This window comes from Maribacter sp. BPC-D8 (genome assembly GCF_035207705.1).
GTDB lineage: Bacteria > Bacteroidota > Bacteroidia > Flavobacteriales > Flavobacteriaceae > Maribacter.
The window spans coordinates 3863743-3979085 of record NZ_CP128187.1 but is presented as its reverse complement, the minus strand read 5'-3'; the positions used below and the strand labels follow the sequence as shown (position 1 = coordinate 3979085).

Sequence of the window (115343 nt, the reverse complement as noted above, 5' to 3'; positions counted from 1 at the left end):
ACAAAAAATTGTGATTTATCTATTTCGGGCGTCCAAGAATACATTAAGTTAATCGGACCCAAAAAAGACTCTAGACCATAACCAATACCGTAACCTGAATATGTAGGTGCCTTAAACCAATCTCCTGTTCTAAAAAGATCATCATCAACATTTGCGAAATTTGCCGTAAACAACGCATGGTTCTTTTTAGCAAATTCATAATCTAACCTCGCATATGCTTTTACGAAACTATTACCCGGCAGACTTATAAAGTCATACCCAACAAATGGAACAAAATTATTTATAAAGTCTGTGCCATAACCACCAAGAAAAAAATCAAAAGAGGTAACATTAGAAGTCCCCAATTTAAAACCACCTTCTGTTTCTACATTTATAGATAGCTTATTTACTAAAGGCATTGCCATACCTAAACGAGCTTTAGAGACAGAAAAATCTTTAAAATTATTATTGAAATCTGATGATAATACATAATAGTGCATATCACCATTAAAATAAAGACCTCTTGAAGGAAAATACTTGTCATCGTAGGTATCCAGTTTAAGCGCACCATAAGCACTAATAAAATTACTACGCTCAAAATATGTTCTACCATTACTAGCCGTAGTACCAGGAGCTGTGCTATTTGGCGTGTCTGCAAATGTTCTTGTACTATATTGCAAATGCTTAAACTCTGCACCAAGCGTAAACGCAAACTCTTCTTTAACTACCGTTTGTATGTACAGCTGATTTGTAAAGTCAGATACGTTTAAATTAATTCTATTAAGTGTCGTACCAGTGCCTACTTCAAAATTATCCTCTATTAAATCAAAATTAATTTCTTGATCAAAATCATTGAATCTAGAATTGATTCCAAAACTCCAATAGGTACCTTTATCTATATAATACTCAAAGTTATATCTAATATTATCACCTAAAATAAAATCAAAAGAGGCGACATCGTCTTTTGACAGTATCCTCTTTTTTGTAATATTTATAAGCGCTCCACTTTTATACAAATCATCATAATGAGCCCCTAATCTCAAAAATGAAGTATTTCTAGTTTCATCTAACGGAAGAATTAAATCTTCACCACCATTCATATTATCAAGCAATTTATACTTGATTGTTCTAAAGTTACCTGTAGCAGATAAATTACTCATGCCTTGTTGCAACTTTTTAAAGTTAATAGGCTCGTCTAAATTAAACCGTAACTTACCTTTTACATAACCTCTAGTATGAACTGTATTACCATCGATCAACAACCTATTAATTGTCAGCTTTTCATCTGCTTCAATTACAGAAATAGTATGACCAACTTTCTTATAACCTGATGCAAGCTCCCTTAGTTCATCAATTTTTAAATTAGCCGCATCTTCACCCGTTTTAACAATTTCACCCATTCTATTGAAGTCTATTAACGAGTACTCTTCTATATTTGGCTTTATATAAATATTGGTCTTTTCAGACTTGATTTTCATATCTGCAACTGTACGGTAATTGTTTATTTGTAATAGAATTTCAGTTGCAGACAACAAGGCTTCTCTATCAGATAAATCATGCTGTACATCTACTCCAATTATAATATCGGCGCCCATTGCCCTAACTTCATCTATAGGATAATTATTAACCACACCACCATCTATCAACACTTTATCATTAATGATCGTAGGCTCAAAAAGAGATGGCAATGTTCCACTTGCCAAAATAGCTTCTGGCAGATATCCTGAATTTAAAATTACCTGTCTACCTGTTTCAATATCTGTTGCTATACATACAAACGGAGTAGGCAGCATATTAAAGTCATCTATATCTTTTACATGATATAAAAGCCTAACAAACTCATTATATATATTTTGACCACCAGAAAATGCAGGGGGCACGGTAACCTTGAAATTCTTGATTGGCAATGTTAATGAATACCTTTCAGAATCTTCTTTTTCATAAAAGGTTTTAGCACTTCTTGGTAGATTATCTTGAATTAACGACCCAATATTAGTTGCTCTAAATATAGAGTCTAATTCGTCGGCTGTATAACCGGCTGCATATAACGCACCCACAATAGCCCCCATACTAGAACCACCTATATAGTCAATTTTAACACCAGCCTCTTCAATAACTCTCAACGCACCTATGTGCGCCATGCCTTTTGCTCCGCCACCGCTTAACACCAAGCCTATTTTTGGCTTTTTCTTTTCCTCTTTATTTTGAGCAACCAAAGAACCGGCACCCAATAAAAGCACCGATAACAGTATTGGTATTCTACCTAAATTATTTTTTACGAAAAGATTCATATATCTTTTTTGCTTTTGACGCCCCTACTTCTTCAGTTAGACTTTCTACAGTGGCTTCTTTAATGCGTTTTACCGATTTAAATTTCTTCAATAACTGTTGCGCCGTTTTTTCACCAACACCATCTATACCTTCCAATTCAGAATTTATAGCTCCTTTACTTCTTTTATTTCTATGAAATGTAATACCAAATCTATGGGCTTCATTTCGTAAATATTGAATGATTTTAAGACTTTCAGATTTCTTATCTAAATACAAAGGTATGGGGTCTTCAGGAAAGTAAATCTCCTCTAATCTTTTTGCTATACCAATAATAGCAATTTTACCACGCAATCCTAAAAGATCTAAACTTTTTAACGCAGATGATAATTGACCCTTACCTCCATCAATGACAATCAATTGAGGCAATGGTTGCATTTCTTCTTGTAATCTTTTATACCTACGGTACACGACTTCTTCCATAGATGCAAAATCATCAGGACCAGTTACTGTCTTTATATTATAATGTCTGTATTCTTTTTTTGATGGCTTTCCGTCTCTAAACACAACACAAGCCGCTACAGGATTGCTACCTTGTATATTACTGTTATCAAAACACTCTATATGCCTTGGTTCTGCAGATAACCTTATATCTTTTTTCATCTGCGCCATAATTCTATTGGTATGGCGATCTGGATCAATTATTTTAATTTGATTAAATCGTTCTTGCCTAAAGAATTTTGCATTACGCTCAGACAAATCTAGAATTCGCTTTTTATCTCCCAATTTTGGAACAGTTACTTTTAACCCTGGCGATACAGCTATATTAAAAGGTACGTAAAGTTCTTTTGAATCAGATTTAAATCGATCTCTAATTTCAACAATAGCCAATTCTAGCAAATCTTCATCTTTCTCTTCAAGCTTCTTCTTGATCTCCATCGTATGAGACCTTATTATTGACCCATGCGCCAATTGTAGAAAATTTACATAAGCGAAAGCATTGTCTGAAATTATACTGAAAACATCTACATTACTGATCTTAGGGTTTACAATTGTCGTTTTTACTTGGTAATTCTCTAAAACATCTATCTTATCTTTTATCTCTTGCGCTTCTTCAAACTTCATTTCTTCTGCCAGTGCTTTCATCTGACTTTTAAAATAAGTGATCGATGATTTAAAATTACCTTTAACAATTTCGCGTATATCATCTATTTGGCGATCATACTCTGTTATAGATTGATACCCTTCACATGGTCCTTTACAATTGCCTAAGTGATACTCTAAACACACCTTATATTTACCCGCATTAATTTTCTCTGCAGATAAATCATAATTACATGTTCTTAACGGATAAACACTTTTAATCAAATCTAAAAGCACCCGCACCGTTTTCATACTAGTATACGGACCAAAATATTCAGAGCCATCTTTTATGACTCTTCTGGTCGGAAAAAATCTTGGAAATCGTTCATTCTTAAGACAAAGCCAAGGGTATGACTTATCATCCTTTAATAACACATTATACCGAGGTCTTAATTCTTTAATTAAATTATTCTCCAGTAAAAGGGCGTCTGACTCCGTCGGAACAACAATATGCTTAATAGACCGAATCTTTTTGACTAAAACCCGGGTTTTACCATATTCATGATTCTTGTTGAAATAAGATGAAACTCGTTTCTTTAAATTCTTTGCCTTACCTACATATAATATACCGTCATTACTATCGTAAAACTGATATACTCCCGGACCGGTAGGTAACGCACTTAACTGTATGTTTATGGGAATTTCTGTCATAATTTGATACCACTAATTTAGTCTATAAAACTCATTTCGTATTACACCACTTAAGTAAATTCTAATTACAAATCTTTTTAAGTGATTATGAATATGATATTTAATAGACCTATATTTTTTCATCTAAATAATATTACCGTATTCATATTATGGTATTAATAATTTGAAAAAATATACATATATTTAAATCTTTGATTTTCAAGCAATTAATTGTTTCCATGTAACGTTATATGAATGAAACTGTTAATTTTTTTATAAAAAAGTGCATTTCAACGATAAAAAAGTGCCGTTTAAAGAGCTTGTATTAATTATTTTACCTATTTTTAACACAACAACAACAATTATTGGTTCATTTACAATACAAATATTATGGATAGTTATATCATCACTTTAGGAACTTACCTTATTTTAATGTTATTTTTCAAGGTATTTTTTGCTGTTGCAGGTAAAGAATAAATTGAAATATCAATATGTTAAAATCACTTCACTATGTTGAAGAAAGATTTACGCATAAAATATTCAAAATTACGTAGTTCCCTAACACCCTCTCAATTATCTTCTCAAAGTATAGCAATTGCGAATTCAGTTTTGCAATTGCCAATATGGAGTAATTCGTATTTTCATATTTTTTTACCGATAGAACAAAAAGCTGAGATAAATACAGAAGGTATTATCTCAATACTTCTAGGTAAAGATAAAAATGTGATTGTTCCGAAAATTAAATCTTCTACCGAATTAGAACATTTTCTACTTACCGACAACACAAAATTTACCAACAATAGCTTAAACATACCCGAACCCGTTGACGGTATTACTATTGAACCCAAAAAATTAGATGTTGTTTTTATTCCCCTCTTAGCTTTTGACAAGACAGGAAATAGAATAGGATATGGAAAAGGATATTATGACCGATTTCTAAGTGATTGCAAAGAAGATGTTATAAAAATTGGACTATCTTTTTTTGAAGCAGAAAACTCAATAGATGATATTGACACTACAGATATACCTATCGACTATTGTGTAACACCTAATAAAACCTATTCTTTTAAAACGTCTTAATCTTGTAGGCTTTCTACTTCTTGCTCAGGTGCCTCTTCCTCTTTATTAAATGCTCTTTTATTAAATACTAATAATATACCCACACCAGTGCTTATGGCAGTATCAGCTATATTAAAAACGGGTTCAAAAAATCTAAAATTCTGTCCGCCTATCATTGGCATCCACGTTGGCCAAGTAGAATCTACCATTGGAAAGTATAACATATCTACTACCTTACCATAAAACAACTTACCATAAGGTTCATCAGAAAATAAGGTTGCTACCTCATTATAACTTTCATTAAAAATAGCCCCATAAAAAACGGAGTCCAAAATATTACCCAATGCTCCGGCAAAAATTAATGAAACCGCCCAAATTAAGGTATTCGAAGCTTTTTTCTTAATGACATCAAAAAGCCAATACCCTATACCGAAAATGGCAAATAGTCTGAATACCGTTAAAACTAATTTTCCGATATTATCTGAAATAGGTAAAACGTCGCTTAATTTTGCACCCCAAGCAGCACCTTCATTTTCTATGAATAGTATTTTAAACCAAGTAAATACCTCAACAGACTCACCCAAAACGAAATGGGTCTTTATATAAATCTTACTCCATTGATCAATAATTAATATCAATAGAATAAACAGTACAGATTTTTTAATGTTCATGGGCTTTCATCAATGAGCGCAAAAATATAAATATTATTCGGTTTTAGTGAGATCTATATTTCCTGTAACAGTTTCTAATGTAAAAGTAGAATTTCCTTTTGGTATGAGATTCGCAGAAACCTCACCATACTTACTTGTAGCGCTTATCGCAGCCGCTGAAGAAAAGACTTTAATATTACCACTTTGAGATTTTATTTCAGCTTCGGCCTCTATATTATTCAATACACATGTGCCGTCTGATAATGAAACATGCAATTTATTATAACCCCCATCTAATTCTACCCTAGTATTGGTACCATAGATTTCTAGATTTTTATACGAAGGAATTCTTAATTTCAATGAAATTGAAATTACTTTATGAGCACTTAGTTTATCATTAGGATTTTCGAAATTCGGAGTAAAGCCTGTTTCAACAAAAAGGGTAGAACCATTAGTGGAGACTTCTAAATCTAGGTCTTGACTATATTCACCCTCCATTTCTGCTACAATACTAATTTCATTGCTCTTACCTGTTTGCACTTCTACAATAAAGCAGTTGGTAGCATCAACCTGAATAAAATCAATATGATCTGCTAAAATATTTTCATACATTTTCTTTTGGGCGCTAAGCCCAATAGAAAATAAAATCACGAAATATAATAGGGAAACTTTCAAAATAATAGCTATTAAAAAACGCCCCTAAAGGCGTTTTAATTATGACTGCATATTTTTGGCTTCAATACTTAATGTAGCATGTGGCACAAGTTTTAACCGCTCTTTATTGATTAGTTTACCTGTAACACGACATACACCAAAGGTCTTATTTTCTATGCGTAACATCGCATTCTTAAGATCACGAATAAACTTTTCTTGTCGAATAGCTAATTGCGTATTTGCTTCTTTGCTCATCGTCTCTGAACCTTCTTCAAATGCCTTAAAGGTAGGCGACGTATCATCGGTACCATTATTACCATCGTTCATATAAGCACTTTTCAAGAGCTCTAAATGGCTTTTTGCCTTTTCTATCTTCTCTTCGATCAGTACTTTGAATTCTGCCAAATCTTTGTCAGAATACCTTACTTTTAAATCTTCTGCCATCTTTTAATGTTTTTCAATAAACAATTTAGTGTTCACCTCGTCAAAAGCAATTTCTACGCCTTTGTCCAATTTTTCTACAAATTTTAATTCAGCCGTTAAAGTCTCTGTTTTAATATACTCTACATTATTTTTTACAGCAACTTCTACAAAACCGTCTTTTAATACTTCGATTGCAATTTTATCTGTAACCTCAAAACCAGAATCTTTTCTAATATTCTGAATTCTGTTGACCAACTCTCTTGCAATTCCTTCATTTCTCAACTCTTCATTAATTGTCACATCTAAGGCAACAGTTAATTTACCAGAGGTCGCTACCATCCAACCTTCAATATCTTGAGAAGAGATTTCTACATCCTGTAACTGTAAAGTAATACTTTTATTTTCTAATTGGATTGTTAATTCGCCATCCTGCTCAATTTTTTGGATGTCATTTTGATCAAAACCATTGACAACTTGAGCAATTTGCTTCATTTCTTTACCAAATTTCGGACCTAAAGTCTTGAAGTTAGGCTTAATACGCTTCACCAGTATTCCTGATGCATCATCTAACAGTTGAATTTCCTTAACGTTAACTTCAGATTTTATTAATTCTGACACTGCTTCAATTTCTTCCCTGTCTTTATTATCAAGCACAGGAATCATTATTTTCTGCAATGGCTGACGCACTTTTATTTTCTCTTTCTGACGGATTGATAATACTAAAGAAGAAATTATTTGCGCTTTCTGCATTTTAACTTCTAAGCTTTTATCAATAAGTGACTCATCTGCAACAGGGAAATCTGCCAAATGCACACTTTCAAAACCATCTTTTACCGTAGCTTTATTCAAATCTAAATACAATTGATCCATAAAAAATGGCGCTATTGGTGCTGATAATTTTGCAACGATATCTAAACATGTATATAAGGTTTGGTATGCCGCAATTTTATCTGTTGCATATTCTCCTTTCCAGAAACGTCTTCTACACAAACGCACATACCAGTTACTTAGGTTCTCTTGAACAAAATCTGATATTGCTCTTGCAGCACGTGTAGGTTCATACTCATCGTATGCCGTATCTACAGTTATAATCAATGAATTTAATTCTGATAAAATCCAACGGTCTATTTCTGTACGTTCAGCCATCGGCACATCAGCTTCGGCATAAGTGAACTTATCTAAATTAGCATATAAACTAAAAAATGAATAGGTATTATATAATGTGCCAAAGAACTTACGCTTTACCTCAGCGATACCTTCTGTATCGAATTTCAGGTTATCCCAAGGGTTGGCATTACTGATCATATACCATCTTGTAGCATCTGCACCATGCTCGTTCATCGTCTCAAAAGGATCTACGGCATTGCCTAATCGCTTAGACATTTTCTTACCTTCTTTATCTAAAACGAGTCCGTTAGAAACCACATTTTTATACGCAACTGAATCGAATACCATCGTTGCAATTGCATGCAATGTATAGAACCAACCACGAGTTTGATCCACACCTTCTGCTATGAAATCTGCAGGAAATGTTTTCCCTTCATCTATCAAATCTTTATTTTCAAATGGGTAATGCCATTGTGCATAAGGCATTGAACCACTATCGAACCAAACATCGATTAAATCACTTTCACGCTTCATTGGTTTACCTGATGCAGATACCAATGTAATTTGATCAACTATGTTCTTATGTAAATCAATTTTATCGTAGTTCGCGTCAGACATATCATCAACAACGAAGTCTGCATAGATATCTTTTTCTAATACTCCCGCTTCAACTGCTTTGGTCATTTCTGACTTTAGCTCTGCTACAGAACCAATGATAATTTCTTCTTTACCATCTTCTGTTCTCCATATCGGTAATGGAATACCCCAATAGCGAGATCTTGAAAGATTCCAGTCATTTGCATTAGCCAACCAATTACCAAATCTACCTTCACCAGTTGCTTTTGGTTTCCAGTTAATGGTTTGGTTCAATTCAAACATTCTATCTTTTACATCGGTCACCTTAATGAACCAAGAATCTAACGGATAATATAATATAGGCTTATCTGTACGCCAGCAGTTTGGGTAACTGTGCACATACTTTTCAACCTTAAAGGCTTTATTTTCTTCTTTTAATTTAATGGCAATTTCAACATCTATAGAACGTTCTGGCGCTTCACCATCTTCATAATATTCGTTCTTAACATACTTACCACCCAACTCTTTTAACTCTGGTCTAAACCTACCTTGCAAGTCAACCAAAGGAACCAAGTTTGCATTTTCATCTAACACTAACATTGGTGGTATTTCAGGTACTGCCTGCTTTGCTACAAGAGCATCATCTGCACCAAAAGTAGGTGCTGTATGTACGATACCTGTACCATCTTCAGTAGTTACAAAATCACCAGCAATTATTCTAAATGCGTTTTCTGCATTTTCATAAGGAAGCACATAATCCATTAACTGTTCATAACGAACACCCAATAAATCTTTTCCCTTAAACTCTTTTACAACATAGAAAGGAATTTTCTTATCACCAGACTTGTACTCTAACAACTCTGATTTCTCTGATACTTCTTTAAACTTCCCTGAAAATTGTTTCCCTACCAAATTTTTGGCAAGAACCACATTCATTGGCTCAAAAGTGTATTGATTGTAAGATTCAACTAATACATAATCAATTTTAGAACCTACAGTCAATGCTGTATTCGAAGGCAATGTCCAAGGGGTAGTCGTCCAAGCTAAAAAGTAAACTGTGCCTTCATTCTGTAAGAAATCTGGCAATGTTTCTTCGACAGCTTTAAACTGAGCAGTTACCGTAGTATCGGTCACATCTTGGTAGGTACCTGGCTGATTTAGTTCATGAGAACTTAAACCTGTTCCTGCCTTTGGTGAATATGGCTGTATCGTATACCCCTTATATATTAAATCTTTTGAATATATCTGTTTTAGCAACCACCAAACAGTTTCCATGTACTTGGACTTATAGGTAATGTACGGATCTTCCATATCTACCCAATACCCAACTTGTTCGGTCATCGAATTCCAAACATCCGTATATCTCATTACCGCTTTTTTACAAGCCGCATTATATTCTTCTACAGAAATTTTAACTCCGATATCTTCTTTCGTAATACCCAGTTCTTTCTCAACACCTAATTCAATAGGAAGACCATGGGTGTCCCAACCAGCTTTACGCTTTACTTGAAAACCTTTCATAGTTTTATACCTTGGGAAGATATCTTTAATGGTTCTAGCCATTACATGATGAATACCCGGCATACCGTTTGCTGATGGCGGACCTTCATAGAATACATAACTATCTTTACCCTCTCGAGAAGATATACTTTTTTCAAAAATGGCATTCTTTGACCAGTAGTCAAGTATTTCTTCTGCGACCTTTGGTAAATTCAATCCTTGATATTCTGTGAACTTCATACAAAATGCTTATGGTACTAGGTTTAAAAGGCTGCAAAATTATAAAATTTTGATCAAAAAGGAGTGTATTGAGGGTACTGAAATACCTATAAACCATGTATTAATGGATTTATTTGGGTCTAAAACATCCAAAAGTTAAATTTCTACGTATATTACCACGAACAATTAACCATTTAAGTTTACAAAAATGAAAAAAGTAATTTTAGGATCATTAGCAATTTTAGCACTTAGTTTATCTGTTTCTTGTAGAGATGCAGCTGATAAAGCAAAAGCTGCAACAGATGAAGCAGGAGCTGCATTAGAAAATGCTGGTGGCGATTTAAAAGAAGCTGGCGAAGGTGCAATGGATGCTGCTAAAGAAGCTGGTGAAGAAGGTATGGATGCTGCTAAAGAGGCTGGCGAAGGCGCAATGGATGCTGCTGGTGATGCTGCTGATTCAGTAAAAGAAGCTGGTCAAGAAGGTATGGATGCTGCTAAGAAAGCTGGTGAAGATACTATGGATGCCGCTAAGAAAGCAGGTCAAGATGGTATGGATGCTGCAAAAGAAGCAGGTAATAATGTAAAAGATGCTGCTAATGATGCAGCTGACAAAGCAGCTCAAAAAGCTGAAGATGTAAAAAAGGCGGTTAAACACTAACAATATCCTTTTTTTTATAAATTAAAAAGACCCGCTAATACCGGGTCTTTTTTTATTTAAAAATGATACCCAACACCAAGAATTATATTTATACCTGGCGCAACTAAACCAGAAGAATATGTTTTATACCGCTGATCAGTTAAATTTTCTAAACTTGCGGTTACCTTAAATCTATTGGTTACATCATATTGGGAGCGAAAATTTAAAGTATACCAAGATGGTGCAAACGGGTTTCCATTTTCATCTGCAGCATAAATATACTCTTTAGACTGTTCTGAAACCGCAAGATCATCATACGCAATTTCTCCATTATAATTCAAGAACAAATCTGTGCGTAGTCTTTGATTTTTCCATACGATGTGGAAATCCCCAAAGGTTGGTGCTGCATGACGTGCGGGAGTTTCTGAACCATCATCTTCCTCTTCTACACCTTCTGTAAATGTCAAGTTAGATGATATCGACCATTGTTCGGTCAAATAAGCCTCTAACCCAAATTCAAAACCATAAACATAGGCTTTAGCTGCATTTTGAATTGCCTGCACATTACTTAATTCGCCACCATATTCAATTTCAGAAACTCCATTGTAACTAAAATCTCTACGTACCAAAGCGTCTACTAAATACGTGTAATATGCCGCACCCTTTAATATGATCTTATCATTTATATTTCGCTGAACACCTATTTCAGCATTATACGCATACTCAGGCTCTAAATCAGGATTTGGCACGACCACCGACCCTGGTTCAGAATCAAAAATTTTACCGACATCATCTATATTCGGAGCCCTAAAACCTGTAGATCCATTTAATGTAACCTGTAGATTCGCTCTGGGGAACCAACTAAAACCTATACTACCTGTTAATGCTCCTGTACTTAAATCTGCGGTCTCAAACGGAAAATCATAAAAAGTATCATCAAAAACAGCATCTACCCATACATGGCTATATCGCAAACCAGACATGATTGTGAAATTAGGCTTAGCTTTATACTCTCCATTTGCGTACCCCGCTAAGCTTTGCCAAGTAGACCCGTCTGGGTAGCGTGATGCAGCATCGGTTTTTTCGTCAGTATTAATATTTAAATCAAAACCATTTGACCTTACTTTATTATAGATATACTCAGTACCGTAATACAGCCTAAAATCGCCAATCTTCTTATTCTCAAGGTCAATATTAAAGTTTACCGCATCTACTTTTTCTTTGGTTGTATTTCTTATCGCATCTTGAAAATCTCTATTAATTCTACTTTCTTCAAAATGCTGATATGCCAAACCTAATTTTAAACCATCATATACTTTTCCGTTTCCTTTTTTCTGAACCTGCGCATTACCCATAAACCACTTCTGCGGTCCATAATACCATTCTGCTGAACGCAAGCCCAAACCATCACTTGTAGGTCTAATTAAACGGTCATATCTAGAATAGTCTGAAGTTTCTGAGTAATAGGCTCCTAAGTTCAAATCCCATTTAGCATTGGGTTTAAACAGAAATTTCTGCATGAAGTTTATTTGATCATAACCTGTTGATACTTGCTTTTTAGGAGAATCATTTTCCACCAACTCATCAATACCATTTACAGTTTGCACGTATGTATTTCTTAAATAAGAATCTGGGCCGTGAGAACCCATTCTTAAATCTTGAAAATTATTATACGTCATACTTGTAAGTGAAGACCATGTTTTTTTACCTAGGTTAATATCTGCATGTACGGTATTCTCCATATTCGCCGATGCAAATCTATAATTGGCATTACCGTGCACCAAAAGGCTATCATTCTGCGATAACATGGGTTTTTTAGTGTAAAAATTCATTACTCCACCAATTGCATCACTACCATATATAACCGAACCCGGACCAAAAATAACCTCTGTATTCTTGATGGTGAAGGGATCAACAGATATTACATTTTGCACATTACCACCTCTAAATATGGCGTTGTTCATTCTAACGCCATCAACAGATAGCAACAATCTATTTGTGGCAAACCCACGGATCATAGGGCTACCACCACCCATTTGGCTTTTTTGGACAAATACCTTACCACTATTTTGGAGTAAATCGGCAGCTGTTTGCGGCGCAGAAAAAGCAATCGACCTTGCATCTAAAGAAATTATTCTATTGGGAATGTCTCTTTTTTGCTGCTCCCATTTAGAAACGGACATTACCACTTCATCTAATTGCTGAGCCTTCATAATCAAATAAGCAGTGTTACCTTGTCTTTGCAATTGCTGCTTAGTGGTTTTAAATTCTTGATAACCAATATGCTTTAGTGTGATGCGTTCTTTACTTGTAAATACAGAAGCATCAAAAACCCCATCGAATTTCGATAGCGCAATCTTAGATTTATCTTTGTTGTATACAGCCACATTGGAAACCTCTTCACCACTATCGGCATCTAGCACGATAATTTCTTGAGCATTACCAAAACAACAACATAAAAAAAGTGCTATAAATAGGTACTTATACATAGGTATTAAAAACATCATTTAAAACGGCAAGCGACTTTGGTTTTCTAAATCCTTGTAAATGCAATTCAAAATAAAGGATTAAAGATTTCAGTAATTCTTGGCGATTATTTTTCTTCATCTTCACGGTATGCATTGCATCAAAATTTGTGCCCAATAAGGTCTTGAAATAATAAATATTCTCTCCTCTTAACATTGGGTTCAATGATTCGACGGCAGCAAACTCCCCTTCTAACAAATCGAAATAGGGCTTATCTATCTGATATACATCTGGATAAAAGCCTAAAAAGCGTGTCAATGACAACATAAAATAGAGATGAAAATTAGCCACATCTTTATGCATATCCAACCATTGTAATGATGCTTCTAAAAACTGGAACAAATCTTCATTTTTCTCTTCTTCTCGTATGCTATTGCCCAATAACTCTGCTAAAAACAATGTCATGGCATTTTTAGCCATGTCTGCATATAAAGTTTGATAGTGATAAAAAACCTTCGCTTCTTTTAGCGTCTCTAATGTGCCTTTGTTCTTGTGGTTGGCAACAATCTCTAATTGCGTTAAGGGCTGAAAATAAGCGGTTTTTAATTTGCCTTTCTTTGAAGATAACACCCCTCGCAATAAATATGACTTAATTCCGTCTGATGCTGTAAAGGCTTTGACAATAAGACTTGTATCGCCATATTTAATTGCAGAAAATATTATAGCCTTTGTGGTTACCTGCATATTAGAACATCTATTTTAACAAAGATAGTTGATTGAAGCTTGGTGACAACCTTGCATAAAAAAATGCGAGACCCTAAAATAGAGTCTCGCATTATATGTTTATTATCGTAAAATTAAGTTCTAGATAACACCCTGTGCTAACATGGCATCGGCTACCTTAACGAAACCAGCAATGTTGGCTCCCTTTACATAGTTACAGAAACCATTCTCATCTTTACCGTATTCGATACAAGAATCGTGAATATCTTCCATAATGTCTTTTAAACGTTCATCAACCTCTTCACGTGTCCAGCTAATTCTTAATGAATTCTGAGACATTTCTAGACCAGACGTTGCAACACCACCTGCGTTTGAAGCTTTACCTGGTGCAAACAATATTTTTGCGTTATTGAATTCATGAACAGCATCTGTATCACAAGGCATGTTAGCACCTTCTGCAACACACATACATCCATTTTTCAATAACTTTTTAGCATCATTTTGGTCCAACTCGTTTTGGGTAGCACATGGTAATGCAATATCACATTTTACTTCCCAAGGTGTTTTCCCTTTATGAAATTCAGCAGAAGCATATTTATCTGCATATTCAGAAATACGACCTCTTCTATTATTCTTAAGATCCATTACAAAGGCAAGCTTCTCATCGTTCAAGCCATCTTTATCATAAATATATCCGCTAGAATCTGAAAGTGTTACCACTTTAGCTCCTAATAAAATTGCTTTTTCAGCTGCATACTGAGCAACATTTCCTGATCCAGAAATTACTACTGTTTTGCCTTCAAAAGTTTCGTTTTTTGTCTTTAGCATACTTTGTGCAAAATACACAGTACCGTAACCTGTAGCCTCTGGTCTAATTTTAGAACCACCCCAAGAAAGACCTTTACCAGTTAATACACCGGTAAACTCGTTACGTATCTTTTTGTACATACCAAAAAGGAAACCTATTTCACGAGCACCAACACCAATATCACCAGCAGGTACATCTGTATTAGGACCAATATGTCTATTTAATTCTAACATAAAGGCATGGCAAAAACGCATTACCTCATCATCAGATTTACCTTTTGGGTCAAAATCAGAACCACCTTTACCACCACCCATTGGTAATGTTGTAAGACTGTTCTTAAATACTTGCTCAAAAGCTAAGAATTTAAGAATACTCGCATTTACAGTTGGATGAAAACGCAAACCACCCTTATACGGGCCTATTGCTGAGTTCATTTGTATTCTATACCCACGGTTTACATGAATTTCACCTGCATCATCAACCCATGCTACTCTAAATGAAATTAAACGTTCTGGTTCTACCATTCTTAAAAGAATGTTCTTACCATTATATATGTCTTGATTTGCAATATATGGTATAACAGTTTCTGCAACTTCTTGCACCGCTTGTATGAATTCTGGTTCGTGACCATTTCTGGCAATAACCTCATCCATAAATGCTTTTATTTTATTCTCCATAAAGCCTTTTAAACTTATTTAAATTATTGATTTCAAAGTATAACGTCAAAATTATGCTATTTGTGTAATTTGATAGCTTATTTTTTTAAAAATCGATAAAAATTGTTGTTTTGACAACAAACTACCTATTCTTACTACATATAATTTAACGTTTAGGCTATTATTCTATTGCTTGCTCTAAATCTGCTATTAAATCATCAACATCTTCAATACCAACACTTAATCTAATCAACGAATCAACCACTCCGCTTCTAAGTCGTTCTTCTTTTGGAATACTTGCATGGGTCATACTTGCAGGGTGACCCGCTAAACTTTCTACACCACCTAAAGACTCTGCCAATGTAAATACCTGTAGCTTTTCTACAATCTTAATGGCATCGTCATAACTACCACCTTTAGGTACAAAAGAAATCATGCCACCAAAATCTTTCATCTGCTCTTTAGCTATACGATGATTAGGGTGGTCTTCGAAACCTGGCCAGTACACCTTTTCAATTTTAGAATTTCTTTTAAGGTATTCGGCAATCGCCCTACCATTTTCACAATGGCGCTGCATACGTACGTGCAGTGTTTTTATTCCTCTTAAGACCAAAAAACTATCCATAGGTCCACAAACGGCACCACTTGCATTTTGTATAAAATAAAGATTATCGGCTAATTCTTTGTCTTTGACCACTAGTGCCCCAACAACCGTATCGCTATGACCACCAAGATATTTGGTAGCTGAATGCATTACTATATCTGCACCCAGTTCTAACGGCAATTGCAAATAAGGGGTAGCAAAGGTATTATCTACCGCTAGCAAAATATCTGTCCCTTTAGTTAGGGCTGCTACTGCTTTTATATCTATAATGTTCATCATTGGGTTGGTAGGCGTTTCTACCCAAATCAACTTTGTTTTCGTATTTATTTTATCACGTACAGCATCTGTACCTTGCATCCCTACAAAATGAAAAACGATACCAAACTTTTCAAATATCTTTTTGAATATTCTATATGTCCCTCCATAAAGGTCATCTGTTGAAATTACTTCATCGCCTGGGGCTAACAATTTAATGACCGCATCAATCGCTGCAATACCACTACCAAAGGCTAAACCAAATTCACCACCTTCTATACTCGCTAAAGAATTTTCTAGTGCTGTTCTTGTTGGGTTGGCACTTCTAGAATATTGATATCCCTTATGACCACCTGGTGTAGTTTGGGCATATGTTGATGTTTGATATATAGGTGGCATAACCGCACCATATGCTTCATCTGGTTGTTGACCACCATGTATGGTTTTCGTATTGAACTTTAAATTTTCAGAAGCCATATTCAAGTATTTATAAAGGTTAGTTTTAATATTATTCAGGTTTCCAAACTATATAATTCTCAATTCCTTCATCAGTTTCTTCCTGAACCAAATTCCACTTTAGAAATGAAGCAATATTTATGAATACTCTTTTCACTTCATTGAAATCAATCTGTTCTCCTTTTGCACAGACAATACTGATCAAATTAGTCTTTTTCGGATGAGTATCACTTTCTGTCCAATTATCTAAACTTTCAACATTCAAAAGCAATAATTGAGTGAAAGGGAAAGATTCGGTGTTTTTGAATTCATATTCATTTACCGGGCGTAACTCTGGTATTTTATCGATAAAATCTCTCAACTCTTGTGTATCATAAACGAAATTCAATTTTTCGTCCTTATATAAGTTTAAATAATAATACCTATTTGACCACATTTCGGTTTTCTTTCAATGATACACAACACAAATGTATTGTTATCTTTCGGGGAATACAATGAAGCTGTATTTTTACATTAAATCTAATCTCTCCATGAAATCTAAGCTTACCTACCTACTTATTTGTTTTATACTTATTGGCTGTAATAATAAGAACACCCTTTCTTTTGAACCATTGACCATCGCTACTGATTCTTGCGATAATTGCACCTCTGTTCGTATCGAAATACCTGAGGCAACTGGCAAAACAAAATTAAGCAAGACTATCAATGCTGCCTTAGAAGGTGAGATTATTGCATTACTAAATTTTGATGAGGAAAGTAATGCTCAAAATCTTGAAGAAGCCAAAGAAGCTTTTTTATATGATTATGAAGAACTCAACGGAAAATTCCCTGAAGAATCTATGCCTTGGGAAGCTACAATCGAAGGCACTATAACTTTCGAAAACGAAAATATTATTACAATCAAATTAGAATCTTACATCTATACCGGTGGAGCACATGGTTATGGCACCAACAGGTTTTTAAATTTTGATAAAACTAGTAGCAAAGAATTATACCAAGAAGATCTATTCAACAACTTAGACGATTTTAAAACATATGCCGAGACGCTTTTTAGAAAGCAAGAAAACATACCTGTAGAAGGTTCTATAAACAATACCGGTTTTATGTTCGAAACTGAGAATTTCTATTTGCCTGACAATTTAGGGTATACCGAAGTCGGACTCCTACTTTTCTACGAGCCTTACGAAATAGCTTCCTTTGCAGATGGTCCAATTACACTAACTATACCTTATATAGAAGCAAACACTTTTTTAAAGTATCCGCAACAACCTTAAGCCAATTGCTTCAACAATAGGGTAATTTGCCCAAGGTGAAGACCTTCGTGCAACAAATTAAATACTATCGCATCATCAACATTTTTAAGGGTAACACGCGCGCTGGTTTTATACTCGTTGAATGTTTGAAAAAGTGCAGTATCGTAATCTTCTATAAGCCATTCTGCTGTAGAAATTAAAAAATCTGCAACCATCATCATTTCTTCATCTGTAGCTGTGCCATCTGGCACGGTACCTTTACTAAATTTAGCAACCAAATCTTTAGGTATACGCATTTGTAATCCGCTTAACTTATAGATAAGAACTTGTTGTGTTGCTACCGTATGTGCTATATTCCAATACACATTATTATTGAAACCTGCTGGTATTTCAAGAAGCTTTTCTTTAGGTGTTTTTGTTAATATCGCATGTAGATTTCTACGATTTTGCAACATAATCTCAAATATATTCTCAGTCATCATTTCACATTTTATGCTTTGTAAAAATAGCACAATTAATGATATTTAAGTTTCTTTGTATTTCTAAAGCCTACATCCAATAACAGAGTTTTTTCTTTCGGAAAGATAAAAAGCATCATCCTAAGCACTCAAGGTCATGAAAAAAATATACCATTTAAGCACTTGTTCTACTTGCCAACGTATTATCAAAGAACTACAACCACTTACAGGTTTTGAACTTCAGGATATAAAAACAGAACCTATAACGCCTTCTCAGCTCGAACAAATGCATAGTCTTTCTCACAGCTACGAAGATTTGTTTAGTAAAAGAGCTGTTTTATACCGAGAGCGAAATCTTAAAGAACAAAACCTTTCAGAAGAAAATTTTAAAGAGCTGATATTAGAACAATACACCTTTCTAAAACGACCTGTCATTATTGTTGATGACCAAATTTTCATAGGAAATAGTAAGAAGATAGTAGAAGCTGCTAAAACAGCTATTCACTCTTGAGCAAAAGATTACTAGCCATACTCGCTGCTATTGGGGCAACTACCATTTATGGAGTTAACCATACTATTGCAAAAGGTATTATGCCACATTATGTGCAACCCTTCGGATTTATAATTTTAAGGGTTCTCGGTGCAGCTATTCTATTTTGGTTGATTTCACCTTTAGGACCAAAAGAACGTATTGACCCTAAAGATTACTTACGTATGTTGATTTGTGCCTTATTAGGTATGGCTTTAAACATGTTGGTATTTTTTAAAGGTCTTTCACTCTCTACACCCATAAATAGTGCTGTGCTAATCACCACCACACCTATTGTAGTGTTAATTCTGTCGGCAGTAATTTTAAAAGAAAAAATATCAGGAAGAAAAATAATCGGGATCACTGTCGGATTACTTGGTGCCTTAGGCCTAATTTTGTTCGGCACCGAAGTTAGACAAGATGCCCCAAATATACCTCTAGGTAATTTCTTGATCTTTTTGAACTCTATGTTCTACGGATCTTATTTAGTATTGGTAAAAATACTGATCAGCAAATATCATCCGTTTACCTTCATGAAATGGCTATTTTCTTTGGGTGTACTTATATGCCTACCTTTTGGATACCAAGAATTCACAGAAATTTCATGGAGTACTTTACCTTTCGAAGCTTATTTCGGTATTGGTTTTGTAATTCTCGGTACAACTTTCTGCACCTACCTCTTTAATATTTTTGCACTTACCCAATTAAAAGCCTCTACCCTAAGCGCTTTTGTATATGTACAACCATTAGTTGGTATAGCCTATGCTGTATTTACAGGCCAAGACACTATTACTACAGTAAAAATTATTGCTGGTTGTTTTGTTTTAGTCGGTGTATATCTCTCTAGCAAAAGACCAAAAAGACAACTACAAGAGAATTAAACATGTGATTGTTTTGCGTTTTCTAAATTGTTCGACAATACTTCAAAAGCCTTAATCTCATCGCGGTGATGCATAGCAGACACTAAATCAAGATGTTCTTGTAAAATTATATTCAAAGGTCTGTTTAGACCCACAAGATCCATAAAAGGCAGTATTTTGGCTGACTTATACATTTGATATAATGTTCTATTACCACAATTCTTTACAATATACTCGTGAAAGTATCGATCGATTTTATAGAACACATATCCGTTTTTAGGTCCATTTTCAAATGGTACTAATAAATTTCTTAAATCGTCAATTTTAGATTGCGGTGCATTGCGTGTAAAAAGTTTAACCGCCATCGTTTCTAATGCTATTCTGCAATCGAACATTTCAGCGATTTCTTGCTCACACAATTCTCTAACAGAAAGTCCATTATCTAAGCTGCCAACCAGCAAACTCTCTTGTTTTAATTGTAACAACACTACTGGCACAGTATTGTCATTAATACTTAAGGTGTGCGATAGCCTATGCTCAGTAATAAGTTGCCCCGGCACCAACTTTTTGGTTACAATCAACTTTTTTACTTTACCGTATGTATCTTGAAATATTTCTTCTGGTAGGCTAACCATTAAGTAAATATGTTATTATCGGTTATTGATCACTCAACAGTCAAAGGGGGAGTACGACTGTAATTTATTGAATCATTTAAAAATAAAGTTTTTAACACTACAATTCCTATAAATTTTTAGGAATTTTCAAAAATTCTCTTGTATGTTCTTTTGTGAGCACTCTAAAACCTTCTCCTTTTTCGAAATCACTGAATTTACTCATCAATTCTTCTGCCAATCCCGTTAGCTTTCTAGACTCTAAACTGATCCATGATCCCATCATTTCACAACGTGCTATATTTTCTCCTTTGTCATTGTAAAAATTATGGTGGAACTCAAAAAATTTACCATCTTCACTTAGCCCCATAATCTCTAGAGAAACTTTGACTTGATTACCAAGAAAGGCTTCTTTAAAATAATACATGTGTTCATAAAATGCTACAGGTCCTATTTTATAAGTCACCATGGTCTTTTGATCGAAGCCCTGCTCCATTAAAAAAGCCATTCGTGTGTGGCTCATAAGATTAACATATGCCGAATTTGCTAAATGTCGATTTGCATCAATATCACTCCATCGTACTTCAAAATCCTTCGTATACATTTTAATAATTTTTGTTATGCATGCATAATACCTTATAAAAATAACATAGTTTTGAAATGTAAGAACTAAAAAACATCGTTTTTTATAGTTATTTTTAAATCACGTTCAAAATTTACATCACTATGTCAAATAAACCCGCTTTCATTAAAGAGTTATCATTGCCTGTAGTTGCAGCCCCAATGTTTTTAATTTCTGGACCACAATTGGTAATTGAATGTTGTAAAAATGGTATCGTTGGCACTTTCCCTGCATTGAACCAACGTACTAGTGAAGGTTTTGAAGAATGGCTTATTGAAATAAAATCTGCCCTAAAGACCTTTGAAGAAGAGACAGGCAAAAAAGCTGCTCCGTTTGGCGTAAACTTAATTGTACACGCCACAAACCCAAGATTAGAAGCAGATGTAAAATTATGTGTGAAGCATAAAGTACCCTTGATCATCACTTCTTTAGGTGCTGTTTCGCAAGTAGTCGATGCGATTCATAGTTATGGCGGATTGGTTTTTCACGATATCATAAAAAAACGTCATGCCGAGAAAGCTGCTGAAGCTGGTGTAGACGGATTGATTCTTGTTGCTGCCGGCGCAGGTGGTCATGCCGGTACTATTAATCCAATGCCTTTAGTTGCCGAAATAAAGAAATTCTACCATAAAACTATTCTTCTCTCGGGATGTATAAGTACGGGTAGAGATATTGCTTCTGCCCTTCAAATGGGTGCCGACTTAGCATATATGGGTACGCGTTTTATCAATACAAATGAAAGTAAAGCTACACCTGAATATCGACAAATGATTATTGATGCAGGTGCTAGCGATGTGGTGTATACCGCTTCAATTTCTGGTGTACATGCCAACTTTCTAGGCGCTAGTTTAAAAGCGGCAGGTATTACCGAAGAAGATCTTAAGAAAGATGTGAAAATAGATTTTGGTAAAGAATTAGATACCGAAGCTAAAGCTTGGAAAACAATCTGGTCTGCAGGGCAAGGTTCTGCTCTTATTGACGATTCTGTACCCGTTGCCGAATTGGTATCTCATTTAAAAACGGAATTTAAAGATGCTATCGAAGAGCAGATTAAAGTTCTAGAAACATATCCGAAGTAAATAAAAATTTTACCTTTCAAACAAATGCCTTTAGTTAACTCTACATATAATCCGCCTCTATTTTTTAAGAACGGGCATCTATCTACCATATATTCTGGGTTAGTTAGAAAAGTAGAAGACTTAGATCAAATACGAGTTCGTATTACATTACCTGATTCTGATTTTTTAGATACGGACTGGAGCTACGCTTCATCTACATCCAAAAAATTGGTTATTATAATTCATGGATTAGAAGGCAGTTCTAAACGAGCTTATATGAAGGGCAGCGCAAAAGCTTTGACAGAATCTGGATATGATATTTGCGCTATAAACCTTAGAGGATGTAGTGGCACAGCCAATAAATTATATCGCTCTTACCACTCTGGAGCAACCGAAGATCTACATGCTGTTATTGAACATGTTTTACAATTAGATAAATACCAAAATATTTACTTAAATGGCTTTAGCCTTGGCGGTAACCTTCTACTTAAATACTTAGGTGAAAAACGAGAATTACCTACTGAAATCAAAGGGGCGGTTGCTATTTCAGTGCCTTGCCAATTAGCAGATTCGCTTGACCAATTATTGCAGTTTAAGAACGCGCTATATGCCAAAAGATTTAAAGGTAACATCATCATAAAACTAAAACAGAAACAACAATTGTTTCCTGATCTCATCTCAGATACAGATATTGAAAATATTAAAACTCTTAAAGATTTTGATGATTTTTATACGAGTAGAGCTCATGGTTTTACCGATGCGATGGATTATTACGCCAAAAGCAGTAGTCTTCAATTTTTAGAAAATATTGATGTACCTACTTTAATTATCAATGCTTTAAATGATTCTTTTTTAGGGTCTGAATGTTATCCTATAGATATTGCCAAACAACACAGCAGCCTTTTTCTAGAAACGCCTAAATATGGTGGTCATGTTGGCTTCTACGGTAACGATAACTTCACCTATACAGAAAGGCGCACGTTAGAATTTTTAGATAACATAGAGTAAGGTTAACGAACAAATATAAAATCGCCAACACAAATTGTTACTTACTTAAACTTATTAGTTAAAAACTTAGCTCGATACGTATTAAAACATACGTCGACCCGCAAAAATTCATATATTAGTCCCTCAATTTACAGACAACAATTAAAATATAGTAACGTATGCGCAAATTATTCACTTTATTAGCTCTTAGCACAATGATCATTAGTTGTGGCGAGAAAAAGGAAGAGAAAAAAGAAGGTTTTGAAATGAACAGAACCAAAAAAGAAGCAAAAGCTGAAACAGCAAGTGAAGGTGTACCGGTTGATTTAGACAATAAAGGTGTAGGCCCTATTACCAGTGTTACTTTTGACGAGGCAGTAAACGAAGAAATGGCTGCTGCAGGTAAAGAAAAATTTCAGACAATTTGTACTGCTTGCCATATGGCAGAGCAACGTATGATCGGGCCGGCATTAAAAGGTGTTTACGAACGTAGAAGTCCAGAATGGGTAATGAACATGATTATCAATCCTGATAAAATGTTGAAAGAAGATCCTATTGCAAAGGCATTATTGAAAGAATACAACAATGCAATTATGCTTAATCAGAATTTAAATGAAGAGGATGCTCGTAACTTAGCAGAATACTTACGTACGCTATAAAGTTAAACGCCAACCTAATACCGAAAACCCTTTCATGAAAATGAAAGGGTTTTCTTTTTTCAACAAATACTCTTTGTTACTTATAAAAGTATGTTCTCAGTACTTTTTACGACCAATTAGGTATTAAATGATTGATATATGCAAAACGATAAAATAAAAATAGATATAGTTTCTGATGTTGCTTGCCCATGGTGTTATGTTGGTAAGAAAAGATTAGAAAAAGCAATAAAAGAATGGGATGGTGCCGAGATAGAAATTGAATGGCACCCATTTCAATTAGACCCGAACATACCAAAAGAAGGACTAGACAGAGATACTTACCTAACCAATAAATTCGGTAGTGTTGACGGACCTCTTGAAATGACCAAACGCTTACAAGAGAGCGGAAAAGAAGAAGGCATTAACTTCAACTTTGGTAAAGAATGGTTGGCAATTAATACCCTACCATTGCATCAACTATTACACGTTGCTGGTGAGGAGGGGTTTAAAGATGCTTTGAAAGAACGTTTAATGAAAGCGTATTTTGATGAAAATCTTCACCTGAACGAGATTGATGTTCTGATTGCTATTATGGCTGAATATGATTGGTCGCCAGAAAAAACAGAAAACATTCTAAATGATGATGCTATTGCGTATGCTGTAAAACAAGAAATTGCCCATTACCAGCAACGTGGTGTTAACAGTGTACCTTTCTTTATCATCAATGATAAATTCGGAATTAGCGGTGCTCAACCACCATCTGCATTTTTAGAGGCTTTTCAACAAGTAGCGCCGTTAAAAATAATTGCTACAGGTGATAGTTGTGATCCATCAACAGGAATTTGCTAACTTAACATTAGCTAAAAATTAGTATTAATTTATAAAACAAAAGATATGAAATCATCATTTTCTGATATCATAAAAGGAGACACTCCGGTTTTAGTAGACTTTTTTGCTGACTGGTGTGGACCATGTAAAACGCTAGCTCCTATTTTAAAAGATGTAAAAGGAGATTTAGGCGACGCTATTAAAGTCGTAAAAATAGACGTAGATAAGAATCAAACATTGGCATCTCAATACCAAGTTAGAGGTGTACCGACTATGATCCTTTTTAAAGACGGAAAACAGGTTTGGAGACAATCTGGCGTAGTCCCTAAAAATGACTTGCTACAGATTATAAAATCTAATTAATAGAATTTTAAACATACTGGACTAGGCAAATCAACCTGGCTAACAAAACTTAGAGTGCCATTTTCTGAATCTCTATTAAAAACAACAATATTGTTGCTTCGTTGATTTGCTACCAGTACATATTTACCTGTAGGGTCTATAGTGAAGTTTCTTGGCCAATCGCCCTTTACAGACTCTCTACCTACCAATTCTAATTTTCCGGTAGTTTGGTCTACTTTAAATATCACTACAGTATTTTCTCCTCTATTTGTACCATAAAGAAATTTGCCATCTGGTGATAAATGAAGATCGGCGCAAAAACTCTCTTCTTCAAAATCTGATGCTACTGTATCATAGGTTTTCTTACCATAATACTTACCATCTTCTTTCTGAAACATGGTTATGGTAGAGTTTAATTCATTGATTACATAAAGAAATTCTTCATTCTCTGATGTTACAAAATGCCTAGGACCAGCACCTTCTGCAACCACTAATTGTTTTTGTTCGCTTGGAACAAAATTGCCGTCAGACACTTTATATTTCTTAATTCGGTCTAGACCCAAATCAGACACTATCAATTCATCATTTAAAAATGATGCCATGTGTGCATGTGCCGTTCTACTTGTGTCTAACACCTTATGATCAATAACTTGTGGAGACGGCTTAAGATTCCCATTTTCTAAGGCGTTATATACCGATACATTACCTCCTGTATAATTTGCTACCGCAACTAATTTTCCATCATCACTAACACCTACAAAACACGGGTGTGCACCATGCGTAGATTGCTCCTCTACGTTAACAAGAGAAGTATCTTTTACTCTAAATGTGGTAATTGAACCATCTTCTTTTTTATAATCATTGACCTCACTTACGGCATATAAAGAATTTCTATCTGGAGAAAATGCGATAAAAGAAGGGCTTTTAATTTTCGCTGCTAATGTTTTATTTATCAATTCACCTGTGTCTAAATTTAAATTGAATCTGTAAATACCTTCACTACCATTATCAGTATATGTTCCTACAAACAAAACCTCTTCATTTTTTGACTCTTCCACCTTACAACTGTTTAAAAAAACTATTCCAAAAATTGCGATAAGCAAACTGACTTTATTCTTCATATTTCTAATGCTCTAATCTAAAAAAATTCCGCTCTATAAAGAGAAAAATCCATCTTCTATTAAGATCATTAAATGTATAAAAGAATTGTTCAAAAACTAAGAATAATTGAATTTCATGTAACAAAACGGTCAATTTTACTACATATAAGAAAGAAATGACGATGGGATACGGCGGACAACCAATGAAAGTAATAAAGGCAAATAGGGCGCTACTTAAAAAAAGTAGAAGCTTTAGAGATTTGCGTAAAGATTATTTAGACTACTCTCAAGAAACCAAATTACACTTTAAAGAACTTACCGATGTAGAGCGTAAAATAGTACGTGATAAAATAAGAGCTCAAGCCAAAAAAGACAGCATACAAGAAATAGGAATCTATATTCTTTCAATTGCTATAGTTTTAGCTGCCTTCTATGCTATCTATTATTTTAGTTAACAACACGGAAAAGAATGCAAACACCTATAAACCCCAAAGATTAAAAGGGTTTTTAGTTTCTGGACCTTTTGCTTTTGAAAGAGGCTTATTAACCATAACCTTATAGGTAGGATCTTCCATAACATTTACATCAATAATGTCTTCAGCATCATTTAAAAGGCTAATACAATCTTTACTTAAGTGCCTTAAGTGAACTTTTTTACCTTGGTCGGCATATCGTTCTGTTATTCTATTTAAGGCTTCAATTGCCGACATATCTGAAACTTTACTTTCTGCAAAATCTATAATCACCTCGTCTGGATCGTTTGCCACATCGAACTTTTCACTAAACGCAGTTACAGAACCAAAAAATAAAGGTCCGTAAATCTCATAATGTTTTACCCCTGCTTCATCAACATATTTTCTAGCTCTAATTCTCTTGGCACTTTCCCAAGCAAATACCAATGCTGAAATTATTACACCTATTAAAACTGCTAACGCTAAATTGTGTAAAATAACGGTAATTAAAGTAACCAATATCATTACAAAAATATCTGGTTTAGGCATTCTTTTCAATGCCTTAAAACTTGCCCATTCGAATGTACCAACAGCAACCATTACCATAACTCCGACCAATGCAGCTATAGGCACCAATTCTATTACCGGTGCTCCGAACAATATGATTACCAATATCGTTAACGCAGCAATTATACCTGACAACCTTGCTCTTGAACCTGCCGATAGGTTAACCAAGGTTTGTGCAATCATTGGACAACCACCCATGCCACCAAAGAAACCGTTCAAAATATTTGCGCCTCCTTGCGCGAGACACTCTCTATTACTGTTTCCTTTTGTACCTGTAATCTCATCTACCAAGTTCAACGTAAGCAAACCTTCAGTTAAACCTACAGCTGCCATTATTAATCCGTAAGGCAAAATAATTTTAAAGGCTTCTAATGTAAAGGGAATCGTTGGTATGTGAAAAGAAGGCAAGGTACCACTAAGCGACTTTAGAGCTTCTCCTGGTAATGTGTCTTGATTTATGATATCTACTACTTGTTTGGTTTCTATATTTAGAAAATATACTACTAGAAACACAACAATGATTCCTATTAATGAAGCCGGGACTGCTTTCGTAAGTTTGGGAACAAAAACAATTATTGCAATGGTGAACAGCACCAAGCCTACCATAGTATATAATGTAGTACCTGTTAGCCAAACTGCAGCATCACCTACACCAACTTTAAATTGGTCCATTTGTGCCATAAAAATAATAATGGCCAAACCATTAACAAAGCCAAACATAACGGGCTGAGGAACTAATCGAATAAATTTACCCAGCTTTAAAAAACCAACAATTAATTGAATAACACCCGCAAAAGCAACTGCTGCAAATACGTATTCTAAACCATGAGAATTCATTAATGCCATTAGTACCACTACAGTTGCACCAGCTCCACCAGAAATTAGCCCAGGTCTACCTCCAAATATCGCCGTAACCAATCCCATAATAAAAGCACCGTACAAACCTACTAATGGTGAAAATCCTGCAAGAATGGCAAACATCAATGATTCTGGAATCATTGTCATTGCAACCGTTAATCCTGCTAAAATTTCATTTTTATAGTCTACTTTTTGTTTGAAATCGAATAAATTGAAAATCTTCACCATGTGCCTCTAACTTTAAAGGGCGCAAAAATAGTAATATTTACTGGCCTCACCACAAACCTATTGATTATTAACAAATTATCTATCTACCAGCTTGTTATGCCCAATAATTTCTCTCCTAACGGTGATAATTTAGCAGTATCATATTTGGTTTGTTCCCATTTACGCGGATCACCCGGAAAAGCATACCCCTCAGGCGCGATTTTGTTCTTCCATGAATTTACTCTCCAATTACGCATTTCTTCATTTTCTGGCTCAGCAGGCATCATTGAAATGTACTGCGCTATTCGAACTTTATCTTTTGATTTATTTGGTCGAATACCGTGTGGTTCTGTACTATTGAAAATCAATAAATCGCCAGCCTTCATTTTTACTTTTACAATTTTATCTTCTAAACCATCTAATGAAGGTTGAAAACGGTCGCGGTCTTGTGGCTGTGTCAATTTCCAAGAATCATAATTACGGTACAACCATGGTATACATTGAAAGCCGCCCATATTCTCATCTTCTTGATCAGCCAATGCCAATACTCCTTGAACGTTTTGTGGTTTTGTTTCCGGATCATAATCCCAATGTATAAATCCTTCCTTATCTACACCTGGTGGTAATGGAAAATTTAGATTTGCACGATCAATAGTAACCCACAACTTTTCCGTACCCCAAACATCTACAAAAGCATCATATACTTTTTGCGTTTGTCTATTATTCCATAAATGTTGATGGTTATATACCTCAACCATTCCGGTTCCGGTTAGTTCTTTCATTTGCATTTCTGCTCTTGGCGGTGCATACCATGTTGAAGAATCTGTCGGACTCTTTTCATCAAACTCCCAAAGAAAATCTGCCGTTGCTTTAGCTTGCTCTAGCGGTACTGCATTTTTTATAACTATGTATCCGTTCTCTATCCAGAATTTCCAATCTTCTTCGCTGAGTATACGAAGTGGTTTACCGTTAGATCGATCATTCAATTTTTGTTTACTGCTTGTTGCCGTTGACGGGTTACCTGGCATATCCTTATGCGCTTTATTACCCTGCTCAACTTTGTTGTTTGTTTGTTGCATCGTATAAAAATTTAAGGTTGAAATGTTTTATAAAACTACTGAGCGTTAGCAACTTGAACTACCGTAATATTAACCACAATTTGAACTATATTGATTAAAAAACACCAATAGACCAAAATTATGCGCAATTTTGTTACATTTAGCTCATGAAAATTGAGTTAGAAACTATTGAACCGGCAACTAATAGTCCGTTTCGTTTACTGCACGACCCAAAGCTGAGCCATCTCTTTTATTGGCATTTTCACCCTGAATATGAAATCGTTTATATTGAAGGTGCTAACGGAACAAGACATGTTGGTGATCATATTTCTGAATACCAAGAAACCGATTTGGTTCTTATAGGTTCTAACATACCACACCTAAATTTTGACTACGGTGTAAAAACAACATACCGTGAAGAAGTCTTACACATTAAACCTTCTTTCAAGAGTGATTTTGTAGACCCTATTCCAGAATTGAAAAACTTAAATAGATTATTGGATCTATCGAGATACGGAATCGCTTTTCACGGGGAAACTAAAAAAGTAGTGGGCGAATTATTAAAAGAACTCCACACCCTTAAACCTTTTGAATATTTTATGGCAATCATGAATATTCTTAAAAGACTCTCTCAAAGCAATGAGTTCGAATTGCTACACAAAAAACCGTATAAGAATAGGTATAGTAAAAAAGAACAGAGTAGAATTCGTGATATTTATGCTCTAATCGATGAACGCTACCAGGGTAAAATTTCGGTAGATGAAGTTGCTAAATTCTGTAATTTAACGAAACCTGCCTTTTGTCGCTATTTTAAAAAAGCCACAGGCAGCACTTTTATAGAATTCTTAAATCAATACCGCATCAGCCAATCGAAACGTTTATTACTTACCGGAAAGAATGTTAGTGAAACCTGCTTTGAATGCGGATTCGAAAGTTTATCATACTTCAACCGAACGTTTAAAAAAGTAACGGGAGAAAATCCGTCAGCATTTAAAAAGAGACTACAGCGCAATTAAATGAACTATGATTATATGCAAAAGAGGAAACATGTAACGTGAGACCTTTTTATTTTTAGCGGAACACAATCTCAACATTCATCTACCTTTTAGATGGATAGCGAATAACTTCTAAAAATATACTCATGGAAATTTTTGACCCACTTTCACTAAAAACCGTTTTACAAATAGTTGTAGCAGCAATTTTTATCTATTTATATATGATGTTCATTACCCGTGTAACAGGTAAAAGAACATTCGCTAAAATGACAAGTTTTGATTTTGCAGTTACCATTGCCATGGGTTCTATCTTAGCCGATGCGGTAAACACACCTGAATCAAGTTTAATGCCCGCTATGGTTTCTATAGCCTTGCTTGCTGGTTTACAAGCATTATTTGCCAAGCTACTGTCTTCATCTGATACTGCACAAAAAGTAATAACCAACACCCCAATTCTTCTAATGAAAAACGGTACAATTTTAAAAGAGAACTTAAAAAAGGCATTGGTAAGTCAGGCAGATTTAATGGGTAAACTTCGTGAAGCAAATGTTTTACAGCTGTCGCAAGTAAGAGCTGTCATTTTTGAAACTACAGGCGACATATCGGTTCTTCATACAGACAAACCTATCGATATTGATGCTGTTATTATGAAAGATGTAAAATCTGAAGCATAAAAAATGCCCTATTATAACTGAATAGGGCATTTTTGAGACAATCAACTTAAAAACTATTTTGCCTTCTTTCGCTCTACTTTCATGGTAGGGTTAGAAGATTTTATTCTTTTCTTACTTTCTGTACCTTTACTAGACTTCAAATACTCTTGGTATCCTCTACCTTTAAACTCATATGTTGTGCCACTATCTGGGTGGTATAGCTCTATAGTGCTGTCGTTAATGACATATAACTCAAAGTAATCATCGCCCATAAAGTCATAGTCTAATGTCAGTGTTTTTAATGAATTGTCACCTTGTACATCATACACCTGGTAATCACCTTCAAAATCCCACTGTAAATTAGAAACGTTCGTATTCGGCGGATCTAAAGAAGACCTGAAAAAATTTGGCAAAAACTGTACATAATTTTCATTATCAAAGTCATTCAACGCTCCAGCTTCACTGGTATAAATTTTCTCCCAAGCATCATATTCTTGAATGAAGTAGTTGATATTATCATAGAATACGGTGTCGTAATCAAAATTGTTAATCTGGTACCCTTTCAAATAGTACGAGGTATCTGTACTGGCATCATACAACTCTATAGTATTATTGTTTACCGCATAAACTTCTAAAAACCAAGAGCCATCAATATCATGATCTATATCTACGGTACCTCTTAATGTTCCATAAGTTCCTACATCAATACCATAGCCTCCACCTGTTTTACCAATACCTACAATATTATTATTTGCATACAATACTCCCCGATCAAAGGAAACCGTAAATGCCCTTTGTAGAAATGGTACTTCACCATTACCTTTAGTAGCATTAATATCTACATACCATAAATCATAACTCTGTAAAACTTGGTCGGTATTGAATGCCGACTCTTCTATAAAATCATCTTCAATAATTACTTCTGTATAACAAGAAACCATTAAGGTGGCTAATAGGAAATATCCTGTAAGTAGTTTTATAGTTTTCATATGATTTCATTTAATAGGTTACTAACTATAAAACAATCTCTATGCCAAAATTTACACAAGACTGATACTAATCATATTATGAGCATATAAATTATTGGTAAATTTGCCCTATGAATAAGGATGCGAAATTTGCGGTTTTAGGTGGTGGAAGTTGGGCTACGGCTATTGTTAAAATGTTGACCAATAACCAAGAAGAAGTTGGGTGGTATATGCGTAATACCGATGCTATTGAGCATATTAAAACTCAAAAACATAACCCAAATTACCTTACTTCGGTAGAGTTTAAACCTGAGCAATTGATTTTAACGAATGACATAAACGAAGCTGTCAATTATGCCGATGTTTTAATTTTCGCTATCCCTTCTGCTTTTTTAGTGGGAGAATTAGAAAAACTTACCGTTTCGTTGAAAGACAAAATAATATTTTCTGCAATTAAAGGTATCGTACCCGAATCTGGATTAATCGTAGGCGAGCATTTTCATAATACGTATGAAATACCTTTTGAAAATATTGGTGTTATTACCGGGCCTTGCCATGCAGAAGAAGTTGCGATGGAGCGACTTTCATATTTAACCATTGCTTGTGCAGATAAAGAGAAGGCAAAATTGATTGCCAGTAATCTCTCTAGCAATTATATTAAAACCAATATCAGTAAAGACATTATCGGCACAGAATATGCCGCCATGTTAAAAAATATTTATGCCATTGCCGCTGGTATTGCCCACGGATTGGGTTATGGTGATAATTTTCAGAGTGTATTGATGAGTAATGCTATTCGCGAAATGAAACGCTATACCAAACGTATTCATAAAATTGACAGAAACATTAATGAATCTGCCTACCTAGGTGATTTGTTGGTTACCGGATACTCTGTGTTTAGTCGTAATAGAATGTTCGGCAACATGATCGGAAAAGGGTATACCGTTAAAAGTGCACAGATGGAAATGAGCATGATTGCCGAAGGATATTACGCTGCCAAAAGTGCTTATAACATCAAAGAGAACTTTACAAAAAAGGTCAAAACTCCTATTATTGACGCTGTTTATAAAGTTCTCTATGAGAATAAAAATCCTAAAAAGGTGTTTCTTGATTTAACTGATAAGCTAAATTAACGTCTTTCTAAAGAGAAGTCTGAATGCTCTTTTAATTCTGCATTTAAGGTTGTTCTCCATTCTTCGACTACAGCATCTGTAACCTTAAACCTTATTTGAAATTCTTTCATCAAAGGTTCCATTAAGGTTCTAATGCTATCAATATCGAAATATAGCCTACCAGTTCTTCGAATGAAGAAATCCATTGGGGTTTGTACCATTTCATAATCGATACCAAAAGCTAATTCGGCTTTAGCTAAACGTACGTATTTATCATCTTCTACAATACCCTTATAATTTTCAAGAATAGTCTCTGTCTGTTTGCCATAGTTGGTTACTAAAAACCAAGCATCGTGCTTTGTAAAACCTTCTTCTTTGATTTGGTCATATACCTCATCAATATATTTTTTTACATGTTTAAATTTCTTGAAATCTACATTACCGCACAGAAATATTTTCTCTGTGTAACATTCTTTAAGTTCGGTATCATATTCCTCTTCCATTTTCTTGGCAATACGATCCACCACTCTTTCTGCCATTTTACGGTAACCTGTTAGCTTACCACCTGCAATACTTATTAAGCCGGTATCTGATACAAAAATCTCATCTTTTCTTGATAATTCTGACGCAGACTTACCTTCTTCATGTATTAACGGTCTTAAACCAGCCCATGAAGAAACAATATCTTCTAAATCTAAATTAATGGCTGGAAACATATTATTCACCGCAGAAATCAAATAAATGGCATCTGCAAGATCTGTTCTTACATTGTCTTTATTATCATTAAAGTTGGTATCCGTTGTACCTACATAAGTAATTTTACCTCTTGGTATAGCAAACATCATTCTACCATCGGGTATATCAAAATAACAAGATTGCTTCACTGGCAGCTTTTCATACGGAAAAACCAAATGTACCCCTTTTGTCAAATGAAGTTGTTTTCCTTTTTTAGAATTATTAAGGCTTCTTAACTCATCTACCCACGGGCCTGCGGCGCTAATTACGTATTTAGATTTGATTGTAAATTCTTTGCCTGTAACCGTATCTATCGCCTTAACACCTGCAATTTTCTCATCATCATATACAAACTCATTTACCTTAGCATAATTCAATGCCTGTGCACCAAATAAAAGACTGCTTTTTATATTTTCAATTGTTAAACGGGCATCATCTGTTCTATATTCAGCATAATAACCGGCACCGTTCAAAATTTTTTTCGGCAATAAAGGCTCCAATTTCAAGGCTTCCTTTTTTTCTAGCATTTTTCGCTTATCATCTCCTGTAACCTGAGCTAGAATATCATATACCTTAAGCCCAATAGATGTTAACCATTTACCGTAAGAACCATTTTCTATTAACGGTAATAACATCTTTTCTGGCAATACTAAATGCGGAGCCAATTTATGTACGATTGCACGCTCGGACCCTACTTCTTTCACCAACCAAAAATCGAATTGCTTTAAATATCGCAGTCCGCCATGTATCAATTTGGTCGATTTACTACTTGTACCAGAAGCAAAATCTCCTTTTTCTAACAAGGCTACTTTTAACCCACGTGATGCAGCATCTAAGGCGATACCACCACCGGTAATTCCGCCACCGATTACCACTAAATCAAAATCTTCAGATTCTAAGCTATCTATCGTTTTTTGGCGTTCTAAATTGGTAAATTTTATATTTTTCATCAGTAGATGTATTTTAATTTTTAAGCGGTTATTTAGTTTGTAACTAAAGTCAAACCTAACAACCACAAACAAAGATATAGCTAGTTATATGCTATTCTATGCTCTATAAAATTAATAAATTGTAAAATTGATTACTAGACTATTCCTCTTCTTCCCAACCTTTTGATCTTTCAACTGCCTTTTGCCATTTTTTGTACAGACGTTTTCTTTTTACACGGTCAAAAGTTGGTTTAAAAATTCGGTCGATTGGTCGGCTTTGATCAATATCAGATTGCTGCCAAAAACCTACTTGAATACCTGCGAGAAAAGCAGCACCCATAGCGGTAGATTCTATAATTTCTGGTCGGTGCACTTCAGAATCTAAAATATCTGCTTGAAATTGCATTAAATGATTGTTTGCACACGCACCACCATCAACCCGTAAATTCTTTAGCTGAATGCCCGAGTCATCTTCCATAGCCTTTAAAATATCTTTTGTTTGATATGCCAGTGCTTCTAAGGTCGCCTTTGCCAAATGGGCTTTGCCTGTATCTCTAGTTAAACCGAAAACGGCTCCTCTTGCATACATATCCCAATACGGTGCACCTAGACCTGCAAACGCTGGAACCACATAAACAGGATTCTCACCTTCTATTGAATTTGCCAAGTCTTCTGTTTCTTTAGCATCTTTAATAAGCTCTAAACCATCTCTTAACCACTGTATCGCCGCACCAGCAATAAAAATACTACCTTCCAATGCATAATTAACTTTACCATCTATACCGTATGCGATAGTGGTTAATAGTCCGTTTTTAGAAAATTGTGGTTTCTCACCAGTATTCATCAACATAAAGCAACCAGTACCGTAGGTGTTTTTTGCAGATCCTTTCTTAAAACAAGCTTGACCAAATAATGCCGCTTGTTGATCACCCGCAATACCTGCAATCGGAATTTTTACTCCGTCAATTTCATAGTCTCCAAAATTCGCTGCAGAAGGTTTTACTTCTGGCAGCATGGTTTTAGGTATATCTAATGCCTTCAACATTTTATCGTCCCACTTTAGATTTACGATATCATAAATCATGGTACGTGAAGCATTGGTATAGTCAGTTACGTGATTATGGTCTTTTGTCATGTTCCAAACCAACCAAGTATCGATGGTACCCATCAATAAATCGCCCGCCTGAGCTTTCTTCTTGGCGCCTTCAACATTATCGAGAATCCACTTTACTTTAGTACCCGAAAAATAAGAATCAATGACCAAGCCTGTAGTTGTCTTTACATGCTCTGTGAGTCCGATTTTTTTCAAATGCTCACAAATATCTGCCGTACGTTTGTCTTGCCACACAATAGCGTTATAAACAGGCTCTCCTGTATTTTTATCCCAAACTACCGTTGTTTCCCGTTGGTTAGTGATTCCTATCCCAACTATCTCTTTTGGTTTTACTTTTTCCTTTTCAAGAAGCTCTTTTAATACAGCCATCTGAGAAGCTAAAATTTCTTTCGGATCATGCTCTACCCAACCTGATTTAGGAAAAATCTGTTTGAATTCTTTTTGAACCATTCCTTGAATGGTACCATCATGGTCTACCAATAAAGCCCTAGAGCTCGTTGTACCCTGATCTAATGATATTATAAATTGCCTTGACATGTGCTTTAAGTTATTTCTCTAAATATAGCGGAAATAAAAATTAATGCAAAGCAGCGAATTTCGAAGCGATGTGAAGTATTATGTGTTTCTGTTAAAACTATATTCTCGTTCTACCAAACAAATGCGAACCGTATAAGAATCATACCAATTTGATAATCCTTTTTTTTGAGCTAATAGATGATCTGCCTGTTGTTTCCAATCGTGAATTGCATTTAGGCTCTCCCAGTAACTTACAGTAATTCCTATTTCTTGTTTGGCACTTTCAATACCAATATAACCAGATTGTTTTTTTGCCAACTGCTCCATGAAATCTGCCATATCGCCATAGCCATTATCACCAGCTGTTCTGGTAGAAGTAAAAATAACAGCGTAATAAGGCTTCTTCATCGTTTATTGAATAAACTCTTTTTCTACAAAATAGCCAACTATTGCTTCTTTCATAAGTACCGTTTGCTCTCCGGCTTTCAAAGAAGGTAATTCTTCCATTACATTATAATGAGGCCAACCGTCTTCATCGAAAAAACTGAATTCATAAAATCCGTAAGGTTCTAAAAGACGACATATTGCAATATGCATTAAATCTAATTTATCATCTTTTTTATATTTTCTATGGTACTGTCCTAATTCCTGAACTCCTACCAAATAAATAATAGCATCTAATTCTAATGGATCACCGTCAGAAAACTTTCCTGAAAGCTTTTCTACCAAATAATCCCATCGTTCTTTTAATTGTATATCCCTAGCCATATAATTTCCTTCAATCTCATCTATGATATAGACCTTGCAAAGGTACAAATCAAAGTTCTATATTTGTTAAAACACTTTACGAATGGGACTTTTAGATATTTTACTTGGATTACCATTAATATGGGGTCTATGGAAGGGATATAAAAACGGACTATTCATGGAAATAGCATCTATTGTAGCACTTGTTGCAGGTATTTTCGGGGCAATCCATTTTTCTTACATAACGGGCAACTATTTATCTGAGCATTTAAACTGGGATGAACGCAACATGAGTATCATTGCGTTTATAATAACATTGATACTCATCATCATCATTGTAAATTTAATCGGAAAACTATTAACTAAAGTTGCCAACTTCGCAATGCTAGGCGCATTAAACAAAATTGCTGGAGGAATTTTCGGTGCCTTAAAAGTTGCTATTTTGCTTGGTGCTGCTTTTATATTTTTTGATAGAATGGACAGCACATTTAATTTATTAGATGAGGAGACTAAGCAAGAATCAATTCTTTATCAACCTATTAAAGATATAGGTGCATTAATTTTTGATACGGTCTTACAAAATGAAGCGCTTCAAAAAGAGTCTTCTGATGAACCTATTATTATATAATCTGTTGGTCCGCTAATCTAACTTTTTGTACACTTTAACGAATATGCATTTTTGTTACCGCCCTGCGTTTAATTTTTCAATAATATTACTACATCGATAACCCAAATCGATTACGAGAGCTTAGAACACTCTTAACTTTATTACCTACTGCGCTACGCCGAAAGGCTACACAATTTAAAGACACTTATATGAAAATGAGATTGCTTTACGCGGTCCCTGTCTTTTTATTACTTTTTCTTGGTTCATGCACTAGCGACTCTATAGATGATACGCCGGTACTTGAAGCTGAAAATGTTTTAACTATAGAGCAGGACCTACTAGACATTGTTAATGCGCACAGGTTAAGTCTAAAAACCAACACATTAGCTTTTAGTGATGTAGCATATAAATATGCTAACCTTCACACCGACTACATGATATCTAAAGGCAGCATTAGCCACGATAATTTTAGCTCGAGAGCATCTAACATCGATTCTGAAATAAGCGTTGAAATGGTTGCAGAAAATGTTGCCAAAGACTATCAATCTGCTTTGGAGGCTTTTGAAGGTTGGTACATTAGTAGCAGCCATAAAAAAACGATGGAAGGCGACTTTACACATACAGGTATAAGTGTAAAGAAAGATGACCTAGGCAACTATTACTTTACCCAACTTTTTTACAAGCAATAAACTAATCTTATATCATTAGGTAAAAGAAGAGACTACCTTAATTTAGCTTAGCAAGTATCGGTCTGCAAAATTACCAATTTACATAAAGTGAGAAAAATCGTATAAAGTGCACTTTATTACGATGAAATTTATGGCGCTTTTTCGTTATGATACTTAATATGTTAATTATTCGTCACTTAACGAATATTTTATCCCCTCTATAGATGTTTTACTTCTAGCGGTCATCAACGGGACTATTTTTGGCACTCACTAAAAAAATAGTTTCCCTTTATGAAATCCACCTTCATCTTTTCCGCTTTAATTTTAGTCCTTTTATCTTCTTGCTCCAAAACCCAAAATTCTACAGATTACGAAGAGAATTCTGAATATACACTAACAAAATACACGTTAGCCTCATCTAAGAATCACACCACAATTGAAGCTGAACTTTTTGAACTAATAAATAACTATAGAACAGATTTAGGTTTAAACGAATTGGAATTTGAAAACGCTACCTATTATTATGCGAGCCTTCATACCAATTATATGATTTCTAAAAAAAGTACAAGTCATGATAATTTTAGTAAACGGGCAGAATATATTTCTGAGCGATTAAATGCTGATTTTGTTTCTGAAAATGTTGCTCGTAACTATGAAACTATAGAAGATGCTTTTGCAGCTTGGTTGAAAAATCCGGGACATAAAAAGAATATTGAAGGCGAATACAACTACTCGGCAATCAGCATTATTCAAAGCAGTAATGGAGATTATTATTATACTCAAATGTTTGTGAAGTAATTTAGGTGATATCTTATTTTTTATAAAAGCCTTTCTAACCCAAAGGCTTTTTTTATGCTTACCTTTTAGGTGAGAAATGATCGTTTCTTTAACTTTCACTAAAAATCACAGAAATGAGTATACAAGCACCATTTAATCTTAATAAATGGATAGAAGAAAACAGAGCTTCTCTCAAGCCACCTGTTGGAAATAAAAATTTATATAAAGATGCGGGCGATTACATCGTTATGATCGTTGCCGGACCAAATGCCAGAAAAGACTACCACTATAACGAAACTGAAGAATTGTTTTATCAACTTGAAGGTCATATCGAAGTTCACATTCAAGAAGATGGCAAAAAACGTACCATGCAATTAGGACCGGGTGACATGTATTTGCATCCTGCAAAAGTACCGCATTCTCCTGTTCGTAAAGAAGGCTCTATTGGTTTAGTCATAGAACGAAAACGCGCAGACATGAATGTTGACGATGGTCTGTTATGGTTCTGCGACAATTGCAACCACAAACTATATGAAACCTATTTCACCCTACATGATATAGAAAAAGATTTCTTATCTCACTTCAAACATTTTTACAGCTCAAAAGAATTAAGAACTTGTGATAATTGCGGCACTGTTATGCCTGTTGACGAACGTTTTATAGCTAAAGAATCATGATTATAGTAGCAAAAATTATTACTGCATTGGTAGCAGTCATCCATATATACATTCTTTGGTTTGAAATGTTTGCCTGGACCACAACTGGCAGAAAAGTATTCAAAAATTTTCCAAAAGATCTGTTCGCCCCCACCAAACAAATGGCGGCTAATCAAGGACTTTATAATGGTTTTTTGGCAGCAGGCTTACTATGGTCGTTTTTTATAGACGATGCTGCATGGTCTGCAAACGTTGCACTCTTCTTTTTAGGCTGTGTAGCTATTGCTGGTATTTATGGCGCCTTATCAGTAAGCAAAAGAATATTTATTGTTCAAAGTATACCAGCTTTATTAGGTATTATGTTTTGGTGTATTGTTAAATTTTCTTAGCAAAAATTAGATGTCTTATTGGATAAAATTCTTTGTATTTTTGTAATATATCTAACATAAATCACGTAAAAAGTTATAAAATGTCAAAAATAGCAGCAGATTTCGGAATACACGATGCTCTAAAAGCATTAGGAATTAAAGATGTTAACGAGGGTACTTCAACTGGATCTAACAATTTTTCATCAGGCGATATTATTTCATCATACTCACCAGTAGATGGTTCATTAATTGCAAAGGTCAAAACAACGACAAAAGCAGATTACGAAAAAGTAATGTCTACTGCTACGACAACTTTTAAAGAGTGGAGAACAAAACCTGCACCGCTACGTGGTGAAATCGTTAGACAATTCGGCGACAAATTAAGAGAGCTTAAAGAACCGTTAGGTAAACTTGTTTCTTATGAAATGGGAAAAAGCTACCAAGAAGGTTTAGGCGAGGTTCAAGAAATGATAGATATCTGCGATTTCGCAGTTGGTCTTTCTCGTCAATTACACGGTTTAACTATGCACTCAGAAAGACCTGGGCATAGAATGTACGAGCAATATCATTCATTAGGTGTGGTCGGTATTATATCTGCTTTTAACTTTCCTGTAGCCGTTTGGGCTTGGAATACAGCTCTTGCTTGGATCTGTGGTGATGTTTGTGTTTGGAAACCATCAGAAAAAACTCCGCTATGTGGTATTGCTTGTCAAAATATAGCTGCTGCAGTTTTGAAAGCAAACAACCTACCTGAAGGTATTTCTTGTTTAATTAACGGCGATTATAAGATTGGTGAATTAATGACACAAGATAATAGAGTACCGTTAGTATCTGCTACGGGATCTATTAGAATGGGAAAAATAGTTGCTCAAGCTGTTGCAGCCAGACTTGGTAAATCTTTACTTGAACTTGGTGGTAACAATGCAATTATAGTGACACCAGATGCTGACTTAAAAATGACCGTTATCGGTGCCGTATTCGGTGCGGTAGGTACTGCGGGTCAACGTTGTACTTCTACAAGAAGATTGATCATACACGAATCTATGTATGATCAAGTAAAAGAAGCTGTTGTAGCTGCATATCAACAATTAAGAATTGGTAACCCGTTAGATGAAAACAATCACGTAGGTCCATTAATTGATACCGATGCAGTTGCCCAATATAAAATGGCTCTTGAAAAAGTGGTTAAAGAAGGTGGAAAATTAATCGTTGAAGGTGGCGTACTAGACGGTGCCGGCTTTGAAAGTGGTTGCTACGTTAAGCCTGCAATCGCAGAAGCTAAAAACGATTTCGAAATTGTACAACATGAAACATTTGCTCCTGTTCTTTACTTATTAAAATATTCTGGTGATGTTGAAAATGCCATTGCTATTCAAAATGGTGTGGTACAAGGACTCTCATCTGCTATTATGACAAATAATCTTCGTGAAGCAGAACATTTTCTTTCTGCTTGGGGTAGTGATTGTGGTATTGCCAATGTAAACATCGGTACTTCTGGTGCTGAAATTGGTGGAGCATTCGGTGGTGAGAAAGAAACTGGCGGTGGTCGCGAAAGCGGTTCTGATGCTTGGAAAGTGTACATGAGAAGACAAACTAATACTATTAATTATACTACTGAACTTCCTTTAGCACAGGGTATAAAGTTTGATCTATAACAAAAACATAAATTCCTTTGTATGTTTAATAACTAGGCTGCTTTTCAATTGGTTGGTTCGTTTGACCAACTACCATGAAGCAAAGTTTGCAACCCTAGAACAATAAACATGCAAAGGAAATTTATAATACCTTTTATTTTTTCTTCATTTTATAGTGTAAATACCTCTGTATTAAACTAGTAAATTGTTTTACTCGTTTCAACTAATTCTGTACAGCTTTACACAAATAGTGTATAGTTGGGTAATTAATACCTTCAATTTTAGACATAAAAAAATCCTATCGACTACAAGAGGACAGGATTTTTTAACCAACTAACTCAAAACTTGAAATTATATATGCAATGCCCAAACTTTGTGGGGAGATATATACCGTTTTAATACTTACGTAAAAATGCAAATAATAGTTGTTGCACTATACTGTTTTTTTATCGTTTCACTCTCTTATTGTATAGATGGTATGTATTTTAACATATCTAATATTAAGATAATGTTGATTGTAAGGTAATTAGGTGCGAATCTTTTAACATTTTTAAGATTTTTTTAATAAATTGTGCGCTAAACACTAAACATTACGTACAATGACAAGAACAATCAAGTATTTATTATTGATGTTGATTACCATTGTAGTCGGTACTTACTTCTTTATAACTTGTTGCAGCGAATGCGGTGCAGCAGTTACAACGACGGAGCCCGCTGCAGAAAAGGTAATCGTAAAAGAGCCCTCGGCAACATCGTATCCCTTCGCAATTGACGGAAACGGATTTGCCTACAACACCAATGACAATTATAACTTTAACATTTCGTCTCACGACATTTTAGTGCCTTTAAGTGCTGAATTGACCCAAGGAGTTTCTGGTCTACAAAGCCATTTAGAGTCAAATGGAAGTAATGTTATAAACGTAACCGGATATTACACAAGCGAAGAAGAGAACAATACTGCGTTCCCTAATTTAGGACTTGCAAGAGCAAACTCAATTAAAAATGATTTAGCTTCTAAAGGATTTTCTACTGCTCAAATTAATACCCAAGGTAAACTTATGGATGAGATGATCCCTAAAGATGGTACCTATTGGGGAGCTGCTTCATTTGGTCTTGAAGAAAAATCTGCCACTGCAGATGATGATCTAAAGGCTTTATATGATAAAATAAAAGCTGATCCGCTAATTCTTTACTTCGATACAGCAGAGGCATCAATAAATTTAGATGCTGCACAAAGACAAAAAATTGCTGATATATCTACATATTTAGATAAAGTTTCTGATGCTAAAACTAGCGTTGTTGGTCATACAGATGCCACTGGGCAAGCAAGTACAAATATGAGACTAGGTCAAGACAGAGCAGAATTCGCGAAAAATTACTTAATGCAAAACGGAATAGCTGCAGACAAAATAATTGCTACGTCTAAAGGACAAACGCAACCAATTGCTACTAATGCCACTGAAGAAGGCAGAGTAAAAAATAGACGAACAGTTATTACATTAAATTAAAACATACACTAATCCTATAAATAAGTAAAATCATGAATTTTGAAAATATGAACATTTGGTGCTGGATAATTCCATTATTAGTAGGTCTTATCTGCGGTATATTAGGTTACCTTTTAGGAAAAGGTTCTGCCAAGGTTATAGACAACTCTGCTGAAATCAATAGTCTTACCGCTAGTAATACAAAGCTTAAAGGCGAATTGTCAGATTTAAATAATCTAAAAGCAAGTAACAGTAAATTAAAAGCTGATTTAGATGCGTGTAACCAAAGAGTAATTGCTGCAAGCAAAGTAGTAACGCCTGCTCCGGTTGCCCCTAAAGCACCAAGCACTAATTTAGGTGCATCTGCCGCCTCTTTTGCTGCCGGTGCCGCTACAAGTAGCGCTTTGGCTTTTGATGGCTCTGCTGCAAAAGCTGCTTTTGGAAAAACCATTAAGCAAGATGACTTAAAACTCGTTGAAGGTATTGGTCCAAAAATAGAAGGCATGTTCAAAGACCATGGCATTAAAACATGGAAAGAACTTTCTGAGGCTAGTTTAGAAGCTTGTCAAAAAATATTGGATACTGGTGGAACAAGATATAAGATTCACGATCCTGCTTCTTGGCCGTTACAAGCTAAAATGTGTTACGAAGGTAAGTGGGCAGAACTTGTAAAGTGGCAAGACGAACACAAACACGGTAAACTATAATCTACCGTTTAAAGCAAAAAAAATCCCGATCAGTAATGATCGGGATTTTTTATTTTATAATGCTCCGTTCGCTTCGACCCACTTAAAGTGATATTGATCTTGAGGAAATTTCATACGCTCTGCAATTCTTTCTAACCTTGAAGGTAACTTAATTAAATAGTCACGTGCCTTTTCTGCTTCTTCATTTAAAGAACGAACAGTTTCTAGTTCCCAATACGCATTAAGCTTACTTAGAATGTCTACATAATCTTGTGCAGTATATACACCTAAGCGTTGCGCACAGTTAGAAAAATTCTCAAATGCCGATCCTATTGTACCACCAGACTCACGTAAAAAGTGTGCTGGCATTACAATTTTCTTCTTCATCATATCTGCAAAGGCAATCATCATACCTGATGGGTCTTCGCCCATAATAGTCTTAACAAATTCTCTATATGCCAAATGGTGTCTCATTTCATCACCAGCAATAATAGTACACATTTTACCTAATAAGGCATTTCCTTTTTTCTTCGCCATTTGCCCAACTCTTTTATGCGAAATGTTGGTAGCTAATTCTTGAAAAGAGGTATACACAAAGTTTTTATATGGATCACGATCGGTACCAATATCAAAACCATCAGAAATTAAATGTTGGGTAGTAATCTCGATTTCTTTCATATTTACCCTTCCAGATAAATAAAGATATTTATTCAACACATCTCCGTGTCTATTTTCTTCAGCCGTCCAAGCGCGAACCCATTTTGCCCAACCGTTCGTTTTATGGTCACCGTGTTGGTCAACACCAACAACATCCATTAACCACGATTCATAAGTTGGTAATGCCTCTTCGGTAATGGTATCTGCCACCATGGTTACCCAAAAATCATATCCTAAATCTTTAGACTCTTCACGAATATCTTTCACCTCTTGCAAGAAGGTATCCTTTTGAGAATCTGGTAAAAAATCTGTTGGTTGCCATATATCCTCTGGTTTTATAAGGAAAGAATCCATGAAACTTTCTACCTTAGGCTCTAAGGCCTGCATCACTTCTAATCTTATATTTTTAGTAGACATAGTTTATTTTTTTTCAAAGATCGTTAATAAAACAATCTATTTTTAGTAAAGTTAACGGTTTTCTTAGTTTCTGCCCGTTTCATTGGGATAAAAGGTGTACACTGGATCACTTTGCCAATATTCTTTTGTATCTACATTAAATACAGTTAATGGTCCTTTAAAGGCTGCACCTGTATCAATATTCCAAACATTAGCTGCATTCTGTGGCGTAGTTTTACCAATACGAGTAACGGGTGTGTGCCCTATATAAATTTCAGAATAATTTTTTAATCGCTTCGGATAATGAATATGATCTTTATCTAAATCTGTATTTAAAGAAAGTGCCAATTCCCAAAGGGTACGATCCCAGTAGAACGTTTTTTTAAAATATTCATGCTCTATACCTTTTAGGTTCGTAAAACCTGCATGTAAAAACAATCTGTTTTCTGAATCTAGATAATAATTCTCTAAGCTTTCATAAAACTTGATGTGCCTATCTTTCGTTTCTTCAGAAGCTTTACCGTACGAAATTGATGTTGCTTCGCCACCATGCAGAAACCATGTTGGGTTGTCTGCCTTACCAGTTAACCACTCATAACAAAGCTCATCATGATTACCGCGTAGGTAGATACAATTATAGGTTTCCTTTAATTCTAAAAGATAATTTATGGTTTCAACAGCCTCGCTCCATCCGTCAATATAATCTCCTAAAAAAATTATAGTATCATCTTCAGTTATAGCTGCTTTTTCAAGTACTTGCTTTAAAGCTTGTAATCCTGAATGAATGTCACCTACAACCAGTGTTCTTTTTGTACTCATTTAGCAAAAATCGCAATTATGGCTATTATGACAAGGATAAAAATCACTAAAAAGAAAATTTTCCAAAATGAATATGGTCTATTTCCACTTAGCACCCCTGTTTGCCCATTTATATAAAAATTAAACTCTTTACCATCATACCTATATGAACTTAGGTAAATGGGGAGTAAAATATGTTTGAATTTTTCGTCAGATAATTTAATATCTGCATTTGCAACTCTTTGGGTATCACCACCAATATCGCGCCTGATCCAATTATAAGCAATATTCTTAGCTTCTTGAAATGACTTGTGATGCCCTTCTTTTAACGAAACCGTATACTTTTCGGTTACAAAGCCAGATAGATATTTAGAGTTAAAAGCCACCAAATCTTTCAAATTCCAAAAGGCGACCTTAGACGGAATCTCTTTGCGTTTCTTTTCAGAAGCACTTATTAAAATATCATCTACAAAGCCATCTATTTTACCTGAAGCATACGTCCATTTTGTTTTTCTAACCTGCCTTGTTTTTCTTGCTTTATTACTATTGTAAGTTTGAGTTTCGTAATAATAATCTCCTCGTTGCCCTTGGTAAGAAGCAAAAAGGTTGGCATCAAATGTCCAATATGGTATATACAACCCATGTAAACCTTCTGGATCTAGTGCTGCCTTTTTTAGATTGTCTGGTGCAAACCAAATTTTGCCCACCCAGGCTTTAAAGATGGACTGTGCTTTTTTCGAATCTAACTGAAAAGGAACTAAAGCGCCTGGCAAGATCCAACCTTCTTCTTCAATATCTTCTCGAATTAAAGGCTCGCTACAATACACACAATTAAGCGATTTGTAATTTTCTTCTACATGTTGGTTGGCACCACAGTTTTTACAATGCAACAGCTCTATAGTTTCGGTATAAGCATTTTCACCAACAATCTTTAAGTAATGCTCTAATTCTAATTCTTCAAAGCTCGTTTTTGATTGCTCAATAAATTCTTCGTAGCCGCAGTACTCGCATGTCAATTGATGTGAGCCTGGCTTAAATTTTAGCTCTGCCCCACAATTTGCACATGCTTTTTTATACTCCGATTGTTGAATATCGTCCATAGAAAGTATCCCTTATCTTCGAAAGGTATGTTAGTATACGTATTGCTTAAGATTATGCCGTTGGTAATGGTGGTGGTGTATTACCGCCCAAGAAAGATTTTAATTCTTCTACCTCTTTCAATGCAGTCCAACTTGCCATTCCTTGTTTCCAAATCAATGAATCTCTATTAATTGTTCTGCTTGCGAATAATTCTTTCAGCTTATCAATCGCAACAGGCCCTAACTGATGCCCATTTACTGCATAGAAATAAGTTATCTGAGTTGGCATTGGTGGTGGTGCTTGTGGCTGCTGTGCAGCTTGTCCGCCAAATGGTTGTGTGCCCGGTTGCCCCATTAAGCCACCCATTTGTTGTGCTAACACAAAGCCCATACCCATGCCCATACCCGCACCAGCAGTACCGCCTTCATTTTTTGCTGCCAGCTCCATTGCTTTCGCTGCTTTGAACTGTGCCAATTTGCCCATATCCAACTTATCTAAACGGCTGTATTCAAAAATTTCTTTTTTAAGCTCTTCTGGCATCGATACATTTTCGATGTAGAACTTCTCTAACTCTATACCTACTCTATTAAACTCTGGCTGCATTACCTCTTGGCATGTTTCAGAAAGTTCGCTAGTGTTTGCGGCATATAATTCAATTGGCAAATTAGCTTCACCTACCGTATCTGTAAAACGGGTTACTATTAAGCTTTTTAAATGTTCATTAATTTCATAATTAGTGAAATTACCATCGGTACCCACTACATCTACAATAAATTTACCTGGATCGTTGATTCTAAAACTATAGGTACCAAAAGAGCGTATTTCTACCAAACCGAAACGGTCATCGCTCAACATGAACGGATTTTTAGTTCCCCACTTTTCATCTGTGAAAAGGCGTGTATTTACAAAATACACCTCAGCTTTAAACGGACTATCAAATCCGTATTTCCAACCTTTTAATGTGGTTAATATGGGTAAATTCTGAGTATTTAATGTGTATGTGCCAGGCTTAAAAATATCGGCTAATTGACCTTCATTTATAAAAACTGCCGTTTGCCCTTCGCGTACAATTAACTGTGCATTGTTTTTTATTTCATTTTGGTAACGCTCAAAACGATGAACTATAGTATCGTTAGTATTATCTAGCCATTCAACTATATCTATAAACTCGTGGCTCAGTTTTTTCTTTATTTCATCAAATATGCTCATGGTCAATATGTGTTTTAAATATGATATTCAAGATATGCATTTCATTAATAGACCCAAAACCAGAAACATATTAATTCGAAAAAAACAGCTATAAACTACTATAATTTGACATTTACTTAAGATTGTTTAGGAAGTAGCTGCTTTTTCTAATTAACTTAGACTTCCTAATTTTCTTTTTAAATTTATGAAAAAGGTATTCTGTATTGGAGAATTGTTGATTGATTTTGTTGCCGAAAATCAAGGCAAAGATTTGTCGAAAGCAAAAGAATTTTCTAAAAAAGCAGGTGGTGCACCTGCAAATGTTGCTTGTGCAATTAGCAAACTTGGTGGCGATAGCTTTTTTGTTGGCTGTGTTGGTGATGATCCTTTTGGATCTTTTCTATTAAACATTCTTAAAAATGAAAAAGTTGATATCTCTTTAGCACAAAAAAGTGATACGTTTACCACCCTAGCCTTTGTTTCTATAGACGAAGATGGGGAACGAGATTTCGTTTTTAATCGTGGTGCAGATAAAGAACTTACCTATGACTCATCACTAAAATCTAGTTTTGAAAATAATATTTTACACTTTGGTGCCGCTACGGCATTTTTAGGCGGTTCGCTAGAAGAAACCTACAGCAGGTATTTATTTGACGGACTAACAAAAAATGCATTTATCAGTTTTGATCCAAATTTTAGAATTGATCTTTGGAAAAATAAAGAAGATGTTTTTACACGCAAGTGCCATGCCTTTATTGGAAAATCTCATCTATGTAAGTTTAGTTTAGAAGAATCTCTGTTACTATCTGGCAAAGATAATCTTGAGGATGCCTGTAAAGTGTTTCATGAAATGGGAACGCAAATAATAGTTGTTACCCTTGGTAGTGAAGGTACCCTGTTAAGCACATCAAATTTCAGCAAAACAATACCTAGTATAAAAGTAACACCTAAAGACACTACTGGTGCTGGCGATGCTTTTATAGGTTGTCTTTTGCAGCAAATTGCAGAACATGCAAAGCTTGAAAATTTATTAGCCGATGAATATCTTCTAAGCAATATGGTCACTAGAGCTAATAAAGCTGGTGCCATCACCACTGAAAATTTTGGCGCTATTGAATCGCTACCTACAATACAACAACTAGATTCTTAAAATGAACCAAGCTGAATTACACAGGTTAATGACCGTAAAAGGTCAAAAGAAAAAAGGTGCAATATCTTTAGCATCTTTATTCGACCAGAGATTAGCGACCAATCTTTCGCTTATTAAAAATCAGTTTTTTTCATTATACCAAGAATCAGAACATAAAGCACATTTCTATACTCTTTTAGATACTTTAGAAACGCTTTTCAACGACCGCCCAGCAGAACTTCAAAAACAAGATATTGTACGTTTAAATTCAGGAAACTGGTACCAAAGCGAACATATGGTAGGTATGCAATTGTATGTGGACCGTTTTAATCAAGATATTAACGGCCTCAAAGAAAAGCTACCTTATTTTGAAGATTTAGGCATCAATTTTCTTCACCTAATGCCCATAACCACGAGGCCTGCTGGGGAAAACGATGGTGGTTATGCTGTAAATAGCTATCATGAAATTGATTCTAAATACGGCACGAAAGAAGATTTTACCACGTTCACCAAAAAAGCACGAGAGAACAACATGTTCTTAATGCTAGATTTCGTTGTCAACCATACCTCAGATGAGTTTACATGGGCGAAGAAAGCGAAGGAAGGTAGCCAGCACCATCAAAATTATTATTACACCTATTCTGACCGTCATATACCAGATGAGTTTGAAAAGGCGCTGCCAGAAATATTTCCGCAATCGGCACCGGGAAATTTCACCTATAATAAAGAAATGGAGAAGTGGGTAATGACCTGCTTTAACAACTACCAATGGGATTTAAATTATAGAAACCCAGAAGTATTTATTGAAATGCTCGGTAATTTAATGTCTTTGGCAAACTTGGGCGTAGATGTTATACGTTTTGATGCCCTTGCTTTTCTATGGAAAAAATTAGGAACATCATCACAAAATCTTCCTGAGGCGCATACGCTTATTTCACTTTTTAGAATGTGCCTGCAAGTAATTGCACCAGGTGTTATTCTTTTAGCAGAAGCTATTGTTGCCCCTAGAAATATTATTAAATATTTTGGCGAAGACACCACTGAAGGTAACGAGTGCGAAGTGGCATATAATGCCTCTTTAATGGCTTTATTATGGAATTCGATTGCCACTAAAAAAGCCAATTTAATGGTCAAGAGTGTCACTGAGATTCCGAATAAACCCAATGACGCAACTTGGATAAATTACATTCGTTGCCACGATGATATCGGACTTGGTTATGACGATGATTTTGTTCGTGCCATGGGCTTTGACCCAACAGCTCACAAACAATTTATATTAAATTATTACTGTGGTAAATTAGAATGGTCACCAGCAAAAGGGCTAATGTTCATGTACAACCCTAAAAATGGTGATGGCAGAATTACCGGAAGCGCCGCATCATTATTAGGTCTAGAAACTGCCTTAGCGCAGAACAACAAAAATATTATAGACTATGCCATCACTAAAATCTTAATGATGCATGGTATTATTTTGACATTTGGCGGTATACCTATGATTTATGCCGGTGATGAAATTGGGACGTTAAACGACTATTCATACGAGCAAAATGGAGACCATGTCAATGACAATAGATGGGTAAATAGACCAATGCAAAATTGGGATGTTATTGCTAAATTGAAAACAGAAAAAGACAATCCTTCCTCAATTATATATAACGGATTAAAAAATATGATTCGTTTACGTAAAGAGCAGAATGTATTTGCAGATGCTAACGATTTAAAAATTCACAGTTGCCCTAATGAGCATGTATTCGTTTATGAGCGTTCTCATGAAGGTAATAGCGTTTGGGTACTATCGAACTTTAATGAAGTTACCGAAACCTTAAACGTAGCTTGGTTACTTTCGATAGGAATTCATACAGGTAAAAATTCTATTGATCTACTTACAGACAAGACTTTTGAACTTATTCATAACGAGTTACCACTAAAGCCCTACGAGCAACTTTGGATTAAGAATATTTGATTTTAAAATGAATTCAACTATAGAAATAAGAAATAAACCTAAGGCATCAATTATTTTTCATGAAGACAAATTTGAAATAATTGATTCAAAAGATATTGGCAATAACGGATTTTATTTGTTCGACAAACTTCTAAATATAGATGTCATTGAAAGGAAAACAGACTGGTTTATTACTATAATAAGTTTTATAGTAGATATTTTTACTGGCAGTGCATCGGGCAGTAATTACAAAAACAAAGCACACTTAAAAATAGACCTTGAAGAACATAGTATAAAAATTTGGCTTTCTAGTGAAGATATTGACAAAGCCCACAAAGCAAAACAATTGCTAAACGAAGCTATTTTAAATAAATAAAACTTGAATCTAACTATACTTCACTTTTCTAAGTACGCGAAGCGCTTCTTTAAGCGAAGCATTTATTCCGGGGTATTTTGGCTTTAAGACTTGCCTCGCTTTTTCCATTCGCTCTTTAGCTTCTTCGAACCCGTTAAGAAAACATATCAAGTAAGAATCTGCTAAGTATTTCAATTGCTTCACTTCGGCAATACTCAATTCGGTATTCTTTTTTGCCTTTGCCACCAAAGCATTATTGCTTTTATAAATTCTTTCTAATTCTTCTTTATCATGTATTGGGGGATCAAAAAGTAAATCGCTCGTAATTTGATAGGTGCCGTTTTCACTAAAATTTATGACCACCTTTTCTAAAGGGTAATACTTTTGCTTAGCTGCCAACCCAAGCTGTACATACTCAATGGTAGTAAATGAATCATTGTTATACGTAATGGTAACCTCATCTAAATTAGAGTAGAATAATTTTACCTGCTCATTTATTAATTCAATGTCGACCCGATAGAAGTATGTTTCTCCATTGACTACTTTTTTATTACCTGCCCAGCAGACCACAAATTGTTCTTTAAAAACCTTGTAATCACTTTCTAGATCTTTATGTCGATGATTTAAAAAATCTATAACACCATCTAAAGTAAGTTCTATATTGTTTTTCGCATGCTGTTCTATGGTGGCAACAGCCTCAGAGTTACTATCTTTTAATTCTATATCAAATACTTTTGGTAGGCTTATGCTGCCTTCTCTAAAAAATACAGAACCACCATAATATTTCCAGATGTTTTTTCTAAGTGAACAAATTTTACCAATTGACTTTATGGTTACCAAGCCCACCACTTTACCTTCTGGCAAATGCGGAAATGGAATATTCTCGTAAGATATTAACGGAGGATTATCTAAATAAGCATTCACCAAATTTTGAATCTTACTGTCATCAAAAAAGTCTACCCCAACTATTTTATTATCCTCATCTTCAACTCCGACAACTATAAAAGAATTATTTGCCGGATTGCTATTTGCCAAAGCGCAAACATGTTTTAAAAACTTACCCTTACCTTCTTTTTCTCCAATTGAAATAAATCGCTTTTTATCGTAAAAACTATTCTCGTCGTTATGAGCGAGTAAGTTTTTTACCAAAAGGCGTTTATTGATCATTAGTTATAATTTTGGCTTTTGGCTTTTGGCTTTTGGCTTTTGGCTTTTGGCTTTTGGCTTTTGGCTTTAAAGATTTTATTCTAAAATCTTTAAAGCATCAATTCTTATCTACAATTGTTGAAGAAGCTTGTGCTGTTGGCATGACCACCAAATCGGCAATATTTACATGATACGGTCTAGTAATTACGAAATGAATGATATCTGCGATATCTTCTGGTTTTAAAGGTTGAAATCCTTTATACACATTCTCAGCTCTATCTTCATCGCCCTTAAAACGAACATTACTAAACTCGGTTTCTACCAACCCTGGGTTTACTGCACCAACACGAACACCTGTACCGTTTAAATCTATTCGCATTCCTTGGTTTATAGCATCTACCGCATGTTTACTTGCGCAATACACATTACCTTTTGGGTATACTTCTTTACCAGCTGTAGAACCAATATTGATAATATGACCAGATTTTCGAGCTACCATTTGGGGAATTATCGCTTTTGAAACATATAATAGTCCCTTTACATTAATATCTAACATAGCATCCCAATCATCTACATTACCATCTTGAATGGTATCCATACCATGGGCGTTACCTGCGTTATTGATTAAAATATCTATTTGAGAAAATTCTTTTGGTAGCGAATCAACGGCTTCTTGAACAGCTTCTTTATTACGAATATCAAAATTTAAAGTGTGTACCTGAACTTCTTTACCCAATTCTTCTTTTAACGCATCTAACCGATCTTGACGTCGACCGCACAACACCAAATTAATTCCGTTAAGGGCAAAAAGAATCGCTGTTGATTTTCCAATACCACTTGTAGCTCCTGTAATAAATGCTGTTTTCGTCATTTTATATTTTAATTATGCAACTTCATGTCCTTCGTTAGCTTCTAGCAAGATAAACCAATCTTGTACATCCATATCAATTGAAACGGCATCCATTGCCATTTTTAAACGCTTTGGTGTTGCCGTGCCTACCACAGGGTGAATATTAGAGGGGTGTTTTAAGATCCAAGCTAATAAAAGCTGATCTTCTGTTGCATCATATTTTTTAGTGAAACCTGCCAATACTTTTTTAATTCTAGCATTCGCCTTAGATTCTTCTCTAAAATAGCTGCCAAGCGGACTCCAGCTCATTGCAAGCCTATCAAATGCAATACAATCGTCTAAAGTACCATCGTTCATTACGGTGTTAGATGACAATGAAAACTCTACCTGATTCACCTCGACTTGTATTTCTTTTTCTAAAAGTTGAATTTGAGATGGCGTAAAATTTGACACTCCGAATTGCCTGATCTTTCCATCATTCTTCAATTTATCTATAGCTTCTGCAATTTCTGAAGGATTCATTAAAGGGCTAGGTCTATGCAACAAAAGCATATCTAAATGATCTGTCTGTAGCATTTTCAAAGACCGCTCTACCGATGATAGAATATAATCTTTATCATAATCGTAATGCTTAACCCTATTGGTTCTTTCCTTTACATCGAACTGAATACCACATTTGCTGATCAATTGAATGTCTTCTCTCTTAATGGCACTTTTTTTAAATGCTTTGCCGAAATCTTCTTCATTGGTATAATCACCATAAATATCGGCATGATCAAAAGTGGTAATATTATTTTCTAAACAATGATTCATGAGTGAAATCATCTCGGTAGTAGAATGTTGTTTTCCCCATTTACCCCAAGTCATCGTACCTGCAATTATTCTAGAATATTTCAATGTATTGTTATTTAGTTAATGAAATTAAAAAGAAATCCCTTAAAACCTTCATAAAAATATGGGGTTTTCCATTTTTTTAACCTATCATTAACAGGGACTGAGTGAATAAATTTTCAATTTGCATAACTGTTAAAATTAGAAGCCTTAACAATCAATAATATATAGTTTTAAATGGAAGAAAATACTTCAATTGACATTAGTGCTGTTAATGAGAAAATAGCAAAAGAAAGCGCTTTTATCGATTTACTGATGCTTGAAATGAATAAAGTAATCGTAGGCCAGAAATATATGGTCGAGCGATTATTAATCGGACTTTTAGGACAAGGTCATATTTTGTTAGAAGGTGTACCCGGTTTAGCAAAAACCTTGGCGATAAACACACTTTCAAAAGCTGTTAAAGGTAGTTTTAGTAGAATACAGTTTACACCAGATTTGCTTCCGGCAGATGTTGTTGGTACGATGATCTACAATATGAAACTAAATGATTTTTCTATTAAGAAAGGTCCAATTTTCGCAAATTTCGTTCTTGCAGATGAGATTAACCGTGCACCTGCTAAAGTACAATCTGCTTTATTAGAAGCTATGCAAGAGAAGCAAGTTACTATTGGTGACGAAACTTTTATTCTTGATAAGCCTTTCTTAGTTATGGCAACCCAAAACCCAATTGAGCAAGAAGGCACATACCCGTTACCTGAAGCGCAAATTGACCGTTTTATGTTGAAGACTGTTATTGATTATCCGAAAATTAATGAAGAGCAGTTAATTATGCGTCAGAATTTGTTGGGTAATTATGAGACCGTAAATGCTGTGGTATCCATAGAACAAATACTAAGTGCACAGAAAGCAGTACGTGAAGTATATATGGACGAAAAGATCGAGAAATATATTCTTGATATTGTTTTCGCCACTAGATATCCTGAAAAATATAATTTAGAAAGCTTAAAACCTTTAATCAGTTTTGGTGCATCACCAAGGGGAAGTATCAACTTAGGTGTTGCTGCTAAATGTTATGCTTTCATAAAAAGAAGAGGTTATGTTGTTCCTGAAGATGTACGAGCTATTGTACACGATGTTTTAAGACATAGAATAGGAATAACTTACGAGGCAGAGGCTGAAAACATTACCTCTGTTGATATCATCAACAAGATTGTAAACGAGATAGAAGTACCTTAAACTAGTTATGGTATTCGGTAAATACAATAAATAACGCCGAATATGATACACTGCTAACGGAGACTGTAAACTGTTTACTAAAAAATGGATACCAAAGAGCTACTCAAAAAAGTACGGAAAATTGAAATAAAGACGAGACGTCTTTCTGACCATATGTTTGGTGGGGAATACCACTCTACCTTTAAAGGTCGTGGTATGACTTTTAGTGAAGTACGACAGTATCAATTTGGTGATGATGTAAGAAATATTGATTGGAACGTTACCGCCCGTTACAACGAACCTTACATAAAGGTTTTTGAAGAGGAACGAGAATTGACCATGATGTTGATGGTAGATATTAGTGGATCTGAACTATTTGGTACTACCAATCAATTTAAAAATGAAATCGTTACCGAAATATCGGCAACATTAGCTTTTAGTGCACTACAAAATAATGATAAGGTCGGTGTCATCTTGTTCTCTGATCAAATAGAACTTTTTATTCCGCCAAAAAAAGGAAAAACACACGTTTTACGCATTATTAGAGAATTGATAGAATTTAAGCCTAAAAGCAACAAAACAGATATTGCACAGGCATTGAAATTCTTGAGCAGTATCATGAAAAAGAAAGCTATCGTTTTTGTTCTTTCAGATTTTATTGATGAAGGATATGAAAAGACGTTGAAGATTACAGGTAATAAGCACGATGTAACAGGTATTCGCATTTACGATGAACGTGAAGAAACCATCCCGAATATAGGTATGGTTCAAATTGAAGATGCAGAGACCGGTAAACTACAATTGGTGAATACCAAATCTAAAAAAGTACGTAACGCTTATGCTACATATAACAGAGAACGTGTTGCTTATTTTAAAGAATCGTTTACCAAAGCTGGTTGCGGAGTTTTAGATTGCAGGGTCGATGAGAGTTATGTAAAAAAATTATTGGGCTATTTTAAACGAAGAGGTTGATACGAATGATTACTACTAATAGAACAATTGAAAGCGGTGTTTCGTTCATAAAACGAATTTCACCTTTATTGGTATTTCTACTGTTCTTCGTTGAACTATCTGCTCAAGAACGTCCAAATATTACAACAAAGGTCGATACCACTTTTATTAAAATTGGCGAACAGGTTCAATGGACGGTTACGGTTGATATTGATTCAACCGATTTTGTCATTTTCCCAGAGGGACAAACATTTTCTCCTTTAGAAACCGTAGAGGCATTCGCTACAGATACCACAAGAAAAAAAGACAGACTTACACTTCAAAAAATATATGCCCTTACCCAATTCGATTCTGGTGCGTACAAATTACCATCGCAACGTATAGATATTAATGGTACCGGCTATATGACCGATTCTACACTGATCAATGTAGCTACCATACCAGTAGATACCTTAAATCAGAAAATGTACGACATTAAACCACTTATCAATGTCGAAAAAAGCAATCTAGCTTTTTGGAAGTATTTATTGATAGGCTTATTGATATTGCTAATTTTAGGTGCACTTCTTTACTGGTTCGTATTTCGTAAAAAACCACTTACCGAAGAAGAAAAAGTTGCACTTTTACCACCGTATGACAGAGCTTTATTAGAACTTAAACGTTTAGAAAATTCTAAATATCTAATTCAAGACGAGTACAAAGAATACTATTCTGAATTGACCACTATTGTGCGTTCTTATTTAGAAGAAGATGCAAATGTTACGGCTCTAGAAAGTACCACAGGTCAATTGATCGAAAAATTAGAACTTTTAAAAGATGCCGGAGAATTGCAATTAGATGATGAAACCATCAAACAATTTTCTCAAATATTACAAACGGCAGATTTAGTAAAATTCGCCAAGAACAAGCCTTCTACATTGGTTGCAGAACAAGATAGAAAGCTAGTTGAGCAGATTGTAGAAAAAACACACGAGGCTTTACCAGAACCGACTGAAGAAGAGTTGCTAGAACAAGCCGAATATCAAGAAGAGCTTGAGCGTAAGGCTAAAAAGAAGAAAATAAAAATTGCTATAATATCTACCGTTGCCTTAATTCTAATAGGCATTACCATTGCCGGGGTAAAATTCGGATTCGGTTACTTAAAAGATACCGTTTTAGGGCACCCTACAAAAGAACTTTTAGAGGGCGAATGGGTACGTAGTAGTTATGGTTTTCCTCCTATTCAATTAGAGACTCCTCAAGTTCTGGTACGTCAAAAAATAAAATTACCAGCAGAAGCTAAAGCCGCCATTGAAGATATACAGGCATTTCAATATTCTAGCCCGATTGGTCTTTTTAATTTAGCAACAACATCTGTAACACTGGCACAAAAAGATGTGGAGCCAGAGTTTGATAAAACCATTGAACAGATTTTATCGAATTTTGAAAGTCAGGGTGCAAAGAACATCATTACCAAACAAGAAGAGTTTAGCACCATAAGTGGCGTTAAAGGGGTGAAAGTTTATGGTAGTGGTAAATTTTTAGCACCAGGATCCGAAGAATTAATGGAAGGCGAATATACCGTGCTTCTATTTGGAGGAAAAGGTTTTCAACAGTATGTAATTCTTACTTGGTTAAAAGATGACACGTACGCACAAGAAATAGTAGACCGAATTTTAGCATCGGTTGAAGTAAAAACAGAATTATAAATGTTCGAGAATATATCATTTGCAAATCCTGATTTCTTTTGGCTGTTTTTACTACTGCCATTAGCAATCGTGTGGTATATATTTAAACAAAAGGAGCAAACCGCATCTTTGCGAATTTCTAGCGCAAAAGGTTTTACCTATAGTAGTATTTTACCTAAACTAAAACCAGGCTTGTTCATTCTGCGCATATTGGCATTAGGCGCCATAATTGTAGCATTGGCAAGACCACAGACAGAAGATATATCTACACGAACCAAAACAACAAAAGGTATTGATATTGTAATGGCCATTGATGTTTCTTCTAGTATGCTGGCAAGAGATTTAAAACCTAACAGACTATCGGCACTGAAAGAAGTTGCTGCAGATTTCATCAAGCAAAGACCTAATGACCGTATTGGTCTTGTTGCTTATGCTGGTGAAGGGTATACTAAAACACCCATTACTACAGATAAAGCCATTGTGCTAAATGCTCTTTCAGAAATTTCATACGGTCAATTAGATGATGGTACCGCCATTGGTATGGGACTAGCAACTTCTGTAAACCGTTTAAAGGATAGTAAGGCGAAAAGTAAAATCATCATCTTGTTGACCGATGGTGTTAACAATACTGGTTTTATTGAGCCACAAACCGCATCTGAACTTGCTCTCGAATTTGGAATTAAAACATATACTATTGGTCTAGGTACAAACGGAAATGCACTTACACCTATTTCTTATAATGCCGATGGCTCTTTTAGGTTTGGCATGCGACAAGTAGAAATAGACGAAGAATTACTGAAAGATATCGCAAATACAACAGGCGGTAGATATTTTAGAGCCACTGACAACGAATCTCTAGAAGAAATCTATGATGAAATCAACAAACTAGAAAAAACGGAGGTAGAGGAATTTAAATATTACCGATACGAAGAGAAATTTAGACTTTGGATTTTATTAGCTGGAGGTTTGCTTTTATTAGAATGGATTTTAAGAAACACGCTTTTTAGAAGCTTTGTATAATATGGTACAGTACGACGAAAAAATATATTTCTATTTACTCATTATCATTCCGGTGATAGTGGTGTTGTTCCTATTATTATTGGTATGGAAAAAGAGAACACAAAAGAAGTTTGCAGACACTGAACTTTTAAAAAGGCTGACACCAAATCGTTCTTATAACAAAGGAGGTTTAAAATTGGTCGTTTTTATTCTTGCATTGGCGCTAATGATTGTAGGTCTGGTAAATCCTAAAATCGGTACAAAACTAGAGACCGTTAAAAGAGAAGGTGTAGATATTGTTTTTGCTGTTGATGTTAGTAAAAGTATGCTTGCAGAAGATATTGCCCCAAACAGATTGGAGAAGGCAAAAAGATTGGTTTCTGAAATTATAAATCAACTTGCAAGTGACCGTATTGGTATTATCGCTTATGCTGGCCAAGCGTACCCGCAATTACCGATTACAACTGATTATGGCGCTGCAAAGATGTTCTTACAGGGCATGAATACAGACATGCTAACATCTCAAGGTACGGCTATTGACCAAGCGATTGAATTAGCTACTACTTATTACGATGATGCAGAACAGACCAACCGTGTATTATTCATTATCTCTGATGGTGAAGATCATTCTGAAGGTTCTACATTAGATGCTGTAGAAGATGCCGTTGATGAAGGTATTATTATTTATACTATTGGTGTTGGTAAAGAAAAAGGTGCTCCGATTCCGATTAAAAGAAACGGAATTTTAGAAAGCTTAAAAAAAGATATTCAAGGTGAAACTGTAATTACTCGATTAAATGAGAGTGTTTTAGTAGATATCGCAAATGAAGGTGATGGGCAATATATAGATGGCTCTAATACTGATGCAGCCGTAGAATTTATTAAAGAAGAATTGTTGAAAATGGATAAGAAGGAATTCGAAGCCAAACAATTCGCAGAATATAAAGATCAGTTTCAATGGTTTATTGGCGGGGCATTGTTGCTTCTCTTTTTAGATATATTTATCTTGGACCGCAAGACAAGCTGGTTAAAGAAACTCAATTTGTTCAATGAGAAAAGAAATGAATAAAATAAATACAGTTTTAATACTACTTTTTGTTTGCTTTTCATCTTTTGCTCAAGAGGTTGATGAGAAAGAAAAACAAAAGTCTTTACAATCATCTACCAATCTTACTTGGGATGCTAACAAGGCATTATCAGAAGATGATTTTATTGCTGCAGAAGTAGATTATAGAAAGGCAATTTCAAAAAGTTCAGATAATAGTGCAGCCCCCTATAATTTAGGTAACGCCTATTACGAAAATGAAACATATAATGAAGCCTTTGGTAGATTTAAAGAAGCTGGCGAAGCATCTACATCTAAAGCAGATAAACACAAAGCTTACCATAATATGGGTAATGTTTTCATGAAGCGTAAAGATTATGCTAAGGCGGTAGAAGCTTATAAGGAAGCCTTACGTAATGATCCAACAGATGAAGAAACTCGTTATAATTTAGCCTTGGCAAAAGAGCTTTTGAAAAAAGAGCAAGAAGAAAACAAGCAAGATCAAGACGATAAGGATAAAGACAAAGATCAAGACGAGAACAAAGACGAAGATAAAAAGGACGAGGGCGACAACGAGGATAAGAAAGATCAAGGCGAAGACGGTGACAAGGGTGACGAAGGCGATAAAGACGAAGAGAAGAAAGACGATAATAAGGATGGCGAAGGAGACAAATCTGATCAAAAGAAGAAACCTGAACAGGGCGATGGCGACAACGAACAAGAGCAACAACAACCCAGACCTAATCAACTTTCTAAGCAGCAGGTCGAGAATTTATTGAGAGCCATGCAAAATGCAGAAAAAAAGGTGCAAGATAAAATCGATGCTAAAAAAGTAAAAGGTGCTAAAATTAAAACCGAAAAAGATTGGTAGACTTTAAGTCCATAGCTAAACTTGGGTTAGTATTAACCGTTTTTCTATCATCAATTTTGATGATGGGTCAAGATAATAGTGCCGTTACTTTTGAGATGAAACTAAGCAAACCTAAGCTTGGTCTAAACGAAAGACTACGTGTAGATTTTATTATGAACCGTGATGGCGATAATTTTAGTCCGCCAGATTTCAACGGATTCAAAGTAGTTATGGGACCTTCTCAATCTATTAGTTCTTCATGGATTAATGGTGTTAGAAGTTACTCCAAATCATATTCATACACACTATCCCCAACTGCTAGAGGAAAATTCACGATTAAACAAGCATCTATTGTAATTGGTGGCGAAACCTATAAGTCATTGTCGCAAAATGTAGAAGTAACTGCAGCTGTAGATAAGCCTAGTGATCAAATGACGGCGGATGATATAGCAGATGAAAATTTACATTTGGTTGCCGAGATTTCAAAAACCGATCCGTATTTAAATGAAGCAATTACCGTTATCTACAAGTTGTATGTAAGCCCAGATATTAGAGTGTCGAATTATCAACCTTTAGACAATCCTACTTATAATAATTTCTGGAGTCAAGATATTAAAGTAAACATGCTTAGTGCGCAAAATGGCACTTACAAAGGCAAACCATATCGTTATGTAATCTTAAAACGTGTTGTTCTTTATCCGCAAAAATCTGGAAAATTAAACATCGAGCCTTTATCTCTTGAGGTAACGGTAGATGTACCTACTGCAAGACGAGATTTCTTTGGTCAACGAATGTATGCCCAAACTAATAAAACTGTATCCGCCGGTAGTAGAACTATTAATGTAAAAGCATTACCAATAGACAATCAACCTGCTGATTTTAATGGTGCTGTCGGTGATTTTGATTTTGTGGTAAACACAAGCAAAACAAGTTTGAACGCTTCAGAATCTTTACAAGCAACGGTAGAAGTAAGTGGTAAGGGAAATTTAAAATTATTTAAACTCCCAGAACCTGAATTACCAAGTGCGCTAGAAGTTTATGAGCCTGAGTTTACAGAAGGTGTCAGAACAACTTTGGCAGGTATGCAGGGTAAGGTGAGTAACCAATACACTATCGTGCCTTCTTTTAGAGGTAAATATCCTATAGCACCATTGAGCTTTAGTTATTTTAATCCTTCCACCGGAAAATATAAAACGCTTACATCTGATGAAATTGTTATTAATGTTTTAGAAGGTCCGCTAAGTGCTTCTTCTAATTCTGATGCAAATACTAATAGCAACAAACAATCTGTTATTAGCAGCGGAAATGAATTCAATTTCTTGAAACTTACACCTAATCTAACAAGCAAATCAGCTTCTTACTTTTTCAATTCCACCTCTTTCTACGCGTGGTTATTGAGTCCGTTATTACTAATTCCTTTAGCCATTTTCTTTAGAAAGAAAAGAGATGCTATGGCTGGTGATATTGTAGGTAATAAAATTAGAAAAGCGAACAGACTTGCCCGCAAGTATTTATCTGCCGCAAGAAAACAACTGGGTAATAAAGAATCTTTTTATGTTGCCCTTGAACGAGCGCTGCATAATTACTTAAAGGCTAAGCTGAAAATTGAAACCTCAGAGTTCAGTAAAGATAAAATTACCGAGTTACTTACAGAAAGGCAAATAGACGACACTGCGACAGATAGCTTTATAGCACTTCTTAAAAATTGCGAATCGGCAAGATATAGCCCATTCTCAAACGTACAAATGCAAGCCGATTATGATAAGGCAAGCGAGGTAATTTCTATAATGGATAAACAATTATAAGTATGTTCAAAAAGCTAGCTACCCTTATTAGCCTTTTCTCGGTTCTCTTTTGTGCCGCTCAGAACGACAAATTGTTTGAGCAGGCTACCGAAGCATATAATGCCGGTGAGTATGAGCAGGCAGTAACTTATTATAACGATATTCTAAGTAATGGCAAGCATTCTACTGCGGTATACTATAACCTAGGCAATTCGTATTACAAGCTTAATAAAATTGCTGAAAGCATCTATTTTTATGAGAAAGCTTTATTGCTATCACCAAACGATAAAGAGATAAAAACAAATTTGAGCTATGCTCAGAATATGACCATAGATGCTATTGATACAATGCCCGAAACGGGATTATCAAAATTGTATAAAAACATAACAGGTAAATTAACATTTGACCAATGGGCGTATGTAGCCATTAGCTTTATGTTACTTTTTGTTCTCTTATATATTTACTTTTACAACTCTAGTTACAGCACTAGAAAGCGATTTACATTTATTGGTAGTTTACTTGCGCTGTTCTTATGTTTAATTTCTGTTCTTTTTGCATTTATTCAACGAAATGATTTTGATGAAAATCAACCTGCAATAATATTCGCCGAAGAAAGCATTGTAAAATCTGAGCCCAACAATAACAGTGCAGAAGTATTTTTGATTCATGCAGGAACAAAAGTAAATGTTTTAGATCAGTTAAATGATTGGAATAAAATTGCATTATCAGATGGTAAAACAGGGTGGATTCAAAGCAACGAACTTAAACTGTTAAAGGATTTTTAGAAAATTGTTAACAGTTTTTAACCATTTCAGCACTATCTTTACGGTTGATTTTTTAGTATATGACATTTTTCGCACGCATTACTTTACTGTTATTATGGCTTTTTGCAGTTACTGCACCAAGCATAATAACGCTATGCGATGTTGAAAACCCAATTGTAATTACCAATCTTAATGAAGAAGAACAAGAGTCTGGTAAAAAATCTATGGGTGAAGAAAAGTTCGTCAAAGAAAATTCTTTAGATTTTTCAATAGTTGCCATTTTTGAAAATTCAATTAATAGCAGCTTTAATATTGAAGGTTACCAAGACCTATCATTAGAAGTATTATCTCCCCCACCAGACCAGGCTATTTAGTCATTTCTGTTTTTTATCAATTAACTAATCTGTCCTGAACTAATTCGAGGGCACAATTATATTATTTACATGTTTAAACATATCAAAAATGATATTCCTGCGAGTATCGTTGTATTTTTCGTTGCACTACCATTATGTCTAGGTATTGCTTTAGCTAGTGGAGCTCCATTATTTTCAGGTGTAATTGCCGGTATTATCGGTGGTGTTTTTGTGGGCGCTCTTAGTGGCTCTAAAATCGGAGTTAGTGGCCCAGCGGCAGGTCTAGCTGCAATTGTATTAACAGCAATTGGAACTCTAGGCAGTTATGAAAATTTCTTAGTCGCTGTAGTGCTAGGTGGTGTTATTCAAATGGTATTCGGAATTTTAAAGGCCGGTGTAATTGGTTATTATTTTCCATCTTCTGTAATTAAAGGCATGCTTACCGGTATTGGTATCATTATCATTCTAAAACAGATTCCTCACTTTTTCGGTTACGATCCTGACCCAGAAGGTGATTGGGCGTTTTTTCAAGTAGATGGTGAAAATACGTTTTCTGAAATCCTTAATGCTATTAATAATATTAGCCCAGGTGCTACCTTAATTGCCATAATTGGTCTTGCCATCCTTTTACTTTGGGATAAGGTACTTTCTAAAAAAGGGAAAGTATTTCAAATTATTCAAGGCCCTTTAGTAGCTGTTGCCATTGGTATTTTATATTATGTTTTCACCCAAGACAATGAAGTCTTAAGAATATCAAAAGATCACTTAGTCAGTGTTCCTGTACCAGAAGATATTTCATCTTTTATAGGTCAGTTTCGATTTCCTGATTTTACTGCCATAACTAATCCGCAAGTTTGGATTACTGGCTTTACCATTGCATTAGTTGCCAGTTTAGAAACCTTACTTTGTGTTGAAGCTACCGATAAATTAGATCCGCATAAAAATGTAACTCCAACCAATAGAGAATTGCTTGCACAGGGTGCCGGTAATATTGTATCTGGCCTTATTGGTGGTTTGCCAATTACACAAGTAATCGTTCGTAGTTCTGCCAACATACAATCTGGTGGTAGAACCAAATTATCTGCCATAATTCATGGTTTCTTATTATTGATTTCTGTAGTCTTGATACCTACATTATTGAATATGATTCCGTTATCGGTTTTAGCTGCAATTTTATTTATTGTAGGGTTTAAACTGGCTAAACCAGCTTTATTCTTAAAAATGTACAAATTAGGATGGAAACAATCTATACCATTTTTTGTTACGGTTTTAGGTATTGTATTTACAGATTTACTGATAGGTATTAGTCTAGGTCTTGCCGTAGGTATTGTAGTTATTTTACTTAAAAGCTACCAAAACTCTCACTTTCTTCATATCGAAGATAATAGTAATGGTAAGCATAGAATTAAAATGACTTTGGCAGAAGAAGTTACTTTTTTCAACAAAGGTGCTATTCTAAAAGAGCTAGATAGTCTTCCTCATGACACGTATTTAGAACTTGATGTCTTAAAAACTAGATTTTTAGATTACGATATTGTTGAAATTTTAGAAGATTTTAGCCTAAAGGCCAAAGAAAGAAATATTGATATTAAACTAATTTCCAAGCGTGGTGTTGTTGAAAATCCACCAAGTTATATCGAATTCTTTGAGCAACGGCCGAAGTCGAAAATGAGCTTAAGCTAATCGATTGAATTAATTTTCAATCAACTAAAAAAAGAAATATGAGTAAAAAATATAAAATAGCGGTTTTCTCAGACTTGAAAGAGTCTTTGGGAAACACGCTAAAAAGTACGCTCAGCTTAGCCAAAATGCTAAACGGAGAAATAGCCATATTTCATGTTAAAAAAGCCTCTGAAGTCGTTACGAAAGACAGCCAACTTTCAGCTATACGTTCTTTAAATAGTGAGTTTATTACTATGGATAATGATATAAATAAAATCGTTACCGCTTATTCAAAAGACTTTGGCGTAAATATGAGGTATTCATGCACCATTGGTAATTTAAAGAATGAGATAGCTTCTTATATCGAAAAAGAGAAACCAGATTTTATCGTATTAGGTAAACGAAAGTCCAAATTTTTCAACATACTTGGCGACAACCTTATTCCTTTTATACTGAAGAAACATAAAGGACCTATCTTTTTGACCGATGAGATAAATGTATTAGACTACGGCAATGATTTATCTTTAGGTGTCTTAAGTAATACTGAAGAAACGTTAATAGCTGATTTGACCAAAGATTTACTTCTACATTCACAAAAACCTTTAAGTTCATTTAAGATTCGAAAGAAAACGAGTACCACAGCTAAAAAAATAGAATCTCAAAATACAAAAGAGGTTGAGTTTGTATTTGAAAACAATTCTAATTCTCTGAAGAACCTATCAAATTATATTATTAAAAATAAAATAAATCTTTTGTGTATTAATAGGTTCGAAAACAAAAAAAGCAAGGACAATGCATCTCTTTCGATGCCTGCTAATATTAGCGACATTGTCAATAACATCAATGTTCCATTATTACTAATGGGGCAAAATAATTATACAGTATAATAAATAAAAATATATGAAAGCACATACTAAAGAAACTCAAGCAACGATGACCCCGAATAAATCATTAGATTTTTTGAAGGAAGGGAATCAGAGATTTCAGAATAACCTAAAAGCAAATCGTAATCTTTTAGAACAAGTAAATGATACTAGTGAAGGCCAATTTCCTTTTGCTACCATATTAAGTTGTATAGATTCTAGAGTTTCTGCAGAATTGGTCTTTGACCAAGGTCTTGGAGATGTTTTCAGTGTTAGAATCGCTGGTAATTTCGTAAATGAAGACATACTAGGTAGTATGGAATTTGGTTGTAAATTAGCCGGCACAAAATTAATAGTCGTTTTAGGTCACACAAGTTGTGGAGCTATTAAAGGTGCTTGTGATCATGCAAGATTAGGTAACCTTACTGCTCTTATCAATAAGATAGAACCTGCTGTAGATGCGGTTAAAGAACCAACAGACGAAAGTCTAAGAAATTCTAAAAATTTAGAATTTGTAGATAGAGTTTCAGCAAAAAATGTAGAATTGACTATAGACAATATTAGATTACATAGCCCCGTTTTAGCTGAAATGGAAAAAAATGGCGAAGTACTGATAGTAGGTGCTATGTATGATATTGCCACAGGTGCCGTTGATTTCTACAACTAGAAATCATTTATAAAAAATAGAGCCTATAAAACCGATGTTATTCATCGGTTTTATAATACTAGGAAATCAATCAATTATTCGCAGCCAACGATAATTTTTTAATAAAATATGAGTAGAATCTGTCCTTAAAGATGTGATTCTATTTCACTTAAATTGATTATTTTATGAGTATGAAAAATCTATTTTCAAATTTTAAAGGAGATTTATTTGGCGGTATCACTGCGGGTATCGTTGCTTTACCATTAGCACTAGCTTTTGGCGTTAGCTCAGGCATGGGACCAAGTGCCGGATTATATGGCGCAATTTTTATAAGTTTCTTCGCCGCACTTTTTGGCGGAACCAGCACACAAATATCTGGACCTACAGCACCTATGACGGCTGTAAGTATGGTGGTAATTGCTGGTATCGTTGCTACGAATGATGGTAGTCTTGAAAAAGCCCTACCTGCTATTCTTGTCGTTTTCTTATTAGCAGGATTAATTCAAATAAGTTTAGGTCTTTTAGGTATAGGGAAGTACATTAGATACATTCCATACCCCGTAGTATCAGGTTTTATGACTGCCATAGGTGTTATAATTCTAGTAACACAAATTTTACCTGCCATTGGTTATTACCCTAAAGAAGATACCGAGTTTGTAAACATTTACAAGCCCATGGCTAAAGAAATTATTTTAGAGAATATTCTAAAAGAGGAAGCTGGCGAAGGTATTTTAGTATTAGAAGATTTTAAAGAAACTATTTCTAGAGCCGATGAAATAACCGAAGAAGCTACCCTGAAAGAGGCACAGACCCTAGCTAACTCTGAAGCTTCTGGTGTAATTGGTGCCATAAAAGTATTGCCTAGAGCATTAAATAATATTATTTGGCTAGAATTAATTCTTGCGCTCTCTACCATCGTTATTATTTATGGTTTCAAGAAAATTACCACAGCAATACCAAGTGCTTTGGTTGCATTGATTGTAGTATCTGGTGTAGCATATGGTTTTGGACTCAACTATAGAACTATTGAAGAAATACCAAGTGGTTTTCCTATGCCTAATCTTGGCATTTTTACCGAATTTGAATTGGGCTCCATAACTCCTTATGTTTTTACCGCACTTACTCTAGCACTACTTGGCGCTATAGATTCGTTATTGACTTCTGTAGTGGCAGATAACATGACTAAAACAAAACACAAGCCAAACAAAGAATTGGTTGGTCAAGGTATCGGAAACAGTATTGCCGCAATTTTCGGAGGTATACCAGGCGCGGGTGCTACCATACGTACCGTAGTGAATATTAACGCTGGCGGCAAAACCAAACTATCTGGTATGGTCGCTGGTATCTTATTACTTATAGTACTATTGGCACTAGGCCCTATTGCATCGCAAATACCTGCTGCTGTTTTAGCTGGTATTCTTGTAACCGTTGGTATTGGTGTAATGGATTATAAAGGTTTAAAAGCCATCCCTAGTTTACCTAAAGACTTGAGCTTAGGTCCAATAAAATTTAGTTCAGAAGTAGTCATCATGCTTGTGGTTCTTGTACTTTCTTCTGTTTGGAATCTAGTATATGCCGTTGGTGTAGGTCTAGTTATTGCTTCTTTAATGTTCATGAAAAAAATGGGCGATTTAACAGCAGAACACTCTAATGTAAAATCTTTAGAGAAAGAAGTAAACTGGCCAGATGAAGTGGCTTTTCCTTTGAGTTTACAAGAAGAGGTTTTTATAAAGCACTTAAAAGGTCCTCTGTTTTTTGGATCTACTAGCGAGTTTCAACAGATGGCCGACCAAATTCCTGAAACTGCATCTACCGTAATTATTAGAATGGGTAGAATGCAATACATGGATCAATCTGGTTTGTATACTTTAGAAGATGTTTTAATAAGTCTTAGAAAATCGGGTATCAACATACTCTTTGTTGATGTATTAAAACAGCCTCGTTATATGATGGAACGTGTTGGTGTAATACCTGATTTAATACCTGAAGAACAAATTTTCGATTCATTCGATGAGTGTTTAATTTGGGTAAAATCTAATGTAAAAGATAAATTCGTTACTAGCTAATCCATCAAAACCAACAAAAACACATCATACCTCTTTTAAAAGTTTTAAATTTGCGGCTTTAATCAACATTCATGATTGATAAGATAAAAGAAGAAATTTCTGCAGTAGCATCGTTCACAGCTGACAATATGGAAGCTGTTGAGACGTTTCGAATTAAATATTTAGGTAAAAAAGGACTTCTTAATGACTTCTTTGCGGAGTTTAAGAATGTACCAAACGACCAGAAAAAAGAGTTCGGACAGACTATAAACGAGCTTAAAAAAGCTGCTACAGAAAAAGTAGAAACTTTAAAAGAGGGTTTTGAAAATAACCAAACAGACGAACAGGTTTATGGTGATTTATCAAGACCTGGCAATACTATAGAATTAGGTGCACGTCATCCTATTTCAATAGTTAAGAATAAAATCATTGATATTTTCTCTAGAATTGGTTTCAATGTTTCTGAAGGTCCAGAGATAGAAGATGATTGGCATAATTTTACAGCGTTAAATTTGCCAGAATACCATCCTGCAAGAGATATGCAAGATACCTTCTTTGTTCAAACCGACCCAGATATCCTTTTGCGCACACATACCTCATCGGTTCAAGTGCGTTATATGGAAAACCACCAACCTCCTATTCGTACAATATCTCCGGGTAGAGTATATAGAAACGAAGCTATTTCTGCACGTTCTCATTGCTTCTTTCATCAAGTAGAAGGTTTATATATTGATAAAGATGTTTCTTTTGCAGATTTAAAACAAACACTTCAATACTTTACGGCCGAGCTTTTCGGAAAGTCTAAAATTAGACTAAGACCTTCTTATTTTCCATTTACAGAGCCTAGCGCAGAGGTTGATGTGTACTGGGGACTAGAAACTGAATCTGACTATAAAATCACAAAGGGTACTGGTTGGTTAGAAATTGGTGGTTGCGGTATGGTAGACCCAAATGTGCTTACAAATTGCGGACTAGATCCTGAGGTTTATTCAGGTTTCGCATTTGGAGTTGGTATTGATCGTATAGCTATGCTTCTTCATCAAATAACTGATATACGTTTATTGAGTGAAAACGATTTACGCTTTTTAGAGCAATTTAGAAGCGCCCTATAATATTAACTTGTGAAAAAAGATATTGAAATACCTGCTGTAAAAGATGTACACGTTGCCATTATTCGTGAATGGAACGAAGAATTCTTGGACAAAGACTGGAATGCTTATATCTTAAATGATCGTGAAACTGCTATTGAAATGACAATGGTAGTTTCAAAAGGTTATGAAGGTGACCGTAAAACTTCAATAATGAGACATAATATTGGTGTTGTAGATGCCAAATCATTTAAAAAGATTGAAGTTGTACAAGAAGATGTCTTAACATTGAACAACGAGTTTTATGTTACCTTCTACGCAGACAATAAATTATACGAGAAACGATTTGTCTTCAACAAAAATTCAGTTACCGAAGCAAACCTCATCACTATTCCGTTAATTGAAAAAGAGGGAATTTTTGCCTCATAAATAGATTCTTTCCATAATTGCAATTATTTTAAGTTACCTAATAAACTATTCTTCACTTAGAAAACACAAGGTTTTTAAACAACAAACAGTTAAAAATATTTTTTATTGAATTAATTTTCAAATAGTTAGCACATATCTTTGTGACTGTAACAAATGTTTAACATGTTTTAACAAAATTTAAGTTCTTTTAGTTTGTTTATAACCGAACTAACTATACCTTTGTCACTTCAAATTTCGAATCATGGAAAAAGAAGAACATAAACAAAGATTAATAGAAGAACTAGGTGTTCATTTTGAAGCTGAATATAGTTTACCTCCATTAGCCGCAAGAATATTCGGAAATCTTGTAGTAACCGATGAGCTCGGACTAACATTCGACGATTGTCAAATGAAAAGAGGGGCAAGTAAAAGCTCTATTTCAACTTCGCTCAATTTATTGTTACAATTAGAGATGATTACCTATTTCACTAAATCTGGCGATAGAAAAAGATATTTTAAGATATCTGATAAGAGCACTTTCTTTGTTAAAAAATTAGAACAGGCTATCAAAAAAGCAACAAATGAATCTAAAATGATACACAAAGTTGCTGAATATGATAAGAAACACAACATGGAAAAATATGAATCTAACAAAGCGAAAATAGAAGCCTATTTGAATTGTTTAAATCAAAATGAAGCTACATACAAAGAAGCAATTGAAGCCTTAAAAAGTCTGATTTAAAAAAATTTAATATTTAAGTTCGTTTTATACCGAACTATCTGAATTAACAAAACCTTAACAAGTACAATTACATTTTTTAAATACAAATAAACATCCAATTAAAATGAAAAAGTTATCAATTATAGGAATATTAAGTGCCGTGCTTCTTTTGAGCTCGTGCTTTGGTTCATCAGAAAAACCAGCACAAGGTCCTGCAGCACCACCACCACCAAGTTTGAAAGTGGCTAAATTAGAAAAGCAAGACTTAACTATATATAATGAATTCTCAACTACTCTTGAAGGTAAGCAGAATGTAGAGATATGGCCAAAAGTATCTGGTTTTGTTCAAGAGGTATATGTTGAAGAAGGTCAGAAAATTAAAAAAGGTCAATTACTTTTTAAATTAGAAACCCAAACTCTAAATCAAGATGCAAACGCTGCAAAGGCTTCTGTAAATGTAGCACAAGTTGAGGTTGACAAATTGAAGCCTTTAGTAGATAAAAATATAATTAGCCCGGTACAATTAGAAACTGCAAAAGCACAACTTGTACAAGCACAGGCAAATTACCATAGTGTTACTTCTAACATTGGTTATTCTCGTATTACTAGCCCTGTAGACGGGTACATTGGCGAGATTCCTTTTAAGATTGGTGCGCTTGTAAGTTCTGCAATGGCTAAACCATTAACTACTGTTTCTGATATTAGCGAGGTTCGTGCTTATTTTTCAATGAACGAGAAAGAGCTTTTAAAATTAAAGGAGTCTTTGCCTAAAAATGAGAATAACGTTTTAGACTTAGAGAAAGCCCCAGAGGTTACCTTAATAATGATCAACGGTGAAGATTACGCTGAACCTGGCAAAATTGCTATGATCAATACTATTATTAATAGTACTACCGGTAGTGTAACGGCAAGAGCTGATTTTGATAACAAAAATAATTTACTTAGTAGTGGTAGTACTGGTAAAATTAAAATTCCGACTATTTACAGTGGTGCATATGAAATACCACAAACTGCAACTATTGACCTTCAAGGTAAAAAATTGGTTTACGTTTTAAAAGATGATAATACGGTTACTACAATGCCATTAGATATTATTACCACCACTCAAAAAGGGTTTGTAGTTGAAAATGGAATTGAAGATGGAACTACTATTGTTATTGAGGGAGTTTCAAAATTAAAAGACGGAATGGCTATTAACCCAGCCAAGTAAAAATCCGCAGTTCATTAAAACATATAAATAAACAACAATGTTTCAAAGATTTATAGATCGTCCCGTACTTTCTACGGTTATTTCGATTATCATAGTTATTCTAGGTGTTTTAGGCTTAACGACCTTGCCCATAGAACAATACCCAGAAATAGCACCACCAACGGTGCAAGTTACAAGTACTTATACAGGTGCAAATGCAGAAACCGTACTTAATAGTGTTGTTATTCCACTAGAAGAGCAAATTAATGGTGTTGAAGACATGTTGTACATGACTTCTAATGCAAGTAATGACGGTGCCTCAACTATAAACGTATTTTTTAAATTAGGTACAGACCCAGATATTGCTACGGTAAACGTGCAGAACAGGGTTGCAAGAGCAAATAGTGTATTACCTCAAAGTGTTGTTCAAACAGGGGTTATTACTCAAAAATCTCAAACTAGTGCGTTATTATTCTTCTCTTTATTTTCTGATAACGATGAGTATGATGCAACGTTTGTAGAAAACTATGCTAAAATTAACATCGTACCAAAATTACAACGTATTGAAGGTGTAGGTAATGTTACTGTTTTTGGAGCTAAAGATTATTCTATGCGTATCTGGATAAATCCAGAAAAAATGGCTGCTTACAAGCTAATGCCATCTGATATTCAAGCTGCACTTACTGAACAAAATCTTGAAGCTGCAACTGGTAAAATTGGTGAAAATGCCGATGGAGTTTATGAGTATGTATTGAAATATAAGGGTCGTCTTTCTAATGTAGCTGAATATGAAAATATCATTATTAAAGCTCAAGAAAACGGGCAGTTTTTAAGACTTAGAGATGTTGCCGAAATTGAATTGGGAGCCTTTAATTATGGAACTAAGAATGAAGGTATGGGCAAGCCTGGTGCTGCTGTTGGTGTTTTTCAAACTTCTGGTTCAAATGCAAATGCCATTATTGATGAAATTCAAACAATTTTAGAAGAGAGTAAGGTCGATTTCCCTAAAGGATTAGACTATGTAATACCTTATAACACTAAAGATTTCTTAAGTGCTTCTATAGATCACGTTATACAAACTTTGATTGAGGCCTTTTTATTAGTATTCTTAGTGGTATTCATATTCTTACAAGACTTTAGATCGACATTAATACCAGCAATTGCAGTACCAGTTGCAATTATTGGTACGTTCTTCTTCCTCTCATTATTTGGGTATTCTATTAACATGTTAACGTTATTTGCAATGATACTTGCTATTGGTATTGTAGTAGATGATGCCATTGTAGTGGTTGAAGCCGTGCATGCTAAAATGGAAGAAGGCGCTACCAATGCTAAAACGGCTACGAAATCTGCTATGTCAGAAATATCAGGTGCTATTATTTCTATTACCTTGGTAATGTCGGCCGTATTTATTCCTGTATCATTTATTAGTGGATCATCAGGTGTATTCTACCAACAATTTGGTATCACATTGGCAATAGCAATTCTTATTTCTGCTGTAAATGCGTTGACATTGAGTCCGGCTTTGGCTGCTCTTTTATTGAAACCACATCATACATCCGAAGAAAAAAAGAAAGGTGTTGTAAAACGTTTCTTCTCAGCTTTCAATACTGGTTTTGATGCTGTAACCAACAAATATGTTGGGTCAGTTAAATATATAGCCAAAAGAAAATGGCTAACTGGGGTTTCGCTTGTAATATTCGCAGTTATTGCAGTTATATTATTCCAATCTACACCTACTGGGTTTATTCCGAATGAGGATCAAGGGTTATTATTTGCTGATGTTACCATGCCCCCTGGTACAACATTAGAGCAAACACAAAAAACTGTGAAGAAGCTCGATTCTATTTATCAAACTATGGATATCATAGAAGCTAGAATGAACATTACCGGGTTTAGTATTCTAAACAGTGTTAACGGTGGTTCATATGGTTTCTCTGTACTTCGTCTTAAAGATTGGGGTGAAAGAGAAGGAAAAGGAGAATCTGTTCAAGAAGTGGTAGGAAGCCTGTTTGCAAAAACAGCAGGAATAAAAGATGCTAAAATATTCTTCTTTACACCACCAAGTGTACGTGGTTTTGGTAACTCTACAGGTTTTGAGATGAACTTACAGAGTAAAGATGCCGATGATTGGCAAACGGTTAGTAAAGTTACCAATGAGTTTTTAGGTGCTTTAAATGCAAGACCAGAGGTGCAATACGCTATTACCAACTTCAACGCTAATTTCCCTCAGTATGAGTTAGATGTAGATGTTGAAAAAACCAAAATGGCAGGCTTAGCTGTTACTGATGTGTTCAGTGCTATGCAAGGTTATTATGGTGGTCTTTATACTACCGATTTCAATAAATTTGGTAAGCAATACCGTGTAATGATTCAAGCGAAACCAGAAGATAGAGCAGACGAAAATTCGTTGAACCATATTTTTGTAACCAATGCCAATGGAGAATCGGTTGCCGTTTCTCAATTTGTATCGTTGAAGAAAATTTATGGTCCTGAGGTGGTAAGTAGATTTAACTTATTGAGTTCTGTGAAAGTTAACGGAGCTATGAACCCTGGGTATTCCACTGGTGACGCTATTAAAGCCATTGAAGAGGTTGCCGCAGAGGTTTTACCTAATAATTACACCTATGAATATTCTGGACTTACCAAAGAGGAAAATAGTGCTGGTAGCCAAACTATCATAATTTTTATATTGAGTTTGGTATTTGTGTACTTCCTATTAAGTGCGCAGTACGAATCGTATATTTTACCATTTTCAATTCTTCTATCGCTACCAGTTGGTATTGCAGGTGCAATTGCCTTTGTAAGTATAGCAGGGCTTGAAAACAATATCTATTTTCAGATTGCATTGATTATGCTTATTGGTCTGCTTTCTAAAAATGCAATTCTTATTGTAGAGTTTGCATTGCAACGTAGAAAACACGGTATGTCAATTATTGATTCTGCTATTGACGGTGCAAAAGCAAGACTTAGACCAATTTTAATGACCTCATTCGCCTTTATCTTAGGTCTAATGCCATTGGCATTATCATCGGGTATCGGTGCAGTAGGTAACCGATCTATTGGTATGAGTGCTGTAGGTGGTATGTTAATAGGTACCATTTTCGGTGTATTCGTTATACCAGCATTGTATGTTATTTTCCAAACGCTACAAGAGCGTTTTACAGGTGCTCCACAACCAACTATTGAAGAATAAAAGAACTAAAGAAATCATGAATAAAATTATATCAAATAAACTTTTACTGGTTGCCATTCTGCCACTGTTGTTGCAGTCTTGCTTTACGGCAAAAACATACGAGCGACCAGATATAGAAACAGAAAACTTATATAGAACAGACAATTTGCCACAAGATAGTGTGTCGTTTGCGTCGGTTTCTTACCAAGACCTTTTTACAGATTCTTATTTGAAGACATATATTCAAAAAGGTCTAGAAAATAACCTTGACATTCGTATTGCGCTACAAAACATTGCGGCTGCAGAGGCTTATGTAAAACAAGGCAAAGCTGGATACTTACCAACAGTTAACGCTGCTGCAAGTGCAACTAGAACTGCAAGAAACAGTGAAAACGGACAATTTGGAAGCTTATTCACCCAACCATATAACCAGTTTGAAACTTCTGGTACTATTTCTTGGGAAGCTGATATATGGGGAAAAATTAGAAGTACCAAACGCGCTAGTGATGCCAGTTACTTACAAACGGTAGCAGCGCATAAAGCTGTAAAAACAAGTTTAGTGGCACAAATTGCTACTACTTACTATCAAATTTTAGCTTTAGATAAACAAATATCTGTCACTGAAGAAACCATTGAAAACCGTTCTAAAAGTTTAGAAACTATAACTGCCTTAAAAGAGGCTGGACAAACAAACCAAGTAGGGGTTGACCAAACTGCAGCGCAATTATATAGCGCTCAGAGCCAATTATTGGATATTAAGAATTTACTGTACCAAGCAGAAAATACAATGAGTATTCTATTGGGTGAGCAACCACAAACCTACGCCAGAACTACTTTAGATGAACAATCTTTAGACAACGACCTGCAGTTAGGTGTGCCAACTCTTTTACTTCGTAATAGACCTGATATTATGGAAGCAGAATATGGCTTGGTAAATACTTTTGAATTAACAAATGTTGCTAGAAGTAATTTTTATCCTTCAATTACCCTTTCTGCACAAGGCGGGTTTCAAAGTTTAGAGATTGATAATTGGATAGATTCTGGTTCTATTTTCGCAAACTTGGTAGGTGGATTAACACAACCTATTTTTAACGGTAGAAAAATTAGAACTGCTTACGAAGTTGCGCAAGCTCAACAAGAACAGGCAGTGTATATGTTTAAGAAGACACTATTAAATGCTGGTCAAGAAGTATCTAATGCCTTGTATGATTACAATATATCTTTAGAAAAAGAAGAGTTTATTACGAAACAGGTACTGGCCTTAAGAAGAGCTGAAAGTAATTCAGAAGAATTATTGAATAGTGGTTATTTAACGTACCTAGATCTTTTGACTGCTAGAGAGAATGCCTTAACTGCTGAACTTAGCTTGGTTGATAACAAGCTTTCTCAATTATCTGCAACAGTTGAGTTATATCGTTCTCTTGGTGGTGGATGGCAATAAGTTGCTGATAATGCTACCATGCAGAAAAAAACTGAATACATAGAAATAGCTTTAACGCTGTTCTCAAAATATGGATGCAAAAGGGTCGGAATGGATGATGTTGCTGAGACCCTTGGCATCTCTAAAAAAACACTGTACGAACTGTTTGAAAATAAAGATAATCTAGTTCAAGAAAGTGTTACCCTATTACTTAATCGTACTCATGAAAACATGAGTAGCTTTTTTGAAATGTCTGAACTAGCATCAGACCCTTTTAGTAAAATTATACATATTTATAGTGTAGGACTTAAAGAATTGAGAAACTTGAGTCCTACTTTTTTATATGGACTGAAGAAACACTACCCTAAAGCTTACAAGCTTTACGATGATTTTACACAAGCAATTGTTTGGACCTATGTTTTAGACCTACTAAAAGCTGCTGAAACCAATGGGCTATTAAAAGAAAACATAAATATTAAGCTGATTTGCGAGCTATTTATACTTCGTATGAATGAAGTAATACTACCTAATAGAGATTTCTTTGACAGTTATAGTAATGAAGAACTATTAGAGCATTTAATTATTGTTCCTTTACAGGGGATTAAAAGATAACCTAATCAACCCAATTCTTAAAAGGGTTTTTACTCAGTTGAGAATTGTAATATTTTACTTCACCTGTAACCTCAGTGCTTAACCACGCAGGTTTTTGAAATGTTTCATTCTCATCGTTTAATTCTATTTCAGCAACAGTCAAGCCTTCATTTTCGCCATAAAATTCATCAACTTCGTAAACGTGATTTCCAATAGCAATTTCATACCTGGTTTTATTCAGCATTCCTTTTTCACATAATGTCAATAGACTTTCAGCTTCTTCAACTGAAATTTCTTTTTCCCATTCAAAACGTGAGGTACCTGTTACATTAGATTTACCTTTTACGGTTATGAAACCTAAATCGCCCTTAATTCTAACCCTAACCGTTCTATTAGGATCTGTATTTAAAAAACCTTGAACAATTCGTGTTTTAGTACTTGCCTCAGATTTGTAATCATCGGATTTTACCAAAAACTTGCGCTCTATTTCTATCATATGAATGGTTGAAACTACTATTCAAAAACTAAGATAAGTCTTAAATTTGCTTATGCCCAATGAAATGCCTCTTCGAAAAATTATTCATGTTGATATGGATGCGTTTTATGCATCTGTAGAAGAACTGGATAACCCCGATTTAAAGGGGAAACCTCTGGCTGTGGGTGGCGGTGAAAAAAGAGGTGTGGTTTCAGCCGCAAACTATGAAGCTCGTAAATATGGTGTGCGTAGTGCCATGAGCGGATTTATGGCTAAGAAAAACTGTCCGCAATTGACTTTTGTAAAACCAAGGTTCGAGCGGTATAAAGAAATCTCTAAAATCATACGTTCCATATTTTTTGAATATACCGACCTGGTAGAACCATTATCCCTTGATGAAGCTTATCTCGATGTAACAATCAACAAAAAAGGAAATCCATCGGCTACTATGCTTGCCACCGAAATTCGGCAACGTATTCTAGAAAAAACAGGCTTAAATGCATCCGCGGGTATATCTATCAACAAGTTTATTGCCAAAATCGCCAGTGATATCAACAAGCCTAACGGACAAAAAACAGTCAACCCAGAAGAGGTCATCCCTTTTTTAGAAGCATTAGATATTAGAAAGTTCTACGGTGTGGGTAAAGTAACTGCTGAGAAAATGTACAAGCTGGGCATTTTCACCGGAAATGATTTAAAGAACAAATCAATAGAGTTTCTCGCAGAGAACTTTGGCAAAAGCGGACCTTACTATTATCACGTGGTACGTGGCATTCACAATAGCGAAGTTAAACCTCACCGCATACCTAAATCTGTAGGTGCAGAAAGAACCTTCAACGAAAACCTAAGTAGTGAAATTTTTATGTTAGAGCGGTTAGAACATATTGCTCAAGAACTAGAAAGAAGATTGACGAAATCTAAGGTGGCAGGTAAAACCATTACACTAAAGATAAAATACAGCGATTTTACACTAAACACCAGAAGTAAAACATTACCCTATTATATTGGTGATAAAAACCTCATTTTAGAAACTGCGAAAGATCTTTTGTACCAAGAAGAGCTTCAAAACTCTGTTCGATTGCTCGGTATTTCGCTTTCTAACTTAAATACAGATGATAAAACAGCTAAAAAAGTTGACGATAAATCAATTTTAGTACAATTAAAATTCGATTTCTGAACGTTCTACCTTCATTTCTGGGTTTTTAAATAAATCTCGCAGATGTTAACAAAAATTAACGGTAGATACTTGTACAGCAACTATTGCTAGAATAATTTTGATCTCTTAAATGAAAAAGAGTTTTTTAAAATTTCTTATTTCTACCTGTATATTACTTTCTGGTATATACAGTCCTCTATTTGCTAACAACAATATAGGGGTTACTTCTTTTCATTCCATTCAACAATTTGCCAATTCAATAGACAACAATACCAAAACCGTTGTAGTTGATTATGATGCGATTTTTAAAGGCACTTTAGATAATTCTGAGAACGCTCTTGAAATTGAAGCTGTAGAAATAGGTGAAGAAGAGAGCGAACATGCTTTCTTTAAAAAAGATGTTGAGCAGCACGAAGCTTTAATTTCCTATTACCTTTTATCAGTACTATTCTTATTTAGTTATTTTACAAATAGTAATTCTCTACAGAAGCTATTTACTTTTCTACCTACAGCAGATAGGCGCTTTGTCCTATACCAAGTATTTCGTTTGTAATTTTTATTGAGCATTTGATTCTATCAAAAATGCTCTAATCTTTCGTATTTGGCGCTTTTAAACACAACCTATTGTGTCTATAAAGCACCCAAATTGCAATGCGCGTCCGCATTTCAAAATTTAAATTTTCCAATCCAATTAATATTAAAATTATGACCAAGAGATTTCTCCTGTTCGCAGTCGCTAGTGTTTTGTTTTTTTCAACAAGCTGTGAATCTAAAAAAGAAAAAAAAGAAGAACATGCTAAATTCTTAGTGACCAGTCCCATAAAAATGGACACGTCTATTACGAAAGATTATGTAAGCCAAATACATTCTATAAGGCATATTGAATTAAGAGCTCTTGAGAAAGGATATTTGAAGGAAATTCACGTTGACGAAGGACAAGAGGTGAAAAAAGGGCAAAAAATGTTCAATATTATGCCTAACATATATCAAGCAGATCTACAAAAAGCAAGCGCTGAATCTAAGGTTGCCGAAATAGAACTTCAAAATACTCAGTTATTAGCTGATGGTAATGTTGTCTCTCAAAATGAACTTGCTATGGCTAAGGCTAATTTAGACAAAGCAAACGCAGAAGTTTCTTTAGCACAAACCCATTTAGGTTTTACAAGTATTCGCGCTCCTTTTGATGGTATTATGGACCATTTACACGTTCGAGAAGGTAGTCTTTTAGATGAAGGTGAATTATTGACCACTTTATCAGACAACTCTAAAATGTGGGTTTATTTTAATGTTCCAGAAGCTGAATATTTAGATTATATCATTAGCAGCGATAAAGATGTAAAAAAAGAAGTTGGTCTTTTATTGGCAAATAACAAAGAGTTTAATCAAAAAGGAATTGTTGAAACTATTGAAGGGGAGTTTAATAATGAAACAGGTAACATTGCTTTTAGAGCAACTTTTCCTAATCCAGATAAAATACTAAGACATGGTGAGACCGGTAGTGTTCTAATGAACATCCCTTTTAAAGATGCACTGATCATTCCTCAAAAAGCAACATTCGAAATTTTAGATAAAAAGTTCGTTTTTGTTGTTGATCAAAACAATGTTGTAAAACAACGCGAAATATTTATTGGCGGCGAAATGCCAAATCTTTTTGTAGTAACAAAAGGCTTAACTGAAAAAGATAAAATTATTCTTGATGGTATACGCATGGTTAAAGACAACCAACAAATAGAATCTGAATTTGTTGCCCCTAAGAAGGTTTTATCAAGTTTAGATCTTTACACAGAATAACCATATCCAAATACAAAAAAAATGTTCAAAAGATTTATACATAGACCAGTATTGGCTATCGTTATTTCGGTAATTATAGTTTTTACAGGGTTATTGGCAATAAAACAATTGCCAATTTCCCAGTTCCCTGAAATTGCCCCTACAACGGTGAATATTTTCATCGCTTACCCGGGTGCTAGTGCAGACGTGCTAATTAATTCTACCATTATCCCCTTGGAAACCGCAATTAATGGGGTACAAGGAATGCGATATGTTGCTTCAGATGCCACAAGTGCAGGAGAAGGAACATTGCGCATCATTTTTGAACCTGGTACAGATCCTGACCAGGCGGTTGTAAGGGTAAAAACCAGAGTAGACCAAGTAATGCCCAACTTGCCAGAATTGGTGCAGATGGAAGGTGTTGTGATAACTCCTGTACAGCCAAGTATGTTAATGTACGTTAACCTGTTTAGTAATAATGAAGATGATAATGAGCTTTTTCTATACAACTATGCATACACTAAAATTGTTCCTGAAATTCAACGAATTGACGGTATTGCTAGTGCTCAGATATTAGGTAGTAGAAAATATGCCATGCGTGTTTGGTTAAAACCAGACCGTATGCGTGCCTACAATGTTTCTGCCGAAGAAGTGATGGAGGCTATGCAAGAACAAAGCATAATTGCCAGACCAGGTAGATTGGGTGGTAGTTCTGGTAAAAAATCGCAATCACTAGAATATGTTCTTACTTATGAAGGTCGCTATAATGAACCTGAACAGTATGAGGACATCATTGTTAGAGCCAACGAAGAAGGAGAAATTCTAAAATTGAAAGACGTAGCAGATGTAGAATTAGGTAGTGAATTCTTTGATATCTATTCGAATTTAGATGGTCATCCATCTGCCTCAATGATTCTTAAGCAAACTGTGGGTAGTAATGGTAAAGACGTAATTGATGCGGTTAAAGTTAAATTAGAAGAATTAAAAGTAGACCTACCTCCTGGGGTAGATTATCAAGTTAGTTATGATGTATCGAACTTTTTAGATGCCTCTATTGAAAAGGTTTTGCATACACTTAGAGATGCTTTTATTCTTGTAGCTATTGTTGTATTTCTCTTTTTAGGAGATTGGCGTTCTACTTTAATACCCATTATTGCAGTACCGGTTTCCTTAATTGGATCATTCTTTGTTATGCAAATGTTCGGGTTATCAATTAACCTAATTACCCTATTCGCATTGGTATTGGCTATCGGTATTGTAGTAGATAACGCAATTGTCGTCGTGGAGGCTGTGCACGTAAAAATGGAAGAAGAAAACCTATCACCTTACAAAGCCTCTTCTGAAGTTTTGGGTGAAATTGGTGGTGCCATTGTAGCCATAACTTTAGTAATGGTTTCGGTGTTTATACCTATTTCCTTTATGTCTGGCCCAGTTGGGGTTTTCTACAGGCAATTTTCTATAACTATGGCGGGATCAATCGTAATATCAGCTATAGTTGCCTTGACACTTACTCCTGTTCTTTGTGCTATGTTATTGAAAAACAATCATGGTAAACAAAAACGTAAATCTCCAGTAGATAAATTCATTGCTTGGTTTAACAGGGGCTTCGAACGTCTTACAGGAAGTTATGTAAAACTTTTGAATAAAATTGTAGCTAGAAGAGTAGTAACCTTTGGTCTTCTTATAGCCTTTTGTGCTGCTATATTTTTTACCAATGAGTCATTACCTGCAGGTTTTATACCTAATGAAGATCAAGGTATGATCTATGCGATTATTCAAACACCACCAGGTGCAACTCTAGAGCGCACCAATGATGTTGCAAGAAAATTGCAGAAAATATGCGAAGAAATGGATGGAGTAGAATCAGTTTCCTCATTGGCAGGTTATGAAATTATGACAGAAGGTAGAGGCTCAAATGCCGGTACTTGTTTGATCAACCTTAAACCATGGGGAGATCGTGAACATTCTGTGCACGAAATCATGGAAGAGCTTGAAGAGGAAACGAAAGATTTAGGGGCTGTAATAGAATATTTTGAGCCTCCTGCAGTACCTGGTTTTGGTTCTTCTGGTGGATTTTCTATGCGTTTATTAGATAAAACCGAAAACACTGATTATCATGTTTTCGAAAAAATCAATAACGATTTCATGAAAGCCCTAGGTGAACGAGAAGAATTAACAGGGCTATTTACATTTTACTCTGCTAATTATCCTCAATACCAATTGAAAATCAATAATAAAATTGCCATGCAAAAAGGGGTAAGTATTGGTAAGGCTATGGAAAACCTAAACATATTAATAGGTAGTACCTATGAACAAGGTTTTATCCGTTTTGGTAGATTCTTTAAAGTATATACACAGGCTGCACCCGAATATAGAGCATTACCTTCTGATTTAGAAAAATTGTTTGTGAAGAATGAAGAAGGTGAAATGGTGCCTTATTCAGCATTCATGTCTATGGAGAAGAAATTGGGACCAAACGAGATTACTAGGTATAACCTATATAATTCTGCCGCAATCAACGGTTTGCCAGCAACTGGTTTTACAACTGGTGATGCTATAAATGCTATAAAAGAAGTTGCCAAAGAAACATTACCTAGAGGTTATGATATTGCTTGGGAAGGTTTATCCTATGACGAGGCCAATAGAGGTAACGAATCGTTATACATTTTTATCGTGGTATTGATTTTCGTTTATTTCGTACTTGCTGCTCAATACGAAAGTTTCTTACTTCCTTTTGCTGTAATTCTTTCGTTACCTGCTGGTATATTTGGCTCATTCTTACTTTTAAAAATGACAGGGTTGGCCAATGATGTTTACGCACAAATTGGTGTAATTATGCTCGTGGGTCTTTTAGGTAAAAATGCCGTTTTAATTGTAGAGTTCGCAGTACAAAAACAAAGACAAGGGGCAACTGTTTTAGAAGCTGCCATTGAAGGATCTAAAGCAAGATTCAGACCGATTTTAATGACATCGTTTGCATTTATTGCAGGCTTAATTCCATTAATAGTTGCCTCTGGCGCAGGTGCCATAGGTAACCGAACTATTGGTGGCTCTGCACTTGGCGGTATGCTTATAGGTACCATTTTTGGAGTTATCGCAATTCCCGGGCTTTACTATGTATTTGCAAAACTTGCTGAAGGGCGAAGTCTTATTAAAGATGAATCATTTGAACCTATTTCTGAAGAACTTATGAGAACTAGTGAAGGGGAAAGCAAGACCAAACTAGCAATCAAAGAATTAAAATCAATGATTAAAAAACTAACCAAAAGAGAAGAAGATGATCAAAAATAAAAAAACCATAAAGCATGGAAAACTACTTTTGGTGGTTCTTATAAACGTAGGTTTATTTTATTCATGCGTGCCTACAAAAGATTTGAAAGAGGCGAATACAAATATGCCATCTAAATATGTTGATCAAGCAACAGATTCTACAAACAGTGCTCAATTAAAATGGTCAGATTTCTTTAAAGATGAAAACCTGACAAAACTGATTGATACCGCATTAACTAATAACCAAGAACTTCGCATTATGATGCAGCAGATTGATGTTGCCCAAAATGAGGTTAAAGCTAGAAAGGGAGAATACCTACCTTTCATAACCTATGGTGCTGGTGCTGAAGTTGAAAAAGTAGGTGAATATACCCGTAACGGTGCAGTAGAAAAAAATCTAGACATCAAAGATGGTGAAGAGTTTCCTGAGCCATTAACAGACTACTCTGCCGGACTTTTCGCTACTTGGGAGTTAGATGTTTGGAAGAAACTGCGAAACTCTAAAAAAGCAGCTGCTCTAGAGTACCTATCTACCATTGAAGGTAAAAACTTTATGGTCACTAGATTAATTGCTGAAATTGCAGATTCTTATTATGAGCTTGTTGCTTTAGACAATCAATTAGCATTTATAGAGCAAAATCTTGAACTGCAAGGCAACGCACTAAAAATGGTTCGCTTACAAAAAGAAGCTGCAAGAGCGACTGAACTTGCCGTAAAAAGATTTGAGGCAGAGGTACTAAAGAATCAAAGTCACAAATTTGAAGTACAACAAGAAATTGTTGAAATGGAAAATAAACTAAATTTCTTAATAGGGCGTCAACCTCAGCCAATTATTCGTAATTCTGAAGGATTTATCGAAACAGAGATGGATATTATTTATGCCGGATTACCATCTCAACTTCTTTTAAACAGACCCGATATTAAACAAGCTGAATATGAATTAGAAGCTGCGAAACTTAACATTAAAGTAGCAAGAGCTAACTTTTACCCTTCACTTGGGCTGAAAGCAGGATTAGGACTTCAGGCATTTAAACCTAAGTACTTAACCGAGACGCCAGCATCTTTAATATATAGTGCTGTTGGTGATATAGCTGGTCCTTTAATCAATAGAAATGCTATTAAAGCCGATTATAACACCGCAAATTCTAAACAAATACAAGCAGTGTATGAATATGAAAAAGCCATTTTAAGTGGATACATTGAGGTTGTAAACCAGCTGTCTAAAATGGAGAACCTAAAACAGAGTTATGCTTTGAAGGAAAACCAAGTAAAGGCATTGACAGAATCTATTGATTTGTCTACACAATTATTTCAATCTGCAAGAATTGAATATATCGAAGTATTGCTAACACAACGTGAAGCTCTTGAATCTAAAATGGAATTGGTTGAAACCAAAAAAGACCAATTAATGGCCAGAGTAAATGTATACCAAGCCTTAGGTGGCGGATGGAACTAACATCATTTTAATTATTAAAAATTGATTTTCTCAACCCTAATAGGACAAATTCCTATTAGGGTTTTTTGTTGTTTTAGGCAATTTATTAGAAAAATCAGCTCTTTTGTGTTCAACTTTTGCAATTACTTTTTGAAGTATAACCAACGAACACTTAAACATTTATACTAATCCTCTCTTAAAATTATAACCGTTACAGGTAAAATTTTAGCTTTATAGTAAATTGCTATGAAAAAGAAATTTTAATTATTACTCTAAGCTACACAGAATGATAGATTTAAAAGATTACGACAATGCCGTAATCAAGTTTAGAAAAAGCCAAGACTTTACAATGTTACCTATTCTTTCTTGGGATTTTTATGCTTCTAATTATGAAGAAATAAAACGAACCGAAGAAGATACTGTTGCTTTATTAAGTTTGGTTTCTGCTAATTCTTGGAATATAGATACCGAAATTCTGGATACCAAATTAAAAGCAGACAAAAATGTTGTTGTGGTTACAGATGCCAAATTAAACATCGTTTTCGCCACCAAGAACATGTGGAATATGAGTCAGTATCATCCCGAAGAAATCATAGGTAAAAGTCCTAAAATGTTTCAAGGTAATTTGACATCAAAATCTACCTTAAAAATTATCTCCGAAGCAGTAAAAGAAAAGAAACCTTTTGAGGTTACTGTAGTAAACTATAGAAAAGACGGATCTACTTATAAGTGTTGGATACAAGGAGAACCTATTTTTGACAACAAAGGTGATGTCGTTAATTTTATAGCCTTTGAAAAAGAAGTTGCTTAACTATTCTGGTTAAAGCATAAAAAAAGGGTCGCTAAATAGCGACCCTTTTTTGTGAATTATATTTTAAATCTGACTAAATATCGCCTGACTCTATTTCACTAACTCTTAATGTATTTACCATACCTTTATCTTTAATAGGCATTGCCGCAAGGCTAATAATCATATCGCCTACTTCCAAATATCCTTTATTGAAAGCTATACGGTTTACATCATCGACAGTGTCATCTGTAGAAACAAATTTATCATAGTAAAAAGCTTTTACACCCCACAATAGATTCAACTGTGTAAGTATTCTTTTGTTTGATGTAAACACAAGAATATGTGCACTTGGTCTCCATGCAGAAATTTGAAAAGCAGTATACCCACTATTTGTTAAAGTAGAAATTGCCTTTGCTTTAATATCATTGGCCATTGTAGCTGCATGATAACAAATAGATTTAGTAATGAATCTCTTTGTACGAATATGTGGTGGATCATGCGGTACATGTATTAAATCTGAACCTTCAACACTTTCTAAAATACTTGCCATTTTTTCAATAACCTGTACTGGATAATTACCAACAGAAGTTTCACCAGATAACATTACTGCATCAGCACCATCCATAACAGAGTTTGCTACATCATTTACTTCTGCTCTTGTTGGTGTAAGGCTAGTAATCATTGTCTCCATCATTTGGGTAGCAATAATTACTGGTATTCTAGCTTTCTTAGCTTTTAAAACCAATTGCTTTTGAATTAACGGTACTTCATGAGCAGGAACTTCAACCCCTAAATCTCCACGAGCAACCATTAAACCATCACAGTAAGCAACAATCTTATCAATATTTTCAACAGCCTCTGGCTTTTCAATTTTAGCAATGATCGGAATTTTATGATCTGAGTGCTTATTGATGATGTTCTGTAAATCAATTAAATCTTGACTAAAACGAACAAAAGAAAGAGCGATCCAATCTACCTCTAAAGAAATAGCGAATTCGGCATCTGCAATATCCTTTTTTGTAAGTGCTGGTAAAGAAATATTTGTATTCGGTAAGTTAACACCCTTCTTAGATTTCAATGGTCCACCTTGTATTACTTTGGCTAAAACCTCATCATTTCCATTGGTTGTTACTACTTCGAACATAAGTTTACCATCATCTAAAAGAATACGCTCCCCAGCTTTTACATCTCTAGGAAATTCTTTATAATTCATGTAAACTCTTTCTGCAGAACCTTCAAAAGGCTCGCCGGTTACAAATGTTATTTCATCACCTGGGCTAACTACAACGTCACCAGCCATTACGCCTACACGTAATTTAGGTCCTTGTAAATCTGCTAAAATAGATGTGTACGTATCCATTTCATCATTTAACTCACGTATCATTTTTACACGCTCTTTAACATCATCGTAATCGGCATGAGAAAAATTTATTCTGAATACATCTACTCCTGCATCAATCATGCTCCTGAGTACCTCTTTCTTGCTAGTTGCAGGCCCTAAGGTGGCAACAATTTTCGTCTTTTTTACAGTTGGCATATTTAAAAAATTAGATTGTTCTTTGATTTTAGTTTGTCTGTACTTATTTCATAAGCTGCCATAACCCTAGGCAACATTAATATGTTCTTTATTAAGGAATTTATATCAAAATCCTTCTCAGTTTCTATTTTTAATAGATAGTCGACATCCTTATACTCAGGTATGAGCCTAGGTGTCTTATATGTTGTTTCGTCCTTAAATAAATCGTCTCGTACAATGAGCTCTTTTTCACTGCTATGATTGGCAACTAACACCCAATACATATCATTATACTCATCTTCCCATTCAAAAATGGGAAAGGATTTATTTTCAGCAAGAATAAAATTCTTTTTTGCTCTTACAAATTTTGACTTAACACTTTGGTTTAATCCGTAGGCTAAAGCAAAATCTTCTAAGGTAGTGTGTAAAGCTATAAGGCTAAAAGATTCATCATAAAAATCATCATTTATTTTATAAGTCGCAGCCATACTTCAACAAAACGGTAAATATAGAACTTCTAAGCTATAAAGCCTAGTTAGATAAATTGATAAAAACACATTAAAAGTTAATAAAATGTTAGCTTTTTATCATTTTGTGAAATGATTAATTTTCCATCTTGTCTTGCAAAGCAAAAAAAGCTCTTTTTGAGGCTCTTTCTTCTGCTTTCTTCTTGGAAGTTGCCCTAGCTTTTGCAACAACATTACCGCCAATTGAAAGTTTAACGGCAAAATGTTTTAATGGATCATTGCCAGTATCTTCATAAACGTCAAAATCGAAAGATTTCTTTTTCTTCTGACACCATTCGATTACTAGACTCTTATAACTTATTACCCTACCTTCTAATTGTTCAATGTCAACATAGGGCTCTACTACTCTTTTGTAAATAAATTTTTCGCAATATTTATAACCACGGTCAAGGTAAATTGCACCTACTAAAGCTTCAAATACATTACCATGTATATTTTGGCCAAAGTGCGATTTAGGTATTCTACTTTCTACATAATTAATTAAACCTAAATCTTTACCCAATTCATTTAAATGCTCTCTACTAACAATTTTAGATCGCATTTTAGTAAGGTAACCTTCGTCACCTTCTGGCACTTCACTATAAAGATGCTTAGAAATTATGGTGCCTAGCATAGAATCTCCTAAGAACTCTAGCCGTTCGTAATTCATAGCATTACCCTTTTCATCTTTTATATTCATTGACCTGTGTAGAAAGGCCTTTTTATAAAAAGATAAGGTTTTTGGTCTAAAACCTAAGATTTTGGTTATTCCCAAAAAAAAATCCCCATCCTCTTTTGGATGGGAATTAAATAAGTTTGTGGGAAATGACATAAAAACTAATTAATCAATTTTTTTAAAAACTACACATGCATTGTGCCCACCAAAACCAAATGTGTTACTCATAGCAACTTTTACATCTCGTTTTTGAGCTTTATTCAATGTAAGGTTTAAACTAGGATCTATATTCTCATCTACCGTAGTATGGTTGATAGTTGGTGGCACTATACCATGTTCCATTGCCAAAATCGATGCAATTGCTTCAATAGCTCCGGCTGCACCTAATAGGTGACCGGTCATAGACTTGGTAGAATTTATATTTATATCTTTTGCATGTTCACCAAATACTTTGGTAATTGCTTTTAGCTCTGCAACGTCACCTAAAGGTGTAGCAGTACCATGTGTATTAATAGCATCTACATCTTCAATTGATAGACCTGCATCTTTTAAACAGTTTTGCATTACTCTAACTACTCCTATCCCATCTGGGTGTGGTGCAGTCATGTGGTAAGCATCACTTGTCATACCACCACCTGCTACTTCTGCATAAATTTTTGCTCCTCTAGCAACTGCATGCTCATATTCTTCAAGAACTAACGCCCCTGCTCCTTCACCCAAAACGAAACCATCTCTAGTTGCATCAAAAGGTCTTGAAGCCGTTTCTGGACTATCATTTCTTGTTGATAATGCGTGCATTGCTCCGAAACCACCCATACCTGCAATAGTTACGGCCGCCTCACTACCACCTGTTACAATGACATCGCAATGACCTAAACGTATATAGTTTAAGGCATCTATCATCGCATTTGCCGAAGAGGCACATGCTGAAACAGTTGTATAGTTAGGACCCATAAAACCATGTTTTATAGAAATGTTTCCTGGTGCTATATCTGCAATCATCTTTGGTATAAAGAATGGATTGAATCTTGGTGTACCATCACCATTAGCAAAATTCATGACCTCGTTCTGGAAAGTTTCCAATCCTCCGATTCCTGCTCCCCAAATAACGCCAACACGAAATTTATCAAGTTTTTCTAAATCTAATTTAGAATCAAGAATAGCTTCGTCAGAAGATACAAGTGCGTATTGTGCAAATCTATCTAGCTTACGCCCTTCTTTTCTTTCAAAGTGATCTTCGGTGCTGTAGTTCTTCAACTCACATGCGAATTTTACTTTAAATTTTTCTGTATCGTAATAAGTAATTGGTGCCGATCCGCTTTTACCGCTAATCAAGGCATTCCAATACTCTTCAATATTGTTACCTATTGGGGTAAGTGCCCCCAAACCTGTAACTACAACTCGCTTTAACTGCATTTAACTTTTGTTTGTTTAAATCTAAACCAAGCGTAAATTAAAAAAAATTATCCATGCGGAGTGTTTACCACATGGATAATTTGAATTCTATTTAAGAAAACATGCTTTACTTCGCTTCTTCTATGTAGCTGATCGCTTGACCAACAGTTGCGATATTCTCAGCTTGATCGTCTGGAATTTGGATATCAAATTCTTTTTCGAACTCCATTATCAACTCTACCGTGTCTAATGAATCTGCGCCTAAATCGTTAGTAAAGCTAGCTTCGGTTACCACTTCGTTTTCATCAACTCCTAATTTATCAACGATGATAGCTTTAACTCTTGATGCAATGTCTGACATAATAATATTTGTTTTAAAAATTTAAATTGAAGGCAAAAATAAAAAACTTTGGTTTAATTACACTAATTGTCGTTAAAATGTATGGTAATTTAATAAAATTAAAGACATGTGCAGTAATTTTACCACATTAATATTTTGTTTCGGTAACGTTGATAAAAGGTATTGAAAAGTAGTGAGGTAATTAGAACTGTAAATGATAATCGTTTTTTTCTAAATTCTGACAAGCTTTAAATTTGCTTTATTTGCCGAACTTTAATTTTATTGTTTGCTCTCTTAAAAGACCACTTGTATTGAAAACCAAAAAAATTATTCTTTTTGCCTCAGGTTCTGGATCTAATGTTGAAAACATTGCCAACTATTTTAAACTCCGCAAAGATGTTACTATATGCTGTGTATTAACTAACAAAAGCGATGCCAAAGTCATTGAACGGTGCAATAGACTTAAAATAAACGCTTTGTTCTTTAACCGTCAAGCGTTTTCTAAAAGTGACTTTATTTTAAATATGATGCAGTCTCTAGAGCCCGACCTTATCGTTTTAGCTGGCTTTTTATGGAAAATACCAGAAGCTATTACGAATGCATTTCCAAAGCAAATTATAAATATTCATCCTGCATTATTACCAAAGTATGGTGGCAAAGGCATGTATGGCATGAACGTTCATAATGCCGTTAAGGAACAAAAAGAGACCGAAACTGGCATTACCATACATTATGTAAATGCACAATACGATGAGGGCGCAATCATTAAACAAGCAAAAGCACCTATCGCCATTACCGATACTGCAGAAGATATTGCGTCTAAAGTTCATCAATTAGAATATGAGTATTTCCCTAAAGTCATTGACGAAATTTTATCAAAACAGTAATGGCTAAAAAAGGAAAATTCTATGTCGTTTGGAAAGGTAAAAAGCCAGGCATCTTTGATTCATGGAAAGAATGCAAAAAATCTATTGCAAACTATGCAGGTGCAGAATACAAATCTTTTGAATCTTTTGATGTCGCCAAAAAAGCCTACAATGGTAATTATGCCGATTTTAAAGGAAAGAAAAAAACAGCACCTTCATTATCAAAAGAGGAATTGAAACGAATAGGGCTACCTAATTATCATTCTATTTCTGTTGATGCGGCTTCTAGCGGAAATCCCGGAGTTATGGAATACCAAGGGGTAGATACTAAAACGGGTAAAAAATTATTTAAACAAGGTCCTTTTCCGCAAGGGACTAATAATATTGGGGAGTTTTTAGCGCTGGTTCACGGACTAGCATTTTTAAAAGAGCGTAATAGTGACCGCATTATCTACACAGATTCTAGAACTGCCATGAGTTGGGTGCGCAAAAAAAAATGCAACACCAAACTAACAGTATCTGCTAAAAACAAGAATTTATTTGAACTTGTAGATAGGGCTGTTGAATGGTTAAAGAAAAACCAATACAGTACTGTTATTGTAAAATGGGAAACAAAAGCTTGGGGAGAAATTCCTGCTGATTTTGGTAGGAAATAGTTGGTATTTTATATCAACAATTCGCCTTTAACAATTATTACCATTTGTATTTGATAAACCATTTTAATTAGCCCTTCAAAATCGTATATTTGCAGCTTAAATTTTTACAATTTTATGGGCAAGCTTTTAATAGTAGGTACTGTCGCTTTTGACGCCATCGAAACTCCTTTTGGAAAAACAGATAAAATTTTAGGCGGCGCAGCTACCTATATTGGCTTAGCAGCATCTCAATTCGATGTAGATTCAGCTATTATCTCTATAGTTGGTGATGATTTACCACAAGAATATTTAGATCTTTTAACTGACAGAGGTATTGACATTTCTGGCTTAGAAATCGTAAAAGGTGGTAAAACTTTCTTCTGGAAAGGTAAATACCATAACGATTTAAATTCAAGAGATACGCTTGTTACAGAATTAAACACCTTAGAAGACTTCAATCCTGTAGTTCCTGAAGATTATAATGATGCCGATGTTGTAATGCTAGGTAATCTTCACCCAATTGTTCAATTAGGTGTAATTAATCAGATGAAAAAACGACCAAAATTAATCATATTGGACACCATGAATTTTTGGATGGACAATGCTTTGAATGATTTAATGGAAGTCATTAAACATATTGACGTATTAACTATTAACGATGAGGAAGCTAGACAATTAACTGGCGAATACTCTTTAGTTAAAGCAGCACAAAAGATTTTTACCATGGGACCTAAATATGTGGTGATCAAAAAAGGAGAACACGGTGCTTTGTTATTTAATGAAGACCAAATATTTTTTGCACCGGCATTACCTTTAGAAGAGGTGTTTGATCCAACAGGTGCAGGTGATACTTTTGCAGGTGGCTTTTCAGGTTACTTAGCAGCTAGCGATGATAGTTCTTTTGAGAATATGAAGAAGGCTATTATTCACGGATCTAATTTGGCATCGTTTAGTGTTGAGAAATTCGGCACAGAAAGAATGATTGATTTAGATCGTAAAGAAATTAGAGAGAGACTGCATCAGTTTAAAAGACTGACTCAGTTTGATATAGAATTACAATAATCCCCTAGCCTCAATTTTTTGGGGCTTTTTTAATACCAAAAACAATGAGTGACGCAATTAAGCATGAGTGTGGTATTTCTGTAATACGGTTGTTAAAACCATTAGAGTATTACAAGGAAAAGTATGGAACAGCATTTTATGGTGTAAATAAAATGTATCTAATGATGGAAAAACAGCACAATCGTGGTCAAGATGGTGCAGGTTTTGCCAGTATTAAATTAGATGTCAAAGCAGGGGAACGTTACATGAGTCGTGTTCGTTCATGTCAGCAACAGCCTATACAAGATATTTTTGCCCAAATAAACGACCGTATCAATTCTGAACTTAAAGAGCACCCGGAGTATGAAGATGATGTGGCTTTGCAAAAAAAGCACATACCTTATATAGGCGAGTTACTTTTAGGTCATGTACGTTACGGTACTTTTGGTAAAAATAGCATTGAAAGTGTTCACCCTTTTATAAGACAGAATAATTGGATGCACCGTAACCTTATTGTTGCAGGTAACTTCAACATGACCAATGTTCATGAACTTTTCGATAATTTAATTCAGCTTGGGCAACACCCAAAAGAAATGGCTGATACCGTTACCGTAATGGAAAAGATAGGTCATTTTCTAGATGATGCGGTTGCTAAATTATACAAGCAAATTAAAAAGGAAGGATATACCAAACAGGAAGCTTCTCCACTTATTGCCGAACGCTTAAAGGTGTACAAAATATTAAGAAGGGCTGCCAAAAATTTTGATGGCGGTTATGCAATGGCTGGTTTACTTGGTCATGGTGATGCTTTTGTATTAAGAGATCCAAGCGGTATTAGACCTGCATACTACTATAGAGATGACGAAGTTGTTGTAGTAGCATCAGAAAGACCGGCAATACAGACTGTATTCAACGTACCTTATGAAGAGGTAAAAGAATTGGATCCGGGTGCTGCTATCATTATTAAAAAGAATGGCACCAGCGACATTAAACAAATATTAGAACCTAAAGAGCGAAAAGCATGTTCTTTTGAACGTATCTATTTCTCTAGAGGTAGCGATAAAGAAATTTACCAAGAGCGTAAAGCTTTAGGTAAGTTGGTATTTCCTCAAATATTAGAAGCTATTAATGAGGATATTAAGAATACCGTTTTTTCTTATATACCAAATACTGCCGAAACTTCTTTCTACGGAATGGTTAAGGAAGCTCAAAACTACCTTAATAAGAAAAAGGAAGAGCAAATACTAGCTTTAGGTACAGGTATTACAGGTGAACAATTGCATGAAATACTAGATGTACGCCCTAGAATAGAGAAAGTTGCTATTAAAGATGCGAAGCTTAGAACATTCATTACTCAAGATAGTAGTAGAGACGATCTTGTAGCACACGTTTATGACATTTCTTATGGATCAGTAAAGAAAGGTGACAATCTAGTTATTATCGATGATAGTATTGTTCGCGGTACCACACTTAAAAAGAGTATTTTAAGAATACTAGATAGATTATCTCCTGGGAAAATTATCGTAGTATCTTCTGCACCGCAAATTAGATATCCAGATTGTTATGGTATTGATATGGCCAAACTAGAAGACTTTATTGCCTTCAAAGCAGCTTTAGCTTTACACGAAGATAATAACTCTATGCATATCGTAGAAGATATTTACAAAAAGTGCTTGACACAAGTCGATAGTCATGATAATGATGTAATTAATTACGTAAAAGAATTCTATGCTCCGTTTACAGCGAAACAGATTTCTAAGAAAACAGGAGAGCTGCTTAGTCCTGAGGGAATAAACGCTGAAGTATCTATTATTTACCAAACCATTGAAAACCTGCATGAGGCTTGTCCTAAAAACTTAGGCGATTGGTATTTTACCGGTAACTACCCAACACCAGGTGGAAATAGAGTAGTAAATAAGGCTTTTATAAACTTTTATGAAGGCAACAACGAACGCGCATATTAAATAATACATCGATGAAATGCACTCTATTTGTGTATTTCATCGATGAATAAAGTATTTTAACGACTGAATGGTCGATTTGAATTAACCAGCTTTACATTTAGAGCTACCATAGCATAAGTAGGTTAAGTTCATGGTAAGATTTGGGGCAAAAAAGGTGGAGATTTCTCCACCTTTTTTATTTGCCATTTTTTCTCGCCACCAAATTGTAATCCGTTTCTTCACAAAGCTCTTTTTAACGTAATTACGAGACTTTCAGCCAATACCTTTTACAATCATTAATAAGCCTATTACATTTACAGAACCATAGCATAAGTAGGTTAAGTTCATGGTAAGATTTGGGGAAAAGGACGGAGCAATGCTCCGTCTTTTTATTTTACAGCCATTTCTAACTTCACCACCGCACAAAATCTTCTTAAACTTTCAATTCTAGCATTACAACTTAAGTTTGTGACGTACAACGAATAGCTTTTTATAATAGCCCATATGCCTATACATTTACAGAACCATAGCATAAGTAGGTTAAGTTCATGGTAAGATTTGGGGAAAAGACGGAGCAATGCTCCGTCTTTTTATTTTACAGCCATTTCTAACTTCACAACCACAAAATCTTCCTAAATTTTTAATTCTAGTAGTACAACCTAAGTTTGTGAAGTACAACGAATAGCTTTTTATAAAACCCCGCATGCCTATATATTTACAGAACCATAGCATAAGTAGGTTAAGTTCATGGTAAGATTTGGGGAAAAGACGGAGCAATGCTCCGTCTTTTTATTTTATACCAATTGGCTTATAAAACAACTAGTTAGCCCTAATGACCTACCCCTAGTAAAACATCTTCTGTTAAATAAAAGTTTATATTTTTCTTAAAAATCCTTTTTTTATTTACTCAATACCAGTAATTTAGTCTCGCCATAGCATAAGTAGGTTAAGTTTATGGTAAGATTTGGGACGAAAAGGGTGGAGATTTCTCCGCCCTTTTCTATTTTAAAACCAAAAAAACCACCCATGAATAATTCATAAGTGGTTTCCTACAAGATAGTTAAGAATATTTCTACTCTTTCTTATTTGTTACTAGCGTATCTTTTCGAAACTTCATCCCAGTTAATGATATTGAAAAACGCTTCAATATAATCTGGTCTCTTGTTTTGGTAATTTAGGTAATATGCATGTTCCCATACATCTAAACCTAAAATTGGTAGACCTCCACATTCAACTCCTGGCATTAATGGATTGTCTTGATTTGGTGTAGAACATACTTCTACTTTACCTCCTTTATGAACACATAACCATGCCCAACCAGAACCGAATCTTGTACCCGCAGCAGTTGTAAACTTAGTTTTGAATTCTTCGAAAGAACCAAAAGCGCTATCAATTGCAGCTGCTAATTCGCCACTTGGCTTTCCACCACCGTTTGGTGATAAGATTGTCCAGAATAATGAGTGATTGTAGAATCCGCCACCGTTATTTCTAACAGCACCATTACTCATATCCAATCCTGTTAAAATATCTTCTATAGACTTCCCAGCAAGGTCAGTACCCTCTATAGCAGCATTTAATTTAGATGTATATCCTTGGTGATGTTTTGTATGATGTATTTCCATTGTCCTTGCATCGATATGAGGCTCAAGAGCATCATAGGCGTAAGGCAATTTTGGTAGTTCAAAAGCCATAATTTATGTATTTTTAGATTAATATTAATTGTCTACCAAAGTTACGGATTTTAACATTTATATTCATGTAATAATTTGTTAAGAACTGTACAGGAATCCTTAATTTGCAGTAAAAATCAGTGTCCAGGAATTCTTTTACCATATACAATGCCTCTGCCGGATCAGGCAAAACCTATGCTCTTGCTAAGGTTTACTTGAAAATTATACTGGCTTCGCCGCAGAATTTCAGAAAAATATTAGCTATCACATTTACGAACAAAGCAGTAAATGAGATGAAACATAGAATATTGAACAGCCTGTTCGAGTTTTCTAAAATTACTTCTATTGAAGATGCTAATCCGTTATTTAATGACATTCTAAACGAAACTAGTTACACTTTTGAAGAGCTACCAGCATTAAGCAAACTTCGATTAAAGCAAATACTACATAACTACGCCTTTTTTGATATTTCTACCATAGATAAGTTTACCCACAGACTTATTAGAACTTTCGCGAAAGATTTGAAGATCCCTCAAAACTTTGAGGTTGTTCTTGATGTAGACCTACTTTTACAAGAGGCAGTTGAGCGCGTTATTAGTAAAGCGGGTGAGGATCCCGAGTTTACAAAAGTGCTTTTAGATTTTGCCATTGAAAAAATTGAAGATGACCGTAGTTGGGATATTGGTTTTGATCTATTGAAAATTGGTAAACTGATATTCGATGAGAACAATGCCGAACATTTAAAACATTTACAAGAAATAGAATTAGGCGATTTTCTAAAGCTGCAAACGCATCTTAAAAAAGAAACCAAAAATTTAGAGAAAAAAATTGTAGCACTTGCTACTGCCGCTCTTGACGTTATCACTTCATCTGGTTTAGATTTAAAAGATTTCCCTAGAGAAACCTTACCTAACCATTTCAAGAAAATAGTTGCTGAAAACTTTACTCCTACACAACTCTACAATAACAAACTTGAGGATAATTTAATTGAGGGAAAAATAGTAAAAGCCACCGTTAAAAATGCTCCGGCAGAATTAGCGCCTCAATTACTTCATCATTATCAAGCAATAAAACAGCTTATTTATAAAAGGGGATTGTATGCTAACATCAATAGAAACATTATCCCTTTTGCGTTATTAAATGCGATACAGAAAGAACTGAAGATTATTCAAGAAGAAAAAGACCAATTGTCTATTTCTGAATTTAACACCCTAATTGCAAAAGAGGTCAAGGATCAACCTGCACCTTTTATTTACGAGCGTCTTGGAGAAAAGTATCGTCATTATTTCATCGACGAATTTCAAGATACTTCGCAAATGCAATGGGAAAATCTTATTCCTTTAATTGGTAGTGCCATGGAGGGTGAAGATGAATTGGGCAGTATCGGATCTTTGTTTTTAGTGGGCGACCCTAAGCAAGCTATTTATAGATGGCGTGGTGGTAAAGCTGAACAATTTCTTGAGCTGGCAACACATCAAGCGCACCCATTCACCATACAGTCTGATTTGGTTACGCTACCAAAAAACTATAGAAGTTATGCAGAGATCATCAACTTCAATAACAACTTTTTTCAAAGTATAAGTCCGTTTTTAGAGAATGATATATATCAAGAGTTCTTTAAAATTGGTAATACACAAGAAACCAATCAGAAAGAAGGTGGCTACGTAAATATTTCATTATTAGAAGAAGATACTGATGAGGAATATGCAGCGAACACATTGGCTACTATTCAGCAATGTTTAAGCCAAGGCTATACTTATAGCGATATCTGTATTATTATAAGAAAGAAAAAGCATGGTCTTCTGCTGGCAGATTTTTTAATGCAGCACAAAATTCCCGTGGTTTCTTCAGATTCTTTATTACTAAGTGAAAGTGCCAAAGCTATTTTCTTGGTGCAATTGATAAGGTATATGGTTCAACCTACAGAACTAGAGATCCAATATGAGATTTTAAATTTTCTGTCGGATGGAAAAAAAGATAAGCATGCCTATATCTATGAGAATTTAGGAAAACTTAATACACACCTTTTTGAAACCTATGGTTTTGATGCTTCTAAACTTAGACAAGCTTCAGTTTTTGACGGATTGGCTTATGCCATAAAAACCTTTGACCTTATCCCTACTTCAGATGCTCACCTTTCTGCATTTATGGATCTCGTTTTTGATGTTGAGCAGAAATATGGCTCAGACATGCAGTCCTTTTTAGATTATTGGGATAAAAAAGGCAACTCAGCAAGCATCAGTACACCCGAAAATATTGAATCGGTACAGATTATGACCATTCATAAATCTAAAGGGTTGGAATTTCCGGTAGTTATTTTCCCCTATGCAAATTCAAATGTGTATGAAGAGATCGACCCAAAATTATGGCTTCCGGTAAGCAAAGAAGAATTCCTTGGCTTTTCCGAAGTACTTATTAATAAAAAGCAAGAAGTTCAAGAATACGGTGAAATCGAATCATTGCTATATGAAATTGATCATCAAAAATTACAGCTCGATGCTTTTAACCTTTTATATGTAGTGCTTACTAGAGCGGTTAATGCCCTGTTTATTATTAGCGCCAACAAGCTTGATAGAAAAGGAGAACACAATACCAATAGTTATTCTGGTCTATTCATTCATTTTCTAAAGAGCATAGGCGAATATCAACAAGATAAACTATCATACGACTTTGGTGAATTAATACCACAGACCTCTAAAAAACAAACCAGTACAGATCAACTTACTATACCTTATATATATACCAACATAAATAGGCCCGATTTTAAGATACTTGCATTAGCCGGAACTTTATGGGACGAGGGCTTAGATGTTGCCATTAATCAAGGTAATGTTATACATTATATATTAGGCGCTATTTTTACAACTGCCGATTTAGATAGAGCTGTACAAATGGCGCTACAAAAAGGATTGATAAAAGAGCAAGAAGTAAACGGGATAAAGGAAATTGTAAAAAAGGTCATCTTTCATAAAGATTTGACGCAATTTTACCAAAATGATGTTGAAGTACTAAATGAACGCGACCTATTAATGGCAGATGGTACGGTTCAAAGACCAGATAGGGTGGTGCTGAAAAATAACCACGCTACCATTATAGATTACAAGACGGGAGAGCAAAACCCGAAATATCATCATCAAATAAATACTTATGCCCAGAGTTTTTCAAATATGGGCTACACTATAGATCATAAGATCATTGTGTATATTAATACTGAAATAGAACTAGATTATATATAAAGGAATATGTACGGAAAAATTAAAGAACATCTACAGCAAGAAATTGAGAACATCAAAAATGACGGACTCTTTAAAGAGGAACGGATTATTGTTTCTCCGCAAGATGCTGTAATTAAAATCGACACCGGGCAAGAGGTTATCAATTTTTGTGCTAATAATTATTTAGGACTTTCATCTCACCCCGATGTTATACAGGCGGCTAAAGATGCTATGGATACGCATGGCTTCGGTATGTCTTCTGTTCGATTTATTTGTGGTACCCAAGATATACACAAGACATTAGAAGCAAAGATTGCCCACTTTTATGGTACAGAAGACACCATATTATATGCCGCTGCCTTTGATGCCAATGGCGGAGTGTTCGAACCTTTGCTAAATGCAGAAGATGCTATTATTTCTGATTCTCTAAACCATGCCTCTATTATTGATGGTGTGCGTTTGTGTAAAGCTAAGCGCTACCGTTATGCTAATAGCGACATGCAAGATTTAGAAGCACAACTTATAAAAGCAAATGAAGACGGCGCACGATTTAAAATTATTGTTACCGACGGCGTATTCTCTATGGATGGTATTGTAGCTCCGCTAGATAAAATTTGTGATCTAGCCGATAAGTACGATGCATTAGTTATGATAGATGAATGCCATGCCACTGGATTTATAGGTGAAAAAGGAAAAGGCACCTTAGAAGAAAAGGGTGTTATGGGCAGAATTGACATTATTACCGGTACACTTGGTAAAGCATTAGGCGGTGCCATGGGTGGTTACACCACTGGTAAAAAAGAAATTATAACATTATTAAGACAACGCTCTAGACCTTATTTGTTCTCTAACTCTTTAGCGCCAGCTATAGTAGGGGCATCTATTAAGGTGTTCGATATGTTAGAAAACGACACTTCGTTACGAGATAAATTGCAAGAAAATACTGCATACTTCAAAAAAGGCATTAAAAACGCGGGTTTCGACATTGTTGATGGAGATTCTGCTATAGTACCTGTAATGTTATACGATGCCAAATTATCACAAGACATGGCAAATAAGTTACTGGAAAAAGGAATTTATGTAATTGGTTTTTTCTACCCTGTAGTGCCAAAAGGTAAGGCCCGCATTAGGGTTCAACTATCTGCTGCGCATACAAAAGAACACTTAGATGCTGCCATTAAAGCTTTTACAGAAGTCGGAAAAGAATTAAAAATCGTTTAAATGCAGTATTTAATCTATTAAATGCGCTAAAAAAAATAGGAAATTGATTTTGTTAATAATATTTAACAAGTTACATTTGCAGCTAATAAACACTTAAACTTAAAATTTAATACATGAAACATCTTAGCAAATTATTGGCAGTTGCCCTACTAGTAGTAGGTATCAACAGCATACAAGCGCAAGACGAGAATAACCCTTGGCAAGTGCAATTTGGGGTTAACGCGATTGACGTATATCCTACTTCGGATGTAAGTTCTTTCGGTAACGAATTCTTCAATGTGAACGATCACTGGAACATTTTACCTTCTATCTCTTATGTAGGAGTATCTAAGTCAATAGGGGATGGTTTCTCTGTTGGAGCAAGAGGTTCTCTTAACAAAATTAGCAAATTAGGTGATACTAGCGTTGACGACCTTTCTCACTACGCTATAGATGGTACAATTAAATATGATATCATAAAAAGACAAACTGTTATTGATCCTTTCGTAGAGATCGGTGGTGGTTATACTTGGATCGATGAAATCGGTGCTGGTACTGCAAATGGTGGTATTGGTGTTAATATCTGGTTTACTGAAAACTTAGGTCTTACATTACAATCTTCTTACAAGCATGCTTTCGAAGATTACTTAGCTCCTCACTTCCAACACTTAGCTGGTATTTCAGTTAAATTTGGTGGTACTGATACTGACGGTGATGGTATCTATGATAAAGATGATGCTTGTCCAGAAGTTGCTGGTCTTGAAGCATTCAACGGTTGTCCTGATTCTGACGGCGATGGTATCGAAGACAGCAAAGATGCTTGTCCTAACGAAGCTGGTTCTAAAGAAATGAACGGATGTCCTGATGCTGACGGTGACGGTGTTGCTGATAAAGATGATGCTTGTCCAAACGAAGCTGGTCTTCCTGCTTTAGCTGGTTGTCCTGATGCTGATGGCGATGGTGTTGCTGATAAAGATGATGCATGTCCTGCTGAAGCTGGTCCTGCTGAAAACAAAGGTTGTCCTTGGGCTGATAAAGACGGTGACGGTGTACTTGACAAAGATGATCAATGTCCTGATGTTGCTGGTACAGTAGCTAACGCTGGTTGTCCTGAAGTAACTGCTGAAGTTCAAAAGCAATTGAATGATTATGCTAGAACTATCTTATTTGATACTGGTAAATCTTCTATCAAAGCTGAGTCTACTTCTGTAATGGTTGACATTATCACAATCCTTAAAGAATACCCTAACGCTAAGTTTACTGTTGAAGGTCATACTGACAGCGTAGGTAGCGAAAAATTAAACCAAAGTCTTTCTGAGTCAAGAGCTCTTTCTGTAAAAGAATTCTTAGTAGACAAAGGAATCGAAGAGTTTAGATTATCTGCTGTAGGTTACGGTGAGTCTAAGCCAATGGCTACAAACAATACAAGAGCTGGTAGAGCTCAAAACAGAAGGGTAGAAATCAACTTAGTAAAATAAGTTTATAAAAACCTAAGTGTTTTAATAACTAAAAGCCCCGCAATATTGCGGGGCTTTTTTATTTTTACACTATATGCAGAGTTTTATACAAGATGTAGTTCTAGACGTTTTAAAAAATAACCCAGATACTGGTAAAGTAGTTTTTATTCTACCCAGTAAACGTGCGGGTGTATTTCTTAAAAAAATACTATCAAAATCACTTACCCAAACAGTACTTGCCCCAGAAATCTATAGTATTGAAGATTTCATTGAAAAGGTTTCTAACCTGGTCACCGCAAATACTACCACACAATTATTTGAACTCTATAATGCCTATTTAAAAGTGGGTGATTATGAAAAAGAATCTTTTGATTCTTTTTTAAAATGGGGACAAATACTATTACAAGATTTTAATGAAGTAGATCGTTACCTAGTTGACGCTTCTACCCTATACCAAAATGTTGCTGCTATACAAGAAGTCAACCACTGGTCATTGAATCCTGATAATTCTGAAATGATTGAAAACTACCTTCACTTCTGGAGGTATTTAGAAGACATCTATAAACAATTTAATGGCAGATTATTAGAACAGGGACTTGGTCACCAGGGACTCATCTATAAAACCTCGGTAGCAGAATTACCAAACTACCTTGAAAACACGAATAAAAAACACATCTTTCTTGGCTTTAATGCCTTGAATACTGCAGAGAGTATTTTGATACAGACCATTCTTGAAAAAACAGATGCTGATATTTATTGGGATATTGACCCCTACTTTTTACAAGACAATATTCATGATGCCGGTTTCTTTATAAGAAATTACCAAAGTACATGGAATGTTCTAAAAGGGAAACCTCTTGCAGGACTCACCAATTACTACAATACCGAAAAGCACATTGAAATTATTGGGGTGCCTAAAAATATCTCTCAAGTAAATTATGTGGGTGATTTACTGTACAAGATTCAGAATGAATCTCCTGATGCATTACGTAATGCCGCTATTGTACTTGGTAATGAAGAATTACTAAATCCGTTATTAAATTCAATTCCAGATAATATACCGGCTACCAATATTACCATGGGGCAAAAATTGGCTTCTACTACCTTGGCCAGCTTTTTTACCAACCTTATTGAGTTTCATGAACAAAAGACAGAAAAAGGATGGTTTTACAAGCACTTACTAAATCTTTTGACACATTCATATGCCGTGCTATTATTTGACGCAAATGAAGTCTCTACAGACAGTTTAATATCAAAAATTAAAACAAATAACTGGTCTTACATCACCAATACACAAATCCGCGAACTTTTACCAGAAAATGCAACAATCAACTTACTATTCGAAGATGTAAAGAATAACCCGAACCGACTTATAGATAATTTTCTGGCTATTATTGAAGCTATACGAGTTATCGACGTGGTAAAAGAAAATTCGCTTTTGCTAGAGCAGCTTTATAAATTCTTTACACTTTTCAATCAGCTAAAAGATCTTTGTAACAGCTTTACCTATATCAATAATCTTAAAAGTTTAAAACATTTATTTTCACAGCTGTTAAGCTCAGAGACTTTAGATTTTCAAGGAAACCCTATTGAAGGTATCCAAATTATGGGAATGCTAGAAAGTCGCTTGTTAGATTTTGAAACAATCATTATTACTTCTGTAAACGAAGGTGTATTGCCATCGGGTAAATCTAATAATTCGTTTATTCCGTACGACCTAAAAATCAAAAACGGATTACCAACCTATAAAGAGAAAGATGCGGTTTACACCTATCACTTCTATCGCTTATTACAGCGTGCCAAAAATGTATATATACTGTACAATACAGAGCCAGATGCCTTGGAGGGCGGCGAGCGTAGCCGATTGATTACACAGTTATTAACTGATGATAATAGAACAAATATTAAATCATTTATCGCTACCCCTACTATACAACCTATTACCAAAGAAATTGCACAGGTTGAAAAAACCACTTCGCTGGCAGCCCTTATTAAAGACAAGGCTAGAAAAGGTTTTTCACCTAGTTCGCTGAGTAATTACATTAGAAATCCTATAGATTTCTACAAGCAGAATTTATTAAATATCAATGAAGTATTACAAGTAGAAGAAACCTTGGCACCCAATACTTTCGGTACCATTGTTCATGATAGTTTAGAAGAATTATATACACCTTTAATCGGTAAACCCCTTACGGCAGATTTACTTAATGGCATTCGAAAAGGAATACCGACCATTGTCGCTCAGAATTTTGAAAAGACCTTCAAAGATGGAAACATCAGTTCTGGTAAAAACTATATTTCTTTTCATGTAATTCTTAAATACATACAGACATTTATCGATGTCGAGATAAAAGAACTTGCAGACCATAGCATTACCATTATTGCTTTAGAGCAATCACTATCAGTACCTTTAGAAGTTGCCGGGTTAGATTTTCCTATCATCTTAAAAGGAAAATTAGACCGTGTTGATGAATATGACGGAATTACCCGAATCATCGATTATAAAACTGGGAAAGTAGAACGCCGTAATGTAGAAATTGTAGAATGGGACATACTAACTGAAGAATATCAATACAGTAAGGCATTTCAATTACTTTGCTACGGATTGATGTATTCTAAGACACATCCCGCAGAAAATCTATCTATTCAAGCAGGTATAATTTCTTTGAAGAATTTTGCAGAAGGCACCTTGTTATTTGCACAAAAAGAATCTGCCCGAGCAACCAGTAAAAACCACATTATTACGAATGAGGTAATTTCTGATTTCGAGCAGATACTTGGTCAGTTAATTACAGAAATCTGTAATGCTGACATTCCGTTTACCGAAAAAGAAGTGTAATACTACTTCTTGTCTGGTCTTGTAGGCCTTACCTCAATTTTACTAGGTAAGGTTCTTTCGTTCATTCGTAATAAGTCTAACACCAATTCGCCAATATCTTCTGGTTGAATTTTCCATGCGTCTTTCTCATCTGGTTCGTTGTTATTAAAATGTGTTGAAACAGAACCTGGCATTATCGTAGACACTTTAATATCATACTGTCTTAAATCTAACATGGCAGCTTGTGTAAAACCAACTACGCCAAATTTAGAAGCATTATACCCTGCGGCTTTTGCAAAGAAGTTTGTACCTGCCAAACTCGCTAATGTAATGTAATACCCTTTAGACTTCTTTAATTCTTCTACGGATGCCTTTAGCGTATGAAATGCACCATTTAAGTTGGTATCTATCATTTGATGCCATTGCTCATCTGTCATCTCATCTATCGGTGCAAAATGACCTACTCCGGCATTTGCCAATACCACATCTACTTGTCCCCATTTCTCCATTATTTTGGCAACGGCATTTTTCTCATCTGCCATTTTACCTACATTAGATACAATACCTAAAACAGCATCATTATCAAAATCTTTTAACGCTTGGTCTACACTGCTCTGTGATCTACCGCTAATAGCAACTCTCATCCCTTGTTTTAGTAATGTTTGTGCCACTGCAAACCCAATACCTTTAGTGCCTCCTGTTATATAAGCTACTTTATTTTTTAAATCTTTCATCGTTCAATTTTTAATGATACCACAAGTTAGCAATTCTATAATTTTTTTGTTGTCCTTTTAGATTAAGAATTAACCGTATTCATTGATTATATTTAACATCAACTTAAAACGCAACAATGAACAGAATTATCGTTTGGTCTATTACCGTAGCACTTGCAGGTTTTTTATTTGGATTTGATACCGTGGTAATATCAGGAGCAAACGAACCTATTAAACAACTTTGGAATACCTCGCCTCTATTTCACGGTACATTCATTATGAGTATGGCATTATGGGGTACTGTTGTAGGCTCGCTTTTTGGCGGTATACCTACCAAAAATTTAGGTCGTAAAAAGACCTTACTCTGGGTTGGTGTTCTATTCTTGGTTTCTGCCCTAGGTTCTGCATTGGCGCAAGATCCCTATTCGTTCTCTGTATTTCGTTTTATAGGCGGTGTAGGTGTTGGTATTTCTTCGGTTGCTGCTCCTATTTATATCTCTGAGATTACATCTAAGGAGAATCGTGGTAAGCTTGGCGGACTCTATCAATTCTGGCTGGTATTCGGTATTCTAATTGCCTTTGTCTCTAACTGGTTATTGAAAGGTTTTGACGGAGTAAATGATTGGCGATGGATGTTAGGCGTAGAAGCCATACCGGCATTTATTTACACTGCAATGGTATTAACCGTACCAGAAAGTCCGAGATGGTTGGCGTTACACAAAAAGGATGATGCCGCTGCCTTAAAAATATTAGAGATTATACACACTAAAGAAAAGGCTGAACAGCAATTACTAGAGATAAAAACGGATCTAAAACATACTACCAAAAGTGAAAAACTATTTCAAAAGAAATATTCTAAAGTGCTTTATCTAGCCTTTTTTATTGCCTTTTTTAATCAATTATCTGGTATCAACTTTGTACTGTATTATGCTCCCGAAATATTAGAGCAAGCAGGATTAGGCGGTAAAGAATCGCTTTTTAATTCTATTGCCATCGGTGTCGTAAATCTCATTTTTACTTTTATCGGTATTCGATTATTAGATAAGCTAGGTAGACGACAATTGATCATCATTGGATCTATTGGCTATATTATTAGTCTAATTATGGTGGGACTTTGTTTTCAGATGGATTTAGGATCAACTCTAACACTTACCTTCATCTGTACATTTGTTGCCTCTCACGCCATTGGGCAAGGCGCGGTAATTTGGGTATTTATCTCTGAGATATTCCCAAACAGTGTTCGTGCATACGGGCAATCTTGGGGCGTAAGTGTGCACTGGGTATTTGCCGCGATTATAACATTGATTACTCCGTTTTTCTTAGACTCAGACCAGGGAATATTGAAAGACCAAGTGTGGTATATCTACTATTTCTTCTGCGCTATGATGGTATTGCAATTAATATGGGCAATTACCAAAATGCCGGAAACTAAAGGGGTTTCTTTAGAGGAATTGAGTAAGGAGTTGGTGAAGGAGTAGCTTACCGCTACTCTTACTTTCGGAATTGCATTATAATTACGATTCTATAGCAGGTTTAAAAACTTCTTTTCTTAAGAAAAAGGCAACAACAGCAAACAAGAAAAACAATATCACTTTACCAGCTAAGTAACCAAAACCATATTCGGTAAGTCTACTAAAATCTGATATTAGAATACTTGCAATATTGATTAACATAAAGAAGGCGAAAACTGCAGCAACGTAAAATATAATTTTCTTCATGATCTAGAAATTATAAAAAGGGAGATTACTAATAAAAGCAAACTCCCTCTTTGTAAAAAATTATTTAGTAACTGTAGTAGTTGTCGGAGTATAGATACCGAAAGTAATAGCTGAAACTAAACCATTAACAAATGTTTGTTTTGTAGTAACTGTGTAGTTTTCTGCACCACCAGCCATAGCCTTAGAATCAGAAACACCTACTGGAGCCAAACCGTAAACCACGTAATGGTTCCATTCTGTTGTTTCGCTGTTACCTTGAGCACCACTACCTACAACACTTGTGTAAGAATAACATGATGTTAATAAAATTGATGAAGCAAAAGCAATTGCCATCATTTTCATTGAATTTTTCATTCTTTTAAAATTTAAAATTAAACATTTATATAATTACTCATTTTGAGCCTTGATAATGAAGTATTTACATAGTATTTCATAAATTTTATTGGGGGAACAAAACTATTCGCAACTACTTATATAATGGCGAAAGTTAAGAATTACCAGTGGATACTTTCTTACAATAACTCGTAAGTTTTTAAGTAGGTGAAGTAGTGATAAATTAAGTTATTGATGTTTAATACGTTGGATGACAAATTAGTTTACTGAGAATATTAAATACCTTCAATTTTACCAATAACATCACCTGGGGTCAAGACTATTTTCTTTTCACAGATCCAGATAATTTTACCTTCAGATGCACTTTCGTATTCCATTTTGGTGTTGTCAATGAGTTCTAACAGTCCATTTTTATCTACATCTGCAATTCATAATAAGTAACCCTTACTTTATTACCAACAACCTTAAAACTCTGTTTTTTAGAAAAAGAACCATCTACAAAATTCAAGGTGTCAACTTGAGATTCTTTTGGTAAATCATAACTTATTGAAAAAGAATAATCTGGTAAAAATCCCTCGTAACTATATCTGTATTCTATGTTTTCAGCATTATTGGGTATTTTTTTGAACCAATTAACTTTTGTTATTTCCGAGTACTCTTTAATAGAGAGATTACTCGCTTTTGTTCCAAAGCCAAGTCCATTCTCGATTGGACTTACTTTTTCCATAATTCCATTTCTTAGTTCGCCATTAGAAACTCTGTTTGTATAAATTTTTATGGAGTAATCCACATAGAAATACAAGCTAAATAATAACATGAAAATTACGGAAATTTTAATTCTCTTCATCACCGAGTTAATTTTATACTTCCGGAAAAATGAAACTGAGGAAGCTAAAATAATTAGCCCGAGGATAGAAATTCCAATCAATTTCAAAAATTCGATAGGTCTTACCAAATCGTTAAATTCTAATTCCAATTTATCTGTCCAAATTGCTAACATAATTGTTAGCAATACTAAGTTGACAGTAACTACAATTAAATATTTTTTAAACACTCACAATGGTTTTTAATCGGGAATACAACGTTTAGTATAAGAAATCGTAGGGCAGGTGATAAACACTTACGTTTCGGTTTATTACTTATATAAATATATTGCCTTTATCTTTTTACTATAAACGCCAAATTTTATATTTAACTTACTTCATAAAAAAAATACTAAATATATGGTTAAGCAAAACGTCATATGTTTATTAAACATTGTTATCTGCTAGCATTATTTATAAGGAAACAACTCAACTTTATTAGTGAATATTAATAGTCTTTTAGATGCTCTGGTTAATGCAACATAAAGATGTTTAGGACACTTAAATTTATGGGCATTTATTATAGCAACAGTATCAAACTCTAGTCCTTTTGTTAGTAAAGTTGTTCCAATACATCTACCCGATACTTTACGACCAGTTCTTCGAATTACATTACGACTGTTTGTCATAGCTTCGGATACTAAAATTTTATTCTCATCTGCTTCTCTTAAAGATTTCACAAATGAGCTAAACAATTCGCTCCTATGGGATTTTATACCCTGAAGTTCTTTTACGCCAATTAAAAAAAAAGAAATCTTGATATAAGAAATATCATTTTTCAATTCTTCTATCAGGGACTCAAGATACATTACAGATGTCCGATCTTTTTCCTCTCTTTTCTTTTTAAACCCTTTTTCATTAAACCACTTATCAAGCTCCGTTTTATTAAAAAGTTTATAGCTTAACTCATTTAACTTAGAAATTATATTTTCATTTGTAATTTCATCAGCTGTTTTTGCTAATTTATAAAAGTCCTTATCATCTATTGATTCAATTAACTTTATACGATTATTAAATTGCTTAACTAATTTAAGTCTTGGATAAATACTTGTAGAATCAGGATGTAAAATCAATAAATTTTCTTCTTTTAAAAGTTTCGTTATTTCTTTATAATAATCCTTATACGGTATATATAAATCTCGTTCATCAATAGTAAATGTTTCAATTGATGGAAACTCAGATAAATTAATTTCTTCTTTCTTAATTAAAGATTCCCTGATTTTTTTTAGATCTAATCCTAAGTTACTATTATTTCCTCTTAACCAACGTTGGGGATGATTTAAGGAATACTGATTATTAATAAATTCAAGCATATCATTCTCAGCTTGCATATCAACAAGTGCTTCACCATTGAAGCCAAAGATTCCTTGTAAGTAATCACCAAGAATATGAGTCGGAAATAAATCAGCTAATGATGAGATTAATTCATGCTGTTGAGTAGTACAGTCTTGATATTCGTCAACAAATAAGCCAGAGTATGTTCTTGAAATAACATTTTTAACAAGTTTTAATTTAAATATTTCTTTAGCTTTATTTATTATGAAAGGATAATATTCTTTACTATTCTCTTGAGAGGGTATGTCTATTCCTGTATAAAATGAAAGCACATACTTTTGAGCAAAACTCGTTATAGTTTCAATATTATAATTATAAGAATGTATTTTTTTTTGTTTGAATTTTTCCTTCAAAGAAGCTACGCCTGCATGAGTGTGAGTAAGTATCAGTTGTTTTCCTTTACCTTCTAAATGAATTAAACATTCTGATATGGTATATGTTTTACCAAATCCAGCTGGTGCAATTAACATGCTTTTTTCTTTGGAAACAAATTCTTTGTAATCAATCATTTTCAATCCAATTTATTAATTGGTCAATTTGTTTACCTAATTTTTTATCAAGGAACTTCTGCTTATATTTCAGACTAATGTTACCAATAACTTCTCCATGGTCAGTTCGTTTAAACCACTCTTTCTTTTTTACAATTGAAGCTTTATAAATTGCATCTCTTAAATCATTTGAATCTATATCTTTCCAGTTTTCACCTAACTCAGATGTATATTTTGAATTTATTGATGCCTTAACACTATCCTCATCTTTTTCTTCTATTCTATATTCTATCAATTCTACGATAGCATCCCAAGGTAAATCTTCAAAAATGTGATTTTCCATAGCTTTTTTGTCATCACTATCAATAACCGTAACACCTAAAAAAGAGAGAGAACTCTTTTCGTCATTTATTTTCTGTACGTCCGAGTCACAGAATAAACAAACTTTATAGCCTGCATTAAGAAACGCTTTGGTATAGTCAATTTGTGTTGAACCTCCACCGTTAGCAAAACGAACACCTTTAATAGCGGAATTAATACCTTTCTCAGTAATTAAATAATTATTTAATCCTCTGCAAAATCCTATTTCGGTTGGTCCTTCACAGACTAAAACCTTATTACTAAAGAAAGCCTCTGGATTACTACGGATGCACCCTTGTAAAGATGAGTCAAATTCATAAAGTTTACTGTAGTTGTTTTTTACTCTAAATAAATCAGTTGTAGTCAATTCTACTAATACATCTCTAGAATGTGTTGTTATAAAAATTTGACCTTTATTCTCTCTTTTTAAAGTTTGAGCTAGATGTTGTGCTCTATCTGGTTCCAGCCCTTGTTCAATTTCATCAATTAATAAAATTCCTCCTAACTTTGATAGTTCGGTTTGGATAGCCATGGAAATTATTCTTTTAGAACCTTTACCTTTTAATCTAAAAGGTATTTTATCATCATGTAAACTAATTCTTTGATTATTAATAGATATATCTTTAAAATCAATAGTTGTAGTTGTATTGTCTTTAATGTCAGCACCCAATTTTGAGGCTGAATCTACTACTTTCTTAACCGTATCATCTAAATGATTGAATGAGCTTGTATCAATTTCTTGTTTTGCTTCTCTAAACGCATCTAGAATTATATTATTTTTTTCATCAATAGAATCATCTTGTTTTAACAATGAATATAATGGATTTCCTTTACTCCAAGAAAAGTGTTTATCTACATAATCTGAAACTAAAAACACATTCAGTTTAGCTCTATCATTTGCCCTCATTTCAATTTCTTCTTGATTTTCTCGGTTATTAACGATAGTCCATTTCGGTTCTAAATTTTTATCAACTATTAATTTTATTGTAAGAATTTCTAGGTAGTCATCTTTTATGTCATCATGGATAATATTAGTTTCCTTTTCTAAGCCTCTGATATAAAGACCATATTTGTTTTCATTAGTCAAACTAATAGGTAAATCATATAGGGAAGCCTCAATTTCAATTGAATTAGAAATATTTCCATTATAAAAGTCTGTATCATGAAAAGTCTGATTCCATATTGGAGATAGAACTTTCGAAATGGCGTCAAGAATAGTTGTTTTCCCAGAATCTCCACGCCCGATTAAACATATGAAATCTGTTATACCAAAAACTTGCTCAAGTTTTTTAATTCCTCTGTAATTTGATATTTTTAGACTATGAATTTTTGCCATAAGTTTAATAGATGATATTTTTTTGCTTGCAGGTAACAAATACATAAAGCAACAAGTTACTTTACACCCAAAAATTAAATTATTTAGTAAAATTCTAAAACGGCAGGGGGAAGTAGTGTTTTAGAACCGCCCAACAAGGTAGTATTTTTCTTCAATGTGCCATTACGGATAACCGTAATCTATAGAATATAACTAGTTTTTAAGTTCAGTTTTTTGTCTTTCTACATTTATTTTTTCAATCAATTTATCTACCTCTACTTTGACCAATGGTTTTAATTTAAATTCTTTTAGCTGTTTCAAAAAAGCCTCTGCTTCTTTTAACTTTTTACGCTCGAATTCTATTTCAGCCAAATTCAATAGTACTATTGAAGTGTCATTTTTTGTTCGCAGTCCAATTTCCAAAGCTTTAGTCAATTCGGAGTAACCATAATCACAATCACCATTCTCAAAAGCAATAATTCCTTTTGTAAAGTGGTAGTAACTTTTATGACTTTTAGCTAAGTAACGTGGATTTTTAACCTTTGCGATCAGCTTTTCGGCTTTTTTAAAGTTATTTTTTTTTAGCTGATTGAAGGCTGCATATACGGTTCCATACTGAAAGTAACCGTAAGCGAAAAGACCTGCTGCTAGTATAGTCATTGCCATATTAGTAAAATCATTTTTTGAATAAAAAAATATTGACATTCCAATACATGAAATGACAAGGATAATTCTGATGATAGGAGTAAACATAAGATTTAATGCGTTTTACTAAAACTGAGTTTGTAATTTGAATCTCATTCTTCTTCTAAGGAAAAACATTTCAGTTTTTGATATTATTCTTTATTATCCGAAAAGTTTAGCTAAAAATCCTTTTTTTTTATTCTTTATGATCCAAACTAATTCAGTTGGATGTCTTTCGGTAAATTGATTAGCACCAAACTTTCCCCAAGCGAAGCCATCCTTATTTCTACCTTCTCTTAGATCAGCTACAGTCCATTCATCTCCATCAAATTTTTTCAAGAAGTCTTTGAAACCAGGATTACTATTTGCAAATTCGGTTTTTGATGAACATAGTCCGTTTTCATCCCAAATTGTCATAACGGTTTTATCGTGAATTTCATTCAAATAACACTCCTCAGGACTTTGGTAAAATTCTAAAACATGGTTTAAATATTCATTTATGCTTTGTGAATGAACAACAAAAACTGCTGGGTCGTGACAAGCAAAAAATACTTTATTCGTGTTTCCGTTACCATCTAAATCAAGAATCCAATGATTTCCAAAACCATCGTGTCCAAGAGTGAGAGAGTTTGCTGATAACTCCCAAAAGCCAAACTGCCCAATGGAATCGAAATGAACCATTTCAAGTCCATAACCATCCCAACCTCTAGTTTCTTTCAATATCTCTAGTATTTCGTCGTCAATGTTTTTACTAGGAAATTGTTCTTTTAGCTGTTTAATTTCTGCATCGGTTAATCCTTCTTGAAATTCAAGTTGATATTGTTCTCCATCCTCATCTGTAAAGGTTGATTCTTTGAGTTTCTTAATTATTTCAAGATTTGTCATATTGTTTTTTACTGTTTCGCTAACAATTATTTACTGATTTCTATAATTAAATCTAAAACTAGTAAAGGAATTAATGTTTTAGAACCGACCAACAAGGTAGTATTTTTCTTCAATTTATAATTGCGGAAAAGAATGGAATGAAATTGAAATTCTAACATCAAAGCATTTCGACTGCGCTCAATGTGACATTAGGTCTCATTAACACTATTTAGTTAAAACAACTTCAATCTGACTTGCCACTACCCCTTTTCCACCAGCCATTAGTCCGGTAATTTTTTCATTCTCCACTTGCAACTGTACTTCAATCGCACTTGATGATGGCGGGCTCATGTATTTGCCTTGCTGAATTTTAAATGCGGTTTTCTTTAGCTGTAATACATCATACAAGTAACTTACTAGCGGACCTGCAGCCATGCCTGTACCTGCTTCTTCTAAAATACCGTAGCGTGGTGCAAACATTCTTGTTGTTGCATCTATTTCTGCTGGTGCATTGGTGGTGAATACGTAATATCCTATTAAATCATATGCTTCACTGATGCTTTCTATGGCATCAAAATCTGGCGTAATATCTTCTAACGTCTTTACATCTTTCACAGGAATCAATAAAAAGGAATTCCCCGTATTGACTACTTGCATTGGAGCGTTTGGTAGTAGGTCTTCTTTTGTTAATCCTAAGGAAACTAAAATATCGTTTTCTCTTTCTGTTGGGTATACATATGTTGGTGCCAATTGCTCCATAAAAGCTAAATCGCCCTGTATTTCTATTTTTCT

General features: G+C 34.8%; 106 protein-coding genes (2 of these 106 only partly in view). 60 read left to right on the top strand and 46 right to left on the bottom strand.

Features of this window, described 5'->3' with window-relative positions; all coding sequences use genetic code 11:
• Positions 1-2270: the 5' portion of a patatin-like phospholipase family protein gene (locus QSV08_RS17480; protein ID WP_324024993.1), read on the bottom strand. It extends 22 nt beyond the left edge of the window; 2270 of the gene's 2292 nt are visible here — the first part of the coding sequence; the start codon lies at positions 2268-2270; its stop codon lies beyond the left edge, outside the window.
• Positions 2248-4041: an excinuclease ABC subunit UvrC gene (gene uvrC / locus QSV08_RS17475; protein ID WP_324024992.1), complete on the bottom strand. Its 1794-nt coding sequence runs from the start codon at positions 4039-4041 to the stop codon at positions 2248-2250. The genes QSV08_RS17480 and uvrC overlap by 23 nt, the downstream gene beginning before the upstream one ends.
• A 489-nt stretch (positions 4042-4530) precedes the next feature.
• Between uvrC and QSV08_RS17470 the strand changes: the two genes are divergently transcribed.
• Positions 4531-5100 carry a 5-formyltetrahydrofolate cyclo-ligase gene (locus QSV08_RS17470; protein WP_324024991.1) on the top strand — a complete coding sequence of 190 codons (570 nt, stop codon included), beginning with the start codon at positions 4531-4533 and terminating at the stop codon, positions 5098-5100.
• Here QSV08_RS17470 and QSV08_RS17465 read toward each other — a convergent pair.
• From QSV08_RS17465 to ileS, 4 genes are all read right to left on the bottom strand, one after another.
• Positions 5097-5750: a lipoprotein signal peptidase gene (locus QSV08_RS17465; RefSeq protein WP_324024990.1), complete on the bottom strand. Its 654-nt coding sequence runs from the start codon at positions 5748-5750 to the stop codon at positions 5097-5099. The two genes, QSV08_RS17470 and QSV08_RS17465, sit on opposite strands and share 4 nt — an antisense overlap.
• A gap of 33 nt (positions 5751-5783) precedes the next feature.
• Positions 5784-6341 (bottom strand): DUF4097 family beta strand repeat-containing protein, encoded by a 558-nt coding sequence (locus QSV08_RS17460; RefSeq protein ID WP_324024989.1) that lies wholly within the window; start codon positions 6339-6341, stop codon positions 5784-5786.
• Between the two features lie 102 nt (positions 6342-6443).
• Entirely contained in the window at positions 6444-6827 is a 384-nt protein-coding gene (locus QSV08_RS17455; RefSeq protein WP_303598756.1) for a TraR/DksA family transcriptional regulator, read from the bottom strand.
• A 3-nt stretch (positions 6828-6830) separates the two neighbouring features.
• A complete protein-coding gene (gene ileS, locus QSV08_RS17450; protein ID WP_324024988.1) occupies positions 6831-10229 on the bottom strand; it encodes an isoleucine--tRNA ligase in 3399 nt (1132 codons plus the stop codon).
• A 187-nt stretch (positions 10230-10416) separates the two neighbouring features.
• Here ileS and QSV08_RS17445 point away from each other — a divergent pair, with 187 nt between their 5' ends.
• Entirely contained in the window at positions 10417-10866 is a 450-nt protein-coding gene (locus QSV08_RS17445) for a hypothetical protein (protein ID WP_324024987.1), read from the top strand.
• 56 nt (positions 10867-10922) lie between these two features.
• On the opposite strand, the gene QSV08_RS17440 is transcribed toward QSV08_RS17445, so the two are convergent.
• The 5 genes from QSV08_RS17440 to QSV08_RS17420 form a co-directional block, all read right to left on the bottom strand.
• A complete protein-coding gene (locus QSV08_RS17440; RefSeq protein ID WP_324024986.1) occupies positions 10923-13334 on the bottom strand; it encodes a TonB-dependent receptor plug domain-containing protein in 2412 nt (803 codons plus the stop codon).
• Positions 13327-14055 (bottom strand): DNA repair protein RecO, encoded by a 729-nt coding sequence (gene recO / locus QSV08_RS17435; protein ID WP_133674169.1) that lies wholly within the window; start codon positions 14053-14055, stop codon positions 13327-13329. Before recO ends, QSV08_RS17440 begins: the two co-directional genes overlap by 8 nt.
• A 120-nt stretch (positions 14056-14175) precedes the next feature.
• Entirely contained in the window at positions 14176-15519 is a 1344-nt protein-coding gene (gene gdhA, locus QSV08_RS17430; protein WP_324024985.1) for an NADP-specific glutamate dehydrogenase, read from the bottom strand.
• A 160-nt stretch (positions 15520-15679) separates the two neighbouring features.
• The gene (locus QSV08_RS17425) at positions 15680-16834 is read right to left on the bottom strand and encodes a cystathionine gamma-synthase (RefSeq protein WP_324024984.1); all 1155 of its coding nucleotides are present in this window, start codon (positions 16832-16834) and stop codon (positions 15680-15682) included.
• A 31-nt stretch (positions 16835-16865) separates the two neighbouring features.
• Complete coding sequence (locus tag QSV08_RS17420) at positions 16866-17249, bottom strand: hypothetical protein (RefSeq protein ID WP_324024983.1); 384 nt, start codon at positions 17247-17249, stop codon at positions 16866-16868.
• Between the two features lie 94 nt (positions 17250-17343).
• Between QSV08_RS17420 and QSV08_RS17415 the strand changes: the two genes are divergently transcribed.
• A complete protein-coding gene (locus tag QSV08_RS17415; protein ID WP_324024982.1) occupies positions 17344-18087 on the top strand; it encodes a DUF3298 and DUF4163 domain-containing protein in 744 nt (247 codons plus the stop codon).
• On the opposite strand, the gene QSV08_RS17410 is transcribed toward QSV08_RS17415, so the two are convergent.
• Positions 18084-18548, bottom strand: a complete 465-nt coding sequence (locus tag QSV08_RS17410; RefSeq protein WP_324024981.1) for a DinB family protein — start codon at positions 18546-18548, stop codon at positions 18084-18086. The genes QSV08_RS17415 and QSV08_RS17410 overlap by 4 nt on opposite strands.
• 133 nt (positions 18549-18681) lie before the next feature.
• Between QSV08_RS17410 and QSV08_RS17405 the strand changes: the two genes are divergently transcribed.
• Together QSV08_RS17405 and QSV08_RS17400 are read left to right on the top strand one after the other, a co-directional pair.
• Positions 18682-19035: an arsenate reductase family protein gene (locus QSV08_RS17405; RefSeq protein ID WP_324024980.1), complete on the top strand. Its 354-nt coding sequence runs from the start codon at positions 18682-18684 to the stop codon at positions 19033-19035.
• On the top strand, positions 19032-19934 hold the full coding sequence (locus QSV08_RS17400) for a DMT family transporter (protein ID WP_324024979.1): 903 nt from the start codon (positions 19032-19034) through the stop codon (positions 19932-19934). The genes QSV08_RS17405 and QSV08_RS17400 overlap by 4 nt, the downstream gene beginning before the upstream one ends.
• Here the strand turns inward: QSV08_RS17400 and QSV08_RS17395 are convergent.
• Positions 19931-20548 carry a GntR family transcriptional regulator gene (locus QSV08_RS17395; RefSeq protein WP_324024978.1) on the bottom strand — a complete coding sequence of 206 codons (618 nt, stop codon included), beginning with the start codon at positions 20546-20548 and terminating at the stop codon, positions 19931-19933. The genes QSV08_RS17400 and QSV08_RS17395 overlap by 4 nt on opposite strands.
• 106 nt (positions 20549-20654) lie before the next feature.
• Entirely contained in the window at positions 20655-21128 is a 474-nt protein-coding gene (locus QSV08_RS17390; protein ID WP_324024977.1) for an acyl-CoA thioesterase, read from the bottom strand.
• A gap of 122 nt (positions 21129-21250) precedes the next feature.
• On the opposite strand from QSV08_RS17390, the gene QSV08_RS17385 reads away from it, so the two are divergent.
• From QSV08_RS17385 to trxA, 5 genes are all read left to right on the top strand, one after another.
• Positions 21251-22225, top strand: a complete 975-nt coding sequence (locus QSV08_RS17385; protein ID WP_324024976.1) for an NAD(P)H-dependent flavin oxidoreductase — start codon at positions 21251-21253, stop codon at positions 22223-22225.
• Positions 22226-22249: 24 nt separating this feature from the next.
• A complete protein-coding gene (locus tag QSV08_RS17380; RefSeq protein WP_324024975.1) occupies positions 22250-23212 on the top strand; it encodes a YheT family hydrolase in 963 nt (320 codons plus the stop codon).
• A 158-nt stretch (positions 23213-23370) separates the two neighbouring features.
• Positions 23371-23850, top strand: coding sequence for a c-type cytochrome (locus tag QSV08_RS17375; RefSeq protein ID WP_324024974.1), 480 nt, complete (start codon positions 23371-23373; stop codon positions 23848-23850).
• Positions 23851-23988: 138 nt separating this feature from the next.
• Positions 23989-24678: a DsbA family oxidoreductase gene (locus tag QSV08_RS17370; RefSeq protein ID WP_324024973.1), complete on the top strand. Its 690-nt coding sequence runs from the start codon at positions 23989-23991 to the stop codon at positions 24676-24678.
• Positions 24679-24723: 45 nt separating this feature from the next.
• Entirely contained in the window at positions 24724-25020 is a 297-nt protein-coding gene (gene trxA, locus QSV08_RS17365; RefSeq protein WP_276493382.1) for a thioredoxin, read from the top strand.
• Here the strand turns inward: trxA and QSV08_RS17360 are convergent.
• The gene (locus QSV08_RS17360; protein WP_324024972.1) at positions 25017-26057 is read right to left on the bottom strand and encodes a lactonase family protein; all 1041 of its coding nucleotides are present in this window, start codon (positions 26055-26057) and stop codon (positions 25017-25019) included. The two genes, trxA and QSV08_RS17360, sit on opposite strands and share 4 nt — an antisense overlap.
• Before the next feature lie 218 nt (positions 26058-26275).
• Between QSV08_RS17360 and QSV08_RS17355 the strand changes: the two genes are divergently transcribed.
• Positions 26276-26554, top strand: a complete 279-nt coding sequence (locus QSV08_RS17355; protein WP_324024971.1) for a hypothetical protein — start codon at positions 26276-26278, stop codon at positions 26552-26554.
• A gap of 24 nt (positions 26555-26578) precedes the next feature.
• Here QSV08_RS17355 and QSV08_RS17350 read toward each other — a convergent pair whose 3' ends face one another.
• Together QSV08_RS17350 and QSV08_RS17345 are read right to left on the bottom strand one after the other, a co-directional pair.
• A complete protein-coding gene (locus QSV08_RS17350) occupies positions 26579-28204 on the bottom strand; it encodes a SulP family inorganic anion transporter (protein ID WP_324024970.1) in 1626 nt (541 codons plus the stop codon).
• Positions 28205-28287: 83 nt separating this feature from the next.
• Positions 28288-29262, bottom strand: coding sequence for a phytanoyl-CoA dioxygenase family protein (locus tag QSV08_RS17345; RefSeq protein WP_324024969.1), 975 nt, complete (start codon positions 29260-29262; stop codon positions 28288-28290).
• A gap of 146 nt (positions 29263-29408) precedes the next feature.
• On the opposite strand from QSV08_RS17345, the gene QSV08_RS17340 reads away from it, so the two are divergent.
• Together QSV08_RS17340 and QSV08_RS17335 are read left to right on the top strand one after the other, a co-directional pair.
• A complete protein-coding gene (locus QSV08_RS17340; protein ID WP_324024968.1) occupies positions 29409-30257 on the top strand; it encodes a helix-turn-helix domain-containing protein in 849 nt (282 codons plus the stop codon).
• 125 nt (positions 30258-30382) lie between these two features.
• A complete protein-coding gene (locus tag QSV08_RS17335; protein ID WP_324024967.1) occupies positions 30383-30910 on the top strand; it encodes a DUF421 domain-containing protein in 528 nt (175 codons plus the stop codon).
• A gap of 53 nt (positions 30911-30963) precedes the next feature.
• Here QSV08_RS17335 and QSV08_RS17330 read toward each other — a convergent pair whose 3' ends face one another.
• The gene (locus tag QSV08_RS17330; RefSeq protein WP_324024966.1) at positions 30964-31878 is read right to left on the bottom strand and encodes a nicotinic acid mononucleotide adenyltransferase; all 915 of its coding nucleotides are present in this window, start codon (positions 31876-31878) and stop codon (positions 30964-30966) included.
• A gap of 110 nt (positions 31879-31988) precedes the next feature.
• On the opposite strand from QSV08_RS17330, the gene QSV08_RS17325 reads away from it, so the two are divergent.
• The gene (locus QSV08_RS17325) at positions 31989-32990 is read left to right on the top strand and encodes an NAD(P)H-dependent glycerol-3-phosphate dehydrogenase (RefSeq protein WP_324024965.1); all 1002 of its coding nucleotides are present in this window, start codon (positions 31989-31991) and stop codon (positions 32988-32990) included.
• Here the strand turns inward: QSV08_RS17325 and QSV08_RS17320 are convergent.
• From QSV08_RS17320 to QSV08_RS17305, 4 genes are all read right to left on the bottom strand, one after another.
• The gene (locus tag QSV08_RS17320) at positions 32987-34654 is read right to left on the bottom strand and encodes a glycerol-3-phosphate dehydrogenase/oxidase (protein ID WP_324024964.1); all 1668 of its coding nucleotides are present in this window, start codon (positions 34652-34654) and stop codon (positions 32987-32989) included. The two genes, QSV08_RS17325 and QSV08_RS17320, sit on opposite strands and share 4 nt — an antisense overlap.
• 139 nt (positions 34655-34793) lie before the next feature.
• Positions 34794-36284: a glycerol kinase GlpK gene (gene glpK / locus QSV08_RS17315; RefSeq protein WP_324024963.1), complete on the bottom strand. Its 1491-nt coding sequence runs from the start codon at positions 36282-36284 to the stop codon at positions 34794-34796.
• A gap of 78 nt (positions 36285-36362) precedes the next feature.
• Positions 36363-36671, bottom strand: a complete 309-nt coding sequence (locus QSV08_RS17310; protein ID WP_324024962.1) for an antibiotic biosynthesis monooxygenase family protein — start codon at positions 36669-36671, stop codon at positions 36363-36365.
• Between the two features lie 3 nt (positions 36672-36674).
• Complete coding sequence (locus QSV08_RS17305; RefSeq protein ID WP_324024961.1) at positions 36675-37031, bottom strand: hypothetical protein; 357 nt, start codon at positions 37029-37031, stop codon at positions 36675-36677.
• Between the two features lie 82 nt (positions 37032-37113).
• On the opposite strand from QSV08_RS17305, the gene QSV08_RS17300 reads away from it, so the two are divergent.
• The 8 genes from QSV08_RS17300 to QSV08_RS17265 all read left to right on the top strand — a co-directional run bounded on the left by QSV08_RS17300 (position 37114) and on the right by QSV08_RS17265 (position 43914).
• A complete protein-coding gene (locus QSV08_RS17300) occupies positions 37114-37638 on the top strand; it encodes a CvpA family protein (protein WP_324024960.1) in 525 nt (174 codons plus the stop codon).
• Positions 37639-37826: 188 nt separating this feature from the next.
• On the top strand, positions 37827-38306 hold the full coding sequence (locus QSV08_RS17295) for a CAP domain-containing protein (protein ID WP_324024959.1): 480 nt from the start codon (positions 37827-37829) through the stop codon (positions 38304-38306).
• A gap of 270 nt (positions 38307-38576) precedes the next feature.
• Positions 38577-39083, top strand: a complete 507-nt coding sequence (locus QSV08_RS17290) for a CAP domain-containing protein (protein ID WP_324024958.1) — start codon at positions 38577-38579, stop codon at positions 39081-39083.
• A 113-nt stretch (positions 39084-39196) separates the two neighbouring features.
• Positions 39197-39739, top strand: a complete 543-nt coding sequence (locus tag QSV08_RS17285) for a 3-hydroxyanthranilate 3,4-dioxygenase (RefSeq protein ID WP_324024957.1) — start codon at positions 39197-39199, stop codon at positions 39737-39739.
• Entirely contained in the window at positions 39736-40107 is a 372-nt protein-coding gene (locus QSV08_RS17280; protein ID WP_324024956.1) for a DUF1304 domain-containing protein, read from the top strand. Before QSV08_RS17285 ends, QSV08_RS17280 begins: the two co-directional genes overlap by 4 nt.
• Before the next feature lie 80 nt (positions 40108-40187).
• Positions 40188-41741, top strand: coding sequence for an aldehyde dehydrogenase family protein (locus QSV08_RS17275; RefSeq protein WP_324024955.1), 1554 nt, complete (start codon positions 40188-40190; stop codon positions 41739-41741).
• Positions 41742-42319: 578 nt separating this feature from the next.
• Entirely contained in the window at positions 42320-43228 is a 909-nt protein-coding gene (locus QSV08_RS17270; protein WP_324024954.1) for an OmpA family protein, read from the top strand.
• A gap of 32 nt (positions 43229-43260) precedes the next feature.
• The gene (locus tag QSV08_RS17265; protein ID WP_324024953.1) at positions 43261-43914 is read left to right on the top strand and encodes a hypothetical protein; all 654 of its coding nucleotides are present in this window, start codon (positions 43261-43263) and stop codon (positions 43912-43914) included.
• Positions 43915-43968: 54 nt separating this feature from the next.
• Here QSV08_RS17265 and QSV08_RS17260 read toward each other — a convergent pair whose 3' ends face one another.
• The 4 genes from QSV08_RS17260 to QSV08_RS17245 form a co-directional block, all read right to left on the bottom strand.
• Positions 43969-44967 carry an acyl-ACP desaturase gene (locus QSV08_RS17260; RefSeq protein WP_073241046.1) on the bottom strand — a complete coding sequence of 333 codons (999 nt, stop codon included), beginning with the start codon at positions 44965-44967 and terminating at the stop codon, positions 43969-43971.
• Positions 44968-45030: 63 nt separating this feature from the next.
• Positions 45031-45765 (bottom strand): metallophosphoesterase family protein, encoded by a 735-nt coding sequence (locus QSV08_RS17255; RefSeq protein ID WP_324024952.1) that lies wholly within the window; start codon positions 45763-45765, stop codon positions 45031-45033.
• On the bottom strand, positions 45762-46844 hold the full coding sequence (locus QSV08_RS17250; RefSeq protein ID WP_324024951.1) for a DNA helicase PriA: 1083 nt from the start codon (positions 46842-46844) through the stop codon (positions 45762-45764). The genes QSV08_RS17255 and QSV08_RS17250 overlap by 4 nt, the downstream gene beginning before the upstream one ends.
• A 52-nt stretch (positions 46845-46896) precedes the next feature.
• Complete coding sequence (locus QSV08_RS17245) at positions 46897-48033, bottom strand: SPFH domain-containing protein (protein WP_324024950.1); 1137 nt, start codon at positions 48031-48033, stop codon at positions 46897-46899.
• 184 nt (positions 48034-48217) lie between these two features.
• On the opposite strand from QSV08_RS17245, the gene QSV08_RS17240 reads away from it, so the two are divergent.
• From QSV08_RS17240 to QSV08_RS17230, 3 genes are read left to right on the top strand one after another with little or no spacing between them, the layout of a single operon-like run.
• Complete coding sequence (locus QSV08_RS17240; RefSeq protein ID WP_324024949.1) at positions 48218-49162, top strand: carbohydrate kinase family protein; 945 nt, start codon at positions 48218-48220, stop codon at positions 49160-49162.
• A 1-nt stretch (position 49163) separates the two neighbouring features.
• Positions 49164-51104, top strand: coding sequence for an amylosucrase (locus QSV08_RS17235; protein ID WP_324024948.1), 1941 nt, complete (start codon positions 49164-49166; stop codon positions 51102-51104).
• 7 nt (positions 51105-51111) lie between these two features.
• Positions 51112-51459, top strand: coding sequence for a hypothetical protein (locus QSV08_RS17230; protein WP_324024947.1), 348 nt, complete (start codon positions 51112-51114; stop codon positions 51457-51459).
• 9 nt (positions 51460-51468) lie between these two features.
• Here QSV08_RS17230 and QSV08_RS17225 read toward each other — a convergent pair whose 3' ends face one another.
• From QSV08_RS17225 to QSV08_RS17215, 3 genes are all read right to left on the bottom strand, one after another.
• Positions 51469-52605 carry an ATP-binding protein gene (locus QSV08_RS17225; RefSeq protein ID WP_324024946.1) on the bottom strand — a complete coding sequence of 379 codons (1137 nt, stop codon included), beginning with the start codon at positions 52603-52605 and terminating at the stop codon, positions 51469-51471.
• 97 nt (positions 52606-52702) lie between these two features.
• Complete coding sequence (locus QSV08_RS17220; protein ID WP_324024945.1) at positions 52703-53455, bottom strand: SDR family NAD(P)-dependent oxidoreductase; 753 nt, start codon at positions 53453-53455, stop codon at positions 52703-52705.
• A 12-nt stretch (positions 53456-53467) separates the two neighbouring features.
• Positions 53468-54331, bottom strand: a complete 864-nt coding sequence (locus QSV08_RS17215) for an aldo/keto reductase (protein ID WP_324024944.1) — start codon at positions 54329-54331, stop codon at positions 53468-53470.
• A 171-nt stretch (positions 54332-54502) separates the two neighbouring features.
• On the opposite strand from QSV08_RS17215, the gene QSV08_RS17210 reads away from it, so the two are divergent.
• The 20 genes from QSV08_RS17210 to QSV08_RS17115 all read left to right on the top strand — a co-directional run bounded on the left by QSV08_RS17210 (position 54503) and on the right by QSV08_RS17115 (position 77725).
• On the top strand, positions 54503-55504 hold the full coding sequence (locus QSV08_RS17210; RefSeq protein WP_324024943.1) for an AAA family ATPase: 1002 nt from the start codon (positions 54503-54505) through the stop codon (positions 55502-55504).
• 84 nt (positions 55505-55588) lie between these two features.
• Positions 55589-56455, top strand: a complete 867-nt coding sequence (locus QSV08_RS17205; protein ID WP_324024942.1) for a DUF58 domain-containing protein — start codon at positions 55589-55591, stop codon at positions 56453-56455.
• Positions 56456-56460: 5 nt separating this feature from the next.
• A complete protein-coding gene (locus tag QSV08_RS17200) occupies positions 56461-58122 on the top strand; it encodes a hypothetical protein (RefSeq protein ID WP_324024941.1) in 1662 nt (553 codons plus the stop codon).
• Entirely contained in the window at positions 58123-59121 is a 999-nt protein-coding gene (locus tag QSV08_RS17195; protein ID WP_324024940.1) for a vWA domain-containing protein, read from the top strand.
• Between the two features lies 1 nt (position 59122).
• Positions 59123-60169 (top strand): VWA domain-containing protein, encoded by a 1047-nt coding sequence (locus QSV08_RS17190; RefSeq protein WP_324024939.1) that lies wholly within the window; start codon positions 59123-59125, stop codon positions 60167-60169.
• Positions 60162-61016: a tetratricopeptide repeat protein gene (locus tag QSV08_RS17185; RefSeq protein ID WP_324024938.1), complete on the top strand. Its 855-nt coding sequence runs from the start codon at positions 60162-60164 to the stop codon at positions 61014-61016. The genes QSV08_RS17190 and QSV08_RS17185 overlap by 8 nt, the downstream gene beginning before the upstream one ends.
• A gap of 59 nt (positions 61017-61075) precedes the next feature.
• On the top strand, positions 61076-62800 hold the full coding sequence (locus tag QSV08_RS17180) for a BatD family protein (RefSeq protein WP_324028387.1): 1725 nt from the start codon (positions 61076-61078) through the stop codon (positions 62798-62800).
• 2 nt (positions 62801-62802) lie between these two features.
• Complete coding sequence (locus QSV08_RS17175) at positions 62803-63564, top strand: tetratricopeptide repeat protein (RefSeq protein WP_324024937.1); 762 nt, start codon at positions 62803-62805, stop codon at positions 63562-63564.
• 59 nt (positions 63565-63623) lie between these two features.
• Positions 63624-63917, top strand: a complete 294-nt coding sequence (locus QSV08_RS17170; RefSeq protein WP_324024936.1) for a hypothetical protein — start codon at positions 63624-63626, stop codon at positions 63915-63917.
• A gap of 69 nt (positions 63918-63986) precedes the next feature.
• Positions 63987-65579, top strand: a complete 1593-nt coding sequence (locus QSV08_RS17165; protein WP_324024935.1) for a SulP family inorganic anion transporter — start codon at positions 63987-63989, stop codon at positions 65577-65579.
• A 38-nt stretch (positions 65580-65617) separates the two neighbouring features.
• Positions 65618-66445, top strand: coding sequence for a universal stress protein (locus QSV08_RS17160; protein ID WP_324024934.1), 828 nt, complete (start codon positions 65618-65620; stop codon positions 66443-66445).
• Between the two features lie 13 nt (positions 66446-66458).
• Complete coding sequence (locus tag QSV08_RS17155) at positions 66459-67088, top strand: carbonic anhydrase family protein (protein WP_324024933.1); 630 nt, start codon at positions 66459-66461, stop codon at positions 67086-67088.
• 170 nt (positions 67089-67258) lie between these two features.
• Positions 67259-69133, top strand: a complete 1875-nt coding sequence (locus QSV08_RS17150; RefSeq protein ID WP_324028386.1) for a SulP family inorganic anion transporter — start codon at positions 67259-67261, stop codon at positions 69131-69133.
• Between the two features lie 71 nt (positions 69134-69204).
• Positions 69205-70224: a phenylalanine--tRNA ligase subunit alpha gene (gene pheS, locus QSV08_RS17145; protein WP_324024932.1), complete on the top strand. Its 1020-nt coding sequence runs from the start codon at positions 69205-69207 to the stop codon at positions 70222-70224.
• A gap of 9 nt (positions 70225-70233) precedes the next feature.
• Positions 70234-70629 (top strand): hypothetical protein, encoded by a 396-nt coding sequence (locus QSV08_RS17140; RefSeq protein ID WP_324024931.1) that lies wholly within the window; start codon positions 70234-70236, stop codon positions 70627-70629.
• A 241-nt stretch (positions 70630-70870) separates the two neighbouring features.
• On the top strand, positions 70871-71350 hold the full coding sequence (locus QSV08_RS17135) for a GbsR/MarR family transcriptional regulator (RefSeq protein ID WP_324024930.1): 480 nt from the start codon (positions 70871-70873) through the stop codon (positions 71348-71350).
• Between the two features lie 103 nt (positions 71351-71453).
• The gene (locus QSV08_RS17130; protein WP_324024929.1) at positions 71454-72539 is read left to right on the top strand and encodes an efflux RND transporter periplasmic adaptor subunit; all 1086 of its coding nucleotides are present in this window, start codon (positions 71454-71456) and stop codon (positions 72537-72539) included.
• Positions 72540-72576: 37 nt separating this feature from the next.
• On the top strand, positions 72577-75714 hold the full coding sequence (locus QSV08_RS17125) for an efflux RND transporter permease subunit (protein WP_324024928.1): 3138 nt from the start codon (positions 72577-72579) through the stop codon (positions 75712-75714).
• Positions 75715-75730: 16 nt separating this feature from the next.
• Positions 75731-77134, top strand: coding sequence for a TolC family protein (locus QSV08_RS17120; protein ID WP_324024927.1), 1404 nt, complete (start codon positions 75731-75733; stop codon positions 77132-77134).
• A gap of 18 nt (positions 77135-77152) precedes the next feature.
• Positions 77153-77725 carry a TetR/AcrR family transcriptional regulator gene (locus tag QSV08_RS17115; protein ID WP_324024926.1) on the top strand — a complete coding sequence of 191 codons (573 nt, stop codon included), beginning with the start codon at positions 77153-77155 and terminating at the stop codon, positions 77723-77725.
• Between the two features lies 1 nt (position 77726).
• Here QSV08_RS17115 and QSV08_RS17110 read toward each other — a convergent pair whose 3' ends face one another.
• On the bottom strand, positions 77727-78200 hold the full coding sequence (locus tag QSV08_RS17110; protein WP_324024925.1) for a CYTH domain-containing protein: 474 nt from the start codon (positions 78198-78200) through the stop codon (positions 77727-77729).
• A 52-nt stretch (positions 78201-78252) separates the two neighbouring features.
• Here QSV08_RS17110 and dinB point away from each other — a divergent pair, with 52 nt between their 5' ends.
• The 6 genes from dinB to QSV08_RS17080 all read left to right on the top strand — a co-directional run bounded on the left by dinB (position 78253) and on the right by QSV08_RS17080 (position 86621).
• Positions 78253-79356, top strand: a complete 1104-nt coding sequence (gene dinB / locus QSV08_RS17105; protein ID WP_324024924.1) for a DNA polymerase IV — start codon at positions 78253-78255, stop codon at positions 79354-79356.
• Positions 79357-79465: 109 nt separating this feature from the next.
• On the top strand, positions 79466-79888 hold the full coding sequence (locus QSV08_RS17100) for a hypothetical protein (protein ID WP_324024923.1): 423 nt from the start codon (positions 79466-79468) through the stop codon (positions 79886-79888).
• Between the two features lie 152 nt (positions 79889-80040).
• On the top strand, positions 80041-81126 hold the full coding sequence (locus QSV08_RS17095) for an efflux RND transporter periplasmic adaptor subunit (protein ID WP_324024922.1): 1086 nt from the start codon (positions 80041-80043) through the stop codon (positions 81124-81126).
• A 21-nt stretch (positions 81127-81147) separates the two neighbouring features.
• Positions 81148-84396 (top strand): efflux RND transporter permease subunit, encoded by a 3249-nt coding sequence (locus tag QSV08_RS17090; RefSeq protein WP_324024921.1) that lies wholly within the window; start codon positions 81148-81150, stop codon positions 84394-84396.
• Complete coding sequence (locus QSV08_RS17085; RefSeq protein ID WP_324024920.1) at positions 84383-85831, top strand: TolC family protein; 1449 nt, start codon at positions 84383-84385, stop codon at positions 85829-85831. The genes QSV08_RS17090 and QSV08_RS17085 overlap by 14 nt, the downstream gene beginning before the upstream one ends.
• 265 nt (positions 85832-86096) lie before the next feature.
• Positions 86097-86621, top strand: a complete 525-nt coding sequence (locus QSV08_RS17080; RefSeq protein ID WP_324024919.1) for a PAS domain-containing protein — start codon at positions 86097-86099, stop codon at positions 86619-86621.
• Between the two features lie 73 nt (positions 86622-86694).
• Here the strand turns inward: QSV08_RS17080 and pyk are convergent, their stop codons facing one another.
• From pyk to QSV08_RS17055, 5 genes are all read right to left on the bottom strand, one after another.
• Positions 86695-88137, bottom strand: a complete 1443-nt coding sequence (gene pyk, locus QSV08_RS17075) for a pyruvate kinase (RefSeq protein WP_324024918.1) — start codon at positions 88135-88137, stop codon at positions 86695-86697.
• A 2-nt stretch (positions 88138-88139) separates the two neighbouring features.
• The gene (locus QSV08_RS17070; protein ID WP_324024917.1) at positions 88140-88604 is read right to left on the bottom strand and encodes an IPExxxVDY family protein; all 465 of its coding nucleotides are present in this window, start codon (positions 88602-88604) and stop codon (positions 88140-88142) included.
• A gap of 115 nt (positions 88605-88719) precedes the next feature.
• Positions 88720-89454, bottom strand: coding sequence for a ribonuclease III (rnc, locus tag QSV08_RS17065; RefSeq protein WP_324024916.1), 735 nt, complete (start codon positions 89452-89454; stop codon positions 88720-88722).
• Positions 89455-89463: 9 nt separating this feature from the next.
• Complete coding sequence (gene fabF, locus QSV08_RS17060) at positions 89464-90714, bottom strand: beta-ketoacyl-ACP synthase II (protein ID WP_324024915.1); 1251 nt, start codon at positions 90712-90714, stop codon at positions 89464-89466.
• A gap of 106 nt (positions 90715-90820) precedes the next feature.
• Positions 90821-91054 (bottom strand): acyl carrier protein, encoded by a 234-nt coding sequence (locus tag QSV08_RS17055; RefSeq protein WP_008269813.1) that lies wholly within the window; start codon positions 91052-91054, stop codon positions 90821-90823.
• 290 nt (positions 91055-91344) lie between these two features.
• Between QSV08_RS17055 and QSV08_RS17050 the strand changes: the two genes are divergently transcribed.
• From QSV08_RS17050 to QSV08_RS17035, 4 genes are all read left to right on the top strand, one after another.
• The gene (locus QSV08_RS17050; protein WP_324024914.1) at positions 91345-91920 is read left to right on the top strand and encodes a phosphoribosylglycinamide formyltransferase; all 576 of its coding nucleotides are present in this window, start codon (positions 91345-91347) and stop codon (positions 91918-91920) included.
• Complete coding sequence (locus QSV08_RS17045) at positions 91920-92555, top strand: ribonuclease H family protein (RefSeq protein WP_324024913.1); 636 nt, start codon at positions 91920-91922, stop codon at positions 92553-92555. The genes QSV08_RS17050 and QSV08_RS17045 overlap by 1 nt, the downstream gene beginning before the upstream one ends.
• 114 nt (positions 92556-92669) lie before the next feature.
• A complete protein-coding gene (locus QSV08_RS17040) occupies positions 92670-93596 on the top strand; it encodes a PfkB family carbohydrate kinase (protein ID WP_324024912.1) in 927 nt (308 codons plus the stop codon).
• Between the two features lie 44 nt (positions 93597-93640).
• A complete protein-coding gene (locus QSV08_RS17035) occupies positions 93641-95539 on the top strand; it encodes an amidophosphoribosyltransferase (protein WP_324024911.1) in 1899 nt (632 codons plus the stop codon).
• A gap of 81 nt (positions 95540-95620) precedes the next feature.
• Here QSV08_RS17035 and QSV08_RS17030 read toward each other — a convergent pair whose 3' ends face one another.
• Positions 95621-95761 carry a hypothetical protein gene (locus QSV08_RS17030; RefSeq protein WP_324024910.1) on the bottom strand — a complete coding sequence of 47 codons (141 nt, stop codon included), beginning with the start codon at positions 95759-95761 and terminating at the stop codon, positions 95621-95623.
• An 839-nt stretch (positions 95762-96600) separates the two neighbouring features.
• Positions 96601-97209, bottom strand: coding sequence for a superoxide dismutase (locus tag QSV08_RS17025; RefSeq protein WP_324024909.1), 609 nt, complete (start codon positions 97207-97209; stop codon positions 96601-96603).
• A 119-nt stretch (positions 97210-97328) separates the two neighbouring features.
• Between QSV08_RS17025 and QSV08_RS17020 the strand changes: the two genes are divergently transcribed.
• The 4 genes from QSV08_RS17020 (at position 97329) to QSV08_RS17005 (ending at position 105899) form a co-directional block, all read left to right on the top strand.
• Positions 97329-100424, top strand: a complete 3096-nt coding sequence (locus QSV08_RS17020; protein WP_324024908.1) for a UvrD-helicase domain-containing protein — start codon at positions 97329-97331, stop codon at positions 100422-100424.
• A gap of 6 nt (positions 100425-100430) precedes the next feature.
• Positions 100431-101624: a glycine C-acetyltransferase gene (gene kbl, locus QSV08_RS17015; RefSeq protein WP_324024907.1), complete on the top strand. Its 1194-nt coding sequence runs from the start codon at positions 100431-100433 to the stop codon at positions 101622-101624.
• Positions 101625-101737: 113 nt separating this feature from the next.
• Entirely contained in the window at positions 101738-103081 is a 1344-nt protein-coding gene (locus tag QSV08_RS17010; protein ID WP_324024906.1) for an OmpA family protein, read from the top strand.
• A gap of 73 nt (positions 103082-103154) precedes the next feature.
• On the top strand, positions 103155-105899 hold the full coding sequence (locus QSV08_RS17005; protein ID WP_324024905.1) for a PD-(D/E)XK nuclease family protein: 2745 nt from the start codon (positions 103155-103157) through the stop codon (positions 105897-105899).
• Between the two features lie 2 nt (positions 105900-105901).
• On the opposite strand, the gene QSV08_RS17000 is transcribed toward QSV08_RS17005, so the two are convergent.
• The gene (locus QSV08_RS17000) at positions 105902-106612 is read right to left on the bottom strand and encodes an SDR family oxidoreductase (protein WP_324024904.1); all 711 of its coding nucleotides are present in this window, start codon (positions 106610-106612) and stop codon (positions 105902-105904) included.
• Between the two features lie 116 nt (positions 106613-106728).
• Between QSV08_RS17000 and QSV08_RS16995 the strand changes: the two genes are divergently transcribed.
• Positions 106729-108069, top strand: coding sequence for a sugar porter family MFS transporter (locus tag QSV08_RS16995; protein ID WP_324024903.1), 1341 nt, complete (start codon positions 106729-106731; stop codon positions 108067-108069).
• A 36-nt stretch (positions 108070-108105) separates the two neighbouring features.
• On the opposite strand, the gene QSV08_RS16990 is transcribed toward QSV08_RS16995, so the two are convergent.
• From QSV08_RS16990 to QSV08_RS16955, 8 genes are all read right to left on the bottom strand, one after another.
• The gene (locus QSV08_RS16990) at positions 108106-108309 is read right to left on the bottom strand and encodes a hypothetical protein (protein WP_324024902.1); all 204 of its coding nucleotides are present in this window, start codon (positions 108307-108309) and stop codon (positions 108106-108108) included.
• 60 nt (positions 108310-108369) lie between these two features.
• Positions 108370-108663, bottom strand: a complete 294-nt coding sequence (locus tag QSV08_RS16985) for a Bor family protein (RefSeq protein ID WP_324024901.1) — start codon at positions 108661-108663, stop codon at positions 108370-108372.
• Positions 108664-109057: 394 nt separating this feature from the next.
• A complete protein-coding gene (locus QSV08_RS16980) occupies positions 109058-109489 on the bottom strand; it encodes a hypothetical protein (protein WP_324024900.1) in 432 nt (143 codons plus the stop codon).
• Between the two features lie 426 nt (positions 109490-109915).
• A complete protein-coding gene (locus tag QSV08_RS16975) occupies positions 109916-111349 on the bottom strand; it encodes a UvrD-helicase domain-containing protein (protein ID WP_324024899.1) in 1434 nt (477 codons plus the stop codon).
• Positions 111342-113024, bottom strand: coding sequence for an ATP-dependent nuclease (locus QSV08_RS16970; RefSeq protein WP_324024898.1), 1683 nt, complete (start codon positions 113022-113024; stop codon positions 111342-111344). Before QSV08_RS16970 ends, QSV08_RS16975 begins: the two co-directional genes overlap by 8 nt.
• A 192-nt stretch (positions 113025-113216) precedes the next feature.
• Complete coding sequence (locus QSV08_RS16965) at positions 113217-113756, bottom strand: tetratricopeptide repeat protein (protein WP_324024897.1); 540 nt, start codon at positions 113754-113756, stop codon at positions 113217-113219.
• Between the two features lie 93 nt (positions 113757-113849).
• Positions 113850-114572, bottom strand: coding sequence for an SMI1/KNR4 family protein (locus tag QSV08_RS16960; RefSeq protein ID WP_324024896.1), 723 nt, complete (start codon positions 114570-114572; stop codon positions 113850-113852).
• Between the two features lie 204 nt (positions 114573-114776).
• Positions 114777-115343, bottom strand: partial view of a PhzF family phenazine biosynthesis protein gene (locus QSV08_RS16955; protein ID WP_324024895.1) — the 3' portion only. It continues 321 nt past the right edge of the window; 567 of the gene's 888 nt are visible here — the last part of the coding sequence; its start codon lies off the right edge, out of view; it ends in the stop codon at positions 114777-114779.

Excerpts from the sequence above, each read along its gene's own strand:
- glpK (WP_324024963.1), bottom strand. The coding sequence starts at position 36,284 with ATGTCAAGGCAATTTATAATATCATTAGATCAGGGTACAACGAGCTCT.
- QSV08_RS17125 (WP_324024928.1), top strand. The coding sequence starts at position 72,577 with ATGTTTCAAAGATTTATAGATCGTCCCGTACTTTCTACGGTTATTTCG.
- QSV08_RS17415 (WP_324024982.1), top strand. The coding sequence starts at position 17,344 with ATGAAATCTAAGCTTACCTACCTACTTATTTGTTTTATACTTATTGGC.
- QSV08_RS17340 (WP_324024968.1), top strand. The coding sequence starts at position 29,409 with ATGAAAATTGAGTTAGAAACTATTGAACCGGCAACTAATAGTCCGTTT.
- QSV08_RS17250 (WP_324024951.1), bottom strand. The coding sequence starts at position 46,844 with ATGGACGATATTCAACAATCGGAGTATAAAAAAGCATGTGCAAATTGT.
- QSV08_RS17295 (WP_324024959.1), top strand. The coding sequence starts at position 37,827 with ATGAAAATGAGATTGCTTTACGCGGTCCCTGTCTTTTTATTACTTTTT.
- QSV08_RS17470 (WP_324024991.1), top strand. The coding sequence starts at position 4,531 with ATGTTGAAGAAAGATTTACGCATAAAATATTCAAAATTACGTAGTTCC.
- QSV08_RS17300 (WP_324024960.1), top strand. The coding sequence starts at position 37,114 with ATGGGACTTTTAGATATTTTACTTGGATTACCATTAATATGGGGTCTA.
- QSV08_RS17230 (WP_324024947.1), top strand. The coding sequence starts at position 51,112 with ATGAATTCAACTATAGAAATAAGAAATAAACCTAAGGCATCAATTATT.
- QSV08_RS17355 (WP_324024971.1), top strand. The coding sequence starts at position 26,276 with ATGACGATGGGATACGGCGGACAACCAATGAAAGTAATAAAGGCAAAT.
- QSV08_RS17265 (WP_324024953.1), top strand. The coding sequence starts at position 43,261 with ATGAATTTTGAAAATATGAACATTTGGTGCTGGATAATTCCATTATTA.
- QSV08_RS17290 (WP_324024958.1), top strand. The coding sequence starts at position 38,577 with ATGAAATCCACCTTCATCTTTTCCGCTTTAATTTTAGTCCTTTTATCT.
- QSV08_RS17025 (WP_324024909.1), bottom strand. The coding sequence starts at position 97,209 with ATGGCTTTTGAACTACCAAAATTGCCTTACGCCTATGATGCTCTTGAG.
- QSV08_RS17235 (WP_324024948.1), top strand. The coding sequence starts at position 49,164 with ATGAACCAAGCTGAATTACACAGGTTAATGACCGTAAAAGGTCAAAAG.
- QSV08_RS17005 (WP_324024905.1), top strand. The coding sequence starts at position 103,155 with ATGCAGAGTTTTATACAAGATGTAGTTCTAGACGTTTTAAAAAATAAC.
- QSV08_RS17255 (WP_324024952.1), bottom strand. The coding sequence starts at position 45,765 with ATGAGTACAAAAAGAACACTGGTTGTAGGTGACATTCATTCAGGATTA.
- QSV08_RS17055 (WP_008269813.1), bottom strand. The coding sequence starts at position 91,054 with ATGTCAGACATTGCATCAAGAGTTAAAGCTATCATCGTTGATAAATTA.
- QSV08_RS17200 (WP_324024941.1), top strand. The coding sequence starts at position 56,461 with ATGATTACTACTAATAGAACAATTGAAAGCGGTGTTTCGTTCATAAAA.
- QSV08_RS17405 (WP_324024980.1), top strand. The coding sequence starts at position 18,682 with ATGAAAAAAATATACCATTTAAGCACTTGTTCTACTTGCCAACGTATT.
- QSV08_RS17205 (WP_324024942.1), top strand. The coding sequence starts at position 55,589 with ATGGATACCAAAGAGCTACTCAAAAAAGTACGGAAAATTGAAATAAAG.
- QSV08_RS17275 (WP_324024955.1), top strand. The coding sequence starts at position 40,188 with ATGTCAAAAATAGCAGCAGATTTCGGAATACACGATGCTCTAAAAGCA.
- QSV08_RS17120 (WP_324024927.1), top strand. The coding sequence starts at position 75,731 with ATGAATAAAATTATATCAAATAAACTTTTACTGGTTGCCATTCTGCCA.
- QSV08_RS17330 (WP_324024966.1), bottom strand. The coding sequence starts at position 31,878 with ATGAAAACTATAAAACTACTTACAGGATATTTCCTATTAGCCACCTTA.
- QSV08_RS17115 (WP_324024926.1), top strand. The coding sequence starts at position 77,153 with ATGCAGAAAAAAACTGAATACATAGAAATAGCTTTAACGCTGTTCTCA.
- QSV08_RS17175 (WP_324024937.1), top strand. The coding sequence starts at position 62,803 with ATGTTCAAAAAGCTAGCTACCCTTATTAGCCTTTTCTCGGTTCTCTTT.
- QSV08_RS16960 (WP_324024896.1), bottom strand. The coding sequence starts at position 114,572 with ATGACAAATCTTGAAATAATTAAGAAACTCAAAGAATCAACCTTTACA.
- gdhA (WP_324024985.1), bottom strand. The coding sequence starts at position 15,519 with ATGGAGAATAAAATAAAAGCATTTATGGATGAGGTTATTGCCAGAAAT.
- QSV08_RS17240 (WP_324024949.1), top strand. The coding sequence starts at position 48,218 with ATGAAAAAGGTATTCTGTATTGGAGAATTGTTGATTGATTTTGTTGCC.
- QSV08_RS17000 (WP_324024904.1), bottom strand. The coding sequence starts at position 106,612 with ATGAAAGATTTAAAAAATAAAGTAGCTTATATAACAGGAGGCACTAAA.
- QSV08_RS17095 (WP_324024922.1), top strand. The coding sequence starts at position 80,041 with ATGACCAAGAGATTTCTCCTGTTCGCAGTCGCTAGTGTTTTGTTTTTT.
- QSV08_RS17090 (WP_324024921.1), top strand. The coding sequence starts at position 81,148 with ATGTTCAAAAGATTTATACATAGACCAGTATTGGCTATCGTTATTTCG.
- QSV08_RS17390 (WP_324024977.1), bottom strand. The coding sequence starts at position 21,128 with ATGTATACGAAGGATTTTGAAGTACGATGGAGTGATATTGATGCAAAT.
- QSV08_RS17285 (WP_324024957.1), top strand. The coding sequence starts at position 39,197 with ATGAGTATACAAGCACCATTTAATCTTAATAAATGGATAGAAGAAAAC.
- QSV08_RS16965 (WP_324024897.1), bottom strand. The coding sequence starts at position 113,756 with ATGTTTACTCCTATCATCAGAATTATCCTTGTCATTTCATGTATTGGA.
- QSV08_RS17185 (WP_324024938.1), top strand. The coding sequence starts at position 60,162 with ATGAATAAAATAAATACAGTTTTAATACTACTTTTTGTTTGCTTTTCA.
- dinB (WP_324024924.1), top strand. The coding sequence starts at position 78,253 with ATGCCCAATGAAATGCCTCTTCGAAAAATTATTCATGTTGATATGGAT.
- QSV08_RS16980 (WP_324024900.1), bottom strand. The coding sequence starts at position 109,489 with ATGAAGAGAATTAAAATTTCCGTAATTTTCATGTTATTATTTAGCTTG.
- QSV08_RS17260 (WP_073241046.1), bottom strand. The coding sequence starts at position 44,967 with ATGTCTACTAAAAATATAAGATTAGAAGTGATGCAGGCCTTAGAGCCT.
- QSV08_RS17350 (WP_324024970.1), bottom strand. The coding sequence starts at position 28,204 with ATGGTGAAGATTTTCAATTTATTCGATTTCAAACAAAAAGTAGACTAT.
- recO (WP_133674169.1), bottom strand. The coding sequence starts at position 14,055 with ATGCAGGTAACCACAAAGGCTATAATATTTTCTGCAATTAAATATGGC.
- QSV08_RS17465 (WP_324024990.1), bottom strand. The coding sequence starts at position 5,750 with ATGAACATTAAAAAATCTGTACTGTTTATTCTATTGATATTAATTATT.
- QSV08_RS17220 (WP_324024945.1), bottom strand. The coding sequence starts at position 53,455 with ATGACGAAAACAGCATTTATTACAGGAGCTACAAGTGGTATTGGAAAA.
- QSV08_RS17080 (WP_324024919.1), top strand. The coding sequence starts at position 86,097 with ATGATAGATTTAAAAGATTACGACAATGCCGTAATCAAGTTTAGAAAA.
- QSV08_RS17345 (WP_324024969.1), bottom strand. The coding sequence starts at position 29,262 with ATGCAACAAACAAACAACAAAGTTGAGCAGGGTAATAAAGCGCATAAG.
- QSV08_RS17320 (WP_324024964.1), bottom strand. The coding sequence starts at position 34,654 with ATGAAAAATATAAAATTTACCAATTTAGAACGCCAAAAAACGATAGAT.
- QSV08_RS17190 (WP_324024939.1), top strand. The coding sequence starts at position 59,123 with ATGGTACAGTACGACGAAAAAATATATTTCTATTTACTCATTATCATT.
- QSV08_RS17375 (WP_324024974.1), top strand. The coding sequence starts at position 23,371 with ATGCGCAAATTATTCACTTTATTAGCTCTTAGCACAATGATCATTAGT.
- QSV08_RS17245 (WP_324024950.1), bottom strand. The coding sequence starts at position 48,033 with ATGAGCATATTTGATGAAATAAAGAAAAAACTGAGCCACGAGTTTATA.
- QSV08_RS17370 (WP_324024973.1), top strand. The coding sequence starts at position 23,989 with ATGCAAAACGATAAAATAAAAATAGATATAGTTTCTGATGTTGCTTGC.
- QSV08_RS17150 (WP_324028386.1), top strand. The coding sequence starts at position 67,259 with ATGAAAAATCTATTTTCAAATTTTAAAGGAGATTTATTTGGCGGTATC.
- QSV08_RS17440 (WP_324024986.1), bottom strand. The coding sequence starts at position 13,334 with ATGTATAAGTACCTATTTATAGCACTTTTTTTATGTTGTTGTTTTGGT.
- QSV08_RS17225 (WP_324024946.1), bottom strand. The coding sequence starts at position 52,605 with ATGATCAATAAACGCCTTTTGGTAAAAAACTTACTCGCTCATAACGAC.
- QSV08_RS17130 (WP_324024929.1), top strand. The coding sequence starts at position 71,454 with ATGAAAAAGTTATCAATTATAGGAATATTAAGTGCCGTGCTTCTTTTG.
- QSV08_RS17210 (WP_324024943.1), top strand. The coding sequence starts at position 54,503 with ATGGAAGAAAATACTTCAATTGACATTAGTGCTGTTAATGAGAAAATA.
- pheS (WP_324024932.1), top strand. The coding sequence starts at position 69,205 with ATGATTGATAAGATAAAAGAAGAAATTTCTGCAGTAGCATCGTTCACA.
- uvrC (WP_324024992.1), bottom strand. The coding sequence starts at position 4,041 with ATGACAGAAATTCCCATAAACATACAGTTAAGTGCGTTACCTACCGGT.
- trxA (WP_276493382.1), top strand. The coding sequence starts at position 24,724 with ATGAAATCATCATTTTCTGATATCATAAAAGGAGACACTCCGGTTTTA.
- QSV08_RS16990 (WP_324024902.1), bottom strand. The coding sequence starts at position 108,309 with ATGAAGAAAATTATATTTTACGTTGCTGCAGTTTTCGCCTTCTTTATG.
- QSV08_RS17460 (WP_324024989.1), bottom strand. The coding sequence starts at position 6,341 with ATGTATGAAAATATTTTAGCAGATCATATTGATTTTATTCAGGTTGAT.
- QSV08_RS17395 (WP_324024978.1), bottom strand. The coding sequence starts at position 20,548 with ATGGTTAGCCTACCAGAAGAAATATTTCAAGATACATACGGTAAAGTA.
- QSV08_RS17135 (WP_324024930.1), top strand. The coding sequence starts at position 70,871 with ATGGAAAAAGAAGAACATAAACAAAGATTAATAGAAGAACTAGGTGTT.
- QSV08_RS17380 (WP_324024975.1), top strand. The coding sequence starts at position 22,250 with ATGCCTTTAGTTAACTCTACATATAATCCGCCTCTATTTTTTAAGAAC.
- QSV08_RS17070 (WP_324024917.1), bottom strand. The coding sequence starts at position 88,604 with ATGGCTGCGACTTATAAAATAAATGATGATTTTTATGATGAATCTTTT.
- QSV08_RS16975 (WP_324024899.1), bottom strand. The coding sequence starts at position 111,349 with ATGATTGATTACAAAGAATTTGTTTCCAAAGAAAAAAGCATGTTAATT.
- QSV08_RS17425 (WP_324024984.1), bottom strand. The coding sequence starts at position 16,834 with ATGGCTTCTGAAAATTTAAAGTTCAATACGAAAACCATACATGGTGGT.
- kbl (WP_324024907.1), top strand. The coding sequence starts at position 100,431 with ATGTACGGAAAAATTAAAGAACATCTACAGCAAGAAATTGAGAACATC.
- QSV08_RS17160 (WP_324024934.1), top strand. The coding sequence starts at position 65,618 with ATGAGTAAAAAATATAAAATAGCGGTTTTCTCAGACTTGAAAGAGTCT.
- QSV08_RS17010 (WP_324024906.1), top strand. The coding sequence starts at position 101,738 with ATGAAACATCTTAGCAAATTATTGGCAGTTGCCCTACTAGTAGTAGGT.
- QSV08_RS17040 (WP_324024912.1), top strand. The coding sequence starts at position 92,670 with ATGGGCAAGCTTTTAATAGTAGGTACTGTCGCTTTTGACGCCATCGAA.
- QSV08_RS17270 (WP_324024954.1), top strand. The coding sequence starts at position 42,320 with ATGACAAGAACAATCAAGTATTTATTATTGATGTTGATTACCATTGTA.
- QSV08_RS17305 (WP_324024961.1), bottom strand. The coding sequence starts at position 37,031 with ATGGCTAGGGATATACAATTAAAAGAACGATGGGATTATTTGGTAGAA.
- QSV08_RS17385 (WP_324024976.1), top strand. The coding sequence starts at position 21,251 with ATGTCAAATAAACCCGCTTTCATTAAAGAGTTATCATTGCCTGTAGTT.
- QSV08_RS17035 (WP_324024911.1), top strand. The coding sequence starts at position 93,641 with ATGAGTGACGCAATTAAGCATGAGTGTGGTATTTCTGTAATACGGTTG.
- QSV08_RS17180 (WP_324028387.1), top strand. The coding sequence starts at position 61,076 with ATGATGGGTCAAGATAATAGTGCCGTTACTTTTGAGATGAAACTAAGC.
- QSV08_RS17195 (WP_324024940.1), top strand. The coding sequence starts at position 58,123 with ATGTTCGAGAATATATCATTTGCAAATCCTGATTTCTTTTGGCTGTTT.
- QSV08_RS16970 (WP_324024898.1), bottom strand. The coding sequence starts at position 113,024 with ATGGCAAAAATTCATAGTCTAAAAATATCAAATTACAGAGGAATTAAA.
- QSV08_RS17280 (WP_324024956.1), top strand. The coding sequence starts at position 39,736 with ATGATTATAGTAGCAAAAATTATTACTGCATTGGTAGCAGTCATCCAT.
- QSV08_RS17170 (WP_324024936.1), top strand. The coding sequence starts at position 63,624 with ATGACATTTTTCGCACGCATTACTTTACTGTTATTATGGCTTTTTGCA.
- QSV08_RS17420 (WP_324024983.1), bottom strand. The coding sequence starts at position 17,249 with ATGTGGTCAAATAGGTATTATTATTTAAACTTATATAAGGACGAAAAA.
- QSV08_RS17325 (WP_324024965.1), top strand. The coding sequence starts at position 31,989 with ATGAATAAGGATGCGAAATTTGCGGTTTTAGGTGGTGGAAGTTGGGCT.
- QSV08_RS17155 (WP_324024933.1), top strand. The coding sequence starts at position 66,459 with ATGAAAGCACATACTAAAGAAACTCAAGCAACGATGACCCCGAATAAA.
- ileS (WP_324024988.1), bottom strand. The coding sequence starts at position 10,229 with ATGAAGTTCACAGAATATCAAGGATTGAATTTACCAAAGGTCGCAGAA.
- QSV08_RS17310 (WP_324024962.1), bottom strand. The coding sequence starts at position 36,671 with ATGAAGAAGCCTTATTACGCTGTTATTTTTACTTCTACCAGAACAGCT.
- QSV08_RS17165 (WP_324024935.1), top strand. The coding sequence starts at position 63,987 with ATGTTTAAACATATCAAAAATGATATTCCTGCGAGTATCGTTGTATTT.
- QSV08_RS17335 (WP_324024967.1), top strand. The coding sequence starts at position 30,383 with ATGGAAATTTTTGACCCACTTTCACTAAAAACCGTTTTACAAATAGTT.
- QSV08_RS17410 (WP_324024981.1), bottom strand. The coding sequence starts at position 18,548 with ATGATGACTGAGAATATATTTGAGATTATGTTGCAAAATCGTAGAAAT.
- QSV08_RS16985 (WP_324024901.1), bottom strand. The coding sequence starts at position 108,663 with ATGAAAAATTCAATGAAAATGATGGCAATTGCTTTTGCTTCATCAATT.
- fabF (WP_324024915.1), bottom strand. The coding sequence starts at position 90,714 with ATGCAGTTAAAGCGAGTTGTAGTTACAGGTTTGGGGGCACTTACCCCA.
- QSV08_RS17100 (WP_324024923.1), top strand. The coding sequence starts at position 79,466 with ATGAAAAAGAGTTTTTTAAAATTTCTTATTTCTACCTGTATATTACTT.
- QSV08_RS17455 (WP_303598756.1), bottom strand. The coding sequence starts at position 6,827 with ATGGCAGAAGATTTAAAAGTAAGGTATTCTGACAAAGATTTGGCAGAA.
- QSV08_RS16995 (WP_324024903.1), top strand. The coding sequence starts at position 106,729 with ATGAACAGAATTATCGTTTGGTCTATTACCGTAGCACTTGCAGGTTTT.
- QSV08_RS17445 (WP_324024987.1), top strand. The coding sequence starts at position 10,417 with ATGAAAAAAGTAATTTTAGGATCATTAGCAATTTTAGCACTTAGTTTA.
- QSV08_RS17110 (WP_324024925.1), bottom strand. The coding sequence starts at position 78,200 with ATGATAGAAATAGAGCGCAAGTTTTTGGTAAAATCCGATGATTACAAA.
- rnc (WP_324024916.1), bottom strand. The coding sequence starts at position 89,454 with ATGTCATTTCCCACAAACTTATTTAATTCCCATCCAAAAGAGGATGGG.
- pyk (WP_324024918.1), bottom strand. The coding sequence starts at position 88,137 with ATGCCAACTGTAAAAAAGACGAAAATTGTTGCCACCTTAGGGCCTGCA.
- QSV08_RS17085 (WP_324024920.1), top strand. The coding sequence starts at position 84,383 with ATGATCAAAAATAAAAAAACCATAAAGCATGGAAAACTACTTTTGGTG.
- QSV08_RS17045 (WP_324024913.1), top strand. The coding sequence starts at position 91,920 with ATGGCTAAAAAAGGAAAATTCTATGTCGTTTGGAAAGGTAAAAAGCCA.